This window comes from Paraprevotella sp. (assembly GCF_986071375.1).
In genome coordinates, this window is sequence record NZ_CFQRNQ010000006.1 from 57,672 (window position 1) to 155,857 (window position 98,186).

The 98,186-nt window shown below is 51.0% G+C and carries 79 protein-coding genes, 5 tRNA genes, 1 pseudogene and 1 riboswitch (1 of these 86 only partly in view); of the genes and pseudogenes, 34 read left to right on the top strand and 51 right to left on the bottom strand.

Annotated features, from left to right (window positions below; translation table 11 throughout):
* The 4 genes from AC5RDV_RS04770 to AC5RDV_RS04785 form a co-directional block, all read right to left on the bottom strand.
* Positions 1–4,185: the 5' portion of a leucine-rich repeat domain-containing protein gene (locus AC5RDV_RS04770; protein ID WP_282747182.1), read on the bottom strand. 2,049 nt of this gene lie to the left of the window's left edge; only the first 4,185 of its 6,234 coding nucleotides appear in the window; it begins with the start codon at positions 4,183–4,185; its stop codon lies off the left edge, out of view.
* Positions 4,186–4,791: 606 nt separating this feature from the next.
* Positions 4,792–5,997 (bottom strand): nicotinate phosphoribosyltransferase, encoded by a 1,206-nt coding sequence (gene pncB / locus AC5RDV_RS04775; RefSeq protein ID WP_008627364.1) that lies wholly within the window; start codon positions 5,995–5,997, stop codon positions 4,792–4,794.
* A 21-nt stretch (positions 5,998–6,018) separates the two neighbouring features.
* Positions 6,019–6,387 (bottom strand): hypothetical protein, encoded by a 369-nt coding sequence (locus tag AC5RDV_RS04780; protein WP_008627362.1) that lies wholly within the window; start codon positions 6,385–6,387, stop codon positions 6,019–6,021.
* A gap of 83 nt (positions 6,388–6,470) precedes the next feature.
* Positions 6,471–7,424: a LysR family transcriptional regulator gene (locus AC5RDV_RS04785; protein ID WP_008627360.1), complete on the bottom strand. Its 954-nt coding sequence runs from the start codon at positions 7,422–7,424 to the stop codon at positions 6,471–6,473.
* A 288-nt stretch (positions 7,425–7,712) separates the two neighbouring features.
* Here AC5RDV_RS04785 and atpD point away from each other — a divergent pair, with 288 nt between their 5' ends.
* From atpD to AC5RDV_RS04825, 8 genes are all read left to right on the top strand, one after another.
* On the top strand, positions 7,713–9,236 hold the full coding sequence (atpD, locus tag AC5RDV_RS04790) for a F0F1 ATP synthase subunit beta (RefSeq protein WP_282747180.1): 1,524 nt from the start codon (positions 7,713–7,715) through the stop codon (positions 9,234–9,236).
* A 5-nt stretch (positions 9,237–9,241) separates the two neighbouring features.
* The gene (atpC, locus tag AC5RDV_RS04795; RefSeq protein ID WP_008627358.1) at positions 9,242–9,502 is read left to right on the top strand and encodes an ATP synthase F1 subunit epsilon; all 261 of its coding nucleotides are present in this window, start codon (positions 9,242–9,244) and stop codon (positions 9,500–9,502) included.
* A gap of 86 nt (positions 9,503–9,588) precedes the next feature.
* The gene (gene atpB / locus AC5RDV_RS04800; protein ID WP_428387770.1) at positions 9,589–10,596 is read left to right on the top strand and encodes a F0F1 ATP synthase subunit A; all 1,008 of its coding nucleotides are present in this window, start codon (positions 9,589–9,591) and stop codon (positions 10,594–10,596) included.
* A 47-nt stretch (positions 10,597–10,643) separates the two neighbouring features.
* On the top strand, positions 10,644–10,898 hold the full coding sequence (gene atpE / locus AC5RDV_RS04805; protein ID WP_008622212.1) for an ATP synthase F0 subunit C: 255 nt from the start codon (positions 10,644–10,646) through the stop codon (positions 10,896–10,898).
* Between the two features lie 13 nt (positions 10,899–10,911).
* Positions 10,912–11,418 carry a F0F1 ATP synthase subunit B gene (gene atpF / locus AC5RDV_RS04810; protein WP_008627356.1) on the top strand — a complete coding sequence of 169 codons (507 nt, stop codon included), beginning with the start codon at positions 10,912–10,914 and terminating at the stop codon, positions 11,416–11,418.
* Entirely contained in the window at positions 11,418–11,978 is a 561-nt protein-coding gene (locus tag AC5RDV_RS04815) for a F0F1 ATP synthase subunit delta (protein ID WP_008627355.1), read from the top strand. The genes atpF and AC5RDV_RS04815 overlap by 1 nt, the downstream gene beginning before the upstream one ends.
* An 18-nt stretch (positions 11,979–11,996) precedes the next feature.
* Positions 11,997–13,583: a F0F1 ATP synthase subunit alpha gene (atpA, locus tag AC5RDV_RS04820; protein WP_282747174.1), complete on the top strand. Its 1,587-nt coding sequence runs from the start codon at positions 11,997–11,999 to the stop codon at positions 13,581–13,583.
* A gap of 7 nt (positions 13,584–13,590) precedes the next feature.
* Positions 13,591–14,460 (top strand): F0F1 ATP synthase subunit gamma, encoded by an 870-nt coding sequence (locus AC5RDV_RS04825; protein WP_282747173.1) that lies wholly within the window; start codon positions 13,591–13,593, stop codon positions 14,458–14,460.
* Between the two features lie 287 nt (positions 14,461–14,747).
* On the opposite strand, the gene AC5RDV_RS04830 is transcribed toward AC5RDV_RS04825, so the two are convergent.
* The 4 genes from AC5RDV_RS04830 to AC5RDV_RS04845 all read right to left on the bottom strand — a co-directional run bounded on the left by AC5RDV_RS04830 (position 14,748) and on the right by AC5RDV_RS04845 (position 19,116).
* Positions 14,748–15,188 (bottom strand): hypothetical protein, encoded by a 441-nt coding sequence (locus tag AC5RDV_RS04830; protein WP_282747171.1) that lies wholly within the window; start codon positions 15,186–15,188, stop codon positions 14,748–14,750.
* A gap of 207 nt (positions 15,189–15,395) precedes the next feature.
* Entirely contained in the window at positions 15,396–16,907 is a 1,512-nt protein-coding gene (locus AC5RDV_RS04835; RefSeq protein ID WP_282747170.1) for a glycoside hydrolase family 30 protein, read from the bottom strand.
* A gap of 128 nt (positions 16,908–17,035) precedes the next feature.
* Positions 17,036–18,328, bottom strand: coding sequence for an L-cysteine desulfidase family protein (locus tag AC5RDV_RS04840; protein ID WP_008627347.1), 1,293 nt, complete (start codon positions 18,326–18,328; stop codon positions 17,036–17,038).
* A gap of 26 nt (positions 18,329–18,354) precedes the next feature.
* The gene (locus AC5RDV_RS04845) at positions 18,355–19,116 is read right to left on the bottom strand and encodes a hypothetical protein (protein WP_008627345.1); all 762 of its coding nucleotides are present in this window, start codon (positions 19,114–19,116) and stop codon (positions 18,355–18,357) included.
* A 140-nt stretch (positions 19,117–19,256) separates the two neighbouring features.
* Here AC5RDV_RS04845 and AC5RDV_RS04850 point away from each other — a divergent pair, with 140 nt between their 5' ends.
* A complete protein-coding gene (locus AC5RDV_RS04850) occupies positions 19,257–22,697 on the top strand; it encodes a C10 family peptidase (RefSeq protein ID WP_282747167.1) in 3,441 nt (1,146 codons plus the stop codon).
* 78 nt (positions 22,698–22,775) lie between these two features.
* Here AC5RDV_RS04850 and AC5RDV_RS04855 read toward each other — a convergent pair whose 3' ends face one another.
* Both AC5RDV_RS04855 and AC5RDV_RS04860 read right to left on the bottom strand, forming a co-directional pair.
* Entirely contained in the window at positions 22,776–23,819 is a 1,044-nt protein-coding gene (locus tag AC5RDV_RS04855) for an alcohol dehydrogenase (protein ID WP_040603165.1), read from the bottom strand.
* 356 nt (positions 23,820–24,175) lie between these two features.
* The gene (locus AC5RDV_RS04860) at positions 24,176–24,727 is read right to left on the bottom strand and encodes a hypothetical protein (RefSeq protein ID WP_008629455.1); all 552 of its coding nucleotides are present in this window, start codon (positions 24,725–24,727) and stop codon (positions 24,176–24,178) included.
* Between the two features lie 179 nt (positions 24,728–24,906).
* Between AC5RDV_RS04860 and AC5RDV_RS04865 the strand changes: the two genes are divergently transcribed.
* Positions 24,907–25,860, top strand: a complete 954-nt coding sequence (locus tag AC5RDV_RS04865; protein ID WP_282747166.1) for a transporter — start codon at positions 24,907–24,909, stop codon at positions 25,858–25,860.
* 50 nt (positions 25,861–25,910) lie between these two features.
* Here the strand turns inward: AC5RDV_RS04865 and AC5RDV_RS04870 are convergent.
* From AC5RDV_RS04870 to AC5RDV_RS04900, 7 genes are all read right to left on the bottom strand, one after another.
* Positions 25,911–25,983, bottom strand: a tRNA-Gly gene (locus AC5RDV_RS04870).
* Between the two features lie 23 nt (positions 25,984–26,006).
* Positions 26,007–26,090, bottom strand: a tRNA-Leu gene (locus AC5RDV_RS04875).
* 24 nt (positions 26,091–26,114) lie between these two features.
* Positions 26,115–26,195: transfer RNA gene (locus AC5RDV_RS04880), tRNA-Leu, on the bottom strand.
* Positions 26,196–26,217: 22 nt separating this feature from the next.
* Positions 26,218–26,290: transfer RNA gene (locus AC5RDV_RS04885), tRNA-Gly, on the bottom strand.
* 132 nt (positions 26,291–26,422) lie between these two features.
* A complete protein-coding gene (gene nspC, locus AC5RDV_RS04890) occupies positions 26,423–27,613 on the bottom strand; it encodes a carboxynorspermidine decarboxylase (protein WP_130893024.1) in 1,191 nt (396 codons plus the stop codon).
* Positions 27,614–27,631: 18 nt separating this feature from the next.
* Complete coding sequence (locus tag AC5RDV_RS04895; RefSeq protein WP_040603157.1) at positions 27,632–28,588, bottom strand: PCMD domain-containing protein; 957 nt, start codon at positions 28,586–28,588, stop codon at positions 27,632–27,634.
* A 26-nt stretch (positions 28,589–28,614) separates the two neighbouring features.
* Entirely contained in the window at positions 28,615–29,820 is a 1,206-nt protein-coding gene (locus tag AC5RDV_RS04900) for a BamA/TamA family outer membrane protein (RefSeq protein WP_278767332.1), read from the bottom strand.
* A gap of 205 nt (positions 29,821–30,025) precedes the next feature.
* On the opposite strand from AC5RDV_RS04900, the gene AC5RDV_RS04905 reads away from it, so the two are divergent.
* Positions 30,026–32,032 carry a fructose-1,6-bisphosphatase gene (locus AC5RDV_RS04905; RefSeq protein ID WP_276786200.1) on the top strand — a complete coding sequence of 669 codons (2,007 nt, stop codon included), beginning with the start codon at positions 30,026–30,028 and terminating at the stop codon, positions 32,030–32,032.
* 225 nt (positions 32,033–32,257) lie between these two features.
* On the opposite strand, the gene AC5RDV_RS04910 is transcribed toward AC5RDV_RS04905, so the two are convergent.
* Positions 32,258–33,967, bottom strand: a complete 1,710-nt coding sequence (locus AC5RDV_RS04910; RefSeq protein ID WP_282747156.1) for a bifunctional metallophosphatase/5'-nucleotidase — start codon at positions 33,965–33,967, stop codon at positions 32,258–32,260.
* A 111-nt stretch (positions 33,968–34,078) separates the two neighbouring features.
* Here AC5RDV_RS04910 and AC5RDV_RS04915 point away from each other — a divergent pair, with 111 nt between their 5' ends.
* Both AC5RDV_RS04915 and AC5RDV_RS04920 read left to right on the top strand, forming a co-directional pair.
* Positions 34,079–34,768: a DnaJ domain-containing protein gene (locus AC5RDV_RS04915; protein ID WP_008629468.1), complete on the top strand. Its 690-nt coding sequence runs from the start codon at positions 34,079–34,081 to the stop codon at positions 34,766–34,768.
* A gap of 77 nt (positions 34,769–34,845) precedes the next feature.
* Complete coding sequence (locus AC5RDV_RS04920; protein WP_282747154.1) at positions 34,846–36,015, top strand: FprA family A-type flavoprotein; 1,170 nt, start codon at positions 34,846–34,848, stop codon at positions 36,013–36,015.
* A 73-nt stretch (positions 36,016–36,088) separates the two neighbouring features.
* Here the strand turns inward: AC5RDV_RS04920 and nudC are convergent, their stop codons facing one another.
* From nudC to AC5RDV_RS04950, 6 genes are all read right to left on the bottom strand, one after another.
* Positions 36,089–36,913, bottom strand: a complete 825-nt coding sequence (gene nudC / locus AC5RDV_RS04925) for an NAD(+) diphosphatase (RefSeq protein WP_008629470.1) — start codon at positions 36,911–36,913, stop codon at positions 36,089–36,091.
* 64 nt (positions 36,914–36,977) lie between these two features.
* A complete protein-coding gene (locus tag AC5RDV_RS04930) occupies positions 36,978–38,735 on the bottom strand; it encodes a phospho-sugar mutase (protein WP_282747151.1) in 1,758 nt (585 codons plus the stop codon).
* A gap of 116 nt (positions 38,736–38,851) precedes the next feature.
* Entirely contained in the window at positions 38,852–40,558 is a 1,707-nt protein-coding gene (locus AC5RDV_RS04935; protein ID WP_418810322.1) for a C69 family dipeptidase, read from the bottom strand.
* Positions 40,524–42,209, bottom strand: coding sequence for a M23 family metallopeptidase (locus AC5RDV_RS04940; protein WP_282747150.1), 1,686 nt, complete (start codon positions 42,207–42,209; stop codon positions 40,524–40,526). The genes AC5RDV_RS04935 and AC5RDV_RS04940 overlap by 35 nt, the downstream gene beginning before the upstream one ends.
* Before the next feature lie 115 nt (positions 42,210–42,324).
* Positions 42,325–43,173 (bottom strand): carboxylating nicotinate-nucleotide diphosphorylase, encoded by an 849-nt coding sequence (gene nadC, locus AC5RDV_RS04945; protein ID WP_040603168.1) that lies wholly within the window; start codon positions 43,171–43,173, stop codon positions 42,325–42,327.
* Between the two features lie 336 nt (positions 43,174–43,509).
* Positions 43,510–43,650: a hypothetical protein gene (locus tag AC5RDV_RS04950; protein ID WP_172604653.1), complete on the bottom strand. Its 141-nt coding sequence runs from the start codon at positions 43,648–43,650 to the stop codon at positions 43,510–43,512.
* Positions 43,651–43,819: 169 nt separating this feature from the next.
* Here AC5RDV_RS04950 and AC5RDV_RS04955 point away from each other — a divergent pair, with 169 nt between their 5' ends.
* The 3 genes from AC5RDV_RS04955 to rlmH all read left to right on the top strand — a co-directional run bounded on the left by AC5RDV_RS04955 (position 43,820) and on the right by rlmH (position 45,531).
* Positions 43,820–44,764, top strand: coding sequence for an NAD(P)H-dependent flavin oxidoreductase (locus tag AC5RDV_RS04955; RefSeq protein ID WP_282747149.1), 945 nt, complete (start codon positions 43,820–43,822; stop codon positions 44,762–44,764).
* Positions 44,765–44,889: 125 nt separating this feature from the next.
* Entirely contained in the window at positions 44,890–45,042 is a 153-nt protein-coding gene (locus tag AC5RDV_RS04960) for a YqaE/Pmp3 family membrane protein (RefSeq protein ID WP_008622165.1), read from the top strand.
* Between the two features lie 15 nt (positions 45,043–45,057).
* The gene (rlmH, locus tag AC5RDV_RS04965; protein WP_282747146.1) at positions 45,058–45,531 is read left to right on the top strand and encodes a 23S rRNA (pseudouridine(1915)-N(3))-methyltransferase RlmH; all 474 of its coding nucleotides are present in this window, start codon (positions 45,058–45,060) and stop codon (positions 45,529–45,531) included.
* Between the two features lie 17 nt (positions 45,532–45,548).
* Here rlmH and AC5RDV_RS04970 read toward each other — a convergent pair whose 3' ends face one another.
* From AC5RDV_RS04970 to AC5RDV_RS04980, 3 genes are read right to left on the bottom strand one after another with little or no spacing between them, the layout of a single operon-like run.
* Positions 45,549–46,559, bottom strand: a complete 1,011-nt coding sequence (locus AC5RDV_RS04970; protein WP_282747144.1) for an endonuclease/exonuclease/phosphatase family protein — start codon at positions 46,557–46,559, stop codon at positions 45,549–45,551.
* Positions 46,556–48,034 carry a hypothetical protein gene (locus AC5RDV_RS04975; RefSeq protein WP_337409604.1) on the bottom strand — a complete coding sequence of 493 codons (1,479 nt, stop codon included), beginning with the start codon at positions 48,032–48,034 and terminating at the stop codon, positions 46,556–46,558. Before AC5RDV_RS04975 ends, AC5RDV_RS04970 begins: the two co-directional genes overlap by 4 nt.
* Before the next feature lie 54 nt (positions 48,035–48,088).
* Positions 48,089–49,546, bottom strand: coding sequence for an aminoacyl-histidine dipeptidase (locus AC5RDV_RS04980; RefSeq protein ID WP_282747242.1), 1,458 nt, complete (start codon positions 49,544–49,546; stop codon positions 48,089–48,091).
* 105 nt (positions 49,547–49,651) lie between these two features.
* On the opposite strand from AC5RDV_RS04980, the gene AC5RDV_RS04985 reads away from it, so the two are divergent.
* Positions 49,652–49,873: a hypothetical protein gene (locus tag AC5RDV_RS04985; RefSeq protein WP_282747142.1), complete on the top strand. Its 222-nt coding sequence runs from the start codon at positions 49,652–49,654 to the stop codon at positions 49,871–49,873.
* A gap of 14 nt (positions 49,874–49,887) precedes the next feature.
* Positions 49,888–50,517, top strand: a complete 630-nt coding sequence (locus tag AC5RDV_RS04990) for an OmpH/Skp family outer membrane protein (RefSeq protein ID WP_008629492.1) — start codon at positions 49,888–49,890, stop codon at positions 50,515–50,517.
* A gap of 68 nt (positions 50,518–50,585) precedes the next feature.
* Here AC5RDV_RS04990 and AC5RDV_RS04995 read toward each other — a convergent pair whose 3' ends face one another.
* The 9 genes from AC5RDV_RS04995 to AC5RDV_RS05035 all read right to left on the bottom strand — a co-directional run bounded on the left by AC5RDV_RS04995 (position 50,586) and on the right by AC5RDV_RS05035 (position 64,125).
* The gene (locus tag AC5RDV_RS04995; protein ID WP_276786231.1) at positions 50,586–51,701 is read right to left on the bottom strand and encodes a sulfotransferase family protein; all 1,116 of its coding nucleotides are present in this window, start codon (positions 51,699–51,701) and stop codon (positions 50,586–50,588) included.
* Positions 51,702–51,724: 23 nt separating this feature from the next.
* Complete coding sequence (gene cysN, locus AC5RDV_RS05000; protein ID WP_008629496.1) at positions 51,725–53,152, bottom strand: sulfate adenylyltransferase subunit CysN; 1,428 nt, start codon at positions 53,150–53,152, stop codon at positions 51,725–51,727.
* A 16-nt stretch (positions 53,153–53,168) separates the two neighbouring features.
* On the bottom strand, positions 53,169–54,080 hold the full coding sequence (gene cysD / locus AC5RDV_RS05005) for a sulfate adenylyltransferase subunit CysD (protein ID WP_276786397.1): 912 nt from the start codon (positions 54,078–54,080) through the stop codon (positions 53,169–53,171).
* 8 nt (positions 54,081–54,088) lie between these two features.
* A complete protein-coding gene (cysC, locus tag AC5RDV_RS05010) occupies positions 54,089–54,685 on the bottom strand; it encodes an adenylyl-sulfate kinase (protein WP_008629499.1) in 597 nt (198 codons plus the stop codon).
* An 18-nt stretch (positions 54,686–54,703) separates the two neighbouring features.
* The gene (locus AC5RDV_RS05015; RefSeq protein WP_008629503.1) at positions 54,704–56,251 is read right to left on the bottom strand and encodes an SLC13 family permease; all 1,548 of its coding nucleotides are present in this window, start codon (positions 56,249–56,251) and stop codon (positions 54,704–54,706) included.
* A 23-nt stretch (positions 56,252–56,274) separates the two neighbouring features.
* Positions 56,275–59,499, bottom strand: coding sequence for a carbamoyl-phosphate synthase (glutamine-hydrolyzing) large subunit (gene carB, locus AC5RDV_RS05020; protein WP_282747140.1), 3,225 nt, complete (start codon positions 59,497–59,499; stop codon positions 56,275–56,277).
* A 14-nt stretch (positions 59,500–59,513) separates the two neighbouring features.
* Entirely contained in the window at positions 59,514–60,596 is a 1,083-nt protein-coding gene (gene carA / locus AC5RDV_RS05025; RefSeq protein WP_282747139.1) for a glutamine-hydrolyzing carbamoyl-phosphate synthase small subunit, read from the bottom strand.
* 24 nt (positions 60,597–60,620) lie between these two features.
* Complete coding sequence (locus tag AC5RDV_RS05030) at positions 60,621–62,510, bottom strand: amidophosphoribosyltransferase (RefSeq protein ID WP_282747240.1); 1,890 nt, start codon at positions 62,508–62,510, stop codon at positions 60,621–60,623.
* Positions 62,511–62,664: 154 nt separating this feature from the next.
* Positions 62,665–64,125, bottom strand: a complete 1,461-nt coding sequence (locus AC5RDV_RS05035) for a glycosyl hydrolase family 28 protein (protein ID WP_282747137.1) — start codon at positions 64,123–64,125, stop codon at positions 62,665–62,667.
* A gap of 752 nt (positions 64,126–64,877) precedes the next feature.
* Positions 64,878–65,084: riboswitch (cobalamin riboswitch) on the top strand.
* Positions 65,085–65,129: 45 nt separating this feature from the next.
* Between AC5RDV_RS05035 and accC the strand changes: the two genes are divergently transcribed.
* Genes accC through AC5RDV_RS05050 form a run of 3 tightly spaced genes read left to right on the top strand, consistent with a single transcriptional unit; the run spans position 65,130 to position 68,704 of the window.
* Entirely contained in the window at positions 65,130–66,641 is a 1,512-nt protein-coding gene (accC, locus tag AC5RDV_RS05040; protein WP_008629527.1) for an acetyl-CoA carboxylase biotin carboxylase subunit, read from the top strand.
* Positions 66,642–66,659: 18 nt separating this feature from the next.
* Positions 66,660–67,175: an acyl-CoA carboxylase biotin carboxyl carrier protein subunit gene (locus AC5RDV_RS05045; protein WP_008629529.1), complete on the top strand. Its 516-nt coding sequence runs from the start codon at positions 66,660–66,662 to the stop codon at positions 67,173–67,175.
* Positions 67,172–68,704 (top strand): acyl-CoA carboxylase subunit beta, encoded by a 1,533-nt coding sequence (locus AC5RDV_RS05050; protein ID WP_282747136.1) that lies wholly within the window; start codon positions 67,172–67,174, stop codon positions 68,702–68,704. The genes AC5RDV_RS05045 and AC5RDV_RS05050 overlap by 4 nt, the downstream gene beginning before the upstream one ends.
* Before the next feature lie 40 nt (positions 68,705–68,744).
* Here AC5RDV_RS05050 and AC5RDV_RS05055 read toward each other — a convergent pair whose 3' ends face one another.
* Positions 68,745–69,665 carry a helix-turn-helix domain-containing protein gene (locus tag AC5RDV_RS05055; protein WP_282747134.1) on the bottom strand — a complete coding sequence of 307 codons (921 nt, stop codon included), beginning with the start codon at positions 69,663–69,665 and terminating at the stop codon, positions 68,745–68,747.
* Positions 69,666–69,719: 54 nt separating this feature from the next.
* The gene (locus AC5RDV_RS05060) at positions 69,720–70,625 is read right to left on the bottom strand and encodes a helix-turn-helix domain-containing protein (protein WP_130893043.1); all 906 of its coding nucleotides are present in this window, start codon (positions 70,623–70,625) and stop codon (positions 69,720–69,722) included.
* A gap of 191 nt (positions 70,626–70,816) precedes the next feature.
* Here AC5RDV_RS05060 and AC5RDV_RS05065 point away from each other — a divergent pair, with 191 nt between their 5' ends.
* The 5 genes from AC5RDV_RS05065 to AC5RDV_RS05085 all read left to right on the top strand — a co-directional run bounded on the left by AC5RDV_RS05065 (position 70,817) and on the right by AC5RDV_RS05085 (position 75,454).
* The gene (locus AC5RDV_RS05065; protein ID WP_282747133.1) at positions 70,817–71,380 is read left to right on the top strand and encodes an acyltransferase; all 564 of its coding nucleotides are present in this window, start codon (positions 70,817–70,819) and stop codon (positions 71,378–71,380) included.
* 6 nt (positions 71,381–71,386) lie between these two features.
* On the top strand, positions 71,387–72,808 hold the full coding sequence (locus AC5RDV_RS05070) for an MATE family efflux transporter (RefSeq protein WP_282747131.1): 1,422 nt from the start codon (positions 71,387–71,389) through the stop codon (positions 72,806–72,808).
* Between the two features lie 180 nt (positions 72,809–72,988).
* Positions 72,989–73,861, top strand: a complete 873-nt coding sequence (locus tag AC5RDV_RS05075) for a DUF3737 family protein (RefSeq protein ID WP_130893045.1) — start codon at positions 72,989–72,991, stop codon at positions 73,859–73,861.
* Positions 73,858–75,024: a MalY/PatB family protein gene (locus AC5RDV_RS05080; RefSeq protein ID WP_282747130.1), complete on the top strand. Its 1,167-nt coding sequence runs from the start codon at positions 73,858–73,860 to the stop codon at positions 75,022–75,024. Before AC5RDV_RS05075 ends, AC5RDV_RS05080 begins: the two co-directional genes overlap by 4 nt.
* A 121-nt stretch (positions 75,025–75,145) precedes the next feature.
* On the top strand, positions 75,146–75,454 hold the full coding sequence (locus tag AC5RDV_RS05085; protein WP_282747128.1) for a hypothetical protein: 309 nt from the start codon (positions 75,146–75,148) through the stop codon (positions 75,452–75,454).
* 368 nt (positions 75,455–75,822) lie between these two features.
* Here the strand turns inward: AC5RDV_RS05085 and AC5RDV_RS05090 are convergent, their stop codons facing one another.
* From AC5RDV_RS05090 to AC5RDV_RS05100, 3 genes are read right to left on the bottom strand one after another with little or no spacing between them, the layout of a single operon-like run.
* Complete coding sequence (locus tag AC5RDV_RS05090; protein ID WP_282747127.1) at positions 75,823–77,157, bottom strand: rhamnogalacturonan acetylesterase; 1,335 nt, start codon at positions 77,155–77,157, stop codon at positions 75,823–75,825.
* Positions 77,154–80,099, bottom strand: coding sequence for a DUF8487 domain-containing protein (locus tag AC5RDV_RS05095; RefSeq protein ID WP_428387699.1), 2,946 nt, complete (start codon positions 80,097–80,099; stop codon positions 77,154–77,156). The genes AC5RDV_RS05090 and AC5RDV_RS05095 overlap by 4 nt, the downstream gene beginning before the upstream one ends.
* A gap of 27 nt (positions 80,100–80,126) precedes the next feature.
* A complete protein-coding gene (locus tag AC5RDV_RS05100; RefSeq protein WP_282747126.1) occupies positions 80,127–81,290 on the bottom strand; it encodes a glycoside hydrolase family 88/105 protein in 1,164 nt (387 codons plus the stop codon).
* A gap of 115 nt (positions 81,291–81,405) precedes the next feature.
* Here AC5RDV_RS05100 and AC5RDV_RS05105 point away from each other — a divergent pair.
* A tRNA-Thr gene (locus tag AC5RDV_RS05105) sits at positions 81,406–81,478 on the top strand.
* 173 nt (positions 81,479–81,651) lie between these two features.
* Here AC5RDV_RS05105 and AC5RDV_RS05110 read toward each other — a convergent pair.
* The 7 genes from AC5RDV_RS05110 to AC5RDV_RS05140 all read right to left on the bottom strand — a co-directional run bounded on the left by AC5RDV_RS05110 (position 81,652) and on the right by AC5RDV_RS05140 (position 90,101).
* On the bottom strand, positions 81,652–82,068 hold the full coding sequence (locus AC5RDV_RS05110) for an ACT domain-containing protein (RefSeq protein WP_008629551.1): 417 nt from the start codon (positions 82,066–82,068) through the stop codon (positions 81,652–81,654).
* Positions 82,069–82,085: 17 nt separating this feature from the next.
* Entirely contained in the window at positions 82,086–83,387 is a 1,302-nt protein-coding gene (locus tag AC5RDV_RS05115; RefSeq protein ID WP_276786400.1) for a phenylacetate--CoA ligase family protein, read from the bottom strand.
* A 14-nt stretch (positions 83,388–83,401) separates the two neighbouring features.
* Positions 83,402–84,721: a pyridoxal phosphate-dependent aminotransferase gene (locus AC5RDV_RS05120; RefSeq protein WP_282747125.1), complete on the bottom strand. Its 1,320-nt coding sequence runs from the start codon at positions 84,719–84,721 to the stop codon at positions 83,402–83,404.
* 6 nt (positions 84,722–84,727) lie between these two features.
* Positions 84,728–85,309 carry an indolepyruvate oxidoreductase subunit beta gene (locus AC5RDV_RS05125; protein ID WP_008629557.1) on the bottom strand — a complete coding sequence of 194 codons (582 nt, stop codon included), beginning with the start codon at positions 85,307–85,309 and terminating at the stop codon, positions 84,728–84,730.
* Positions 85,306–86,919 carry a thiamine pyrophosphate-dependent enzyme gene (locus tag AC5RDV_RS05130; RefSeq protein WP_282747123.1) on the bottom strand — a complete coding sequence of 538 codons (1,614 nt, stop codon included), beginning with the start codon at positions 86,917–86,919 and terminating at the stop codon, positions 85,306–85,308. Before AC5RDV_RS05130 ends, AC5RDV_RS05125 begins: the two co-directional genes overlap by 4 nt.
* 19 nt (positions 86,920–86,938) lie before the next feature.
* Positions 86,939–87,703, bottom strand: coding sequence for an amidohydrolase (locus AC5RDV_RS05135; protein ID WP_008629562.1), 765 nt, complete (start codon positions 87,701–87,703; stop codon positions 86,939–86,941).
* 157 nt (positions 87,704–87,860) lie between these two features.
* Positions 87,861–90,101 (bottom strand): glycoside hydrolase family 95 protein, encoded by a 2,241-nt coding sequence (locus AC5RDV_RS05140; protein WP_282747121.1) that lies wholly within the window; start codon positions 90,099–90,101, stop codon positions 87,861–87,863.
* Between the two features lie 349 nt (positions 90,102–90,450).
* Here AC5RDV_RS05140 and AC5RDV_RS05145 point away from each other — a divergent pair, with 349 nt between their 5' ends.
* The 5 genes from AC5RDV_RS05145 to AC5RDV_RS05165 all read left to right on the top strand — a co-directional run bounded on the left by AC5RDV_RS05145 (position 90,451) and on the right by AC5RDV_RS05165 (position 93,355).
* The gene (locus AC5RDV_RS05145) at positions 90,451–90,969 is read left to right on the top strand and encodes an O-acetyl-ADP-ribose deacetylase (RefSeq protein ID WP_008629570.1); all 519 of its coding nucleotides are present in this window, start codon (positions 90,451–90,453) and stop codon (positions 90,967–90,969) included.
* On the top strand, positions 90,966–91,529 hold the full coding sequence (locus tag AC5RDV_RS05150; protein WP_008629572.1) for a flavin reductase family protein: 564 nt from the start codon (positions 90,966–90,968) through the stop codon (positions 91,527–91,529). The genes AC5RDV_RS05145 and AC5RDV_RS05150 overlap by 4 nt, the downstream gene beginning before the upstream one ends.
* 898 nt (positions 91,530–92,427) lie before the next feature.
* Positions 92,428–92,652 (top strand): DUF3791 domain-containing protein, encoded by a 225-nt coding sequence (locus AC5RDV_RS05155; RefSeq protein ID WP_008629580.1) that lies wholly within the window; start codon positions 92,428–92,430, stop codon positions 92,650–92,652.
* Complete coding sequence (locus AC5RDV_RS05160) at positions 92,649–93,137, top strand: DUF3990 domain-containing protein (RefSeq protein WP_282747119.1); 489 nt, start codon at positions 92,649–92,651, stop codon at positions 93,135–93,137. The genes AC5RDV_RS05155 and AC5RDV_RS05160 overlap by 4 nt, the downstream gene beginning before the upstream one ends.
* Complete coding sequence (locus tag AC5RDV_RS05165) at positions 93,134–93,355, top strand: hypothetical protein (protein WP_008629583.1); 222 nt, start codon at positions 93,134–93,136, stop codon at positions 93,353–93,355. The genes AC5RDV_RS05160 and AC5RDV_RS05165 overlap by 4 nt, the downstream gene beginning before the upstream one ends.
* 30 nt (positions 93,356–93,385) lie before the next feature.
* Here AC5RDV_RS05165 and AC5RDV_RS05170 read toward each other — a convergent pair whose 3' ends face one another.
* Together AC5RDV_RS05170 and AC5RDV_RS05175 are read right to left on the bottom strand one after the other, a co-directional pair.
* Complete coding sequence (locus AC5RDV_RS05170; RefSeq protein ID WP_040603163.1) at positions 93,386–93,901, bottom strand: very short patch repair endonuclease; 516 nt, start codon at positions 93,899–93,901, stop codon at positions 93,386–93,388.
* An 82-nt stretch (positions 93,902–93,983) separates the two neighbouring features.
* The gene (locus AC5RDV_RS05175; RefSeq protein WP_172604758.1) at positions 93,984–95,525 is read right to left on the bottom strand and encodes an alpha-N-arabinofuranosidase; all 1,542 of its coding nucleotides are present in this window, start codon (positions 95,523–95,525) and stop codon (positions 93,984–93,986) included.
* A gap of 121 nt (positions 95,526–95,646) precedes the next feature.
* Between AC5RDV_RS05175 and mltG the strand changes: the two genes are divergently transcribed.
* A complete protein-coding gene (gene mltG / locus AC5RDV_RS05180) occupies positions 95,647–96,672 on the top strand; it encodes an endolytic transglycosylase MltG (protein ID WP_282747117.1) in 1,026 nt (341 codons plus the stop codon).
* Between the two features lie 107 nt (positions 96,673–96,779).
* Here mltG and AC5RDV_RS05185 read toward each other — a convergent pair whose 3' ends face one another.
* Positions 96,780–97,286, bottom strand: a complete 507-nt coding sequence (locus AC5RDV_RS05185; protein WP_232038343.1) for a sigma-70 family RNA polymerase sigma factor — start codon at positions 97,284–97,286, stop codon at positions 96,780–96,782.
* A gap of 242 nt (positions 97,287–97,528) precedes the next feature.
* On the opposite strand from AC5RDV_RS05185, the pseudogene AC5RDV_RS05190 reads away from it, so the two are divergent.
* Positions 97,529–98,186 (top strand): annotated as a pseudogene (locus tag AC5RDV_RS05190) (hybrid sensor histidine kinase/response regulator); the annotation flags it as partial.

The following is a 98,186-nucleotide window of genomic DNA, read 5'->3' on the forward strand; positions in this document are numbered from 1 at the left end:
GACCGCCGTCTTGTCGTTTCCGCCGTTCAGCGGCGAGATGATATAGGCCCCCTCGCCTTCTGCCCCTTTCTTCTTTACGCTCACATTATAGCGCATCTGCATGGCCGGGGTCTCCTTGTCGTAGGCGTCATCCCATTCCAATAGTATGCCGAGGCCTTCCTGAGTAGCCCGCACATGGGCAGGAGCTTCGGGGGCGGTGTTCGGGATGCCGGTGCGGAGCAGTTGGCATTCATCGTAATTATAAAAATCCGGTTTACCGTCGTTGTCTATATCTGCCATAGTTATCGGGTAACCCAAATCCATATTATGCAAAACCTCGACCTGCCCAGAACGGTCGCGCTCCATGTAAAGCACGGCATATTCATCCTTTGACACCCCAGACAAGTTGAAGTCATATTGCACTAAAATATCCATACATCCGTTATTGTCGAAGTCAGACACGCGCAGCACGTTCAGGGCATACTTGGTACTTCGGGCATTGGGGAACTTGAACTTGACAGGAGTTTCAAACGTGTAGTCCTTTCGGCCAAAGCAAATGCCAACCACATCCTTTTCCACACCATTATCACCATACTGCATTACCTTGTCCGGCACTCCGTCTCCATCCACGTCCTCATAAGCCGCCAACGTTCCGGTCTCCTCCGGCAAGGCACGGTAAACAAAATTCATACCGCCTTGGTTGATAGCCACAGCCTCACACCGTTCCCAAGCGTTGCCGAAGACCCGGCGTGCGCTCGTAGTATAAAAATCAGGATAACCGTCACGGTTAATATCATAAACCTGATTGGCTTCGTAATCAAAACGGAAATTATACTCATCCCCGGTATTAGGGAATTGGAACTGTTCAAACCGTACGTTATCACCCATATTTACGTAGATGCCCTTTTGGTCATATTCATTCGCGTTGTAATATATTTCATTGAAGCCGTCGTTGTCCAAGTCCGGCAAGACATCGCTTTGCCCGTTTGGACCATCGCAAAGCAAGGAGTTGCTTTCTTGTGCCTCGAACGACTTGTTCCCGTTGTTGAGTATCAGGTTTCCTTTATTGCTCTTTATCACGATGTCGGCATCCCCGTCCATGTCGAAGTCAACGAAAGGAGACAATCCGTCTGCACGGTACGGGATTTCCAAATTGGAGTTGAATATCGTGCCCAATTTCTCATAATGCCCCATGCCGTCATGTACATAAAAGCCGTTTTTGTCTATCAAATCCAACACACCGTCACCATCCATGTCCCAAAAATGGTGGGCTTGGGTATATCCGAAAGCCGCAGCATCGCTATACTGGAAAGTGGCACGCTGCACCGTCACGACCTTTTCCCGCACATCCTCCGTGCCATCCGCCGGATTCGTCACCGTCAGGCGGAGATGCTTCTCGCCGGGCACGTCGAACGTCAGCCATACCTGTGCGCTGTCAGCCGAAGCCTTTATGGCTTTGCCTCCGTCGAAATCCCAAGCGTAATCCAACCCGGCGGCGCGGGAAGCTGCCGTCAGTACCAAAGTGTCTGCCGCTGCCGGTTCATCATCCGACACCGTGAACGCCGCCTGCACGAGGTCGTGCTCGTACGCCACCTCGTCCGACCACACCGAGCCTTTGCCCATCGGGTCCACCGTCTGTATGGCTATATAATACGTGCCGTGCTTCCAACGGCTCACGTCCAATGTGGCATCTAAGTTCGCCCCCATGTTGCCGGGACGGAAATCGCGTCGGCTGCCGTCGGCATTCGCTCCCGAGAAATAAATGTCGTCCATGCCGGGCGCACTGCCGATACGGAGGGCATAGGTCAAATCCACGGTAGAAGTCTCCTTGTCCTTGCCCGGCTTCCAGGCAACCTTCAGTTTGCCGCTCTTGCGGTCGAGGTTTACCGACGGGGCGGACATGCGTTGCGGGGCTTCGTTGGCCGGGATGCCCTGCAAGAGGGGCAAGTCTTTGGTGGCCCAATAACCGCCAGCCGTCTTCGTCGTATCGGCCAGGAGCTCCAAACGCCCGTCATTATCTATATCCGCCACGGTGATGTTCTCGTCCAAACGGCTCACAACCGCTTCTTGCCAATCGGTACCAGGACCGTTGTCCCGTTCATAAAAGAAAGTCGCGTCCACTTGCATCGCAGATGGTTCTTCCACTTTCTTCATGTCGTCCAACCGGAACAAATACAACCCGTGCACGGAAGAACATCTATATTCTAACCGACCTTCATCCTGCACGCCCGCCAAGAGTTCCATGCAACCGTCGTTGTCGAAATCCAGACACTGTCCGAACGCCCACTTCGTCTTAAAGGAATGCTCGTGAATCGTGAACTTCCCCTTGCCGGTGTTTTCGGCAAAAACCAGGAATGAAAAAGTGGAGGACGAAAGGTAATCGAACGTCAGCAGGATGTCCACGTCGCCGTCCTTGTCGAAGTCATAACAATAAATGTTCGTCACGTCCAAGTCCTTCATCAACGTTTGTTCCTCGAAACGGTCGCCACCCAAGTACGTGCGGGTATACACGCGCTTTCCTTCCGTATCATTATAGATGTAATCGGGGATACCATCACCGTTCAAGTCCTTCACCGTCAGCTCGCCCGGCTGCGGGGAAGCCACGAAACGGTTGTCGCCCACGTTATAAAAAATCGTGCGAGGTCCCACCAAATCCATGTAACCGTCACGGTTCACGTCGATGGCCTGCGTGAATTTGTAACTTTCATCTACCGTAGGGCTTCCGCCAATGAACATCCCGTCGCTCAACGACGGCAAGTCGCTGATGTCGAATTTCCCGTTAGCTTCCTCTGCCTTTTGAGCCACCAACGAATCGGCCTGCACGCGCGAAATGGTGTCGATGCGCGTGGCGGTAAACGTCCCGTCAGGATTTTGGTAAAAGATGCTCCAGTCCGTGTTGTTGAACGCGAACAAGTCCGGCAACCCGTCATGGTTCACGTCCAACGGATAAGCGGAGTTGCATCCGTCCATCAGGGTATAAGTACCGTCTGCCTCACCCAGAGCTATCTCAATCTTGCGGAAATCCGCGAAAGCACGATTGGCAAAATCTGGTATGCCGTCGTTGTTCAGATGCGTCATCATACGGTCTTCATCCAAATAGGTAAAAGGCAAATCCAACAGGAAATCTCGCGCATACCGGCCGGGAGCGTGCCAATGGTAACGAGCCTTGAACTTTCCGTCCTTGTCTATCCTATAATATTCCTTCTTCCCGTCGCCGTCAGCATCATACAACCAAGCCGTACTGATATTACCGAACTTGCCAAGCAAAACGGGTAAGTCTTCTGCATTGCATTTCAAACAACACTCGATTTCGCTACCCGATCCGGAAACAACTCCAGTCTTGTACTTGTATTTGGCCAAGGTTTGATCGAAAACGATACGGTTGCCGTAGCGATATGCGCCAACCCAATCATACGACCGCTCCGCATCAAACCCCGAAAGCGTGGACAAATCGAACCAACCATCCACCACGGGTGACGCACCGACGGCCATTTGACCGCTGCTATTGAAAGTCTCCAACTGCGCTTTCTCGTTCAAATCTAAGGTTGTCAAGGAGTTTCCCGAGCAGTCCAATACCTTTAATTCCGGACAATGCCTCAAATCCAAGGTTGTCAAGGAGTTTCCCGAACAGTCCAACACCTTTAATTTTGGACAATGTCTCAAGTCTAACGCAGTCAAACCGCATTTCGGGCACTCCAAATGCTTCAATCCCGGAGATGCGGACAAATCCAATGTGCCTAAAGAAAGGGAAGGAAGTATCAAGGTCTCCAACTTCGGACAGTCCAAAGATAGAGACGACAAGGAAGGACCGTTATTCAATTGGAAATACTCCAATTTTTTGTTTTGACGCAAATCAAGTTTCTCCAAGGTAAAAAGTCCTCCAATCTTCAAACGTACAAGATCCGCATTGGCACTTACATCCATTTCGTCCACATCGACCATCTTCAACTCCAAGTCCTGCAAATAAATGAAATGTTCCACGCCTTTCAACGAAGTAATGGTGGATCTATATTCCGACAAATCAATCCGTGTCACAGCCCGCACCTCTTCATCGTCCAAAAGTTTGTCCCCATTGGTGTCGAAATTAAGCCTGACATAATTCCGTAAACCAGAATTCGGAAAATGGGCTTCATCTATCGGCACCTGCGCCGAAGACAGGAGGAACGAAGCCGTCCCCATGGTCACCAATAATAGTCGTTTCATCATAAAGTCTCTTTAAAACAACAAACTGCCAACCGACCTCCCTCCGTTGACTTTAAATGATACTCATGATAAAGAATACTACAACAAAAAAAGCGTGGAGATCTGTACCCGTCACCCGTCCCACGCTTCGAGGCTCTCGCATTGCCCATTGTAGTAGAACGAGCAACGCAGAACCCACGCCGATGAGTTTATATAATCCCCCTTTAGGATTTGCCTCCTTCCTTTTGCCCATAGGGGCAAAAGGACAAAACAATCCCTTAGGGATATTTATAAAAACATCCCATGGGCATCTACCGTTGCATAGTTCATAACTACAATTTTGAATTTGCGAGATTCGAAGCGTCAAGAACCAGCGCATGATAAACGCCTTCTTATATATAGCGGTTCCCCTTTCCCTACCCGTCCACTCCCATTCCCACCTGCCGCAAAGGACAGATGTTCCTGTTCGTATCGGCGCAGGTCGCCTTGCTTGGATCGGCCTACCGGTCGCTACCGGACATCACGGCACAGCAAGAATCACCGGGAACCCAATGCAAAGTTAATCTTTTCTAAGAACCAATCCCATAAAGAACGGACAAAATTTTGAAGTTTTTATCGTCCGGACTCCCTTCATCCTTTCATATTCAACGCTTCCATGAAACGGCGAATCACTTCGGGCTTGCCTGTATGCTTGCCGTCGTCTTCGCTCAACTTACAAGTATCGTTGTAGAAAGTCCATGACTCCGTGATTTTCACGGCCACCAGTTTGATAACGATGTTCATGGGCTTCACGCCCTCGAAGTCGTTTGTGAAGTGCGTGCCAATCCCGAAAGAAGGTTGGCAATACTCCCGGGCGTAACGTTGTATCTCTATCGCACGGTCCGTGTCGAGCGCATTACTGAATATGACCTGCTTCGTACGGGGGTCGATGCCCAACGAACGGTATTTCTCCACAATCCTTTGCAGTTCCGCACGGTTGTCGCCGCTGTCCACGCGAAGACCTTTGAACAAGTTGGCAAAGTCCTCCGAAAAATTCAGGCTGAAGATGTCCCAACCGAAACTGTCGTAGAGGTACGTGCCCAAAGCTCCACGGAACGTGTTGCGCCAAGAGTTCATGGCAATATGGTTGGCCATCTGGGGGCCGTACATTCCTCCTATGGCACAGACAAACTCGTGTGCCATCGTGCCGACAGGAACCAGGTCATACTTCATCGCCAGGTAGATATTGCTGGTCCCGACAAACTTCCCGCTCCATTCCCGGCTTTGGTAACAGTCTCTCATCGCCCGAACCACCGTCTCTTCCGCCTCGAACGAGACGCGGCGGCGCGTCCCGAAGTCGCTGAACACGCAACCGGCTTCCAACAGGCGGACGGCTTTCCGGTACGTCTTCCGGTAATAATCCTCATAATCGAAACGGCTGTCTTCGCCCGTCATCCTGTAATAAAGCTCGGAAATGATGGCCAGCACTTTCACTTCCAACAGGATGGTATCGGCCCAACTCCCTTCGAACTCCACGTACAGATGCCCCTCGGCATCCTGCCGGACTTTCACCCATTCGCGACAGAAACGGTAGCCTTTCAAATAGGTGTAGAACCAACCGGGAATGTAGCTGCACCGCCGTTTCATGAACGCAATTTCCTCGTCCGTGATGACCACGTCCTCCAACAGGATGATTTGTTCCTGCAATTTGTCGGCAAAGCCCGGCGGATAGACGGTATGGTCCCGGTCGGTAAACCGGTACTTCACCTGAGCACGGGGAAAATTGTCGATGACCGCACAGCACATGGTGAACTTATACAGGTCATCATCTGTAAAATGATTGATAATTCGTTCCATACAAAGTCTGTTTGTTTGATTTCACTTTCCGCGAAGTTCCCACCGGTTTCCTGTCCGATACAACTTGCAGGTCTTGCCCTGCCAAACGCCCCCCTTACGGTCGAGTATCTCGTTCCGAAACGGAGACGGACGGAAAACCTCCACCCGGCTGCTGTCTGCCGCAAACACGGCGTACGACGCTAAAGAGGGTTGCAAAGACGGGTCGTCCACACGCACTCCGTCCTCAAAGATGCGGATACAGTCCCGGCGAAGTTCACTCCACGTATAACCGGCCGCCGTAAGACAACCATGTTCATCCTTATTTCCCCCGATAAGTTGGGGAGCTTGCACAGACCTGCAAGCTGAAAAACAGGCCCATGCGCCCACGATAATCCAAATGTTTTTTCTCATATCCTATTTTATCCATTACAAAGTCCAAACTAAAATCCAACCACTTCCGCTATTTCGCCCATACCTTATATATATACGGTGCATCATGCTTCTTCTTCGGCAGATTTCCCTTCAAACAAATCCGAGTCTTTTCCTCCGGCAATTCTACGCTCTTGTATTTTTTGCGTCTCCATCCGCAACACTTCCAGAAATTTCTCCGTCAACAAAGAATGCCTTTTACCTTTAAGGGAAAGAAGGCTGATGTGCATCATCTCTGTCTTCTCCTTAATCGGCACGGCTTTCAAGTCCGGGCTGCTTACCGTCATGTCCTGAGGCAAAATGGAAATCCAATGCCCCGTGCGCAGCATTTCAAGCAATAGCGGCGTGCTGTTGACTTCTATCTGAGGTTTTACCTTCACCCTGTACTGGGCCAGCATGCGGTCTATGACCTTCCGGGTGTACAGCTCTTTGTCCAAGAAGATAACGGGGAACTCGTTCAAGTCCGACAAGGAAAAATGTTTCCGGATGGCCACCGGATGGCTTTCATGGACAATGACACACAAAGGCATGCAGGCGTATTCCTTGGATTCCGTAAGCGCAGACACATCCTGCGGGTTGTAACTCAACGCGAAATCAAGTTTGTTGGAATTGATCAGCTCCACCAGTTCCAACACCGAATGGGAATAGACAATAGAAAGCTCGGCTTTTGGAAAAGCCTTCGTAAACTTCAACACGCAAATATTCAGCAAAGGGAAAAGGCTGTATATTACGCCAATCTTTATCTTTCCCGTATAGACATGCTGCATTTCCTTCAAATGCTGTATGCCATACGCCACCTCCTCTATCGCCTTACGGGAACAGTCCAAAAAATCCCGTCCGGCATCCGTCAGATAGATTTTCTTCCCGATGCGGTCGAACAGTGTCACGCCGAGTTCCTCTTCCAGTTGCTTGATGCTTAGCGACAAGGTGCTCTGCGTGATAAAAAGCTCTTTGGAGGCTTCTGTGAATGAAAGCACGTCTGCCAATTTGACGAAATATTTCAGCGGAGTCAGTTCCATAAGAAAAATCAATAGAAATCATGAATATTATTAATTCTACAAATTTACGAAAAAGAGAAATTACCCTTAACTTTGAAACAAGAAAAATGGAAATGTCTCCGGGTTAAACTATTATAAACGAAGCGAAAGAAAGACACGGTTGACATTAAATAATGTATAAGAATGTTGAGAAACCCAAGCGGTTCGACACGTTCCACGAAAGCAAACGACAAAACAATCGGTTCGACAGGTAAAAAGAACACGAAACAAATAAAACGATTATATATAATTAAGGTATAAACATCATTTATGGCAGAGGTATTAGGACACATATCGCAAATTATCGGCCCGGTGGTGGACGTTCATTTCGAACACAGCGAAAAAGAACAGAACGCCAACCTTCCGAGCATACACGACGCCCTGAAAATCCAACGTCCGGGCGGCAAGACATTGATTGTCGAGGTACAGCAACACATCGGAGAAGACACGGTGCGTACCATCGCCATGGACAGCACGGACGGACTGCAACGTGGCATGAAAGTGGTCTCCACAGGAAAACCCATCACCATGCCGGTGGGCGCACAGATTCGCGGAAGGGTCATGAACGTCGTAGGCGACGCCATCGACGGCATGCCGGCCTTGGACGAGAGCGGTGCGTCCCCCATCCACCGGGACCCTCCCAAGTTTGAAGACCTTTCCACCACTCAGGAAGTGCTTTTCACGGGCATCAAAGTGATAGACCTGTTGGAACCCTATCTGAAAGGAGGGAAAATCGGACTGTTCGGCGGGGCGGGCGTAGGAAAAACGGTATTAATCAAGGAACTCATCAACAACATCGCCAAAAAGCACAACGGATTTTCCGTGTTCGCCGGTGTGGGAGAACGTACGCGTGAAGGTAACGACCTGCTGCGCGAAATGATTGAGTCCGGTGTCATCAAGTACGGCGACGAATTCCTGAAAAGCATGGATGCCGGACACTGGGACCTCTCGAAAGTGGACATGAACGAAGTGGAAAAATCACAAGTGGCCATGGTGTTCGGACAAATGAACGAACCGCCGGGCGCACGTTCTTCCGTAGCACTTTCCGGTCTGACCTTGGCTGAGTCTTTCCGTGACAACAATAAGGGAGACGGACCGCGGGACATCCTGTTCTTCATCGACAATATCTTCCGTTTCACCCAGGCCGGTTCCGAAGTGTCCGCCCTGTTGGGGCGCATGCCCTCGGCCGTGGGCTATCAGCCGACACTGGCTTCCGAAATGGGACAGATGCAAGAACGAATCACGTCCACGAAGAATGGCTCCATCACTTCTGTACAAGCTGTGTACGTGCCTGCCGACGACTTGACCGACCCAGCCCCGGCCACGACATTCACGCATCTGGATGCCACCACCGTACTGAGCCGTAAAATCACGGAGTTGGGCATTTATCCTGCGGTGGATCCCTTGGAATCCACATCCCGTATCCTTGACCCGCTCATCGTGGGACAGGAACACTACGAAACGGCACAGCGCGTCAAGCAAATCCTGCAACGGAACAAGGAGCTGCAAGACATCATTTCCATCCTCGGCATGGACGAGCTTTCGGATGAAGACCGCCTGACGGTGAACCGTGCTCGACGGGTACAACGTTTCCTGTCGCAACCCTTTGCCGTGGCCGAACAGTTTACGGGCGTGCCGGGCGTCATGGTATCCATCGAGGACACCATCAAAGGATTCAAGATGATATTGGACGGAGAGGTGGACGACCTTCCCGAACAGGCATTCCTCAACGTGGGTACCATTGAAGACGCCATTGCCAAAGGAAAAGAATTGTTGAGCGCAGCCCAAAATTAAATCGTATGGAAGAGGATAAAATTCATTTGCTCATCGTGTCTCCGGAAAAGACTTTGTTCGAAGGTCTGGTGAAGTACGTAAGACTTCCCGGCAGTGCCGGACAGTTCGCCGTTTTCTACAACCACGCTCCCCTGATTTCGTCCCTCGACGCAGGAGAAGTCGTTTACCGAAGCGGAAAAGACAAAAACCGCGTGAACATTTCAGGTGGTTTTGTAGAAGTGAATGACAACACAGTCTCCGTCTGCGTAACGGAAGCGACGGCCTGACCGCTCCCTTATCCGGACACATAAAAAGAGAAGTCTAAGGAATGAAGCTACTAAAATATTTATGCTGTATAGGCCTATGCCTGTTGATGTTCATGCCCCGGCAAGCGCAAGCTGAGGAAAACGAGGAAATAGATGTGTACGAAATCGTATTCGGCCATATCGAAGACGCATACGAATGGCATATCACGGACATCGGAGACGCCTCCATACGCATCCCCCTGCCCGTGATTGTGAAAAGCTCTTCCGGTTGGCATGTGTTTTCATCCGCCCGTCTGAGAAACCAGGCCCGATACGAAGGATTATACATCGCACCGGACGGTGAATACAAAAACAAAATCGTGGAAAAGAATGCCACGGGAGAAGAAATCCGCCCGTTCGACATCTCCATCACCAAGAATGTGTTGGCACTGTTCATCAACAGCATCATATTGGTGGCCATCATGTTGGGATGTGCGCGTTGGTATAAACGTCACGAAGTGAGCGAAGGGGCACCTAAAGGAGGTGTGGGCATGATAGAGGCTCTGGTGGTCATGATAAACGACGAAGTCATCAAAGGATGTATCGGGGAAGACTACCGGAGATACGCTCCCTATTTGCTGACCGCATTCTTTTTCGTTCTGGTTAACAACCTGATGGGTATTCTTCCAATCTTTCCGGGAGGAGCTAACGTCACGGGAAACATTGCCATTACATTGGTATTGGCATTGTGCACCTTTCTCTTCACCAACATCTACGGAACAAAAGCCTATTGGAAGGATATTTTTTGGCCGAAAGTCCCCTTATGGTTGAAAGTTCCCGTGCCTCTCATGCCGATGATCGAGCTATTCGGAATTTTCACCAAACCATTTGCATTGATGATCCGTCTGTTTGCCAACATCATGGCCGGGCACGCAGCCATCCTAAGTTTGGTAGCCATCATCTTCATCACGGTGAAGGCCGGTCCGGTCATCAACGGTTCCATGACAGTCATATCCGTATTGTTCGGCATCTTCATGGACCTGTTGGAACTTCTCGTAGCCTTCATCCAGGCGTATGTATTCACCATGTTGTCGGCTGTGTTCATCGGCCTGTCACGTATTAAAGAAGAGAATTAAAAAGAACTATTAGAAAATCAAGTATAACCCTTAAAAACAGAAACATTATGTTATTATCCATTTTATTACAAGCTATCGGAGGTATAGGTCTTACCAAGTTGGGTGCAGCGATTGGCGCTGGTATTGCCGTTTTGGGCGCAGGCATAGGTATCGGACGCATCGGCGGGTCGGCCATGGACGCCATCGCACGACAGCCGTCGGAATCCAACAACGTGCGTATGAACATGATCATCGCGGCAGCTTTGATAGAAGGTGTAGCCCTCATCGCCATTGTCGTTTGTCTTTTGACATTGTTCCTCTAAACCGTTGTTGCTTATGGGACTGCTAACCCCGGATCCGGGTACATTGTTCTGGATGGTGATTATATTCGGAATCGTATTCTTCATCTTGGCTAAATACGCATTTCCTGTCATCACCGGAATGGTGGACAAACGGAAACAATACATAGACAGTTCGTTGGAGGCTGCCCGCCAGGCCAACGAGCAGTTGCAGCAGGTGAAAGCCGAAAGCGAAGCACTGCTAGCACGGGCGCACGAAGAGCAGACCGCCATACTGAAAGAAGCTTCCGCCACGCGCGACCGCATCATCGCAGAAGCGCGCGAACGGGCACGCACCGAAGCTCGGAAAGCCCTGGACGAGACCCGCCACCAGATTGCTGCGGAAAAAGAAAGCGCCATCAACGACATACGTCGGCAAGTGGCAATACTGTCCGTAGATGTAGCTGAAAAGGTGTTGCGTAAAAAACTGTCTGATGATAAGGAACAGCTTGAATTAGTGAACAGACTGTTGGACGAAGTTAAATCAAACAACGACATTGAATAATGGATATAGGAATTATTGCAAGACGTTATGCCCGCGCATTGCTGCTCTTCGCGTGTGAGAACGGACACGAGACCTTGGTGTACGAACAGGCTCAACAGCTCCTGTTCCAATACAACGAGCTTCCGGAGTTCCGCCACACGATAGAGAATCCGATGGTGAGCCGCACAGAGAAAATAAAGCTCCTGCACAATGCTACCGCCGGAGCTGACACATGCGAAGAGCTGACCAAATTTTTCTATCTGCTACTTGAAAAAAGGCGCGAAAAGCTGTTGGCTTTCATCCTGCATTCTTTCTTATTCTTATATCGGAAAAAGAAAAAAATACGTCAGGGAAAACTTGTCACGGCTATGCCGCTACCGGAGGAAACCCTCAACGAACTGAAAACGCTCATCCTGAAACGCTATCGGGGACGCACGGTGGAATTCAAAACCAAAGTAGACCCCGGTATCATCGGCGGTGGCATTCTGGAAATCGGCTATTGGCGAATCGATGCCAGCATAGCCGGACAGTTGAAACGCGTGAAGAAACAGTTCATCGAGAAAAACAGAAGAATAGTATAATGAAAAGGAAACAAGAATATGCCAGATAAGATAAGACCCAGCGAGGTTTCGGAGGTATTGCTCCAACAGCTCAAAGGAATCAACACGTCTATCCAGTTCGACGAAGTGGGTGCCGTGTTGCAGGTCAGCGACGGCGTGGCACGTATTTATGGGTTGCTCCATGCCGAGGCCAATGAATTATTGGAATTTGAAAACGGAGTGATGGGCGTAGTGATGAACCTGGAAGAGGACAACGTGGGTGCCGTCCTCTTAGGAGCCACAGACCTCATCAAAGAGGGCATGATCGTGAAACGTACGGGACGAATTGCGTCCATACGGGTCAGCGAGAACATGTTGGGACGTGTCATCGACCCGTTGGGCGTTCCTTTGGACGGAAGAGGTACCGTAGGAGGAGAACTTTTCGAAATGCCGTTGGAACGCAAAGCTCCCGGGGTCATTTACCGCCAACCGGTATCGGAACCCTTGCAGACAGGCATCAAGGCCATCGATGCCATGATTCCTATCGGACGGGGACAACGTGAATTGATTATCGGCGACCGCCAAACGGGAAAGACCGCGATAGCCATCGACACCATCATCAACCAACGCTCCGCCTACGAGGCGGGCAAACCGGTGTACTGCATCTATGTGGCCATCGGGCAGAAAGGCTCCACCGTGGCCAACATCGTCAACACGCTGCGTGAAAAAGGTGCCATGGACTACACGGTGGTCGTTGCCGCCACGGCTGCCGACCCGGCCGCATTGCAATACTTCGCACCGTTTGCCGGGGCAGCCATCGGGGAATATTTCCGCGACACCGGCCGCCATGCCTTAGTCGTATTCGACGACCTTTCCAAACAGGCCGTAGCCTACCGCGAAGTTTCGCTCATCCTGCGCCGCCCGTCGGGCCGCGAAGCTTACCCCGGCGACATCTTCTACCTGCACTCCCGCCTGTTGGAACGTGCAGCCAAAATCATCAACCAACAGGAAGTGGCCGAGCAGATGAACGACCTGCCGGAAAGCCTGAAAGGAAAAGTGAAATGCGGAGGTTCGCTCACGGCACTCCCCATCATCGAGACACAGGCAGGCGACGTATCCGCCTACATCCCTACGAATGTGATTTCCATCACCGACGGACAGATATTCCTCGAAACGGACTTGTTCAACCAAGGCTTCCGTCCGGCCATCAATGTAGGTATCTCCGTATCCCGTGTGGGCGGCAGCGCGCAAATCAAGAGCATGAAGAAAGTGGCCGGTACACTGAAAATCGACCAGGCGCAATACCGTGAACTGGAAGCTTTCTCCAAGTTCAGCAACGACATGGATTCCGTGACCGTCATGACCATCGACCGCGGACGAAAGAACAACCAACTGTTGATACAACCCCAGTACTCCCCAATGCCGGTAGGCGAACAAGTCGCTATCCTCTATTGCGGTACGCACGGATTGATGCGCGACATACGTATCGACCAAGTCATTGCCTTCCAACACGAATTTTTGGAAAGCTTGCGTGCGTCGCACCGTCAGGATGTGCTAGAGGTCTTAGAAGCAGGGACCATCAACGAACAAGTGACCAAAGTCATCGAGGAAGTGGCCCAATCCACCCTTCTGTTATTTAAAAACTGATTAGACCATGGCATCATTAAAAGAAGTAAAGGGCAGAATACTCTCGGCCAATAATACGCTGAAGATTACGTCGGCCATGAAAATGGTGGCTTCCGCCAAGCTGCACAAGGCACAAGAAGTCATCGAAGGCATGTTGCCCTACGAACGGCAGATGTCGGCCATCATGACCCACTTCTTGCAAACCGGCGGTAAGGCAGAATCGCCCTTTGCCACTCAACGGGAGGCAAAGCGCATCGCACTGGTCATATTCTCGTCCAACAGCAGTTTATGCGGCGGATTCAACTCCAACGTCATACGCGCTTACCATCAGTGGTTGGACGGACACGCGCAAATGGCAAAGGAAAACCTCGTCATCTATCCCATAGGGAGAAAGATTGCGGACGCAGTGAAAAAATCGGGCTTTACCCCGGCCGGAGATTACACGCACATGGCCGACAAGCCTAATTATACGGAATGTGAGAAACTGGCTGCGGAACTATGCGAACGTTTTTTGTCGGGCGACATAGACCGGGTTGAGCTTATTTACCATCACTTTAAATCTGCCGGTTCGCAGGAACTCGTCAACACGGTATATTTACCGATAGATTTGTCTGCCATGACCGAGGCTCCGGACGGCAACCGGCAGCCGGACTACCTGATAGAACCTTCGGAAGAGGTTTTATTGGCCAAACTGATTCCGGAGGTGTTGAAACTGAAAGTCTATACCACGCTTTTAGACTCCAACGCATCCGAACATGCCACACGAAGCATGGCCATGCAGATAGCCACGGACAATGCCAACAACTTGATACAGGACCTAACCGTCGTGTACAACAAAGGACGCCAACAAGCCATCACCAACGAATTGTTGGACATCATGGGCGGCACCATGGCATGACACACCACGCTCCGCAACTTCTGAAAAAAGACCGGGCATACCAAGAAATTCTCCTCTGTATGCCCGGTCATTTTTTCCTGACTCCTCTATCGCCCTCACCTGTGTTTCCTACTCTTATGTTCCAGACCTAAAAAATACATTCGGAAGGCAATTTGCAACAACCTGATAATTAACGTCATAAAAATCTGCGCCAAACGATTTTTCATTCTCAGCCGAATGATTTTTCAATCTCCTGAGATTGATTTTCCGTTCTGCGACAAACGGTTTTACAGCCTCCTGCCTGCTTTTCAGCGACGCGGCGCAGGATGCTGTCTTTGTCCCTGAAAACGCGGACGACTTCCCATGTCCGGACGTTCATAAAGCTGTTGCACCTGTCTCATCGTCAACACTTTCTTAAACTTGTCATAGTAGCTTTTCTGCACGTCCAACCGTCTCTCCTGAGCCGAAAAACGAGCCTTTATGTTCTCATCTATATCTTTATCCGATTGTGCCGCCTGACTTCCCATTTTCTTTCCGGGTATGCGGCATTCCGCCAACTTTTGCATGTATTCCTCGTAAAGGGGAATGAATTTTGCCGATGTTTCGTCGTCCAACATCAGTTTCCCGGCCATCCTTTTGGCCATCTGTCCGGGATCCGTCCGCATATGCGGCGCGTTTCCGCCCTCTTGGGCTGACAATGTGCTTCCGGCCAACAAAGCAAAACATGCGGCCACCATCCATTTTCTCATAGTTGTTTCCTTTTTAATTAAACCATTCTTTTTTGTTTCACAGAAGTATGACCCGTTTCCGGGCTTAAGGTTTACTCCTGAAAACTTTTCCCCTACTGGATATAACAAGTTTTAACAAGCCCTACACTGTACGGCATACGCAAAGGGCCGGTTCCGTCCCCTTGCGAAACCGGCCCTTTTTACGGGGAAACCCTTATGCAAACCGTATCATTTCATCACAAATGTATTATAAGAATGCGCCGCCAATTCAGCAGACAAGCTCTTCTCTCCTATCTTGACGACCAAAGGAGAAGCCTCGTCCTTGAAATTTCCGGCAACGACCACATACTTACCCTCCGGTGTCTGGCATACCAATACCGGCATCCTGTCTTCACCCTGTGCCTTGTAAGCCACCACACGTGTGCCTTTCGAGATAAAATTACTGTAATGCTTCACGGCAAAATACTCCGGTGTATAAGTAAACTTACGGGTTTTGGAATCCACGCGAATGAGCGCGTTCTGCTTCCATCCCCACGGGCTCTCGCCATTGTCGGCCAAGATGAAATTCCAGAAAGTGTATTCGTTGCACCCGTTGCCTAAGTAATGGTTCATCAGTTCAAAGGTATGTTCGCCTGCCCCCCAGTCGAAGCTGCCCCATCCGCATTCGCTTTCCGAACATATATAGTTCCACCCAGGATGTTCCTTGCGTAGCACGGGGAGCGACTCGCGGCCTTCCCATTGGAATGCCATGCCGCTAACGTATTCCTGCAACTTCGTGTCGGAAGCAATCTTCTGCACATAGTCCACACGGTTAGTGTTGAACGTCCCGAGATAAAGCTTCACCTCCGGATGTTTTTGTCTGAGCGTGGGACCCAGATAGTCACGATTGAACCGCACCGTTCCCTCGGCCGTCCATGCACAACCAGGGTAAGGCGTGTAGCTGTATGCCTCGTTCTGATATATCACCATGTCGATATTCACCCCCTGTTCCTTGTAAGCGTCGATAAACTTACAGAAATAATTGGCGTACGCCTGCAAGTAACGCGGATCTTGTATAAAGTAGTCCGTGGTGGCCAACTGGCGTGGGAACTTATCCCCTCTCTTGCCGACCAGTTTCATTTCGTCGGGATCCACCTTATCGTTCACATTACCGTAAAGGATGTAGTTCATCTTTTCGGGCATGTTATTGAACTTGCTGCCCAGCACAGGATAATCACCATTGATTTTCATCCAACTGGGAGGGCACCATGGAGATATCCAGAACGTCAAATCAGGGTTATACTTCTGTGCCGCACGTATGAAGGGAATTATTGTCTGCTTGTCTCGGTCGATGTTGAAATAACGCAGTTCTAAATCCCCTTCCACCTCGTCGCAGCTATACCAGGACCGGGCATAGTCGTTGGCGTTCATGGAAATGCGGCCACGGGAAAAACGCAAATCGCCATCCGGTGAAAATACCTTCTTCAAGATTTCATCCTGCTCATCACGGGTCAATATCCCCAATGCGTCCCAGTCCAATTCGTTAAACGTGGCAGCCCATGCCTTGAACTCCACGATGGGCTTCTCATCTTCGTCCACCGTCACCAAGGGATTCCCAGCCTTCTTGGCCATCTTCACGACAGAGGTTTGCCACATGTTGTCTTCCGTGCTCGAGTACCACGTAAACGACTGTGCCAATGTTCCGGCAGACCACGCCGCCAGACAACCGCATGCAAAAAGCATTTTGATTTTTTGTTTCATAATAGTTAAAAATTGGGTTAATGAATAACGGTTACAAATCTAAAACTTCTGTCGGAATAAACATCTGATATAAATCAGAAAAAACGGGCTTTCGCCCGTTTTCTTCTTAAAAAGACTTAAATCCAAATTCAGTTCTTATGTGTCATAATCTCCAAAACCTTACGGTCGGTTTCGTTCATGGCTTCAGCCCCGATACTGGTCAAGTTGTGTATGCTCTTATCCACATCATCGTCGATAATGCCTTCCACACTGCTCACACACTTCTGTTGCATGGCCAACATGGCTGACAATACAGCCGTAGAAACCCCGCTCGTCAATTTCAATGCGCAACTCGGTTTGGCTCCATCGCAAATCATCCCGGTAAGGTTCGCTATCATATTCTTTACGGCGTATGAGACTTGCTCGTACTTTCCTCCCATCAGATAGGTGATGCCACAGCTCGATCCCGTGGAAGCCACCACGCATCCGCACAATGCCGACAGGACCCCCAGACTTTGCTTGATATAAATGGCTGTCAGATGGCTCAGCATAAGCGCGCGGATAAGTTCTTCGTCCGTATTGTGGTTCTCTTCGGCAAAAACCACGACCGGCATCGTAGCGCAAATCCCCTGGTTGCCGCTTCCAGAATTGCTCATCACCGGAATCATAGCCCCAGCCATGCGGGCATCGCACGCACATGAGGTGCTCGACAGGATATGAGAGAATATCGTATCCCCCATAATACCACGCCCCAAAGGACGGCTCAGCGTCTTGCCCAACTCATGTCCGTAGCACCCTTTCAAGGCCTGTTGGGAGGCAGATTCGTTCAAGCGGCGTGCTTCCCGGATAAATTCGATTTCTTCCAACGGTGCCTCTACGGAAAAATCGTACACTTTACGCAAGTTGAGTTCGCATTCGTCTTCTCCGGATTCCTCTCCTTGAGGCATACGGTTGTCCAACAGCACTTGCCCGTCTTTCTCCACATAAACGAAATGCGTGTGCTGACCGGCGATGACAGCCGTAACCCTATGGCCGGACTCACCATCCACTATGGCTTCGACATAAAGCTTTTCCGAAATGCCTTCTTTCAATGATATTTTGACACGCCGCTCCGCGATATATTGTTTTCCTTGTTCTACGTCGGCCGGCGTTACGTCTTTCAGCACCTCAAGTCCGTATGCAGACTTACCTGCCACTACGCCTAAAGCTATGGCTATGGGAAGTCCCACCATACCCGTACCGGGAATTCCCACCCCCATGGCATTTTTCAGTATATTCGCGCTGAGAAAGACGCCGGCAGCGACCGGCCTTTCTCCAAGCACCTCTGCCGCGCGGGCCACACAAAGAGATACGCATATAGGTTCTGTGCATCCCATTGCCGGCACCACCTGTTGCTTCACCAACCGGATGATGCGTTCCCGCTCCGTTTTTTCAATTTTCATATTTTATTCTTTTTCCGGCCCAAAGGTCATTCGTCTGCCAGTTCTTCATCTACATCCTTGATGTCCGCCTCAGGGGTATAGCTTCCGTAAAAAGTGTCATCTCCTGCCGTATCGCCCTCTTCTTCCGACTCCGAATCAGTTTCTGTGTCTTCGTCCACAATACGGCGGTTGCCGTCTTCGTCATATTCCGGTTCGGGCACAAAACGCAACTTCTCTACCGGTTCGCGCTTTTTGGCAAAAATAGCCTCTACCCACGTCCCTTTCGCAATCTCCAGTACTTCATACCCATCAGCAACCTTACGTTCCAACGTACCGCCCGCTGCATGAATGCGTGAAGCAGGCAAGGTTGTCGTACTAATGTCGAAAGCCGACTCTATAATGTCTTTTATCGTCAAAGATATGGAATCCCAACCACCACCGAAATTACCTTCTATCAACTTCAGCAGGTCGGATGCCGTAATATGTTTAATGTTCTCATACGAGAGATCCGTAATCCGGCGGATCTCTTTCTTACGTATGGCCACGGCTCCTTTGCGTTTGTCCACACTGGGCAGAATGACATAATCTCCATTATTATACCTCATGACATCCCGGTCATCTTTCGGGTCGAAATGATACACGTCAAAAGCCAACCGGATGACGTTCAGCACTTTTTCCTCAGATGAAGAAAAACCTTCTTCCTTAATATCCTTTTGCCACAATTCCAAAAGCTCTTGGGCTTCCGTTCCCCATACATTACTGGCGTTCAAATCGAGAACCGACTCCAAATAGTAATTCTTCTTCTGCATATCCTTTCCTCTTTAATTTTTTGGCAAAAGTAATAAAATAAATACGTTCTACCACAAGTATTTTAAGAAAACGACGGGAATGTCCATAAAAAAAGTTACCTTTGGTCGTATTAATCTAATATCAATAAAAATAGAAACCTATGATGAAACCCTTATTGACAGTTTTGACGCTTCTCACGTCATCCACATGTATATGGGCCGACCCCATCGACCCGGAAAAAGCCAGGGAAATAGCCCAGGCATACATGTGTGGCAACCAGATTCCCGAAACCGTGGAAACCCTCGTGAACAAACGCAACAGTACCGACGGGTACGCGCCCCTCTATATTTTCAACAGGGGAAACCACCAAGGCTTTGTCATCATATCCGGAGACGACTGTATGCCTTACGTCTTAGGATACACCGAACAAGGAGATTTCGACCCGCAAACTCTCCCGCCCGCCATGCTCGACTGGTTGGAAGGATACAGCCAGATGATAGAAGCGGCACAAGCCCAAGGTTTAGGTCCGAGAGCGCAAGCACGGGCCAATGACAAAGAGAACATCGCTCCATTAGTCAGTGCACACTGGTCGCAAGGGGCACCTTACAACAACTTGTGCCCATTCCGTAAAGACGGAGGAGGCCGCGCGCTGACCGGATGTGTGGCCACGGCTGCCGCGCAAGTGGCATATTACTGGAGAAAAGAGCTGCCCGACCGTTCGCAGTATGACACACCGACTTACGGTTACGGCGATGCCCCCGTCACCGAATCGTTCCCGAAAGGGACTCCCTTGCAATGGGAACTGATGCAGGACAACTACGGAGGAAACACGCCCGAGGACATGAACACGGCCGTGGCTACGCTGATGGCCATCACGGGAACCTCCACCTGGCTCACCTACGGTTCGTCCACATCGGGACAAATCCGTGATTTGGTCAATACCTTCTCCGGACAATTCCTCATGGACAGCCGATGTACATACAAATCCGGCATCAGCCAGTCGGAATGGGAAGATATGGTGTACGACGACCTGGCAAAAGGTTGGCCCATCGTGTACAGCGGAGTATCCCCGACATCAGGCGGACATGCCGTAGTGGTAGACGGATACCGCGCCTCGGACAACCTTTTCCATTTTAATTTCGGATGGGGAGGACAAGGAGACGGGTATTACACTGTGGACGACTTGACGGGTATGAACGGATTCAACGGGCAGCAAGGCATGACCCATGCCATACATCCGCGTGCCTATTCTCTGGAAGGAGAAATCCGGACAAGCAAAATGTACACCCGCATGAAAAACGCCATCGAGGTGGAAATCACCAACCATGGCACCACGGACTACAAGGGGATATACCTTGCCATTGAGCGGAAAGAAGAGGAACCGGCAGACGTAAGCGATGCCAACCTGAGAGACGTGAACACGGTCGTCCCGAGCGGGGAAACGGTGACCGTGGAACTGACTTACCGGCCCAGCATCGCCGGGCCGTATTACATGTACCTCATGGACAGCAATGCGCGTATCCTGGCACGTCTGGCGACCGAAGCTTCCGCACAGGAACCCGCCTTGTCGCTGAACAGCCTCCGGCTCGATGCCGCTCCGGAAAGCGAGGAAACATCCGTCGTTGTCGGCGGGCAGGAAAACACCATATTATATAATAAGGTGTACAGCGACGCAGCCTGCGTACGGGCTTCCTTAACGAACGCCCAAGAAGCTACCGCCACCACGCCGACCTTGCAATGCGACCTGTACCAATACGATGCCGGACAATCGGCCTTTGTCAAACGTGGGGATTTGTCGGACAGGGAGACCGTATTTGCAGAAGGCTCGACACAAGAAGTGACGTTCAACTTCGACGACATGGAAAAAGACGTGTTATATGCCGCCGCACTGCACCGCGACTACAAGGCCGGAGGAGAAGAGCAGACGATAGAGGCTGCACCGGAAGACACCATCGTCTATTTCAAGGTAGCCGGTTGCGACCTCACCATGGCCGAAACGGACAACTGGGGAGCCGTCTTCTCCGGGCACTGGAACAAGGACAAGTTTTTGGAACTGGCATCTACCGTGCCGTCCACGCATTTCGACCTGACCCGCGTGACGGGCATAGACAGCGTGCCACAGCTCGCCAATCCGAACATCTTGTTTTATCTCGATGCCGCCTCGGAAGCCAAAGGAAAAAACATCATCAAGGACGGGATATGCGAGGAACTCAGCCTGACCATGGGTCACGACTACTACGCGAAGGAACCTTTCACCGCCCGACGTGCCGTCTTCAACCCGCAATCCTCGTCGACGAAATGGCAATACATCGCCCTGCCTTTCGACTGCGAAGTGCCCGAAGGCAGCCGCGCACGCAGAATCAAGAAACTGAGCAACATCCTTATCTCGGAATCGGACGAAGTGAACACCACGTTAAAGGCTTGCACGCCTTACCTTTACCGGACTACCCGGCCGGGCGAAGAACGGATTACGGCCACCGACGTGAACGTCGATGACGGGCATGGAACAGCCACGTCCGACACCCTGTCCTACAGTTTCAGCAATGGAGTGGCCCGGAAAGGACTCCGCATGCTGAACAAGGCCGACATACAGACCTTCGTAGAGGACGAGGGGGCCACCATCCCGGCTTTCAGCGGCTACCTTACATACGACAAGGACGTAAGCACCAACATCTACGCATACGAGAAGAAAGACAAGGAAAGCGAGGCGCTCGGCGAACTGCTGAACCAAGCCTACCTTTTGGCTGAAAATGCCAAAGGGCAGTTGTCGCCGGAAGACCTCAACACGTTCCTTGACCAAATCCACACTGCAGCCGCATGCTATACCCGCCATCCGGAGGCAGAGGAGATAGCCGAAGCCGCCGCCCTTTTGGAAGAGGGCATCAAAGCCTGCCGCCGGAACCTCATCCCCACAGATGCGCCCATCGACCTCACGGACGTGTACCTGACCAACGCTTCGTTTGAAAGCCGTCGCACCACGGGTTGGGACATCACACGCGAGACAGGGCAGAGTTCAAAGGTGACGGACGTTTCGTCCTTGGACAATTACATGGTGGACGCAGACGGCAGTTACGTATTCCACTCCTATTCCAGTTCCGGAAAAGGCAGCGTCACGCTGAGCCAGAAAGCCACGGGCCTGAAAAACGGATTCTACCGCGTAAAAGCATGGATAGCCACCGACGAAGGACAAAGCGTGACACTCTTTGCCAATACATCCACAGCCACGATGACCGACGACGGCTTCGGCAAACGTTACCTGAGGGAGACCTTCATAGACAGCATCCACGTGACGGACGGCATGCTCACCCTTGGCATCAAAGGCAACGACGGATGGTATAAGGCCGACAACTTCAGGTTGTATTACCTGGGCGACGGCACCACCTCCGTCACTCCCGTACACAAGGGCACAGCCACCGTCAAGGCATACGGCGGAGAAGGTTACATCAGCTTGCAAGGCCCGGAAGGACAAGTGCTGACCGTTTCCATATACGGAACGGACGGACGCATCGTGCGGCAAGTGACCGTAGACGGATACGAACAAGTGCGCGGCCTCTCCAAAGGGCTATATATCGTAGACCGGCAAAAAGTCATCGTCCGGTAACGCGTCGGTAAACATTCACTTATACAAGCCCCGATTTCCTGCCTCAAACAAGCATCGGAAACCGGGGTTCGTTTTTCCCTATCGCCCCCGTCCGGTGACGGCCACCTTGATGACACCATCCAACCTGTTCTCAAAAATCCGGTAGGCTTCTTCAATACGTTCCAACGGGAAACGGTGGGTGATAAGCGGTGTGGTGTCAATCCGGCCCGCCTCTATCAGGGAAAGGATTTCGGCACAATCGCAACCGTCCACCCCTCCAGTCTTGAACGTCAGGTTCTTCCCGTACATGTCCGGCAACGGCAACAACTGGGGCTTGTCATAAAGTGCCACAACCGTCACGACGGCATTAGGACGGGCACATTCCCAGGCCAACCGGAAACTGTCCTGGCCACCGGCCACTTCCAACACCACGTCCGCCCCTCCATGGGCACTATGGCACAGCACAAAGTCTTTACAGCCTTCGGGAGTCGTCACCTCTACCCCGGGATAGTGTTCGCGCACGAAACGCAACCTCTCCTCCGACCGTTCGCAAACGATGACGCGATGCGGATTTTTCAGCATGACACACTGCAAAGTGCATATCCCCGTAGGGCCTGCGCCGATAATCAACACCGTGTCCTCCTCCTTGATTTCCGAGATACGCGCTGCCCAAAAGCCTGTGGCCAAGATGTCGCCCACGAACAAAGCTTGCTCGTCGGTCACCGATGGGGGAATCACATTCAAGCCCTGGTCTGCATACGGAACCCTGACAAATTCGGCTTGTCCACCGTCGATACGACAACCCAAAGCCCAACCGCCATGAGGGTCGGTGCAGTTGTTCACGTACCCGTGCCGACAAAAGAAGCATTCCCCGCAAAATGTCTCCACGTTCACGGTCACCCTGTCGCCCGGCTTGACCGAAGTGACCTCACGGCCTACTTCTTCCACCACCCCGACCATTTCATGCCCCACCGTGATTCCCGGTACGGCACGCGGCACACTCCCGTGTTTGATGTGTAAATCACTGGTACAGATGCTCCCCAACGTCACCCGTACGATGGCATCCCGCCCGTCCTGCAACTCCGGACGCGGCTTTTCCCTTAATTCGAATCTCCCTTGTTCTACGAACGTGTATGCAAGCATAATCGTCTCCTTTCTTTTGAACGGTCCTTTTCCGCACGCAAAGATAGCGAAAGGCAAGTGCAGTTCCAAGCCAAAAGCTTGCTTTTGAGCAAGGAAAGTGCTCGCAAGTACAAACATTGTCCCGGGCAAAAGGCACGAGAATCCATTATTGTCACACGAATCCGCAACCACTCCCGAAAAAAACAAACCAAAACTCATTATAACTGACAATTTGGCAGGCTCAAAATGAAGTTCAATAAAAAACAAATCATAAAAAAGGGATACCGTAACCGGTATCCCTTTATCTTTAAAATAAAATCCCCTACATAAGGAAAACGTTCCGATACAAACGACCGGACTCATTCCCCTTACGGGTTTTACGCTTCTTCCAACGTCATGCCCAAATAAGAACAAGAGAAATTCTTTCCTTTTACGGAAGGAAACTGGCTACGCGCATCCACATCTTGCCGCGAACGCAAATGCTCCACTATACGGTTGTAACACTCCTGCGTGTTACGAGCCTTGCAACGAGCCTTGAACCGCGTATCCTTATACTGGAACTTAGTGGTGCCAGGAATGGGAACCACACGTTTGAAAAGGATTTCCCCCTCATACCATCCCGGACGGTCGTTAATGGAAAAACGGGCCGGTGCTTCCTTCTCCGAACTTTCGGCTAAAGACTGCGTCCTGCCTCCGTTCACTTTAAATTCGGCCAAAGTCGTAGCCGTTGTCTTAATCACAATAAAATACACACGGGGACGTACCTTATAACGCTTGGGATATGGCATCGGGCTATCCATGTATTGGCGCAAGTCTTTCACGAAAGCCTCATCCAACGTAATACCCGGCAGGGAAGACAGGAAATCAAAAGCCTCTTCCGCCGAACTCACCACGCACTCCTCGTCAAAATAGCGAATGTATAAATTCATCAATTCATTATATAAATAAAACCATAAAATCCGAACAATTATACCCCTCGGGCATAATTAGTCGGAGACCGATGCAAAATTATATAAAATCTCCCGTCCGGACAAATTTTGTCCGGTGTAATCCACCTCCGCGATGACAAAATAAGTAACTTTGCACAACCATTCATGATAATTTGAATATGTCTATCATCAGATTCATCAAAAACTGGACGCTCCCCATCGCCATGCTCATGGGGGCATTGTCTTACTTCATTTACACAGGCATTCCTGTCCTGGAGCCTACGAAACCTTACGTAGCCCGGTTCGTCGGCATCCTGCAACCGGTATTGATTTTTGCCATGCTTTTTATAACGTTCTGCAAAGTAAATCCCAAAGAACTCCGTCCTTGCCGTTGGCATGGATGGCTGCTCTTAATCCAAGCTAGCTGTTTTGCCCTCCTGGCCGGGCTTTTGAAATGTTTTCCCAATCTGCCGGGCCAAGTTTTGGCAGAAGCAGCCATGCTGTGCATGATTTGCCCGACAGCTACGGCAGCCGCTGTAGTCACCGGGAAATTAGGAGGCAATGCGGCCAACCTTACGACCTATACCATTTTAATCAATCTGGCCACGGCACTGATTGTCCCCATATTCGTCCCCTTGGTCCACCCCCACCCTGACCTGACATTTGGTGTCTCCTTTTCTTTGATATTAAGCAAAGTCTTTCCTTTATTGTTCTGCCCGTTCCTGGCCTCCTTGTTCGTCCGCTACTGCCTTCCTGGCATACACAAGCTAGTTCTCCGCTGCAAGGACCTGGCATTCTATTTGTGGGCCGTGGCACTGGCCATTGCCATCGGGGTTACCGTGAAGAGTATCGTCCACAGCGAAGTATCGGCGCTTTACCAATTTGGCATAGCCGGCATATCGCTTGTTTGCTGCGTCGTACAATTCTGGGCGGGGAAACACATCGGAACCCGTTACAACGATCCCATTAGTGCCGGTCAAGCCTTGGGACAAAAGAACACGGTATTTGCCATTTGGATGGGGTATACATTCATGACTCCGGTTACATCGGTAGCCGGAGGCTTCTACAGCATTTGGCACAATATTTACAACTCTTACCAACTCTACCGCAAACGAAACGAAGAAAACAAATGAAACAGAAGTGTAAATACAAATAAAGCCACCCTCACGGGCAGCTTTATCTGAGCGGAAAACGAGACTCGAACTCGCGACCCCGACCTTGGCAAGGTCGTGCTCTACCAACTGAGCTATTTCCGCAATTATATTGCTTATGAAAAGTGTGAAGAGAAGGAGACTCGAACTCCCACGACACAATTGTCACTACCCCCTCAAAGTAGCGCGTCTACCAATTCCGCCATCTCTCCGAATGATACAGAAAACATTCTATGTGCCCAGAACAGGACTCGAACCTGCACGTCTCTCAACACTCGCACCTGAAACGAGCGCGTCTACCATTCCGCCACCTGGGCAAAAATGTTTCTGAATATCTTGAGCGGAAAACGAGACTCGAACTCGCGACCCCGACCTTGGCAAGGTCGTGCTCTACCAACTGAGCTATTTCCGCAAAAGATGCTTGTTCCATTAAGTTCATTAACTTTTGCACTCCCCTGAATGCGGTTGCAAAGGTACAACTATTTTTTAAAAGCGCAAGCATCTGCTTGAAAAAAATCATTCGTTATTTCTTTTTTTTCTATTTTCAACACATCCTGTCACGATAATCCTCATAACTGAAACGACGGTAATATTCCAAAGTTCCGTCGCTATGCAGCATCGCGATGTCCGGATGGCGGATGCCATTGAACATATTGGTTTTAACCGTAGTATAATGTATCATGTCTTCAAAAATAATCCGGTCGCCCGGCGCGAGAGGATGGCCAAAGCGCCATGCTCCCATGTAGTCGCCACTCAAACAACTATTCCCGCCCAAGCGATAGACATTTTCTTCCGGAGCCGCACGTCTCACCGCATCGGGTTCCATCGTCTCGGCATTACGTACCACCGGTTGATACGGCATTTCCAAACAATCCGGCATGTGGCAAGTGAAGCTCACGTCGAGAATGGCCGTGCGTATCCCTTTATTTTCCACCACATCGACTACCGAAGCAACCAACGGACCGGTTTGCCAGGCAAAAGCCGAGCCCGGCTCCAAAATGACCGTAAGGTTGGGATAGCGTTCCTTCAAGCCTTTCAGGATGGCCACCAAACGCTCCACATCATAATCCTTCCGCGTCATCAAATGGCCGCCTCCCAGATTGAGCCATTTCAATCGGGACAGCCATCCCCCAAACTTCTCCTCTATATGCAGCAAAGTGTGTTCGAGTGCTTCGGAAGAGCTCTCACAGTGACAATGACAATGGAATCCTTCAATCCCGGCAGGCAGGCTGTCCGGAAGTTGCGAGGCCATCATACCGAAACGAGAACCGGGCGCACAAGGATTGTACAAGTCCACTTCTATCTCCGAATACTCCGGATTGATGCGCAGCCCGCAAGAAACACGCTCCTCCGGATGCAGACGGCTGTATTCCTCCACGCTCGGATAGAAACGGGCATACTGGCTCATGGAATTGAACGTGACATGGCTGCTATACGAAAGTATCCGGTCGAAATCACGTTCCGTATAGGCCGGCGAATAAGTATGTGCCTTGCTGCCGAACTCTTCTGCCGCCAAACGAGCCTCATAGAGGGAACTAGCCGTAGTATGGCTGATGTATTCCCTGAAAACAGGGAACGACTTCCATAAAGCGAAAGCCTTGAAGGCTAAAATGATTTCTACTCCTGCCCTCCGGGACACATCCCGAATCTGCTCCAAGTTCCGCCGCAACAAATCTTCCTCTATGATATAGCACGGCGTCGGCACACCTTCGTATGTAAAATGGTCCGTCTTCATATTGTCCACTTACCTATTTTAATATATGACATGCACATTGTCCAACCACAATGTGGTTCCTACAGAACCCACGTACGCGCCTCCGTAACTGGAATCGAACTGTAGCACGATATGCGTGGGAGTTTCACCGGCATCGGCCCAACCCACTTCCTTGATAGGCACCATCTTCCCCTTGCTGTTACGGGTGTATTGTGTCCTGTCTCCGGATATCAGCCCCATATAACTCTGGAACCCGGGCTGCTTGGTAATATCACCATATTTAATAGGAAATTTTGCAGCGTTTACCCAATCCGTATTGTGGTTGAAACGATGAATCATCGTCCCTATACGTTGTGCGTACACATTCCCTTTTTTGTCTTCCCAACGTTTCTGGAGCAAACATACCACATCGGGCATATCTTTCCCCTGGACTTTGGTCACACGGCTAAACCCTGTCTGACGGATACGGTCCGGTTCGTCGGAAAGCTTCACCTTATAGTCGAAACTGATAGCCTGCGGACGTTTGGTAAAAGGTATGCCCACAGCCAATTTGCTCATCGGATTGGACGTATTGGTAATCGGTTCGGGCACACTGCCCAAAAAAACAGAACCGGCTGCCAACACCTCTATATTTACGATGCCCATCACCTTCACCTTTTCCACATGGGTTTCCAGACGGGCACAATAGCCGTCTCCTCGCTTCTCCCGGTAAACCGAAGTATTCGTCTTTGTGATTCCGCAAACTTTGGCCATCACATTCGATGTAGCCCACGGCGAACCTCCCTGGTTCGTGTAAGCCTTGTTCTCGTTCCAGACCGCATCCGGACCGATTTCGTACAACTGTTTGGTATCTCCACCGATAATGCCGCTCTCCTTGATGTTGCGGACAATCCATGAATCAAAATCACCAAACTTAATCAGTTCCGATTGGGCCATGCCCTGCATCACGGGCCATACAGCTAACAGCCCTGAGACATACACACTCTTAAATTTCATTTTATATCTCTGTTTTTTAGTTCTTTTCAAAAGGCCTCATTGATATTAAAGGTGAAATTCGGGCTGTCTTTGGTAAAGCCCAAATCAAAACGTATGTTCACCCTTTTTTTGAACTCCCAACGGTAGCCGATACCATAGTTGGGAAGTATCTCATCATAATATATATGACCGAAATCGGGAAACACGTTGGCCAAACCCACCCATACGGCTATCCCGTTACGCCCTTTAACATGTTGGCGCAGCTCCAACTGCCCTTCCATGATATTACGGTCGCGATATCGCCCTTCATAATACCCACGCATGCGCCCCAACACCCCGACCTGGGCCATCATGGTCCAAGGCACATCTCCATAATTGAACAAGGTATGCAATTCCATGGCCAACACGCCGCCTTTCCATACCTGATGGTAGGTACTATAAGTCAAGTCGGTATAACTGAAAGCGTAGTCGTTTCCGAAACCGGACGGGTAGAACATCTGTTCCCAACGAAAGAAATTGCCGCGGTAGGCATTCAGTACAAAATCTCGCGTATCGTACGTGAAATTAAATCCCGCTCCATAATTCGCCACCGATTTGTCTTGTCCCTCCAACAACGTCTCGTTCTCAAAACCGAAACTGTTCACCCATTCTATGTCCACGACCGGCCCCAAAAAGACCGATTCGTTCAGGCGAAACAAGAAACTGGGCTTGAATTGGAGTTTCACACGCTCATAGTCGCTCTTATTCGCATCACTGGCACCGCTTTCATAACCTATCCCCCAAAATTTTCCCGGGAAAGTATAAAACGACAACTGATAATCGAAACGATATTTCTGATGAGGCAGAAAATTATTTCCCCGCAACCCGACAGCCAACATTCCCGACAGGGACGCATTGGCGTATACCGAAACATTGGACTTGGGCAACAAAGGATCGGAACGATCCCATGAATACAGACCGGAGGCCGTAGCTCCCAATCCGGCGGAAGTGGCAGCCGAATAACTCGGCCCTATCAGCATGCTGAAATCGAAGGGACGGTCTTCGTGTTTATTGGTGTTACTCAGGTAACGCCCTATCCACTTAAGCGGATTACGCGTCTTGCGAACCGGCTCCACAACTGAAGATACAGAATCCGCGTCAGGTTTTATACTGTCTTTCACCTCAGCGAAGGCATGCCCGCCTTCTCCGGCAGCCCGAACAAACATGCAAGACAGCCCGTACAAAAGCACAGTACAAAAGAATCTATTCCGCATTTCTTATTCTATGAAGTTGCAAAATTACGTTTTTTTTGCCATTAAGAGGTACTGTTTTCAGTATATTGATGCTTTCTTAAAAGAATTAACACTATGATTCCTGCATCCTATCAGCCTGTTTGTCACGAAAAAGCGCCAACAAACATTGTAGGGAACAAAAGATTTGCGTAATTTTGTCATAACGAACAAACGAAATACAAATACTATGACCCAGATATACTCCTACGAAAAGATTCGGAACGACATGAGACTATTGGAACTGCTCTCCCAAAGCGTTCCCGACATCGGTGCCGCGTGCACGGAAATCATCAACTTGGAGGCCATCCTGAACCTGCCCAAAGGCACTGAACATTTCCTGGCCGACATACACGGGGAATACGAGGCTTTCCAACATATCTTGAAAAACGCGTCGGGCAACATCAAGCGCAAGGTGAACGAAATATTCGGAACCACGATGCGGGAATCGGAAATCCGGCAACTCTGCTCCCTGATTTATTACCCCGAGCAAAAGCTGCAATACATCAAGAACTCCGAAACGAACCTGAACGATTTCTACAATATCACACTTCACCAACTGGTAAGCGTATGCCAGTCGGTCTCTTCCAAATACACGCGTTCCAAGGTGCGCAAGGCGCTCCCTAAGGAATTCGCCTATATCATAGAGGAGTTATTGCACGAGTCCCCTCAGGACTACAACAAACAAGCCTACTTCAACCGCATCATCGAGACCATCGTGTCCACCGGACGAGCTGATGAATTCATCTGCGCCATCTGCAACCTGATACAACGCCTGAGCATCGACCAACTGCACATCCTCGGCGACATCTTCGACCGCGGCCCCGGAGCGCACATCATCATGGACACACTGTGCAATTACCACAACTTCGACATACAGTGGGGCAACCACGACGCGCTTTGGATGGGGGCGGCAGCCGGCAACGACTGTTGCATTGCCAACGTGCTGCGCCTGACGCTCCGTTACGGCAACCTCGCCACACTGGAAGACGGTTACGGCATCAATCTGGTGCCGCTTGCCACGTTCGCCATGGAAACATACGCCGACGACCCCTGCCATTATTTCGGGCCGCAACTGGACAAAGACGACACGAGGCATAACCAGAAAGCCCGGCGCCTCATCGCACAGATGCACAAGGCCATCAGCATTATCCAGTTCAAGCTCGAAGCTGCCATGATAGACAGCCGCCCCGAATGGCACATGCAAGAAAGGAAACAACTGGAGCACATTGATTTTGAAAGAAAAGTTTTCGTGCGCGACGGAAAGGAATATGCCATGCGCGACTGTTATTTCCCCACCATCGACCCTAAATCCCCCTACCGGCTTACAGCCGAAGAACAAGAACTGGTCAACAAACTGCACCATTCTTTCAGCGTGAGCGACAAGCTGAACAAACACATACAATGCCTGTTCTCCCACGGATGCATGTACGGGATATTCAACTCCAATTTGCTGTTCCACGCTTCCGTACCGCTCAATGCCGACGGAAGCTTGAAGGAAGTGGACATCAACGGAGAAAAAGTCAAAGGACGGGCTTTGCTAGACAAGATAGGTCTGGTCTTGCGTTCCGCTTTCAACAGCGACACCGAGCCCAAAGAAAGGAAGTTTGCCGTCGACTATTTTTGGTATCTGTGGTGCGGCGTGGACTCCCCCCTGTTCGACAAATCCAAAATGACTACTTTCGAACGCTATTTCCTGGAGGACAAAACCACCCATACCGAAGAGAAAGGGTACTACTACAGATTGAGGGACGACGAGAAAGTCTGCGACATGATTCTCGATTCGTTCGGTGTCACGGGGCAGCACCGCCACATCATCAACGGCCACGTCCCGGTACGCGTGGGACGCGGAGAGACACCCATCAAAGCCAATGGCAAACTGATGGTCATCGACGGCGGCTTCGCCAAGGCATATCATAATACGACCGGAATAGCGGGCTACACCTTGGTGTTCCACAGCCGGGGATTCCAATTGGTACAGCACGAACCGTTCACATCGGCCGAAGAAGCTATCAAGAACGGAACGGACATTGTGAGCACCACGCAAATCGTGGAAATGAGCACCCAACGTATGATGGTAAGGGACACCGACAAGGGTGCCGAACTGGAAAGCCAGATAGAAGAGCTGAAAGAATTGCTTTATGCCTACCGCCACGGTTTCATCAAGGAAAGTACCAAAAACAAGTTCCGCTATTGACGCGCAGCGCACGCGTTCCCTTCGCCTGCCCCACAAAGCATCGTCGGTCGGACGCGCCAGGCATCCGGTCTTCCGTACATATTATTTACCAGAACAACATCATTGATTTACAACCGGTTACAGTTGTAAAAAAGTTCTGCGCCAAACGGAAAATCGTTCTCAGCAGATTGATAAATCATTCTCAGCAGAACAAAATTCCGTTTGGCGCAGAACGTTTTTTGTATATCATTCTTCCTTTTCACGCTTCCCGAACAGCAGCTGACGGTCGCGCTCGCAAGCCGGAACGGCCCATGCTTCCGGCACCAAACGCCATTGGTACAAAGGACGGGCATCAATCTCGCCCTTGCCCTTGATATACTCTATGATACATGCACGCAAGTCCTTATCCGTACTGGACAGCAAGCGTTCGTTCAACTTCTCGTTAGGAATGCCGGCACCTTTAGTAAACAGTTCCCCTCCTCCGTTTCCGCGATAGGAATTGACAACCACCGTGTACCACGTTTCAAGTCCGAACGCACTTCCGTCCGCCATCCCCGTCACGCGGATTTTCTCGCCGTAAGGCTTCGTCACGTCCACCGTATAACAAATACCGGCAGCCGAATCGAAGTTGTAAGCCAAATGCTTGAACCCCAAACGCCTGCCTTCGTCCAACACATAGTCCAAAAGCATCACGTGGTCGTCCGGCGTTTTCATCTGCGCCGTCCAAAGTCCGTAACTCATCTCCAACACATCCTTGATTTCCTGTCCAGTAAGCCGCATGGTGTACAGCACGTCATCGTAACGGTAAAGATTGAACACGTCGCGCACGCACACGTCCCCCTCCTTGATGCTAGCCGCAAAAGAAACCGGAGCTGCAAACGACAGCTGGGCACCCGTGGCCTCCAACTGCGCCCGGTGGACAATGTCTACAAAAGCCGACGGGCCGAAATAAGCATCCTGGCTTTCAATCGTACGCACGAACCGGCCGATTTTCTGCCCCACATAATACTCCGTATTCCGGATATAACGGCTGAAATAACGCTGCATGTATTTGGATTCTTCACCTTTATAGTACGACAAATCCGTTACTTTCCCCCTCACGGACACCACACGGTTGCCCTCCCGTCCCGTCTCTACGTCTATATCGACCTCGCCCACCGTTACAGCCATGCTCGACGGAGCCAGGCAAAGTACCTCTTTGCCACCGGGCCCCATCACCGTTTCACAGTTCTTCATGTGGTCATGCCCATAGCACACGACATCAAATCCCGCCACCTCACGGGCCACGTCCAAAGCCGCATTCTCCGAATAGTCCGGCGTAACGATGCCGCCTTCCTTTCCGGAATGGAACAGTCCGACGAGCACGTCCGGCTGCTCTTTCTCCCGAATCAGGGGCACCCACCGACTTGCACAAGACACCATGTCCTCAAACTCCAAGCCGTCCCACAAAGCCGGCGGAAGCCAATTCGGCAAAGCCGGGGTCGTCATCCCCATTACGGCCACTTTCACACCGTAACGCTCCAATATGCAATAGGGAGGCAAGTAGCATCCGCCCCTCGCCCGGTCTATCACATTGGCCCCCAACACCGGGAAACGGCAGGCGGCCGTCCAACGGTCGTACACCGCATGCCCCGTCTCGATGTCATGATTCCCTATCGTACCTACATCGTATGCCATATAGTTCATGATTTCCGCCGCCAGATTCTTTCCGGAAGAAGCTACGAAATTATTGTAATACACCACAGGACTCCCCTGCAATATGTCACCGCCGTCCATCAGCAACAACCTGTCCCCATAAACCTTCCGCAACGACTGCACGTAAGCGTACACCCGCGAAAGGCTTCCTTTTACGGCATGATTGTTCACATAATCTCGCATGAAAAAACTGCCATGCACGTCACTCGTATGTACAATCTTTAAACTCACGACTTGTTTGCCTGCCGTACTTTTTATCATAATCAGCCCTCCGAAATTGAATCTTCCATGCAAAAATAACAATAATGCCGTCTTCTACAAACAGATTGGCATCTTATTTGTTGCAAATTAGGCAGAAAGGAGATTTTAACCATGGCATTTATAGATTATTATAAAATAATGGGTATCAGCAAAGATACTCCACAAAAGGACATCAAGGCCGCTTACAAGAAAAGGGCCAAGCAGTTCCACCCTGACCTGCATCCCGACGATCCTAAAGCCAAAGCCAAATTCCAGGCTCTGAATGAAGCGTATGACGTATTGAACGACCCGGAAAAACGGGCCAAATACGACCAATACGGCGAACACTGGAAAATGGCAGGCATGAGCGGCGGTGCCACAGGCAGTGCAGACGCAGGCGGCTTTGAAGGATTTGACTTCAGTCAGTTTACAGGAGGAGGCTTCTCGGACTTCTTCACGCAAATGTTCGGCGGAGGCGGCGGACACGCACGCAGCTACCGCAGCGGCTTCAAACGGGGATTCGACCCTTTCGGAAACGAAAGCGGGACTGTAAGCTACGCCGACCGTGAGTGCACGGTAAACATCGACATGTACACGGCATTGTTGGGCGGTTCCATTATCGTACAGACTCCGGAAGGCGACAAATTGAAACTGAAAATCAAACCGGGTACACAGCCGGGCACCAAAGTCCGCCTGAAAGGAAAAGGTAACATGCAAGCGGACGGTACGCGCGGCAACTTGATTCTGAACTATAATGTGCAACTCCCTGCCAACCTGAGCGAAAGGCAAAAGGAGCTGTTACAACAAATGAGAATGGGATGAAGATAAGGAAAAATGTTGTGAAATCCGGAGAAAAGTGCGATATTTGCACCGGATTTTAAACTTCAACATCAAACAATATGAACGACAATATCACACCTTACGTCAGATACATAGGTACCGACGACAAGGATTTGGACCTGTTTGAAAGCCAATACATCGTACCACAAGGCATTTCGTACAACTCATACGTTATCACGGACGAAAAGATAGCCGTGATGGACACGATAGACCAACGTAAAACGGACGAATGGACAGCTCGTCTGGAAGAAGCCTTGGAGGGAAGGACGCCTGATTATCTCATCGTGCAGCATATGGAACCTGACCATGCGGCCAACATCGGATGGTTTGCCGAAAAATATCCCGAGGCCACAATCGTAGCCAGTGCCAAGGCCGTCCAAATGATGCCTCAGTTTTTTGAAGAAGTCAACTTCGCAGGACGTACGCAAACCGTCAAGGAGGGCGACACGCTCTGTCTGGGACAACATACCCTGAAATTTATCATGGCGCCGATGGTACACTGGCCGGAAGTGATGCTGACGTATGAAGAAAGCGAGAAAATCCTGTTCTCTGCCGATGCTTTCGGCAAGTTCGGTGCACTCTGCCGTGAGGGGGAATGGACAAACGAAGCCCGCCGTTACTACTTCAACATCGTCGGAAAATACGGGGCGCAAGTACAGGCTTTGCTGAAGAAAGCCGCCGGTCTGGACATCGCCATGATTTGTCCGCTCCACGGACCTGTCTTGAAAGAAAACTTAGGGTATTACATCGGGCTTTACGACACTTGGAGCAAATACGAACCGGAGACGGAAGGGGTTGTAGTGGCTTATGCCTCCATACATGGAAATACGGCCGCAGCAGCACGCCGGATGGCTGAAATCCTAAACGAAAAAGGAGTTGCAGAAGTGATGCTTATCGACCTATGCCGTGACGATATGGCCCTGGCCGTGGAAAGTGCGTTCCGTTACAGCAAAATGATTGTGGCCGCATCCTCATACGACGCGGGGGTATTCCCCCCAATGTTCGATTTCCTGCATCACCTGCAAATCAAGAATTTCCAGAAACGCCGGGTGGGCATCATCGAAAACGGCTCCTGGGCACCTACTGCCGGACGCGTGATGTCGTGCATGCTCTCTGAAATGAAAAGCATGGAAATCATGGAACATACGGTCACGATTAAAAGCAGCATGAAGAAAGCCGATCTCTTGCAAATGGAGGAACTGGCCGAAGAGCTCCTTGCCACAGAATAAAGGCAAGGCGGCACTTGCCAAAGAAACAAGAAAAGCGGGAATGCAATGAAAAGCACTTCCCGCTTTTTGTTTGTCACCCGCCACATCCTTCCGCAAGCCTCCCTTCCAACCACGCGTCAATCAACATGCGTGCCATGGAGACCTTTCCGGGTATGTCCGGCAATTTGTCACGACTGAACCAACCACCGTATGCGATTTCACTCCGTTGCAAATGCAAGTCCCCCTCCACATAGTCGGCATAAAAACCAATCATCAATCCGCAAGGATAAGGCCAAGGCTGACTTCCGAAGTACCGGATATTCTTCACGGTGACACCGGTCTCTTCCATCAACTCGCGGCGCACACATTCTTCGAGCGTCTCTCCGGTCTCCACAAAACCGGCCACTAACCCGTAATACTTTCCACGAAGGTTATGGGCATGCACCAATAAAATGCTATCTCCCCGGCGTACCAATACGATGATGGCCGTAGCCAGTTGGGGCCAGACTTCTTTCCCGCAATTCGTGCAACGTTTGCTGATGTCCGTATGCAACTTCATCGGTGCCCCACATACTCCGCAAAACTTCGTATTCTTATCCCAATAAAGAATCTCGGCTCCCTTTCCGGCCTTCAAATAAAGCCCACGAGGCAAAATGTCATACGATGCCCGAAGTCCGGTCATGACATAGCGTTCGTCTCCAACCACCGGCATGTCGATACTTACCGTCCGGCAGTCCCGCCCTTCCAATGGGGTCAGCCGATGCACGGTATTCCATTCTGCCAACTTCACCGGAGGTTCCGCCCCGTAAGGTACTGTACAACGGCCTTCCGTCTCTCGCTGCAACAACAATTCGTCCTTACAAAAAACAAACCAATACACCGGCTTGTCATATACCACCTGTACCATAAGTCTTATCATACAAAACGGAAGCCTCAACCTTAAAGGCGAGGCTTCCCGAACAGTTATTTCATCAGACGTCCTATTACAATCCCAAAGAAACCTTCACGGCTTCGACGGTTTGCATAGCCTTCTTTTCTGCTTCTGCGTAGCATTTCGGACATTTCATCTCACCCGTCACTTCAATGTAGAACTTGATTTTAGGCTCTGTTCCGGATGGACGGACACTCACCTTTGTTCCATCTGCGGTATACCATTGCAGTACATTGGAGGTAGCAGGTTGCGCAATGTCCGTCACGTTACCCTTATTATCCGTAGCCTTCAAACTCTGATAGTCTTTCGTCAGTACGACTTCCGAACCGGCCAGTTCCTTCGGCGGATTCGTACGGAAGTTCACCATCATTTGTTTGATTTCGTCAGCTCCCGTCTTGCCAGGCTTCACTACATTAACCGTATGGTTGAGAGAGAAACCATACTCCACGTAAATATCCATCAAGACATCGAACAGCGTCTTCCCCTGGTCCTTGGCCCAAGCACATATTTCAGCCAAAAGCGAACAAGCGGACACAGCATCCTTGTCGCGCACGAAGTCCTCGGCCAAGAATCCGTATGACTCCTCTCCTCCGCCGATATACTGCTTCTTGCCTTCGTTTTCGCGAATCACGCTTGCAATCCACTTGAAACCGGTATAACAATCGTACATCTCTACGTTGTTCTTGTCTGCAATCGCCTTAATCAATTCCGTGGTCACGATGGTCTTTACTACGAACTCGTTCCCCTTCATCTTACCCATTGCAATACGGTTCTTGATGATGTAATAGAGGAAAATCATGCAAGTCTGGTTACCATTCACCAACACCCATTCCCCGTTGCTGTCCTTGCAGGCCATACCGACACGGTCGGCATCCGGGTCGGAAGCCATCACGATGTCCGCGTCTATCTTCTTGGCCAAAGCGATGGCCATGGAAAGTGCTTCGGCATTCTCGGGATTCGGTGACACTACCGTGGGGAAGTTGCCGTCTTTCACCATTTGTTCGGGTACGGTATTGACGTTCTCAAATCCCCACAACTGCAACGACCGGGGAATCAACATCATGCCTGTACCGTGGATGGGAGTATAGACAATCTTCATGTCTTTCTGACGTTGAATCACGTCCGGGTCGATGGAAATAGTTTTTATCTTATCCAAATAAAGTTTGTCTATCTCTTCACCGATAATCTCAATCAAAGGATTGGCCGTGTCCAATACCGTATGCAAACCTTTGATATCCTCGGCACTGACTTTGTTCACCTCATCGATGATACCCTTGTCGTGGGGAGCCAATACCTGGGCACCGTCATCCCAGTAAGCCTTGTAACCGTTATATTCTTTCGGATTGTGGGAAGCCGTAAGGATGATTCCACTTTGGCAACCCAACTGGCGAATAGCAAACGACATTTCCGGAGTAGGACGCATGTCGTCGAACAAATATACCTTTATGCCATTTGCGGCAAAAATATTGGCCGAAACCTCGGCAAACAAGCGGCTGTTGTTACGACAGTCATGGCCTACCACCACAGCAATTTCTTTCAGATCCTTGAAATTCTTGTTCAGATAATTGGACAAGCCTTGCGTAGCTGCCCCCACCGTGTAAATGTTCATACGGTTCGTGCCTACTCCCATGATGCCGCGCAAACCGCCCGTTCCGAATTCCAGATTCTGATAGAAAGACTCCACCAACTCCGTCTTGTCGGCATTGTCGAGCATCTTGCGTACTTCCGCCTGCGTAGCCGCATCATATACTGAAGAAGAAAGCCAGGCTTCAGCTTTGGCCTCACACGATTTAATCAGTTCATTATCCATTTTGTATCTTTTTATTATGAGTTATTTTTTATCCTTTGTTCCAAATTACGGGCAAATATACTCAATTCACAGCATATCGCCTACGATGAAATCTGAAAATACCCTAATTGCACGATTTATTTCACCTCAAAGCGATTTCCCGTAGCCTTCACGATTTCACGCCGGTAACGTTCCGGATATCCCGGACGTTCTACCGGAACGCCCAACCCTCCGGGCGTACGCACATACAGCCCGTCTCTTTCAGGACGTACAGTCCCGTCAATATATTTCACCATCAGACGCTTGCCCAGCTCCATCCATTCATAGAGCATTCCGGCAGCCATCCGGTTCGTATAAGCCGTCAGGTATTTACGGACGGCCGACATCCCTTCGCCCTCCGTCCCGGCCAATGCCATGGCTTCTTTTTCCGTTTTCTCCTGTAACGTATTGTAATCGGTTTCCAACCGGTCGCGCACCGTTTTGAGTTCACCGAACAACTGGCTGTAACGGGGATACACGATACTGCTTACCCAATTACATACCCAGAAAGCACTTTTAAAAGAAAAGTGCAAATCGTCCGCCACCTTGTCGCTATAACACTCCGGCACCAAGTCCGTACAGCAATACACCGGCGTGAAAGCCATCATGTTCGCATCGTCGCAGCCGAACCACAGTACACCTCCCACATAATCGGGCAACTGGCTACGCATCTGTGCCACCATGACAAATGCCGACTGTTGGGTAGAAATAGGACGTTCGTTGAAATACGTCTTTCCATCCACCTTCCAAGTCAACGGTGTAGGACGGTAAGGAGCTTCGAAAGGCCCCATACCGGGATCGTTGTCTAAAGCCAACGGAGTGCCTTCATAATGGTCGCGCATCATATCCTTCACGTCTTGCACGGAAAGCCGACGATCCGGCTTGACAAACAGCGGCATCGGTTCGGCCTGCGGGTTTTCTCCCGAAGCGTATGGCAAATATTTCTCCATTCCGTCCACGTAGCGGTTAAAGAAGCTCCACACCCGTGCCTCGCAAAAACGCAAAGCACTGAAATCAGCGGGAGCATAAGCATCGGCAAATGAAAAATCGCTGTCTTTCTTTCCCTTGAAATATCCCTTCTCGCGGGCAAAGCTGATCACGTCTTTGGAATAAAGGCAGTTCTCCTTGTCGCGTAACGGGAAACGGCGGATGCGGCTCTGGTTGGCATGGGCACAGATACAATCGTCCGGCACACGCACGGCCACCCACACCGCACCTTTGCGTCCCGTCCCTTTTCCAATCAGATCCATGACCCACGCCTCGTTCTTATCTGCTATCGTAAAGCTTTCGCCTTCACTGTTATACCCGTATTGATTAATCAAATCCGTCATCACTTTGATAGCTTCCTTCGCTGTCTTGGCACGTTGCAAAGTGATGTATATCAAACTACCGTAATCCAACAATCCGGTTGAATCAACCAGTTCGGCACGACCACCGAAAGTCGTTTCCGTAATCGTCAACTGATATTCGTTCATATTCCCTATCACGTTGTACGTTTCGGGAGCTTCTTCTATCTCTCCCGCATAATTGTTGTTTTCCCAATTATACACCGGACGCATTGTGCCCTTCGCATGCTTTCCGGCGGCCCAATGGCGCAAATAACCGAAACTGCCGAAATCGTCTGCGCTATAAGATACGATGACCGACCCGTCAGCCGACGCTTTCTTTCCCACTATCAGGTTCGTGCAAGCCTGCCCGTAACCCGTACACACAGCCAACACAACCGTCATTACCCATTTGAATTTCATCTTTCTATCAATAAATCTATCATTAATAAATAAACTCTTTTTCATCCACTGTTTCATTTCCGCAACGATCCGTCACCTTCACGGTCAACCGGCGGCGTTTGCCTTCCGGACGCAACGGCGTTTCTTTCAACCGGCAAGTCCAAACTCCGCGATAAGAAGTAAAGAGCACAAACCGGCCATCCACGTATGCTTTGAAAGACTTCACCCCCGAACCGCTGTCTGTCGGAACGCAACGCAACACGCTAACTTTCTTGCCATTGAAAGCCGTCTTCCAACGAACCACAGGCACCACGGTGTCCACGGCCAACGCGTACGACTCCCCCAAATCCCGAATCCGGACAGAAAACCAACCGTCTGCATACTCTCCCCCTACATATCCACGGGAAGATTCTATATAACATTTCTCCGGACGGGATACAGGCATACGGGGGGACAGCATCAACGTGGCCCGTTTCACCAACGGCACAAACTCATCGTGGAGCACATAAAGGTTGGAAATCCCGTCTTCTTTGGCTTCAACCCGAAGACGAAGCACTTCATCTTTTGTCAATGCTCCTGCCGGAATGCGCAACTCCATCCCCGGACGCTGCACCACTTGCGGACGGTCGTACTCCAACCATGCGCCCGAAGCCCTCCGAAGCTGCTCACGCTCTTCCGCTTCGGCCAAACGCGCATCGTCACGTTCGCCCCGCACCGTAAAACGGCACACCCGGACGTTTCCTTTCAAATCTTCCAAGGCATATTCAAAGAGGTAGTCGCGCTCCTCGTCCACGTCCACCCACCCCCGGTTCTCGTCAGCCGACAGGAAACACAATGTATTACCCGGCTCTACAAAAGACTTCAAATACCAATGTTTCGTTTTCCGGTAGTGGGGATAGTCTCCCCACGAATTCACCAACGGGTTTTCGTCCGGCATGAATTCGTCCATCAGGCTTTGGAAAACCTGCCTGCCGTCCACTTTCAGCGTGATGCGACGGATGCCGAACTTATTCTGCGTGTTGTTCATCAGGTCGTCCGCCCAAACGGCAGCACCCACACGCCCCCAAGCCCGCACCACACGGGCAGAAGCATCGGCCGTGACCGTGAATGTCTTGGACGACCTTCCGGTGTCTATCCAACCCTGCCCCGGACAAGCATACAGCTTCACCCCGTGTACGACCGGCGACATGTCGTCCGTCAGCAAATGCCGGAAATAAGGCAACGGGTCCACCAACGCACCGTCCGACGCCCTGTGTAATTCCAAATGAAGATGAGGGGCAAGAGAAGCCCCCGTATTACCGCTGTATGCCACCAGTTGCCCGGCCTTCACCGGAAACTCGCCGGGCTGAAGCACCACGTCCACCCGTTCCGTTTCCATCTCATATTGGCGGCTACGGACGATTTCCTGCAACGCCGGCACAAACTCGTCCAAATGGCAATAAACGGATACCAGTCCGTTGGGGTGCGTCACATAAAGGGCATTGCCGAAACCATCGTAACCCACCGTAAGCCGCGACACGTAGCCGTCGCATACGGACAATACCCGTTTTCCCACCACACCTTGCGTCTTCACGTCGATGCCGCAATGGAAATGGTTCGGACGCGGTTCGCCGAAACTGCCCGACATCAGGAACGGAATGTCCACCGGAGAATGGAAACGCTCGTCCTGTGCCGCTGCCTGCAAAGGGAGCCACAAAGCCACACTCATCCACCAAAAGTGTTTCTTCATATCTTATATACCTTAATTATATATGCAAAAAACGATTACCAAGGCTGTCTCCCTTCCGTTTTCACGACGCGACAGTCCCGGCAACCGTTTGTCCATCCGACAGACCCATGGCCTGTCAACAAGCCTTAAAACTCATATCCAACCCTTTGACGGAATGGGTCAGTGCCCCGACGGAAATGAAGTCTACCCCACACTCGGCATAATCGCGCAAAGTGTCGAAAGTGATACCGCCGCTCGATTCTGTTTCAAAACGGCCGCCTATCATCTTCACGGCCTTACGCGTATCCTCCACGGAGAAGTTGTCGAACATGATACGGTCTACGCCACCCATGTCCAATACCTGTTGCAATTCGTCGAAATTACGCACTTCGATTTCTATCTTCAGGTCCTTTCCTTTTTCCTTGAGATACTCATGGCAACGGTTGATGGCGTTGGCAATGCCTCCGGCGAAGTCCACGTGGTTATCTTTCAAGAGAATCATGTCGAACAACCCGATACGGTGGTTCACGCCGCCTCCGATTTTCACAGCCGCCTTTTCCAACATACGCATGCCCGGGGTCGTCTTACGCGTGTCCAACACACGGGTATGCGTTCCCTTCAGCCGCTCCACGTACTTATCCGTCATGGTGGCAATGCCGCTCATGCGTTGCATGATGTTCAACATCAGGCGCTCCGTTTGCAGCAGGCTCCTCACCCGTCCCGTGACAACCATGGCCACGTCGCCCGGCTTCACGTGCGCCCCGTCCTCGATGAACACCTCCACTTTCATGTCCGGATCGAAGCGACGGAACACTTCCTTGGCGATTTCTATTCCGGCCAACACGCCTTCTTCCTTGATGAGCAACTTGGATTTTCCCATGGCATCCGCCGGAATACAGCAGAGCGTAGTGTGGTCTCCATCGCCTATGTCCTCGGCAAAAGCCAAATCAATCAAACGGTCATTCAATTCTTCTACTGACAACATATTTCCTATTCCTTTAATGTATTCGCAATGATTTCCCGGCAAAGATACAACATAAAAACGAAAGGAGGTGCTTTTTTCAATACCTTTCGGAAGATAAAGAACGACGGACGGCATTTTCCGACTTTTGAATAACAAAAATCAATCGGCTGAGAACGTGAAATCAATCTGCGCCAAACGATTTTTCATTCTCAGCCGATTGATTTTTCGTTTGGCGCAGATTGATTTCACGAAAGCACTATACTGATATTCAATACATTACAATATTCAAAAACCACAACAAAAAGAAAAAAGACAAACACCTTGAACCTGCCTTTACAAACGCCCGGAGCGAATCTGTCATTTGATTTTCCACACGATGAGGAGCGGATTGCCGTCGGGGTTGAACTTCCGTTCCACCTCTTGCAGCGCAGGGGGCAACGTGCCATCTTTTTCCCGATATTGTTTCAACGTTTCCGCAATGGTATCAGCTTTACTCATTATGCCCTTACCCACCGTCATGGCATGAACTTGAGGAATTTCCCTTCGCGGTCGAACATCATCAGTATACGATCATCCTATAAAGAATGCTAATTCCGTAGGGCCGAAGCCGCGACCAGCCGTCTTTTTGCTTAACTTTGGGATACAACAACCCTAAAAGCAAACCGACATGAATAGAATATGCGAACTTTTCGGCATCCGTTACCCCATCATACAAGGCGGCATGGTGTGGTGCAGCGGATGGAGACTGGCATCTGCCGTCAGCCAGGCCGGCGGATTGGGACTGCTCGGAGCAGGTTCGATGCATCCGGAAACTCTCGTGGAACACATCCGTAAGATGAAGGCAGCTACAGATCGGCCGTGGGGCGTGAACGTCCCACTGATGTATCCGGAAATAGACCGGCTGATGGACATCCTCATACGGGAAGAAGTGAAAATAGTGTTCACCTCGGCCGGAAGCCCCAAGAAATTCACCCCGATGCTTCACGAGGCGGGCGTGACGGTAGCCCATGTGGTGTCGAGCAGCAAATTCGCACGGAAATGCGAGGAGGCCGGAGTAGACGCCATCGTAGCCGAAGGATTCGAAGCCGGAGGACATAACGGACGGGAAGAAACGACGACCCTCACCCTGATACCGCAAGTGCGCCGCGCCACCGACCTTCCGGTCGTGGCAGCCGGAGGAATCGGCAGCGGAGAAGCGATGTTGGCAGCCATGGCATTAGGAGCCGAAGGGGTACAAATCGGTACCCTTTTTGCCCTGTCGGCAGAAAGTTCGGCTTCGGAAGCCTTCAAACAGCATTGCCTCGCTTTGAACGAAGGCGGCACGATGCTCTGCCTTAAAAAGCTGTCGCCCACACGTCTGGTGCGGAATGGGCTGTTCGACAAAGTGGCCGAAGCGGAGGCCCGTGGGGCCCATGCGGAAGAACTGCGCGACATTTTAGGCAAAGCGGCCTCTAAGCGCGGCATTTTCGAGGGGGACACTGAACAAGGCGAACTCGAAATCGGACAAATCGCATCGTCCGTAGATGCCATACGTCCCGCCGGAGACATCGTGGGGCAACTCGTGGAAGACTTCCGGAAAGCACAGAAGGACGTGGCCGCCATCGGCTTTTGAAGAAAGCCGGAATGCGCCCTAGCCTACCGTAGTCACAAAACCGCACAGAAACGGAGGGTTTCCGTGCCGGTTCTTGAAACTTTTTCCTAACTTTGACCCGTCAATCAAGCACATAGAAAAATAAAATGTCATTATTCAGAGTTCTCCTTTCCATCATTTTTCCGCCTTTGGCCGTACTGGACCAAGGTTGCGGATCGGTAGTCATCGTGTTCATCCTCACCCTGGCCGGTTGGATTCCGGGAGTCATTGCGGCTTTGGTCATCCTAAACAAAAAATAATAATCCGTCGCGGCCATGAAGATTACCCTACTCGTCGTCGGCAAGACGAACGACCCGCATTTCATTGCAGGCATAGAAGAATATGCCAAACGTATCCGGCACTACCTGCCTTTCGGCATCGAAGTCATACCGGAATTGCGGAACACCAAAAGCCTTTCGGAAGAACAACAAAAGGAGAAAGAAGCGGATTTGCTGTTGAAAGCGTTCCAACCGGGCGACCATATCGTCTTGTTGGACGAACACGGACGGGAACATCGTTCGGTGGAGTTCGCCGCATGGATGGAAAAGCGGATGGCGGCCGGCCTGAAGCGGATGGTGTTCGTCGTGGGCGGCCCCTACGGTTTCTCACCACGCATCTATGCAAAAGCAAACGAAAAGGTATCGCTTTCGCGCATGACTTTCTCGCATCAAATGATCCGTCTGATTTTCACCGAACAAATCTATCGGGCCATGACCATCATCAACGGTGAACCTTATCATCATGAATAACCCTTCCGGGCAGACATTCATTCGGGAAACCGCCACTCGAAATCCAATGTCACCGGAAAATGGTCGCTGTATCCTCCTTTATACAACGGGCCTTGGTAGGTGCGGAACGGACGAACGCCGCCATACGTCTTTTCCCGTTCGCACATAAAAGGAAAGGCCACTATGGCACGACATCCGTCGGAGGTATGAAACGGACGGCTATTGTCCATCAACGCCGGACTGACCAAGATATGGTCTATCGTTTCCCATATTCCACGGTAACGGTAGGAACCTTTCACTCCGTCTGCGCAGAAGGGGGAAAGCCCCGGCTCACGGAAATACGGGAAAACCACCTCGCGGAACACTCTATCCTCCACATCGGCATTGAAATCGCCCATCCACAAGATACGGGCATCGGACGTAGCCGTACGCACCGAATCGGCTACAGCCCTCACCGTCCGTGCGGCCAGCATCCGATGGCGGCGCGAAACACGGGTCGCTCCCAAACGACTGGGCAGATGGCATACGAGCACGTGCAACGTATCTCCCGAGAGTACTTCTCCTTTTACGTACAAGACATTGCGCGTGGGCCGGAATCCGGCTTCTGCGGAAAGGACAGGAATTTCATGGGACTCCAATAAACGGAAACTACCCGACTGGTAGAGCAGGGCCACGTCGATGCCTCGCACATCGGGAGAGTGGGTCGCCACGTAACGGTAACCGAGCGCACGCAGGGACGAACGCCGGGTCAAATCGAAAAGCACACTGTCATTTTCCACCTCACACAACCCGACCAAATCCGGCAAACGTTCTTCTCCTACAGCCGCAACGACCTTGGACAAGGCATCCAACTTGCGCCAGTAACGGGCCGGTGTCCATTTCTTCTCCCCACCGGGTAAAAACTCACGGTCTTCCTTCAGGCTGTCATGACGGCAGTCGAACAAGTTCTCCACATTGTAGAACATGACCCGGAAAGGTTGCTGCCCCTTGACCGGAAGCCACGCGCTCCATCCACAAAGCAACGCCGAAAGCCAAACAAGCGGTTTCATTCTTCGGGCACGAATTCATAGCACCCGGCATCCGGTACCGGTTCCGTCAAACGGTCTGTCCCGTAACGGTCCGTCGGATAACGGGCGGCCCACTCCGTCGAGCCTTTGCCACGTGCAATGGAATTGTCTTTCAAACGGAAATCGTACAGATAGTTATCCGTATCGAACAACCGGAACTGTTCTTGGCCGGAACCCTCCTCGTCTTTCTTTTCATACACCACGCCGACGAAACGCGAGGCATCGTCTTCCGCCTCGACCGTACGAAGCACGCAATTCCCGAAATAGTAATCCACATCCTTGTTCTCGTCTTCCAGATTTCCCGTCACCACATCGTCGGCATATCCCGTCACCAGACAGTTCAGGAAATGGGCATGCTGGAGAGGATAATCCAAAGCTAACCATTTGTTGGCCAAATACAAGGCATCGCCCCGCTCAGCATCCCAAGGATAGAATTGCGCCAACGTGCAATGCACGAACTCGGCCCAACCCCCTACCACGGCCACACAATGCCCTAACGTGTTGCTGATTTGGGTGTTGCCTACCGACGCACGGCAATGGTACAGCCCCAATCCTTCGCCTCCTACGTTATGAATCACGCTGTTCTCCAACGTCAGTTTCATCGCGTCCGTGGAAGAGCTGTCGCACGCAATGCCGTAGGAAGCACTATGGATGTCCACATGGTTCAGCCGGTTGTCCGTACTCGTGGCCTTCAGCCGTATGCCCCCCCAACGGGAAGGCGTATTGTCGTATGGCAGGTAGTCGAACATCCGGTCTGTACGGTCGCCACGGAACACCACCGGACGATCGACCGTCCCTTCGGCCACGATACGACCGTGCACCCAAAGGTTAGCCCCGTCGTGGAAATACAACTGTACACCTGCGGCCATGGACAATGTCACTCCCTCTTTTACGGAAAGGCTGTCGTACACCACAATCGGACGTCCGGCCTCCAACAAAGTATCGGCTTCTATCACCCTGCCACGCCACATATAGGCATCCTGCCCCACTGCTGTAAGAATGACATGCTGCTCCGCCCCGCTCTCCAAGGCAAAAATCAGGGTGTCGTTCAAGGCTACGGGGGCATCCTGCCCGTTTTCCGGCATCGTCACCTCTGCAAAGACACGGATACTGTCTCCTGTACGCACCTCGAAATCGTATGCCCGTGCCCCGCTTTCAGGCTCCAGATAGGAACCGTCCACATTCACCCGAAAGGGAGTGGCATACGCTTGTTTCAGACGTACGGACGCAATACGCAGGCCATCTGCGTTACGGTTGTAAACCATCAGTTGGCGTGTGCTCGACCCTACGGTTGAAATCACGGTGTCGAACCGCACCGTATCGGCAGAAAAGGATAACAGCGCACTGCGGTCGGTCGTGAACGACATGGAGTCGTCACAAGACGTAAAACCGGATACGGCCACGACGCCCCACACAAGGACTGAGCCACAAAGGACGGATATTTTTCGCATATTCATAAATTCAAAAAAGGCATATCTGCCTTGTCATAACGCAGATATGCCCCGCTTATTTTAGGCTTTCACCGGAATATTCTTCAAAATGGCTTTGATATGATCCCAAACCATGGCAACCGTCGGTATCAGCAACCGTTCGTCAGGCGAATGTACTCCACGCAACGTCGGGCCGAACGACACCATGTCCAGACCGGGATACTTCTCGCTGAACAACCCACATTCCAATCCGGCGTGTATCCCCAACACTTTCGGTTCTTTGCCAAACAAGGCTTTGTAAGTTTCCACCGCTATTTTCAAAATCTCTGATTCCGGATTCATCTTCCAACCCGGATAGCCTTCGCCCACTTCCACACGGGCACCAGCCAACTCGAAAGCGGCTTTCACCATATTGCTCATGTGGTGGCGTGCACTCAGTATGCTGCTGCGCTGACTGGTTTTCACCAGAATCTTATTGCCGTCCGTCAGACGGATACTGGCCAAATTGGAACTGGTCTCCACCAAATCTATATCCTGCGACATGGAAAGAGTACCGTTGTGCACGGCCTGTAAAGCCCAAATGAGCTTGCGGGCGACTTCGCGCTCCACGGCTTCCGGCCTCGCGCTTTCGCTCTGCAACTCGAAAACCATGGTCTTTTCGGTCACGCTGTATTCTTCTTCCACATCGGCACTGAACAGATTCCAATCCACACGGATGCTCTCCTTGTCCTTCATCGGGATGGCACAAACCGCCATCGCTTCACGGGGTATGGCGTTGTGCAGACCTCCGGCCTGGATGTCGCATAAATATAAATCGTATTTTGCCCAAGCATTATACAGAAAACGCGCCAGTATCTTGTTGGCATTCGCCCGCTTCTTATTGATGTCGTCACCCGAATGTCCGCCCGTCAATCCTTTCACCTTCACTTCGAAGAAAAAATAATCCTGCGGAACATCCACCGGCGTAAAGTCGAATTCAGCCGTAGTTGCCGCTCCCCCGGCACAACTTACGAACAACTGCCCTTCGTCTTCCGAGTCCAAGTTCAACAAAATATCACCGGACATGAAACCAGGCTTCATGCCGAACGCACCGCTCAAGCCCGTCTCCTCGTCACGGGTAAACACACATTCTATCGGGCCGTGGGCAATATCCGAAGCATCCAACAAGGCCAACTCCATCGCCACGCCTATCCCGTCGTCGGCCCCCAACGTTGTCCCGTCCGCACGCAACCAATCGCCATCAACCCACGTACGAATCGCGTCTTTTTCAAAATCGAACTCCACCTCACGGTTCTTCTCGCAAACCATATCCATGTGGCTCTGTAAAATCACCGTCTTACGGTTTTCCATCCCCGGAGCCGCCCCCTTACGAATCAATACGTTTCCCGTCTCGTCCACTTTGCATTCCAAACCTCTTTCACGGGCAAACTGTTCCAAATAAGCTATCATCCGCTCTTCTTTCTTGGAAGGACGGGGTATCCGGTTGATTTCTGCAAAAAACTTAAAAACCTCGGTTGGTTTCAATGAGTTCATTTCCATATCCATAATTTTATATATTCATTCTACTAAATTTGGTTAAAAGCGAAGATACGACACAAATCCACGCTTTTAAAGTTTATCTTTGCAGCACAAATATACGCAAAAATGTTGAAGACACTATTGTTTACCCTGATAATTGTGGCCATAAGTATGGCATTCTTTGCCATAAAAATCCTTTTCAAGAAAAACGGCCGCTTCCCGAACACCCACGTAGGCCATAGTGCGGCTATGCGCAAACGGGGCATCACGTGCGTACAAACCATGGATGCCCTGGAACGCGTGGAAAACCCACATAAAATCAATGAACGCAGTACAAGAAAATCATAAATAAAGAAAAAATAATGAAGAAAAACAGTATCATTGGCGCAGGACTTATCACCTTGGCAGCCACATTCGCCCTGACGGGATGTAACAAGTCGGCACCGGAAGAAAAAACAAACACTCAAGCTACGGAAATCCCTGCAGGCGGATTGAAAATCGCATACGTGGAAATCGACACTCTGATGTCGCAATACAATTTCTGTAAAGACTACACGCTCCTGATGAACAAAAAGGGAGAAAATATCCGGGCTACATTGGCCGGAAAAGAACGCGCCCTCCAGGCTAAAGCCGCAGAACTGCAAAAGAAATATGAAACCAACCAGTTCACCACCAAAGAACAAGTGGAACAGGCTCAAATGACATTGGCCAAACAACAACAGGACTTGCAAGCATTAAACGACCGGTTGATGAATGATTTCGCCGCAGAACAAGCAAAATACAACACCGAAATGCGCGATTCCATCCAAGCATTCCTGAAAGAATACAATAAATCAAAGAAATTCGATTATATCATCAGCAAGGCGGGAGACAATATCTTGGTAGCCAACGCTAAGTACGACATTACTAAAGACGTGGTAAACGGCCTGAACAAGCGGTACAAACAGAAACCGGAAATGGCCGAAAAAATCAGCGGAAAAATCAAAGAATAAAAATAAGGCATCCTCTCACCCGAAAATGAGAGGATGCCTCGTTTTAAAGGAAAATACGGAATCCCATCTTATGGATGTATCTCATAATCCCAATCCTTAAGGGCATATCCCCAATTTTCATTCACCAACTGAATGGTACGGGGCTTATACTCATATTTGTTCTTTTTGTAGCCTTTCTTCCGGTCTGTATATCGGCGTATGGCAGCCTCGGCACAATGAAACTCGCGAATACCTAATTTTTCATACGCGAGCTTCGTAGTCCCGAATGCATCAGCCTCAAAATCCTCGAATTTCACTTCGAAAAGATTTCCTTCCGGCACATATTTTTTCTGTTCCTCGTAGGCGCGGTAAAGCTTTGTATAGGTAAGAAGAATATTCTTCTCCATCTCCTCGTCGCTGATATGCTGTAATTCCAACGGCTTGATGGTGTTGGTGAAGAAGCTACGTGTGCTCTCGAACACCGTATAGGGGTTACGCATCAGATAAATGAACTTGGCATTGGGAAACATTTCGACCAAGGCTTTTACACGTCCCGTATGAGGCGGGTTCTTGGATAAATACACATCACCTCCCGTCGTACAGTACCTGGAAATCTTCATCAACTTCACAAATGTTTCCTTGAATACCTGAAGTTCCTCTTTCGTAATGTTCTCGAACGTCAGATACTTGTCGCAATATTCCTGCCATTTCTGAGGAAAGAACCAAAAGTCATAGAAGGAATAAGGCATCATGTTCGACAAAGCGAATTCTTCCTCCTGCGGCAGGTCGGGAGCCAACTCCATATTATCCGTCGGACGCTTGTCCGGCATAAGCCACCCCATCGTCTTCTTGAAGAACGGTTGCCCGAACATCATCAGATGGGGAAATACAGTCTGGTACGTTGTCGTATAGCAAAAATTATCGTCCTGAGCAAAGATGTTGTGCACAAAAGTCGTACCGCTTCTCCAATGCCCGAGGATGAAAACAGGATCGTGGTCGAATTCGTACGCCCCCAACTTCTCCTCAAACCTGTGGTCTTGGATAGGTGCCAACAAACTCAACAGCCTGCATACGCTTTTCGTCAGATAATACTTGGTACGCTTGTCCGGAGCTATTTCCTGACCACGCGTCATTTCTTTAAACGTTTTCCAATCGGCACCTACTAACGTATTGACCGGAAGTTTGCTGAACTCTAATAATCCCATGAAACTTTGATTTTTAATTAAGGTTATTCTTTAATGATTTCTATCGCGAGACCTTGCCGTCCCAAATCTTTGACCGCTTTCTCTATGGCTTCGTAATGCTCTTTACCAATACCTAATTTAGGCAAGTCCAACTCCGGAAGACGCTCAACGTCATTCTCCTTGGCTTCCACCGGACCGATAATCATGCCCACAGCACTGGTGTTGTTCGTAATCGGATCTATCAATATGAAGGAACCGGTTGCACGGTTCTTCTGATAAGCATCAAAAAATATGGGTTTTGCCGTCGTGATATGCACTTTCCCGATTTCATTCAAATGAAAACAGTCTGCCGGACGCTGCTCCATCGTATTCACATCTACCTGATAACAAATCTCACCTACCGTGGCACGAGTCGTATTCGTATTATGCTTCAGATAAAAATGCTTGTTACGGTCCATCGGTTCTTCGTCCATCCATACGAGCATCGTCTCGAAATAGCGCCCTACTTCCGGCACGTTGTCTGGATGTACTAACATCTCACCACGTGAAATGTCTATCTCATCCTCCAACGTCAACGTCACGCATTGCGGACAAAAAGCCTCTTTCAAATCTCCGTCGTACGTCACAATACGTTTCACATGAGACTTCTTACGCGACGGAAGAGCCATGATTTCATCTCCTTCCCGTACCACACCGGAAGCTATCTTTCCGCAGAACCCACGGAAATCGAGGTTAGGGCGCAACACGTACTGCACAGGATAACGGAAATCCGTCATGTTGCGGTCGGTATGAATGGGCACGGTCTCCAAAAAGTCCAACAGGCTAGTGCCTTCATACCAAGGCGTACGCTCGGACTTTTCTACCACATTGTCACCATCCAAAGCGGAAAGGGGAAAACAAGTCACATCTTCTATACCTAATTTATCCGTCAAAGCCTTATATTCCGCTACGATGGCGTCGAACACGTTTTCGTCGAAATCCACCAAATCCATCTTGTTCACGGCCAACGCAATATGTTTGATTCCCAACAAGGAAACAAGAAAGGTATGACGACGGGTCTGCGTGATGACTCCCGTACGGGCATCCACCAATATGACGGCCAAATTAGCTGTGGAACCGCCGGTAATCATGTTGCGGGTGTATTGTTCGTGTCCCGGAGTATCGGCAATTATAAATTTGCGTTGGTTCGTCGAGAAATAACGATAGGCCACGTCTATGGTGATACCTTCTTCGCGCTCCGCCTTCAAACCGTCGAGCAACAAAGCATAATCTATATGGTCGCCGGCATTTCCCACACGTTTGCTGTCACGCTCCAAAGCCTGCAACTGATCCTCATACAGTTTCTTGCTGTCGAACAAAAGCCGGCCTATCAATGTGGATTTTCCGTCATCCACCGAACCGGCCGTCAACAGGCGCAACAAATCTTTTTTCTCGTCTTGGTCTAAAAACTCCTTTATATTTAATGTAGCCATATAATACCCTCCTGAATTAAAAATACCCTTCACGCTTTTTCTGTTCCATGGACGCCTCCTGGTCGAAGTCTATCACACGGGTCGTACGCTCACTCTTGGTGGTAGTCATCATTTCCTCCACAATCTTCTCTATCGTGTCGGCTTCACTTTCGATGGCACCGGTCAGCGGCCAACAGCCCAACGTACGGAAACGAATCTTCTTCATCTCAATCTTGTCGCGGTATTTTTCCGGCAAACGGTCGTCGTCCGGCATAATCAGTTGTCCGTCGATGTTCACTACCGGACGTTCCTTGGCATAATACAGCGGGACGATAGGAATGTTTTCCAAACGGATGTACTGCCAAATGTCCAATTCTGTCCAATTACTCAACGGGAACACCCGAATACTCTCTCCTTTGTGGATACGGGCGTTATAGATGTCCCATAACTCCGGACGTTGGTTCTTAGGATCCCACTGTTGGAACTGGTCACGGAATGAAAAGATACGTTCCTTTGCACGGCTTTTCTCTTCGTCGCGACGCGCCCCACCAAAAGCCGCGTCAAACTTATACTTGGACAAAGCATCCAACAAAGCCTTGGTCTTCATCAAATCCGTATGCACCTTACTGCCGTGCGTAAAGGGGCCTACCCCTGCCCGGAACGCTTCCATATTGGATTCCACAATCAGGTTCCAACCGTATTTTTTGGCATAGTCATCGCGAAATTGTATCATCTCCTTAAACTTCCACTTGGAGTCGATGTGCATCAAAGGGAAAGGAACCTTGCCCGGGGCAAAAGCCTTTTCAGCCAAACGAACCATCACGGAAGAATCCTTTCCTATGGAGTAAAGCATTACAGGATTCTCAAACTCAGCCGCCACCTCACGGATAATGTGAATGGACTCAGCCTCCAACTCCTGCAAATGACTCAATTTATATTCAGACATAATATTGTGATTTATTTATTGTTCAATATAAGTTCCAACACTTTATTAACCGATTCTTCCAACGTCAGAACGGAAGTATCCAACGTCAGAGCCGGATGTTCCGGCACCTCGAAGGGGGCACTGACTCCGGTAAAATCCTTGATTTCTCCCCGACGTGCACGGGCATACAAACCCTTTACGTCGCGTTGTTCGCAAACTTCCAACGGTGTGGACACATAGACTTCCCTAAAATCGTCTGCCCCGATAATCTCAGAAGCCATGTGACGGGATTCGTTCGTAGGACTGATAAAGGCTGAAAGCGTCACCACCCCCGTATCTACGAATAATTTTCCGATTTCAGCAATACGACGGATATTCTCTTTCCGGTCATCAGCCGAGAATCCCAAATTCTTATTGATACCGCTACGAATATTATCACCGTCCAAAATGCGGCACAAGATGCCACGCTTATGCAACTCCCGTTCTACACCGAGTGCCACCGTACTTTTCCCGGAACCGGACAAGCCAGTGAACCAGACCATCACCCCACGTTGTCCAAGAAGTTGTTCCTTGTCCGAACGGGTCATCATTTTTTCGTATATCGGATAGATATTTGTCGCCTCTCCCATAAACTGCTTACTTCTCTTTTAAAAATTCCAGAACAAAGGTATTAAAAATACAGATAACACAAACACAATTATGTTCAAAGGCAAGCCTATTTTAACGAAATCGGTAAATTTATAGCCTCCGATACCTTGTACAATCAAATTGGTCTGGTAACCGATAGGTGTAGAGAACGAGGCTGACGCAGCCATACAAATCACTACAAAGAACGGAGTCGGACTCACTCCCAAATGATTGGCCACCTCCAAAGCGATAGGAAAAGACAGGGCGGCGGCGGCGTTATTCGTTATCAACTCCGTAAACAGGTTCGTGATAACAAAAATCACAGCCAACAAAGCATACGGTCCGAGAGCATCGGTCATACCTATTATATATTCGGCAATGAAAGCCGCAAACCCGGAATTACTCATAGCCTTACTGATGGCAAAAGCACAGGCGATGGTAATCAACACGTCCCATGAAATGAACTTCGTATATTTCTTGGGATTGAACATTCCCGTCCAAGCCATAATCACCGTTGTGACGCAAACAAAGAAAAACATATCCAACTTCAGTCCGGGAAGAGCCCGCTCCACGACCGGAAGCTCGCCTACCGTTGCCCCGATAATCATCACCAACAACAGAATCATGGCCAGATATTTCTTTTTCTTTCCCATTTCGGGTTCCGCATCCAACACCGACAACATCAAAAACACGCGGCTGTCTCCCCACGTCGGAATAAAGGTGCCGTCTGCATCCAGAATCAACGTGTCATTTTCTGACAGGCGTACATTCATCCAATCCCCTTGGAGACGTTCACCATTACGATGCAGACTTTTTACCGTGGCTCCATAATGACGGTGAAAATCAAATTCGCGCAACGTTTTTCCGTTTCCGGGGAAACGTGCCCCCAACACAGCCTCCACGCGTACAATGTCACCCGAGTCGCTACTTTCTTCAATATCGTCATCTTTCAGGGTTCGGTCTGGCAATAAACGCTTGGCAAAACAAACCAGATAAATAATGCCCACAATGGCTATAATCACCCCGACTTGCCCCAATTCGAAGATGGAAAATCCCTTAAGACCCGCGTCTTGTATCATTCCGTCCACCACCAAATTCGTGGAAGTTCCTATCAACGTACAAATACCGCCAAGTATAGTGGCATACGAAAGAGGTATCAGAAATTTTGCAGGCGGCAGTTTCATCCGTCTTGCCCAGTTCTTGATGATAGGCGCAAAGATGACAACCACCGGCGTGTTGTTCAGAAAAGCCGAAATGAAAGCAATGACCGGCAATACACGCAGATTCGTATTGGCTACTGTAGACTTCTTTTGCGGTAACATGGCAAAAATCAAACGTTCCAACACCCCACTCTTACGTATTCCTTCACTGACCAGAAACAAAAGAGCCACCGTAATCATGCCTTTGTTCGAGAAACCCTCCAACACTTCCTTAGGGGTAAGTATTCCCGCACAGAAAAACAAGATGACGACAGAAAAAAGTATCATGCCCGGACGCATACGGTCGTAGATCAGTGCTACGACCATAGCGGCCAGACAGATTAAGACATAAACAATTTCAAAATTCATGGTATGGCATGATTGTGTAGTGTTTACTTATATTCAGACCAACTCTTTATGGACAGATCATCCATATCAATATGGCAGAAAGCCTGGATAAAGGCACTCGCCAAACGGGAGTTCGTAATCAAAGGAATATTCAAATCCACCGCAGCACGGCGAATCTTGTAACCGTTGCTCAATTCGCTTACCGTCAAATCCTTCGGGATATTGACCACCATATCTATCTCCCGGTTATGCAGCATGGCAAGTGCTTGAGGTGTTCCCTCCTCACTCGGCCAATACACCAAATGGTTCGCCACACCGTTCTCCGTCAGATAACGGCTAGTTCCTCCTGTAGCATAAAGTTCATAACCATGCTCTTTTAAAGTACGGGCTGCTTCTAGCATGTCGGCTTTCTGTTTGGCGCCACCGGTAGACAAAAGAATGTTCTTCTTCGGAATACGATGCCCTACCGAAAGCATGGCCGTAAGCAAAGCGGTTCCCGAGTCGTCACCCAAACAACCGACTTCTCCGGTCGATGCCATATCGACTCCAAGTACGGGGTCGGCCTTCTGCAAACGGTTGAACGAGAACTGGCTAGCCTTGATGCCCACATAATCGAAATCGAAAAGGCTCTTGTTCGGCTTCTCCACCGGCAATCCCAACATGACTTTCGTGGCCAGTTCTATCATATTTATCTTAAGCACCTTGCTCACGAACGGAAAACTCCGTGAAGCACGCAGGTTGCATTCAATCACCTTGATGTCGTTGTCCTTGGCCAAGAACTGGATATTGAACGGGCCGCTGATTTTCAGCTCGCGGGCTATTTGCCCGGAAATCTTCTTGATGCGACGCACCGTCTCCACATACAATTTCTGTGCAGGGAACTGGATGGTAGCATCTCCCGAATGCACGCCGGCAAACTCAATGTGCTCGCTGATGGCGTATGCCACGATTTCTCCCTCGCGTGCCACGGCATCCATCTCCACTTCCTTGGCATGCTGCAAGAACTTACTGATGACAACTGGATGTTTATGAGATACATTGGCAGCTAACTTCAAGAATCGCTCTAACTCATCCTGATTGGAACATACGTTCATCGCCGCACCGGAAAGCACATACGAAGGACGTACCAGGACCGGAAAGCCTACCTTACTTATAAATGCGTTTACATCGTCCATACTGGTCAGCGCACTCCATTCCGGTTGGTCCACACCGATACGGTTCAACATGGCCGAAAACTTCTCACGGTCTTCCGCATTGTCAATGCTCTTGGCCGTCGTGCCGAGAATAGGAATACGCTGTTGGTCCAAACGGATGGCCAGGTTGTTCGGGATTTGTCCGCCCGTAGAAACGATAACCCCTTTCGGACATTCCAAATCCAGAATATCCAACACGCGCTCGAAAGTAAGTTCGTCGAAATAAAGGCGGTCGCACATGTCGTAGTCGGTAGATACCGTTTCGGGATTGTAGTTAATCATCACCGAACGGAAACCCTCTTTACGGATGGTGTTCAACGCCTGCACACCGCACCAATCGAACTCGACGGACGACCCGATACGATAGGCACCCGAACCCAAAACCACAATACTGCGCTTGTCGTGTTCGTAATGAATGTCATGGGCTATGCCGCTATAAGTCATGTACAAATAGTTCGTCTGCGCCGGATACTCGGCAGCCAACGTGTCTATTTGTTTCACAACCGGTACGATACCTGCGGACAAGCGACGACGGCGCACTATCAGCGAAGCCTCTTCGATGTCCATTTCCTCTTCCATACCCAAGGCACGGGCTATCTGGAAATCCGTAAAGCCTTGCACCTTCGCCCGGCGCAACAAGTCATTGTCTAGCACATTGATGCTTTTGCAGGCATGCAAAGCCTTGGACGTATCCTTGATGTTCTGTAGTTTTTGCAGGAACCACTTGTCTATCTTCGTCAGTTCATGAATCCGGTCTATCGTATAACCTTTCTGCATGGCCTTGGAGATGATAAAGATACGCTTGTCGGTCGGTTCGTGCAGGGCGGCATCGATGTCGTCGATTTGCAGTTCCTTGTTCTCCACAAAACCATGCATCCCCTGGCCTATCATGCGCAAGCCTTTCTGGATAGCTTCCTCGAAAGTACGGCCTATGGCCATCACCTCGCCTACAGACTTCATGGAGGAACCCAACTCGCGGTCCACACCTCGGAACTTGCCCAAGTCCCAGCGCGGTATCTTGCACACCACATAATCCAACGCCGGCTCGAAGAAGGCCGATGTCGTTTTCGTCACGGAGTTTTTCAGTTCAAAAAGCCCGTAGCCCAACCCCAATTTGGCAGCCACGAAAGCCAACGGATAACCCGTGGCCTTGGAAGCCAAAGCGGAAGAACGGCTCAGACGTGCATTCACCTCGATGACACGGTAATCCTCCGATTCAGGGTCGAAAGCATATTGCACATTACATTCTCCCACGATTCCGATGTGACGGATGATGCGGATGCTTAACGCCCGCAATTTGTGGTATTCCGAATTGGTCAACGTCTGCGAGGGGGCTATCACGATACTTTCGCCGGTATGGATGCCGAGCGGGTCAAAATTTTCCATATTGCACACCGTGATACAGTTGTCATACCGGTCGCGAACCACTTCGTATTCAATCTCTTTCCATCCTTTCAGGCTCTTCTCCACCAACACTTGAGGTGAAAACGAGAATGCCTTCTCTGCCAACTTGTTAAGTTCTTCTTCGTTGTCGCAGAATCCTGAACCCAGGCCACCCAACGCATAGGCCGCACGGATAATCACGGGATAGCCCAGATGGGCAGCCGCCTTGCGGGCTTCTTCGATATTCCCGCAAGCATGGCTCTTGATGGTCTTCACGTCGATTTCATCGAGCTTCTTCACGAACAATTCACGGTCTTCCGTGTCGATGATAGCCTGTACCGGAGTTCCGAGCACCTGCACGCCGTATTTCTCCAAGATTCCTTCCTTATATAAGGCCACACCGCAATTCAAAGCCGTCTGTCCTCCAAACGCCAACAAGATACCTTGCGGCCGTTCCTTCCGGATGACTTTCTCCACAAAAAACGGAGTCACCGGCAAAAAATAAATCTGGTCGGCCACCCCTTCGCTCGTCTGCACCGTGGCGATGTTCGGATTGATGAGTACCGTCTCTATCCCTTCCTCTTTCAACGCCTTCAACGCCTGCGAACCGGAGTAATCAAACTCACCGGCCTCGCCGATTTTCAGCGCACCGGAACCTAACAACAATACTTTCTTTATTCCTTTATCTTCCATAGACCACCTGTTTCTTATTTGAGCAAATTTACAAAATCATCGAACATGAACTCCGTATCCACCGGACCGCTGCAAGCTTCCGGATGGAACTGCGCACTGAACCAAGGATTTACTTTATGGCGTATGCCTTCATTGGAACCGTCGTTCATGTTGACGAACAAGGGTTCCCAGTCTGCCCCGAGCGTTTCCGCATCCACAGCATAACCGTGGTTCTGGCTCGTGATGAAACAACGGGTCGTGCCCACCATCCTCACCGGCTGATTGTGGCTGCGGTGCCCGTACTTCAATTTATAAATCCGGGCACCGGCCGCTTTGCTCAAAAGCTGGTTGCCCATACAGATGCCCATGCAGGGGCGCACCGAAGGAGAAGCAAGGAACTTGCGGATGTTCGCTACCGCAGCCTCGCACGTGTCCGGGTCGCCGGGACCGTTGGCCAAGAAGAGGCCGTCAAACTCCAACGTATTGAAATCATAGTTCCAAGGCACGCGTATCACTTCCACGCTGCGACGAAGCAGGCAACGTATAATATTGTGTTTCACACCACAATCCACCAACACGACTTTCTTCCGTCCGCCTCCTTCATTGTAACGGATGACATCCTTACACGACACTTTATCCACGAAGTTCACACCGTTATAATCGGCCTCGGGTATGTTATCCGGTTCGTCGTCAAACACAATCTTGCCCATCATCACCCCGTGTTCGCGCAACACCTTCGTCAACTCGCGCGTATCCACTCCCGTGATGCCCGGCACCTGTTCCCGTTTCAGCCAGTCTGCCAGACTTTCTTTTGCATTCCAATGGTTGTAGGCCAGACTATAATCGCTTACGATAATGGCCGAGGCATAAATCCGGTCGCTCTCCATGAAAGTGGCCAGGCCATTCTCTTCCATAGTAAAAGCCGGCACGCCGTAGTTCCCGACCAAAGGATAGGTCAGCGTCATCAACTGCCCGGCATAAGACGGGTCGGTCAAACTCTCCGGATACCCCATCATGGCCGTATTGAAAACCACTTCGCCGGCCACCGGTTTTTCATAACCGAACGACTTACCGTGAAAACAGCTCCCGTCGTCGAGGATAAGTGTCACGTTTCTCATTGCAGAAATACAATCTTTATTATCTTATTTATTTGCCTTAAACACATTCTCATAATAACTGATGAACGCCCGGTTCACCAACTTCACGCCACCCGGTGTCGGATAGTCGCCGCTGAAATACCAGTCGCCCGAATGCCCCGGACAGGCCTCGTGAAGGCCCTCCAGCGTCTGGTATACGATTTCAATGGGCGTGGTGACTCCTGCCGGGCGCAACATCTCCACCATCTTGCATGAAATGTCCTCGTCCGCAAAAGGAGCGTAGATGGCTTTCACGCTGTTCACCATTTCTTCTTTAGGCAACCCCATCTGCATTTTACATTGTTCATAAACCTCACCCACCACGTGCGCCATGCCCCGTTCTTTCAACAGCTCCACGGCTGCGCGGAAAGCGATGAACTCATCCATATTGGACATGTCGATACCGTAATAATCGGGATAGCGCACCTGCGGCGAAGAAGACACCAACACGATTTTCTTCGGGTGCAGGCGGTCAAGGATGCGGATGATGCTCTCTTTCAGCGTAGTCCCGCGCACGATACTGTCGTCGATGACCACCAGATTGTCCTCGTAGGCATTCACGCTCCCGTAAGTGATGTCATACACATGCGCTGCCAAATCGTTCCGGCTGTTGCCTTCCGTAATGAACGTACGCAGTTTAATGTCCTTGATAGCCACTTTCTCGCTACGGATATACTGGCTCAGGATGCGTTCGAGCTCCTCATGCGTGGGCTTATGTCCCAACGCTTCTATCTGGGCAATCTTGGTTTGGTTCAGATACGCCTTGAAAGCGTCCAACATGCCATAAAAGGCGACTTCCGCCGTGTTCGGAATAAAAGAGAACACCGTATGTTCCAAATCCCCGCCAATGGCTTTCAGGATGGCATCGCGCAACTGCATGCCCAAAGCCTTACGCTCCAGGTAAATATCGCGGTCGCTTCCACGACTGAAATAGATTCGTTCGAACGAGCAGGCTTTCACCTCCTTGGGTTGCAAGATTTGTTCCAAACGCATCTCCCCGTCCTTATGCACGCTGACCGCCTGCCCCGGCATGAGTTCGTGTATCTGCTCCGTCTCCAACGCGAAAACCGTCTGGATGACAGGACGCTCGGAAGCCACGACCAAAACCTCATCGTCTTTATACCAAAAGGCCGGCCGGATACCCCACGGGTCACGCAGGACAAACATCTCGCCGCTGCCCGTCGCCCCGCACACCACATAACCGCCATCCCACAAGGGAGCTGCCGTGCGCAACACGTTGTTCACGTCGATGCGTTCCTCGATATAATGCGTGATATCCATGCCGGACAATCCATGCCCTATGGCTTCGGCATAAAGGCGTTCGCTTTCGCGGTCGAGCCTGTGCCCCACTTGCTCCAACATGATATAAGTGTCGGAATAAATCCGGGGATGCTGTCCTTTGGCCGTAATGTCGGCAAATACCTCATCCACATTCGTCAGGTTGAAATTACCACACAGCGCAAGGTTTTTCGCCCGCCAGTTGTTGCGCCTCAGAAACGGGTGGACAAAAGAAAGGCCACTCTTTCCGGTCGTTGAATACCGAAGGTGGCCCATATAAATTTCACCGGCAAAGGGAAGCTGCCGTTTGGCATACGTGGCGTCTGCAAGCTGTTCCGCGCCCAAGTCCCTGAACCGGGACTGCACGGAGGAAAAAATCTCGGTAATGGCACCCGTACCCAGCGCCCGTTCACGGAACATATACTCTTCTCCGGGATTCGCCTCCATCTTCACGCAAGCCAACCCGGCTCCTTCTTGTCCGCGGTTATGCTGTTTCTCCATTAAAAGGTAAAGCTTGTTCAAGCCATACATCCAAGTACCATACTTTTCCTGGTAATACTCCAAGGGCTTCAGCAAGCGTATCATAGCGATCCCGCATTCGTGTTTCAACTGCTCCATGACAATCGTTTTCTTCAAACCTTATTAGTGGGCAAAGGTACAAATAAATGCGAATACTTGCAATTTATTTCGCTATTTACGTAGAAAAAGACACTTCTTGTGACAAAAAAGAAACCTATCCACGCTTTCATGAACAAAACGAAAGACAAGCTCCCTACCTTACTTCCACATCGGAAACAAACCCGTTCATCTCTATCCCTTCCGTGCCCGTCAATTTCTTTCCGTCTACCGTGACATTCTCCAACAGCACGCCGCACACGTCGTTGCCTGCGTCATATCCTTTTATCCGCATAGGATACATTTTTCCCCTTTCGCCTTGGTAGCGGATATTACGAAAGACAAGGTTGCGAATCGGACCGCCAGGCTCACGGTTATATTTCTCATTGAAAAGAACCCGGATATCTATCAGCCGCGCCTCTTCGCAGTCTTCCACCCGGATGTCCTCGAACGACACGCCCTCCACCCGGTTCTTGTCGCCCACGCACACAGACATCACTCCACGATAGTTGTCGTCATCCTCGTCCACGTTCAGCACGTCTATGTTGCGGAACCTTACGCTGCGAAGCGTCTCCCCTTTCGGGGAACGGTCGTCACCATGGCCTCCCACGTTAATGGCATGCGCCACATCGGCCCACAAAATGGAATTCTGCACCGTCAGGTTGCTTGTCCCTCCCCAAAACCACCACCGGTGATTATAAAATGCCAGGCAGTCGTCGCTCGTACGAAGAAACACATCGTCCACCAACCAGTCATGGCAACACATCAAGTCAATCCCGTCGCTCCACCCCCGGGATGAAAAGCTCTTCACATTCCTGACCGTCACCTTCCGGCTTTCTCCGCCCATTATGGTGTAATGCTGGGGGTTGACCACCGTAATGCCTTCTACGTGCACGTTGCGCGAACGGGTGATTTCCACGCCGCGCAAAGGCCGGAACAGCATCCCTCGTCCCACAATCCGCACATTCTTTGCCCTGTCCACCCTGAGCTTGGCTTTCACCAAGGCCCCCGGCGCCAGGTAAACCGTGCAGTTGCTCGGTACGTCTATCTCATCGTTGGGCAGGTCCTTGGGCTTATGCACGCCGGGACCGAAATAAATCAGACGGCAATCTTTCCGGAAAATGTCTTTCGAACCTCCATCCCAGACCACGACGCCTTCGCCCCCTGTTCCGTCATACGTCTCCGTCTCCACAGCATTGGCAAACAAATGGAGATTACCCATACGATCGCCCCCGAACTCCACACTCAACTTGGCCGGACGCTCCAGGCGGAACGTCAAGGCGTGCCCGTCCACCTTATTATATGATATACCTCGCGAAAGAGGACGTATCTTCACGTCATCCACCGGTAAACCATGCGCCACGACCTTCACCTCCACCGGCTCGTCTGCGTCGAACTGCGCCATGGCAGCCCGGCTCTGCGTGTCCATGTCCACCTCCACTGAAAAAACCTGTAACTCCCGCCAGGCATTTTCCGTCCCGGCCTCCCTGACGTACACCTTGTAACGGTTGTCGTCCACAATGGCCTGGTCTTCTATCTTCGGATACACGAGTATTTTCGCTTGCATGGGAAAAGAAACGAAGAAGGCTCCCAGCGCGCCACATAATATCTTATTCATACTACCAACTTTACGTGAATATAATTTATATACGAACGAACATCATAAAATACCAATCGGAATACATTATATTATACTTAAAAAATATTAAATCCAAAACCCGGCATGCCATTGACATTCTGACACCATGTCATTTCCACACCCCCAAGAATTGCGTATTCGCACACAGGCAAAGGCTGCGACAAGAATAACGCAACCATACAGCCCTTCAGGAATAACAAAATGACAACCCTTACGCAAGAATATTTATCCTCTGTCACCCGTCCATGCCTTTCCTTCCGCATGAAGCGGCTCGGTGCGTAAGCCTAAAGACACATCCGGCTTGCATGATGCCACCGGATTTTGGAACGGAAAAAGTAACCCAATAAAGCCGGCACACGGTTTGCAAGCCGGAAATTTGCCGGAAAAAAGACATTTTTACGGCGTTTGAAAGAGAAACACGAGCCGACATGCGGAGAATGATTTTCCGCTTTCAGCCGAATGGTTTTCCATTCTCTTGGGATTGAATTGCATATATGCGGGAGATATGCAAAACAACAACGCATATACCGTATAAATATGCAAGAAGAGGCTCTATATGCTACGGTTCAGCCGTTTTTGGCCTGTCAGATAAAACGAAAACGCTGTCTTTTGGGACTGAAATCCTCCCATACAGTAACAAAAAGACATTCCCTACAAGCCCACCCGACATCTTCCGCCCTACGGAAAATTAATTTCTTTTGAAACCATTAGGCTGTAACGGAAAAAAGACGTACCTTTGCACAAGAATCGGTTCTGTGTGCAAGTCCTTGCGCACGGATTAAAAGGGAATCGGGTGCAAATCCCGGACAGTCCCGCTGCTGTGATGCTCCGTGAACTTTCTGAAAAAGCACCATCACCACTGGCCGTTTGTTTCTCAAGGCCGGGAAGGTTTCAGGAAGGGGGCGAGTCAGAAGACCTGCCGTTCGTTAAAAAACTGTTCTTGCTCGTGGGTTAGGAGAACATGTAGGATAAATGAAACAAAGATGATTAAAAAAGTTTTGATCGCCAATCGTGGCGAAATCGCTGTGCGGGTCATGCGCTCGTGCCGCGAAATGGGTCTGCGTACCGTGGCCGTATTTTCTGAGGCCGACCGTACGTCAAGGCACGTGATGTATGCCGACGAAGCTTACTGCATCGGCGCGGCCGAGTCGCACGAAAGTTACCTGAACATCGACCGTATCATCGAAGTGGCCGCAAAATGCAAAGCCGACGCCGTCCATCCCGGTTACGGCTTTCTGTCCGAAAATGCGGAATTTGTACGCCGTTGCGAGGCCGCAGGCATCATCTTCATCGGCCCGACAGCCGACACGATGGAAGCCATGGGAGACAAGATTGCAGCCCGCCAACGCATGATGGCGGCAGGGGTACCGGTGGTGCCAGGCACTGCCGAACCGCTGAAAGACGCCGATGAAGCCGTACGCATCTGCAAGGAAATCGGTTTTCCCGTCATGCTGAAAGCCTCCATGGGTGGCGGCGGAAAAGGCATGCGCCTCATCCATAGCGAAGACGAAGTGAAAGAGGCTTACGACTCGGCCCGTTCGGAATCCATGTCTTCCTTCGGGGATGACACGGTATATCTGGAGAAATTCGTGGAAGAGCCGCACCATATCGAGTTCCAAATACTTGGGGATGCCCATGGCAACGTGGTGCATCTCTTCGACCGGGAGTGCTCCGTGCAACGCCGCAACCAGAAAATCGTGGAAGAAAGCCCTTCGCCTTTCCTCACGCCGGAACTCCGCCGGGAGATGGGCGAGAAAGCCGTTGCCGCCGCCCGGGCGGTGAACTACCGTGGTGCCGGTACCATAGAATTTCTGGTGGACAAATACCGCCACTTCTATTTCTTGGAAATGAACACCCGCCTGCAAGTGGAACACCCCATCACGGAAGAAGTGGTGGGCGTAGACCTTGTCAAAGAACAGCTCCGCGTGGCCGACGGTGAGCCTCTGCGCTTCAAACAAGAGGACCTCTCCCAACGCGGACACGCCATCGAGTGCCGCATCTGTGCCGAAGACACGGAAAACGGGTTTATCCCCTGCCCCGGCATCATCCGCCAACTCACGGAGCCGAACGGCATCGGCGTGCGTATCGACAGCTACGTGTACGAAGGTTACGAAATCCCCCTCTACTACGACCCGATGATCGGCAAGCTCATCGTATGGGCCACGAGCCGCCAGTTTGCCATCGAACGTATGCGGCGTGTGTTGTATGAATTCAAAATCACGGGACTGAAAACCAACATCAGTTACCTGCGCCGCATCATGTACGCCCCGGCTTTTGTGAAAGGCGAATACGACACTTCATTCCTGTCAAAATATTCCCGTTCGCTGCAACGCAGCAACGGAGAGAACGAAGAGATAGAAAACATGGCCATGATAGCCGCCTACGTGGACTACCTGTTCAATCTGGAAGAGAACAGCCCCGTGCGCACGACAGACTCCCGCCCCATCAGCCGTTGGCGCGAGTTCGGCCTGCAAAAGGGAGTATTACGTATATAATAAGGAAAGGGATATTTTATGGAAATGCACATAGGAGACCGTGTCGCGGACGTGACATTGGTAAACAAAGAGGGAAACCGCGTGGAACTCACCATCGACGGCAAACCGTGTGTAGTGGACATCGTCATGGCCGAGAACGGTAGTTGCTCCATCCTGCACGACGGCAATTCCTACAATGCGGAACTTATTCGCGGAGAAGGCGGAAAGAGCTACGACGTGAACATGTTCTACCGCTCCTACCACGTGGACGTGGTGGACACGCAGGCCAAGTACCTCCGCATGAAAAAGCATGCGGACGAACGCCAACCGGATAAAATCGTGGCACCCATGCCGGGCAAGGTGGTCAGCATCCCCGTACAGCCGGGAGACGAGTTGAAGGCAGGTGACATCGCCATCGTACTCGAAGCCATGAAGATGCAAAGCAATTATAAGGTCAGTTCGGACTGCAGGGTGAAAAACATTCTCGTGACAGAGGGAGAGGCCGTACAAGACAATCAAACGTTGATAGAATTAGAACTCATACAAGAAGCATGAAAAGAGAAGAACTATATGCCCGGTTTGAGGAATTGGACAAACGGGCTTCGCAGGGTGGCGGACCGGACAAGATAGAAAAGCAACACGCCTCGGGCCGCATGACGGCACGCGAACGCATCGGCATGTTGCTCGACAAGGATACGTTCTGCGAAATAGACAAATTCGTGAACCACCGTTGCACCCGCTTCGGAATGGAGAAGAAACAGATTCCGGGAGACGGCGTGGTGTGCGGTCACGGCAAGATAGACGGACGGCAAGTGTTCGTCTATGCTTACGACTTCACCGTACACGGCGGTTCGTTGAGCGAGACCAACGCGGCCAAAATCGTAAAAGTACAGACTTTGGCCTTGAAGAGCGGCGCACCCATCATCGGACTGAACGATTCGGGAGGCGCCCGCATACAGGAAGGCATCACCAGCCTGGCGGGATACGCTTCCATATTCTACCAGAATACAATGGCCTCCGGCGTGATTCCCCAACTCACGGCCATCCTCGGCCCGTGTGCCGGAGGTGCCTGCTACTCTCCCGCCCTCACCGACTTTATTTTCATGGTCAACGAAAACAGCCACATGTTCATCACCGGACCGGATGTGGTGAAGGCCGTGACCAATGAAGTGGTGGACAAGGAAGAGTTGGGAGGAGCTTACACGCACAGCAGCAAGAGCGGTGTGGCCCACTTTGTCTACCCGACGGAAGAAGAAACACTGATGCAACTCCGCGAACTGCTCAGCTTCCTGCCGTCCAACAACATGGAGGACGCGCCGATCGTGCCTTGCAGCGACGACGCGAACCGCCGTGTGGAAAGTTTGCAGACGGTGATTCCGGAAGATCCTAACCAACCATACGACATCAAAGACGTTATCGAACCCGTCGTGGACAACCAATATTTCTTTGAAGTGATGCCGCATTTTGCCAAGAACATCGTCATCGGTTTCGCCCGCCTCGGAGGACAAACCGTCGGCATCATCGCCAACCAACCGGCATTCCTGGCCGGCGTGCTCGACATCGACGCTTCGGACAAAGCCGCCCGCTTCATCCGTTTCTGCGACTGCTTCAACATCCCCTTGGTGACGTTCGAAGACGTGCCGGGCTTCTTGCCTGGCACGGCACAAGAACATGACGGCATCATCCGCCACGGAGCCAAAATCGTGTATGCCTACGCCGAGGCCACCGTTCCCAAAATCACGCTGATTACGCGTAAAGCCTACGGCGGAGCCTATATCGTCATGGCCAGCAAGATGATCGGTGCCGATGTGAACTTTGCCTGGCCGCAAGCCGAAATTGCAGTAATGGGGGCATCCGGTGCCATCAACATCCTCTACCGTAAAGCATCGGAGGAGGAGAAAAAGACGGCTGTGGAAGCATACGAAGAAGAGTTCTCCAATCCTTACCGCGCAGCCGAGCGCGGACTGGTGGACGAAATCATCATGCCGCGCGACACGCGCCGGAAACTCATCCGCGCCTTGGAGATGACCCGGAACAAGAACCAAAGCAATCCGCCCAAGAAGCACGGCAACATGCCGTTATAACCTCAAACCCTCTGCATCCACTCCACGGGTGCAGAGGGTTTTAATTCCGTGAATAACGGAACTCACCCGGCGGCACCCCTACCACCTTTTTAAATATCAGGCTGAAGCATTGTACGTTCGGATACCCCAACAAACGAGCCACTTCGGCCGGTGTGTGCATGCCTTCCGACAACAAACGCCGGGCCGTATCCAGTCTCCTGAACTCAAAATATTCCTCCAAACCCTTACCGGTCTCGAACTTCAACAAGTCGGAAAAATAAGCCGCAGACAGATTCAGCACAGCGGCACACTGCGCCAAGACGGGCAAACCTCCTGCCGACAACCGTCCGGAATCAAGATATTCATCGAACATGCGGTCCAGACGGGCTAGCAATAGCTTGTTTTTATTTTCACGGGTAATGAATTGACGTTCGTAGAACCGCGTACAATAATCCAACAAAAGTTCGATGTGGCGCGAAAGGATGGTACCGGTATGCACATCTATCGGATGGTGCAGTTCTTCTTCTATGTGCTCCAACAGGCAAACCACCGTGGAAGTCTCCCGCCGGGAGAGGTGCAACGCCTCTTCCTTGCGATAAGAAAAGAAAGTATAATTCTTGATGTGGCTCTTGAGCGAAGTGCGGAACAGCAAGTCGGGATGGAATGCCAAAAGCCAACCCTTGGGAGGCAACGTGTCCTCCTTGCCCATACGGAAGATTTCGCCCGGCGTAAGGAATACCATCGTGGCCACGGAATAATCATAATACTTCCGGCCGCAACAGCAATAACCGTCCGGACAATCCTCTATCAACAAGATGGCATAGAATTCAAACTTCACGGCATCCTCTTCCAATTCCGGCTTTTCCAGATTGATAAGGCTCACCTGCGGATGTAACGTCTTACTGCCCAAACAATGACAACATTCGCACACGGTCTTTATGTTCAATGTCTTATTATCCCTCTTCACTCCTGTCTTTGCCATTACCCGATACATACGAAATCTTCGGCCTCGCCCGACTTGCCAGTCCCCCTACTCTTATAAAACCGGCAAATCCCTGTATCCGGTCGGCGTACATCCGACACTCTTCTTGAAAATCCGGGTGAAATGCTGCGGATATTGGAAGCCGAGACGGTAGGCAATCTCGCTCACGCTGCGGTCTGAACCGAGAATCTCCTGTTTGGCCACCTCGATGAGCTTGCCTTGGATATACTCCTGCGCCGTACGCCCTGTCTCCTTTTTGACCAAATCGCCAAAGTAATTGGGCGACAAGTTTACACGGTCGGCAAAATACTTCACCGTGGGCAGTCCCTTTGTCTGTGGAAGGTTGCTTTGGAAATAATCATCCAACAAATCCTCGAACCTGGACAGAATCCCCTTGTTCACCTTGCTCCGCGTGATAAACTGCCGTTCATAAAAACGCAGGCAATAATCCAAAAGCAACTCTATGTTACGGACTATCAGCCGACGGCTGTGCTTGTCCACCGGACGCGAAATCTCCCTCTTGATTTTCGACAGGCAATCCCGGTAAATGCCTTTTTCGTCCTCGGAAAGATGGAGGGCTTCATTCGAAGCATACGAAAAGAAGGAATACTGTTTGATGTCCTGTCCCAACGAAGTGCCACGTATCAAATCTGGATGGAACACCAAGCCCTGCCATTGAGGGCGGACACTCGTATCCCTCCGGACTTCCACCACCTGCCCCGGAGCAAAACTCGTCACCGTCCCTTCTTGGTAATCATACGTCTGCTTGCCGTAACGCAGGTCGCCACACTTTGTCTGTTTCAAAAAAAGCGCATAAAGCCCATAGTTGAACGTGACATTGTCCGGAAGGTCACGTTGGACTTCTGAAGCGTCGACCACCGAAACCAACGGGTGCAGGGTCTCTACCCCATAAAGTTTATTGTAGCAGTCCACGGTGTCAAGTTTGATAAATTCTTCCATATCGGGTTCTGTTGTTTATAAAAAGGTTCAGGCAAATATAGCGATTCCGTACCAATTCCATGCAAAGTGCCGCATTTTTCCAATAAAAATCCGTAATAAGGGGCGTAACAACCGTAATTTGTCTATCTCACAAGCCTGAAATTCTCCCGAACTTTGCCACATCAAAAAAGGAAGTAACAAAACACAACAGCATGACATTGGATGAATTTTTAAAGCATGCGGATGCACGCCTTCCCCTCGACACGCCCGACATCTACCGTTTCATGGACGAGATGAGCGACGAGGCCCGGCACATCACTTGCGAAATCAACAACGCTTACCATAGCCAAGCGGAATTGCGTGAACTGTTTTCGCGCCTGACCGGCCGCCCCGTGGACGAAACATTCAAGGCGTTCCCGCCATTCTATACGGATTTCGGGAAAAACATCACCATTGGCAAACACGTGTTCATCAACGCCTGTTGCCATTTCCAAGACCACGGAGGTGTCACGTTGGGCGACGGTTGCCTGATCGGGCACGACGTGGTGTTTGCCACGCTCAACCATGACTTCAATCCCGGAAACCGCGCTGTCATGCACCCCGCCCCCATCGTGTTGGGACGAAACGTATGGGTAGGTTCCCACTCCACCATCCTTCAAGGCGTGACCGTGGGAGAAGGAGCCATCATTGCTGCCGGTTCGGTCGTGACCAAGGACGTGCCTCACCGGACTATCGTGGGCGGGGTACCGGCAAAGCCCATCCGGAAAATCCAATGACCACACATGGAAAACAAGGCAAAGGATACAGACGGCTTGCTCGCCCTCATCCGCGAAGGCCGCCCCATGACCTTGGGTGAGCAGTTGCGCCTGACAGCAGCCTTGAGCGTGCCTGCCATCGTGACCCAACTCTCGGCCATAATCATGCAATATATTGACGCCGCAATGGTGGGCAGCCTCGGTGCGGACGCATCGGCCTCCATCGGATTGGTATCCACCACCACGTGGCTTTTCTGGGGATTGTGCGCCTCTGTTTCCACGGGATTTTCCGTGCAAGTGGCCCACCGCATCGGAGCGGGAGACTGGGGAAATGCCCGTTCCGTGCTGCGCCATTCCGTAACGGCGGTACTCACATTCAGTGTGGCATTGGCAGCCATCGGCGTTTCCATCAGCGAAAACTTGCCCCGGTGGTTAGGCGGTGATGCTGCCATCCACGCCGGCTCTTCGCTTTATTTCCTGATATTCTCGCTTTTCCTGCCCGTCCTCCAACTGAATTTTCTGGCCGGGGGCATGCTGCGCTGCAGCGGCAACATGCGCGTCCCTAGCACGGCAGGCGTGCTGATGTGCGCGCTTGATGTGGTATTCAATTTCTTTCTCATCTTTCCGGAACGGGAACTTTCCCTCGGAACACTGTCCCTCCAACTGCCCGGTGCGGGATTGGGCGTGGAAGGTGCCGCCCTGGGTACGGGATTGGCAGAATGCGTGGCGGCATGCCTCACGTCATGGCACCTCTTCACCCGGTCATCCGGACTGAAAATCCAGGAATGGCACGGGACGCACCATTTTCCCATGCGGACCACACTGAAGAATGCCGTCCGCATCAGCCTGCCGATGGGTTTGGAGCATGCCGTCATCTGCGGGGCGCAAATCATGACCACGGTCATCGTGGCCCCGTTGGGCATCACGGCCATAGCGGCCAATTCTTTCGCCATCACGGCCGAAAGCCTCTGCTACATGCCGGGATACGGGATAGCGGATGCCGCCACCACCTTGGTAGGCCAAAGCCTCGGAGCTGGCAGGCGAAAGCTCACACGCCGTTTTGCCTACATCACCGTCTTCGCGGGCATGGCCATAATGGGACTCATGGGCATCGTGATGTACGCCTTCGCCCCACAAATCATCGGCACCATGACCCCTGTGGACGAAATACGGGAACTGGGCGTGGCGGTACTCCGCATCGAAGCCTTCGCCGAACCCATGTTCGCCGCAGCCATCATAGCCTACGGCGTGTTCGTCGGCGCAGCCAACACCCTCGTTCCCTCGCTGATGAACTTCTTCAGCATCTGGGCCGTACGCATCACACTGGCTGCCGCACTCGCCCCCTCCATGGGACTGAAAGGCGTGTGGATAGCCATGTGCATAGAATTATGCTTCAGAGGCATGATATTCTTAGTCCGGCTGAGAGGAAAACGGTGGATGAAAGTCTGAAAAAAACAAGCTTGTGAAGTGCCGCCATGCGGATTTCCGGAATTCGGGTCATAACATCCGTAATCCGTCTACCCTGAAACTTCAGGCATATCCGTAACTTTGCCTGTACAAGAAAACCGTATGCCGGAAAAATGCTTTTCCGAAAGACAAAAAGACAAACCCTTAAACCCATATTACAATATGCAACTGATAAAAGACATGGAATTTGGAGGCGAACGCCCTTTGTTCGCCTCACACGACCTGCATCTGGACCACGTGGTCGTACGTGCCGGGGAGTCGGCCATCAAGGAATGTAGCAACATCCTCGCCACTAACTGCCGCTTCGAAGGCAACTATCCGTTTTGGCACGTACATGGTTTCGTCATCGACCACTGTTTCTTCGACGTGGGAGGACGCTCCGCCCTGTGGTATTCCGACCATTTGAAGATGACCGACACACGCATCGACGCTCCCAAAATGTTCCGCGAAATGACGGACATAGAAATCGAGAATGTGGAAATCAACGATGCCGACGAAGTTTTCTGGAGATGCAACCGGTTGGACATAAAGAACCTGAAGCTGCACGACGGGCGATACCCGTTCATGTTCAGCCGCAACATCCGCATAGACGGGTTGGAAAGTGATAGCAAATACGTCTTCCAGTACGTGAAAGACGTTGAAATCCACCATGCCAGGATTACCACAAAGGATGCGTTCTGGGAAGTGGAAAACGTCACCGTGTACGACTCTGAACTGAACGGCGAATACTTGGGATGGCACTCGCGCAACCTGCGTCTGGTGAACTGCCACATCACGGGAGAACAACCGCTCTGCTATGCTCGCGATTTGGTGCTTGAGAATTGTACTTTCGGCCCGGAATGCGACCGCGCTTTCGAGTACAGCAGCGTACGGGCCACCATCAACGGACCGATAAGCGGCGTGAAAAATCCCTCTTCCGGATGTATCATCGCCGAAAGCTACGGCGACATCATCCTCGACGAAAACATCAAGGCACCTGCCAACTGTGAACTTAAACTTTGGGACGAACAAACTTGTTTCAGCGACTGCGTATGAAATACGATTTTGACGAGATAATTCCCCGCCGCCATACGAATTCCTACAAATGGGACAGCGCGACGGACAGCGACGTACTTCCTTTATGGGTGGCGGACATGGACTTCCGCACGGCTCCCGCCATCACGGAAGCCTTGGCCGACCGCGTGGGACACGGCATCTTCGGTTACACGCGGGTACCCGACGAGTATTATGAAGCCGTCTGCGCGTGGTTCAAACGCAGGCACGGATGGGCCATTGAAAAGGAGTGGATGATTTATACCTCCGGCGTAGTGCCTGCCGTGTCCGCCATCATCAAGGCCCTGACCGTGCCGGGCGACAAAGTACTGGTGCAGACGCCCGTCTACAACTGCTTCTTCTCCTCCATCCGCAACAACGGTTGCGAAGTGACAAGCAACCCGCTCGTTTACGAAAACCATACCTACCGCATCGATTTCGAAGACTTGGAACGGAAAGCCTCCGACGAACGGGTAAAAGTGATGCTGCTCTGCAATCCCCATAACCCTGCCGGACGGGTGTGGACAAGGGAGGAACTGATGCAAATCGGCGAAATATGCCTCCGCCACAACGTGACGGTGGTGTCCGACGAAATACATTGCGAACTGACCTACCCGGGACATGCCTACATTCCTTTTGCCTCCTTGCCGGAAACATTCACGGGACATGCCGTCACCTGCATATCCCCCAGCAAAGCATTCAACATCGCAGGACTGCAAATCGCCAACATCGTGGCTCCGGACGAAGAAATACGCCACCGAATCGACAAAGCCATCAACATCAACGAGGTGTGCGACGTCAATCCTTTCGGAGTAATCGCCACCATAGCCGCATACCGCAAGGGGGAGGACTGGCTAGACCAACTGTTGGCATACCTGCAAGGGAATTACAGGTATATGGAAGAGTTCTGCACGGAACACCTTCCGGACTTTCCGATTTGCAAACTGGAGGGTACTTATTTGGTATGGATGGACTGCCGCACACTGGCCACGCCTTCTGCCGAACTGGAACACCGCCTGACCCGGGAAGCCCGGCTTTGGCTTAATGCCGGAGCCATGTACGGCAAGGAAGGCGAAGGCTTCATGCGTTGGAACATCGCCTGCCCTCGTGCCATACTGGCAGAAGGCTTGGAACGTTTCAAAGATTTTATCGTCCATAAAACATAATAACTTCTAAAAAGCTATAGCCCTTTCGTTTTATTCCCTATCTTTGCTGTACGAAGGCAAGGCTCTGACTTAGGACTGAAAAGCCAAATTAGATAAGGTGTTTAACGAAAAAAGAAAACGGATGAAAAAGTTCTTATTGAGTTGCGCGGTGCTTCTAAGCGCAGTGTCCTTTACCGTTTATGCCGCACAGGAAAACAACAAGGACAAAAAAGACAAAAGGGATAAAATAGAATGCTGTTGCAAAGACTGCACCTGCAAGGATTGTACGTGCAAGACGGATTGTTCGGAATGTGCCGGATGCCGTAAAAACGAAGAATGCAGCGAGTGCAGGGATTGCAGGCACGAAGGACATTGCTGTGACTACGGCCATCACCGCAAGGACAGAAGGCATCACCACCGCAGAGGAGGCTGTTGCGGCGGTGGGTGCTAATCCCCTTCCAGCATGATTGCCCATCGCAGAAAATCCGTTTGCATGTTGAAGATGATAAGACATAAGAACAAAAGGACATATCTTTCTCGTGGAAGTTATCTTGCTTTTTTGTTCGTGTGTTCTTCTGTCTTATAGGTTCCAAGATGTTTGAAAGCAGGAAATAGGCTGTTTTCAGGTGTTTCTGCGAGAAAAGCATATACAAAAACGAATCTGCGCCAAACGTTTTTTCAATCGAATGAGATTGATTTTTCGTTTGGCGCAGATTCGTTTTTCATTCTCCTGTCATCAAATCCAAGAGCTTAACTCTCTGAAAACCAAATATAGGCAAAAGATAAAAGAAATCAACAATCACGTATCCAAAGGACAGGTCAGTTGCCATCGGGTTCCTGCATCTCCACAAAGAGGCTTTCGTCCCAGTGGAACGCATCCGGACTATCCGGCACGGAAGGCCGGAAAGGCTGCACGTCTTCGCGAAGGTGGTCTACAAAAGGCAGACAGGCTTGTTTCATTCCTTCGACAACACACCGCGCTATCTGGTATGCCCCGTAAGGATTGAAATGGGTGTTGTCGGCCAAAGCTTTGGCCTGCCCCGGATAAGTACCGGCCGGATAATGCACGAAAGCCCTTTTGCTTCCTTCCTCGCCCAAAGCCTCAAACAGGACGCGCGTCATTTCCTGCAAATCTATCAAAGGCACCTGCTCCCGTTCGGCCACCCAATGCACGGCATCGGGATAGTCGGCGTGTGTGGACCGTATCTTCCCGTCCTTGAAAGCCCGACGGCAGGTCGGGGTCACCAACACAGGATGTCCGCCACGCTGCCGGACTTCGTCAATGAACGTTTTCAGGCTTGTGGCGAAGGAATAATAAGCTCCCCTTCCCGGCCCATTTTGTTTCTGGTCGTTGTGCCCGAACTCCATGAACATGTAGTCGCCCGGTTTCATTTGCGACAAGGCTTTCTTCAATCGTCCGGCACGGATGAAAGTGTCGGCACATTCGCCGCTCTCCGCATAATTGGCAAAGCATACTTCCGCATCAAAGAAACGGGGAATCATCTGTCCCCAACTGGCCCACGGCTCTTCGTCCTGGTCCACCACGGTAGAGTTTCCAGTCAGGAACAGGGTCGGGACACAGTGGTCCGGTTCAATCCGGATGGCCGCACACTGCGGACGGTCACCGTTGACTTCAATCGTAAGCTTGTCATCCCAGTTCAGCTTGGATCGTTCACGCGGTTTGATACGCACCGCCTCGGTATCGGAGATTTTCGGTGTACGTTTGTTGACTGTGAAAGTAAACGTGCGGAACTCCCCTTTCTTCGTCGGCACGCTTTCCAAAAACAAGCGGCGCGACTCCGCCCGTACCGTGGTAACGCCCGCCTCCTTGCGGTTGCCCAAAAGCACCGTGACGCGATAGTTCCCGTCGGGTACCTGTACGGAGACATAATAAGGCCGGTCTCCGCTTTCGTCCGGCGAGGCGAGCAGGTCATAGCCGTACCCTTTCTCCGGCGTATAACGGTCTTCGGGAGACAGCCGGTGTTCGGTCAACGGTGCGGCAGACGACGTATCGCCCTCCCCCAACAGACGTTGCACCGGTACACGCTTGTCCGAAGTCAGTTGCAACAGGTAACCACCATCGGCAGCATGCAACACGGAAAATCCCGTGCCGCATGCCCATAGGCCTAATATAATAAAGTGATGTCGCATCATTTCTTGGCATTAAGTTTCGGTTTCAACTCATCGGGCGAATCGTTGGTGTACATGTTCACCTTGGGAGCTTCTTTGGTGAAAAGGTCTTTGACGTGCTGCAAATCCACCGTGTATTGCGGGCGGAAATCGTCCGACTGCATGTAAGCGATGACGGCTTTGCGCATCTGGGCGATAACGGGTACCCCGCTGTCCGCATCCAACGGCATGGTAGTCATCATCAGCCGTCCGCCCGCCACGTTGGCTTCAAACAGCATACCGATCTTGCGGCTCAGGAACCACGTGTCGATGCTCTGTACGATCGGTTGGAAATCAGCCGGAAATTCCGTAAACTGCATGACCTGTTTGCGGTTCACCAAGTCCCACCACTGCATGTCGCTGTAGTAATCCGTGGGGAAGTTCCGGAAGAGCGGATGGTTGCTTTCGATGTAAAGCCCGGTGGTGTGGGGCGGACGCATCTTGAACCAACTCGTGTTCCAGAACACGGGCGTGAACTGTTGCACGATGTCCTTTCCATAAGTAATCTTTCCGGCTGCCGCCACCAACACCTTGCCTCCTGCCTTCAACACTTCTTCGGCCTGTTTGTCCAACGTGTCCGTGATGTACACGTCGCCGGTGTCCATGCAGGCCAAATCATCCAACGTCGTCTGAGGATACACCCAAAAGTCCCAATGGTTCCTGCTGCGCACTTCTTCCTTGCGGCCATCGAGGTCATACGTCCCCTTCAGCATCACCTCGAACACCATTTGCCGAGGCACATCTATCTTATCCAAAGAAACCATCACGCTGCCCAAACCGATGTTGTTGCCCAAAGCCACATCACCGTTGTACAAAGTCCCTTCCGTATACGTTTTCCCGTACTTGTCGCAGATGCGGTAAGACACTTCTGCGTCACGAATCGCCGCTTTGCCATAATGGGCCACCTCGACCGCCGCCGTAAAAGCGTCCCGGTTCCAATAGGTGAACTTGGGAATGCGCGCCAACAGCACCGTCGGCGAACAGAATTCACGGAAGTCTTCCGGTGAACAGTATTCCTTTTCGTCAAAAAAGACATCCGTCAATCCCACCAAGGCCGTACCCTGCCCGGAGTAGTCGTTCAGGGCCAACAATTGGAATCCCGCATAATCCGGTGTACGCAAGGTCCGTTCAATCTCATGTTTGTAGCATAGGGTTTGCAGCTTACCGGAAGCCATCATGAACTTGTGCGCCATCCCGCCCATGTGATTGTCGTTCAGTATGTCGCGGAATATCTCGAAGTTTTTGGCTTTGTTCACCCCCGTGTACTTACTGATTTCATCGAAATTAGGGAATACGCACCATTGTCCGGTCTCGTGGGAGACAAAAGGCACACTCACCGTGTCGATTTTCGCACGGAAGTCGGACATGCTCTCCGGTGCACGGCGGCGCCATTCGTCCAACCCGCGCACACCGGCTTTCACATGGTACATGCTCTTAGGCTGCCAAGCCCAACCGCCTCCGACCGACGCGCCGGTGTATACATGACGGCTGTCCGTCTTCTTCCAATAGTCCACGAAATCGCTCACCCAAGCCACCCAGTTGCCCGCCGGTTCGTTGCCGCAGGCCATCATGCAAAACGAAGCATAATTGCCATACGCCTTGTTCATGCGCTGTGTTTCTTCCATCAAATAACGGTCGATGTACATTCCGTTCCCCAGCTTCACCCCGTGGTTCGGCCAGCTCGGTCCTTCGGGCTGCAAATAGAATCCCATACGGTCGGCCGCCGCAAAGGCGGCTTCGGGCGGACAGAAAGAATGGAAACGCATGTGGTTCAGCCCATAGCTCCGGCAAATGCGGAACACCCGTTCCCACGACTCCTCGTCCATTGGGGCGTATCCTGTCAATGGGAAATCGCAGTTCTCCACCGTGCCGCGCAACTGGATGAGCCGACCGTTCACATAAAACATCTTCCCGTCTATCTTGAACTCACGCATCCCGAAAGCACGGGTCTGTTTGTCCGTCCCGTACTCAGAGGAGACTTCTGCCGTCAATTCATACAATGCCGGATTGAATTCATCCCACAACTGCATTTTCTCGCCCATGTCCAACACGACCTCTACTTCCGCCTGTCCTTTTTTCAGCTTCACCCGGCGGGACACAACCGGTATCTCGTGCACCACATCGGTATTGAAACTCTTGGCCGACAACTTGACCTCGGCATCAGGACGTCCTTTGCCGCGATGTAGCTTCAAACGTATCCGCACGGTGGCCGTACGGTCATGTATGTTCGGATAAACCTGTATGTCTTCGGCATACAGAAGAGGCGTGCTCCGCATTTCCATACGTCCCACCACACCGTTCCAGTTTCCCTGTGTCTGGTCGGTCACGCTATGCGAGTCCGCTCCTACACAAACGCCGTCGATACGGTTGCTGACGCGCAACGCCAAGGCGTTTTCCCCGCTTTTGACAAAATCAGTCACGTCATAACAATGAGGCACGCACAAGCTGTTGTCGCCCCCGACTTTCTTTCCGTTGACCCACAATTCCGTCTCGATATGCGGACGCTCAAGATACAATACGACACGACGGTTCTTCCAATCAGCCGGTACTTCCACCATCCTTCGGTACCAGGCCGTCCCCACATAGTGGCGGTTGGGCGTCAGGAAAAACGGCAACTTGAAGTTCTCTTCCCGACGGTATTTCTCCATGTAAGGGTTATAAAAATAGGAACTGTCGTAGAGTGACCCTGTCCACTGCGTTTCCACCGACGGCCTGTCGCCCTTCAAACGTTGCGGCATACTGCCGGGTAACAAGATACGGTCTTCCAAAGGTCGGTCGTACCACTTATCAGCTGTTCCCTTATCAGCCCTGTCGATTTGAAACTCCCACTGTCCCGCCAAGTCCAAACGACCCTGTGCGGACAGCTTCCCACCGTAAGTCAAAGCGAGCATGGCAAAAGCCGATGCCCAAATGTGATGTTTGTTCATGAAAATTAGGTTAATAAAACGATTATATTATTGAGTTAAAAACTTTATCATCTCGGCACCGGCCAACAAATAACAACCGATGGCAAAATCCTCGAAATCCGGCTTGCTGTCATATCCTACCGGCTGACCGTCTTTCGGTTCCTTACCGGTCCCTTGCACGTATCCCAGAAATCCGTCCGGATGCACCGCGTCGTGCATCAACGCATTCCATGCCTTTAATGCAGGCTCTCCAAAAACTTCGTCCGACAAGACCCCGTTGCGCATTCCCCATGCCATACCATACAGGAACAGCGCAGTACCGGTTGTTTCCGGACCTCCGTAATGAAATTCATCGGTCAGGCTGCAATTCCAGAAACCATCGCCCCGCTGGCATTTCTTCACTGAGAAAGCCATGGCAAGGAAATCATCCGTCAGCAATTTCTTGATGTCCGCAATCTCCAGCTTCTCGCCTCCGACAAACAAATCCTCCGCCCGTTCCATCTCGTCTATCGTACGTGCCAACGCTGCCATGACCCAACCATTCCCACGGCTCCAGTAGCAACTCTTCCCGTTCGGCTCCTTATAAGGCGGAATAAAATCGGCGTCACGCCACCACAAACCGTCTATCGTATTAAACAGTCCGACCTGTCCGGCACAGTCGCGCGTATAGCCATACAGTTCTCTCATCGTACGGAAATAACGGATATCCTGCTTGACTACGCCCATTTTGGCATAGACGGGCATGGCCATTTGCAAGGCGTCTATCCACGACCAATCCCCTCGTTCCGTACTGTTCACCACGTTATTGAGCATACGTTCCGTATTCCCCAAAACCTGGGCATCTTCATGCAGGCGATACAAATCAATATAAACCTGCGCGCAACATTGGTTGTCGGCATTACGTGTATGCGAACCTCCACGGAATCCCCACAAATTCGCCACAGCCCAATCCATGGCATATTCCACATAGCGAGGCTGTGGAGCAACTTCGTTCAAAGCCAACAGTCCCTCCATATACACACTGCGCGTCCAAATATTAGAGGGACGAACACCGTTTATCCGTATGGAATCCCCCGCCACAGGGTGCTGAGCCATAAAACGTTCGTTCACCAAAACCATCTGCTCTATCATAAGCTTCCTATCCGGTCGCCGACCGGCCATAAGCCCAGTGACACAAGATATAAAAAGGATTAACCACAGCGTTTTCTTCATTTAATATAGGTATTAATAAGAGCAAAGATAGTTTTTTTTCATCTTACCCTGAAAAAAATCCGGTTTTATTTTTGTATTTAAAAAATATATCCTACCTTTGCACGCGAAATCAAAAGCCGACATGGCTCAGTTGGTAGAGCATTTCATTCGTAATGAAAGGGTCCGGGGTTCGAGTCCCCGTGTCGGCTCAAAGGAAAAAGGAAGAAAATAATTTATATTTTCTTCCTTTTTTATTATCAAATTCCAGAATTGCTACTATAAGACAAAAGCAACCATCGTCTCAATTACATGAAAGATGGTTGCCTTTCCACGCGACAATCCTACTTGGGTTTCTTTAATCTTTCTATTCCTTAGCTTACCTCTAAAGCTGTTGGCCGCCTAAAATATGGCAGTCTTCCTCAGAGAGCTGTTTCAGGCACTCGGACAGATTGCTCGGCCGGATAACGATATTCGCCCGGTCTCCCTGGGCAAAGGCATACATATACTCGATAAAAATCTGATGCTCGGCCAACTTCTCCAAAATCTTAGACAGCGCACCGGCCACGTTCGGACAACTGATGCAAACCACATCGGTCAGAATCACTGCGAAATCTTTCGCACGCAATACTTCTACCGCCTTGTCTACGTCGGACACAATCAAACGAAGGATACCGAAATCCGTAGTCTCCGCCATACTGAAAGCGTGCATGTTGATACCTTGTTCGCCCAAAGCTTTGGTCACTTCGTTGATTCTCCCGCTTTTGTTTTCCAAGAAAACGGATAATTGTTTGATAGTCATACTCTTTCGTTTTTGAATTAAGCCAACACACGTTTATCTATCACTCGCGTACTTTTCCCTTCGCTCCTCGGCAGGCTGTTGGGTTCCACCAATTTCACTTCCGCACTGATGGAAAGCACGCTTTTCAGACGTTCGGCCAAACGTTTCTTCAAAGCCAACATACCGCCCAAATCGTCTGAGAAATTGTCCGGACGCAACTCCACCTGCACCTCCAACATATCCATGTTGTTTTTGCGGTCTACCACCAACATGTAACGGGGCGCAAATTCCGGCATCTCCAGAATCACGTTTTCCACCTGCGAGGGGAACACGTTAATGCCGCGTATGATCAGCATATCGTCGCTCCGTCCGAGGATACGCGTAAAGCGTACACTGGTACGTCCGCATTCGCACGTGCCGGGCATCAATGTCGTCAGGTCTTTCGTACGGTAGCGCAACAGCGGCATTCCGGTCTTCGTCAGCGTAGTCAGCACCAACTCCCCTTCTTGCCCGAGCGGCAGTACCTCGCCGGTTTCCGGATGGATGATTTCCGGATAGAAATGGTCTTCCGCGATATGCGAACCGTTCTTGCAGCCGCACTCGTAAGCTACGCCCGGCCCCATGATTTCACTCAATCCGTAAATGTTGTAGGCCTGAACGCCCAAACGTTCTTCTATCTCGCGGCGCATGTTCTCCGTCCACGGCTCCGCCCCGAACGCGCCGATGCGCAACTTTAAATCGTCGGCCGAAAGCCCTTGCTTATGCAACGCCTCAGCCAGATACAGGGCATAGGAAGGCGTACAGGCAATACCCGTCACTCCAAGGTCTCTCAACAGACGGATATGTTTCTCCGTATTCCCGGTAGAAGTAGGCAATACGGTAGCCCCCAGATGCTCCACGCCATAATGGGCACCCAGTCCGCCCGTAAACAACCCGTAGCCATATCCCACGGAAACGATGTCTCCACGCGTCACGCCATAGGCCGTCAACGCACGTGCTATCACTTCTTTCCAAATCTCCAGATCACGATAAGTATAACCTACGATGGTGGGATTACCCGTCGTACCGGAGGAGGCATGGATACGGACTATCTCGGACATGGGCGTAGCCAACAGGCCCACCGGATAATTATCACGCAAATCCGCCTTGGTCGTAAAAGGCAACTTCACAATATCGTCTATCGTACGGATATCATCCGGAAGCAAATCCATTTCCTGCATCTTAGCCCGGTAGAAAGGCGTGTTATGATATACCAAATCCACCAACTTGTGCAGCCGTTTCCCCTGCAAGTCACGCAATTCCTCACGACTCATGCACTCTTTATTCTTGTTCCAAATCATGTTTTCCATTTCGTCTAATTTAAAGGATGATCCAAACGGAAAGCCTTCATCCGCTCCTCCATGACCGAATAAAGTTCCTCACGCATACGAGACGTACACGCCCGCACGCCGGGCTGACCGCTACCAGTTGTCTCCAACGAGATACTGCTCACTCCATAATATAACAGCTCGCGCAACAATTCGCCACCACTCATCCGGCCATAACCCACGGTAAAGAAAAAACCGTCACCCACCGGCCGCGTCACATCGTAGTCATACACGATGTGGAACCCGTTGTCGGTGAATATCTTCTTCATCCGTTCGGCCCGCCGGGCATATTCACGCACGTCGGCTGCAAAATCCAATTCGCCGTCCGTGGCCGCACGCAGCATTTCGGCATAGCCATACTGCGTGGATGCCGTACAGCCGGAAGTTATCATATACAGCACCGAAGCCACGAAAGTCTGCCCGAACACGCCGGAGTCGCCGTAACGCTCGGCCAACGCCGGATAATGCGTGTCGAACAATTTGTCGGACACACAAGCCACGGCCATCCGCTGACCGGCATAGCTGAAGATTTTGGAGGAAGACAGCATAAGGATGTAATTGTCCGTATAGCGGGCCACCGTAGGCGGATAAGGTGCCTTCCAAGGTTGGCCCAAGTCCTGACGGAAGTCCATACAGAAATAAGCCATGTCTTCCAATACGATAACCCCGTAACGGGTGGACAACTCACCGATAATCGCCAGTTCGCTGTCCTCCAAGCAAATCCATGCCGGATTGTTCGGATTGGAGTAAACGATAGCCGCGATGTCGCCCTGTTTCAGATAACTCTCCAGCTTCTCCCTCAACGCCTCTCCCCGGTAATGGTAGATGTCGAACTGTTCCCACTTCGCCCCGATGATGCGCAACTGGGATTTCTGGATGGGGAATCCCGGGTCGATGAACAGCACCTTGTCTTTTCCCGGCACGCACTGTGTGGTAATGACGAATGCCCCGAACGAGGCAGCCACCGAACCAGTCGTCGGAATGCAAGCCCGTGGCGAGATGTCTATATCGACAAAAGCCTTCACGAAGCGCGAAGCTTCGCGCTTCAGTTCTGGAATCCCGTCGGCTGCAGGATACTGCGCCCCCACTCCACGGTCCAAAGCGGCCTTCTCCGCTTCCACGCCGACACGATTGGCAGGCAGGCCCGGCGAACCTTGATCCATTCGGATGAATGGAATCCCCGTCTGTTGTTCCAACCGGGAAGCCACCAACAGCACCTCGCCGATGGTGGCATGGGCGAGGTCGGCAATCTGCAACTCCTTTACTACAGATGCCACCAACTCTTCACTAAAAACCTGATGTCCCATATCCGCTTACTTTAAGTCCGAAGCCGCATGCCCCAAATCGAAAGCCCGGCGGTTCATTTCCACTACAGCCTCCCCTTTTGTCCCGAACACACGGGCGATACTTTCACGCAACTCCTCCACAGACAGGATGTTCAGGTAACGGGCCGCAGCCCCCAACAGCATCACATTGGCGCACTTCGGCATGGAATGTTCCTTGGCCAATGCGTCCACATCCACCATGACGACATGGGGCAATGCCCTCAATTCGGCCATCAAAGCCTCGTCTTCGGGATAATTGGGAATGTTTTTGAACGGGGAAGAAGAGGTAATCACCCAACCCTCCTTATTTAAATAAGGTATATACCGCAAAGCCTCCATCGGCTCCAACGAGAGAATCATGTCGGCAGTTCCTACCGCAATCAAATCGGAAGCAATCTCCCCGTCGGACAAACGCAAGTTGGACTGCACGTCGCCTCCGCGCTGGCTCATGCCGTGCACCTCAGCCTGTTTCAAGGTCAACCCTGCCTGCGTGGCAGCCTCACCGATGATGGTGGCAATGGAAAGGATGCCTTGTCCTCCCACGCCCGAAAGAATTATATCTTGTTTCATGCTTTCTTTTCTGCTCTTTTCTGTTTCAACTTTCTGTTCAAGGTCTGTATGCACTCCCGGCGCGGGATGATGACCGACACCCCTTTGTACTCTATCTCTTCACGAAGAATACGCGTAATCTCGTCCATGTTCTTAGGCAACGGCACCACTACACGCACATGTTCCGGCTCCACCCCAAGCCCCAGGCAAATCGCCTCGAACTTGTTCGTACCGGCAGAGTCTTGCCCGCCGGTCATCGCCGTAGTCAGGTTGTCCGATATGATGACGGTAATCTGCGCCTTGTCGTTCACGGCATCCAACAATCCCGTCATCCCCGAATGGGTAAACGTGGAATCGCCGATGACTGCGATGGCCGGAAACACACCGGCATCGGCCGCCCCTTTAGCCATCGTAATGGAAGCCCCCATGTCGAGGCAAGTGTCTATGGCACGGAAAGGCGGCAAAGCACCTAATGTATAACAACCGATGTCGGCAAACACGCGTGCATCGGGATATTCCTTTACCACTTCGTTCAAAGCCGTGTACACATCGCGGTGGCCGCATCCCTGACATAAGGCAGGCGGGCGTCCCACCACATTCTTCGGGGCATCGAAGTAACGCTCCGGCCGGTGTCCCATAGCCGCTGCCACGCTGTCCGGCGTCAGTTCCCCCGTACGCGGCAAGTCGCCCGTCAGACGACCTCGTACGGGATAGTCTGCGGACAGCATCCCCCTCACGAGTTCTTCGGCAAAAGGATGGCCGTCTTCCACCACCAGAATCTCACGACTGTCGGCAGCCAAGCGCCGCACCAAGTCAGCGGGCAAAGGATATTGGGTGATTTTAAGAATGTTGAACTTCTCCGCCGCCTCGCGTACCTCCGTCACATAGTTATATCCTATACCGCAGGCCAATATGCCCACCGGTTTCTCTCCCGAAGCCTGTTCGTAACGCGTGTAAGGAGCTTCGGCCGCAGCCTGTTCCAGACACGGTTGCTGTTCCACCAATGCGGCATATTTCCGGCGCGAATTGGCAGGAAGGAGCACCCAACTGGCCGGATCCTTCGCACAGGGCAACGCCCTCACCTCTTCGGCTTCTTCCTTCACCGTCACAGCGGCACGGGAGTGCGCCAAACGCATCACGATACGCATCAGCACCGGCAACTTCTCCCGTTCGGAAAGTTCGAAGCCGTATTGCATCATGTCGTACGCCTCTTGTTGAGTAGACGGTTCCAAGGTCGTTATCATGGAAAACTTACCGTAGAAACGGGAGTCCTGTTCATTCTGTGAAGAGTGCATGGAAGGGTCGTCCGCCACAACCACGATCATGCCGCCGTTCACGCCCGTAATGGCAGCGTTGACAAAAGCATCGGCCGCCACGTTCAGCCCCACGTGCTTCATGCAGGCTATCACACGCGCACCGGCGTAGGATGCCCCCAAAGCCGCTTCTACAGCTGTCTTCTCATTCGTACACCACGTGCTGTGCAAGCCTCGCGCACGCGCCAACGGGTGCCGTTGGATATATTCGGTGATTTCCGTGCTCGGTGTCCCCGGATAAGCGTATACTCCGCGAATGCCCGCATGGATAGCCCCGAGAGCTATGGCCTCATCACCTAACAAAAGTTTCTTTTCCATATCTTTATATCTACTGAGTTTAAATATTCAATGTAAAATCATCGGCATCATCCAATACCGGAAATTTGCGGCGAAATTCGGCCAGGCTGTCCATATCCACCTCCACCGTCACGGCATCTACCCGGCCCTGCTCACAGGCCGCTACCGTACGTCCGTAAGGGTCTATCACCAACGTGCCTCCGCAATACTCGCAAGACGGATCCGTCCCCACACGGTTCACCCCCGCCACATAGCACTGGTTTTCGATGGCCCTTGCCCGTAGCAAGGCCAACCAGGCTTCCACACGCGGCGTAGGCCAACTGGCCACATAGAGCGCCACGTCGTAGTCCTTCCGGTTGCGCGCCCATACGGGAAAACGTAAATCGTAGCAAATCTGGAGCAGGATTCGTACACCCCGGAACTCCACGACCACACGTTCCCGCCCGGCTGTAAAACGATAGTGCTCTCCACCGTACGTGAACAAATGCTTTTTGTCATACGAACGGACCGCCCCGTCCGGACTTACGAAATAGAAACGATTATAATACTTTCCGCCTTCCTGTACGGCCACGCTACCGGCCACGGCACAATCGTGCCCTGCGGCATAGCGGCGCATCCAGCGCAGCGTATCACTGTCCGCCGGTTCGGCCAGTCCTTCGGGTTGCGTACAGAACCCGGTGGAGAACATTTCGGGTAACACATATACATCCGACCCGGGACAAGCCTCCATCGCCTGCTCGGCATTCCTCACATTAGTTTCCGGATTCCCCCATGAAATATCTTGTTGCAAAAGTGTTATTTTCATACAATTTTGATATTAGATAGGCACAAAGGTAACGAAAATAAAAGAAAGAAGCATCTTTTTCCGATAAAGTATTCAAAAAAAGTAATGAACAAACGCAGCTCCGCCGCCTTTTTCCATGAAAAGGCGGCGGAGTAGCACGTTTTTTAGGGCTATATCTTTATTCAAAACGAAGACGGTAACTCTTCCCGGCCGATGTAGGAAATACCACTGCGCCATCGGCCTCCTGCGTAAAAGCCACCTTGCCGCCTTTCGACTTCTTCACCTCGACAAGTTTGGCATCCGGCAGGTACATCCGGCATTCCTGTCCGGCAGCTGAATACACCCGGCCTTCCACCATCTTCCCGTCTTTCCACGCCACGTCGAAAACAAAACCTCCTTTTGCCTTCAGACCTTTGAAATGCCCGTCATCCCACGCCGAAGGCAAAGCAGGCAACAGATGCACGCCCTTCACGGTGTTCTGCAACATCATCTCGGCGATACCGGCCGTGGCTCCGAAATTTCCGTCTATCTGGAACGAAGGATGGGCACAGAACAGGTTCTCATACACACCTCCTGCATTGTCGTCCATGCTCACCACCGTCACGTCCGTAATATTTTGCGCCTGTTTCAACAAACGGTAAGCCCGTTCGCCATCCCACAAGCGTGCCCAACAAGCCACTTTCCAAGCCCGGCTCCATCCCGTGGCACCGTCGCCCCGTGAATCCAAAGCCACTTTGGCCGCCTCGGCATAACGTTTGTCCTTCAGGTAAGAAATCTGGTCGCAGGGGTACAAGGCCATCAAATGGGACAAGTGTCGCTGATGGTCTCCTTGTTTATCCTCCTGTATGGTCCATTCCTTGATTTGCCCCCACGAACCGATATGCAGGCCGTTGTCCAGACGGGAGAATTTCTCTTTCAGTTCCGATACGAAAGCATCATCGACAGCCAACACACCGGCTGCAGCCAATGTTTCCTCGAACAAGGCGTACACCAACTGTTGGGCGTAGGCCACGCCGTCTTCCCAAGGCCCGTGTTCGGGCGACCATTCGTTGGGAGCCACCAACCGTCCTTCTGTATTTTCCTTCAAGCGGTCGAACCAATACTGGCAAGTCACCTTCATGACGGGCCAGGCCGTGTCGCGCAAATATTCCTTATCTAAAGTATAAGCATAATGTTGCCACAGGTGAGTGCAATACCAGGCATTGGCCGGACGGTTAATCAACCAGTCCGTATAACCGAAGATATTGTTCTGCGTGTGTACGGCCCATCCGCGACAATTCTCTTTCCGTGCCACTTGTTGCCACGAGCCTCCGTCCTTCAAAGCCTCGGTAGACACGTAGGTGATGAACGGGGCATAGCATTCCGAAAGGTTGGCCACTTCGGCAGGCCAATAATTCATCTGCACGTTGATATTGCTATGGTAGTCGCACTCCCATGCAGGATTGTTCACGTTGTTCCACAACCCCTGCAGGTTACTGGGCAACTGGCCTCCGCGCGAAGAGCCGAGCATGAGGTAACGCCCATACTGGAAATAAAGCATGTCGAGGTAAGCATTGTCTTTATGCTCACGCACGAGCACGTCCGTCGTATAATCCGGCTGCTCCGCATCCAAATCCAACTCCACACGGGCAAAGAGAGGCTGGTAGTCCGCCAAATGCGCCGCTTTCAACTTCTTGTAAGACTTCCGCGCAGCCTTGTCCATCCGGGCCGATACCCGTCGGTGTATCTCGTCCGCATCTCCGTGCGTGTACGTCGGCGAAGCGAGGTCGAAATTGGTCGCACCGGTCAGCACGACCGTCACCGCATCCGCCCCTTTCACCTCCAACCGGTCGGATTTCGTCTCCACCATGCCGCCGTCGGCCTGCAAGCGAGCCTGTGCCTCGTAGGACAACAAATCCAACGTGCCTTTGATGGTCATCGTATGGCCGTCCACCCGGGTCGTCCCCTGCCGTCCGTCCTGCATCCGCAGGGAGAAGTTCAGTTTGCCTTTATGTCCGGGCGTCGTCAGCCGCACCACAATCACGCTGTCCGGATTACTGGCAAAATATTCGCGCAGGTAGTCCACTCCGTCAATCGTATAAGACACACGTCCTATGGCATCGTCCAAGGAAAGTTCCCGACGGTAATTGGTGCAAGTTTCCGGCGTATCGAACTCGAAAAACAAGTCGCCCATGTTCTGGTATGCCCCACGCCGGGTCGTACTGCCGGCCCACAACGTCTTGTCGTTGAACTGCAACCGTTCCTTGGCCACACCCCCGAAGAACATAGCCCCGATTCCCCCGTTACCGACCGGCAAGGCCGATGTCATCCACACTTTAGCCGGCTCGTCATACCACAGTTTCATCGGTACGCGTTCCGCATCTGCCGCCGCTGCATACAAACAAGCGGCCAGACCTAAAAAGTATTTTCCCACTCTCATTTTCGTGTTTCTTTTCTTTTGTTCTTATATTTAACGTAATGAAGTGCAAAATTAACGATTCCACGCTTCAAACAGTAGAACAAACCCGTCAAAAAATAGGAGAATATCGATAAAACGGCCTCCACTACCGCCTAAACCATGCTTCATGCAAAAAAATATCCCATCGCAAATATTTTGCAATCTTTCCCAAAAACATACTTCCTTTCCCGGATATTTTGACTATTTTTGTTTTCACGAAAATAGGATGCGGCACGGCATAGCCCAACCAGGGAAACTTTGTTTCCCGTTTGCCTCTGCGCCTGCCTTTCACTATTTTTGGAGCATTGCAACAAACCATACGTAACGAAACATGAAAGACCGGATAAAAATAATCGTGGGCGACATCACACAACTGCAAGTGGATGCCATAGTAAACGCCGCGAACTGTTCCCTGTTGGGAGGCGGGGGCGTGGACGGGGCCATACACCGCGCTGCGGGCAAAGAATTGTTGGAAGAATGCCGCACGTTGGGCGGCTGCCGGACCGGTGAGAGCAAGATGACCGGGGCGTACAGGCTGCCCTGCAAGAAAATCATCCATACCGTCGGACCCGTATGGCACGGCGGAGGGCACCACGAGGCCGAGTTGCTGGCATCCTGCTACGCCACCGCCTTGCAAATGGCCGAGGCCCACCACCTGAAAAGCATCGCCTTTCCTTGCATCAGCACCGGTGTGTACGGTTATCCGCACGCGGCTGCCGCAAAAATAGCTTGGGATACTATCAAGAAGCACATCCAGAATGGGGCATACAAAGGCGAAGTCGTGCTATGCTGTTTCCGCGAAGAAGATGCAGAAATATACAACAAACTCATGCAAGAAGACGAAATATGAAAAGTTTTAAACCTCAACCGTGGCTGTTGCCACAACCCGTGCTGATTATCGGCACTTACGACGAACAAGGACGGCCCAACGCCATGAACGCGGCCTGGGGCGGACAATGGGACATGAAAGAAATCATGATTTCAATGGGCAAGCATGCCACCACCGAAAACCTGAACCGCCAAGGGGACTTCACAGTGGCCTTTGCCACCCAAGCCACCATGACAGCGGCCGACTACGTGGGCATCGTCAGCGCAAAGAACAACCCGCAAAAGATGGAAAAAACGGGATGGACGGCCGTACGGTCGGAAAACGTCGACGCCCCGGTCTTCACCGACTTCCCGATGACATTCGAGTGCCGGATTAAAGAAAAAATACATGAATCGGACACCGGATATTACATCGTCGCGGAGGTCGTGAACATCCTTGCTGATGAAAAATACCTCGCCAATGATGGCAAACCGGACATGGAGAAGATGGGGCTGATTGTCTTCGACCCCGTCCACCACAACTACGCCGGTCTCGGCCAGACCGTTGGAAAAGCCTTCTCCGACGGCAAGAAACTGAAATAGGGCAAGTTGTCAAATCGACAGCCCCACCCTTCCGAGAATGCTTTATTCGGACACGGAACGGGGCTTCGACGAAAACAAACGATTCTCGCCTGCCGGTGTTTTAGCATAATGACAGCCCGGCAGGCTTCTTCCATTTCACAATGTCACACGGGAGACCACAATACAAGGTTATTTCTTTCCTTCCTGTCAACAAAAACAAGCATCAGGTTTCTTTCTGCATGAAAATTTCGTAGACCAAAAACCACCAAACAGACGAAAAAAGGATACTTAAAGCACGTTCCGTCTTCGCCCGGCTCCGTAAAATCCGGCCACATGAGGAGAACCCAGGATTTTCATGCGGAAGAAAATTTTGCATACTGCTCCAAACGAAAAATTGCTTGGCTGAAAGCGATTCCGGTTTATACGGTTTTTATGCATCAGAAATGCCAAAAGCCGTATAAATATACATCGTTTTGTATATCCGCACGTCCAAATCGCTGCTTTTCACAGCCGCCATCCGCTTCGTTTTTTGACGTTTTGTTATCCAAAAAGTCCCTCATGACGTACAGGACGTCACAAGGGACTTTCCTTTCGTCAACTTCCACAAAGGGTAGGAAACCTTATTTCACGACTGTCTTGTAAGAGCCGTTGCCGACCTTGACGATATAAAAACCTCATTCGAGCGTAATCTCTTCCGTCTGGTTGTTTGCTTTCTGCTGAACGGCCACTTTACCGGAAAGCGTAAATACCATGTATAATACGTTTAAAGTAAAACATCCAGAAGGGGTATTGCAAAGTACTATATGAAAAGTGAACAAATCGTTCATCCTTTTGTAAAAAAATAGAGTCAAGTAATTTAATAAAAAGGATGTGTTTTCGAGTTTTATTCGTAACTTTGTACCAGACATCAAAGCATTCTATGGACAAGAAAGAAACATTTGATAGAATTGAGTTTGTGGTGGCATGTGTCGGGGCATTTGCCCAACGATTTAAGCTCTCCAACCCACAAGCCTACGCTTATTTGCGCCGTTTTACCGGCATAGATTTTCTTCTTGATTGCTATGCCGCCGAACACACCCTATCCATTGACGATGCGGTCTCTGACCTCCAAGTACTCTGTAGCCGGAAAGGGGGACGGATATGATTAGACTCTATCATGGCTCAAACATGGCCATTGAACAAATTGACCTCTCCCGAAGTAAACGAGGCAAGGATTTCGGGCAAGGCTTCTATCTCAACGCCAATCCCGACCAAGCTATGGAAATGGCTATACGCACCGCACGCTTTATGAATGAAGGACAGCCCCCATTGTCGTGTTTTGATTTTGATGAGACTAAGGCTGACAAAGCGGGGCTTCACATCAAAGTGTTTACAGACTATTCAGAAGAATGGGCTGAATTTGTGGTGATGAACCGCAAGAATGCCTCAGATATACCAGCACATTCATACGACATTGTAATCGGCCCGATTGCTGACGATACAGTTGGCGTTCAGATACGACGTTACATGATGGGCTATCTTTCAGCAGCCGCACTTGTTGAGGAACTGAAATTTAAGGGAAATCATGCTGTTCAATACTTTTTTGGCACTCACCGCGCCATAGAAATTCTAAAACACATCGAGCTATGACACAAGATATACAGTTTCAGATAGAATGCCTTGCCGCAGAACTGACCGAAATGCTTATGTCTGAATATGGTTGGGACATTCGTCGCGCCCTTGACGAATTGTATTCCTCTACCACATTTGCCAAACTCAACGAGCCAGAGTACGGCTTATATTATCAAGGTGCCGTCTATATATTCCAATTCCTCAAATCAGAAATTGAAACCGGCAAAATCGCATGAATTTATTAATATTTTCAAAGTCGTCAAAAATCACTTCTTCCCATATTCCACATCACCTTCGGCTACCATGCCAGAGGCTTCTTCATGCCCGCCCATATCATAAAGCCTTGGCGTTTTCAGTTCGAACCGCTCCAAGAATGTGTGGTTGATATGGTACTCTATTTCCAACAACGTCTGCTTCCTCACTGCCGGTTTCAACTGGCACTCCCAAACCGTCATTACCCGCCAGCCCATCTGTTTCAACGCTTCCTTGTCACGAGCGTCACGCTGCTTGTTGCGCTCTATCTTCTTCCTCCAAAAGTCGATATTGGAATGCGGCAGATGCCCGTCCACCTCGTGCCCGTGCCAAAAGCACCCGTGTATGAAAATCACAATGCCATACTTGCGCAGCACGATATCCGGCGTGCCGGGCAAGCCCTTCACGTTCTTACGGTAACGGTAACCGCGCGAGAAGAGGTAACGGCGGACAATCCACTCGGGTTTCGTATCCCGGCTCCGTATCCTCGCCATGACGGCAGAACGCTTTTTCTTGCTCCAAATATCCATGCTGTTTGACTTTATCACAAAACCTCCCCGCATCCACCATGACAGATGAATACGAGGAGAATAGAAATAAATCCAAAATAAATTACCACAACTCCAACGCCACAATACTCATCGGTGGCATCTTCACAGTCAACTTTCCGTTTTTCAGTTTCGCCCCCTTGAAGTCCGCAGGCTTCACCACGTCGGGCTGCTCAAAGGTGTTCTTGTCCGTGATGGCCTTACAGGTCAATATGCGTCCTGCAACGGATTTCATGCCTAAGTCGGACAAATCGACAGTGACTTCGTTGGAGTTCTCCAAATCCACGTTGGACAGCGAAATATGCACCGCACCGTCCTGCGCCTTGGAAGCCGTGGCACCAAGCATCGGCAGCGTGCGCTGCTCGCCGTCCTGCCCCATGCGTGCACGCACTTGCTTGTTCTCGCACTGCACCTCTACCGGCAAGTAAGTAGCGTCCTGATGCACGTTGTACATCTGGAATACATAATAGGAAGGCGTCAGCACCATCTTGTCGTCCTTTGTCAGAATCATGCTTTGCAACACATTGGCTATCTGCGCGATATTGGCCATCTTGATACGGTCGGTGTACTTGTGAAACACGTTCAGCGAAAGGGCAGCCACGAAAGCATCACGCATCGTATTCTGTTGGTACAAATGCCCACGGACGGTTCCGGGTTCTTCATCCCACCATGTCCCCCACTCGTCCACCATCAGAGCCACGCGCTTTTTAGGGTCATACTTGTCCATGACGGCCGAATGTTCCTTGATGCAGTTCTCAATGTCAAGGCACTTGCCCATCGTCCAATAATAATCTTCCGGAGTGAAGTCCGTAGCCGAACCTTTACTACCCGACCATCCGGCCACGGTATAATAATGGAGCGAAAGGCCGTCCATCTGGTTACGCGCCTGCTTCATCATCGTTTCCGTCCAATGCAAATCATATTCCCCCGACCCGCTAGCTATCTTGAACAAACGGTTTCCGTTATAGTTACGACAATAAGTCTGGTAGCGGCGATACAGGTCGGCATAATATTCCGGACGCATGTTACCGCCGCATCCCCAACTTTCATTGCCCACACCGATGTATTTCACACGCCACGGCTTCTCGCGACCGTTCTGCTTGCGCAACTTGGCCATCGGGCCGTCCTCGGCCGTCATGTATTCCACCCACTGCGCCGTCTCCTGCACCGTGCCGCTCCCCACATTCATGGACACATACGGCTCGCACTCCAACAGCTCGCACAAGTTCAGGAATTCATGTGTACCGAAACTGTTGTCCTCCACGGTGCCACCCCAGTTGTTGTTCACCATACGCGGACGATTCTCTTTGGGGCCGATACCGTCCATCCAATGATATTCATCGGCAAAACAACCTCCCGGCCAACGCAACACGGGTATCTTCAGGTCCTTCAAGGCCTGAAGCACATCGTTCCGGTAACCGCCCGTATTGGGAATAGTTGAATTCTCGCCCACCCATAATCCACCGTAAATACACGTTCCGAGGTGTTCGGCAAACTGACCGTAGATTTCTTTGGGAATGGATTGTTTGGCCTGATCGGGAAACAATCGGACTTGTGAATCTTTCTGCGCCGCAAGCGGCAAAACGGCCATCAGGGCCGCACTCATCATTAGCTTTCTTACCTTCATGATATTAAAATGAGATTAAATCGTTGCAAATATACATATCTTTTTTGAAAACCCTTCCTTTTTTGGTTAACTTTGCACGATTAAGAAACAGAATTTCATCATGGAAAAGAAAGAAGCATTCAAAAAATGGGGAATTCCAGCTGCCGGCATCATCGTGGTCTTGTTGGGACTATGGACTTACCTGACATTCTTCCATGCCACATTCGGCATCGAAAATACTGTATACCTTTATATAGATACAGACGATACACCGGATTCCGTACGGGTCAAAATCAAAAACACAGCCCGTCCGGGCATCTCTTCCGGTTTCCCCGTGCTATCCGCACTAAGCGGCTACACCGTGAAAAGCGGATGCTACGCCGTGGAACCGGAAGATAACATGTTCAGCGTATTCCGCCGACTGAAGCAGGGACGCCAGACACCCGTCCGGTTGACTATTCCCAACGTACGGACGATGGAGCGTCTGGCCGGCGCATTAGGAAAAAAACTCATGATGGACTCTGCCGTCGTGGCGCAACACTTTGCAGACTCCACCTTTTGCCGCCAGTACGGCTATGACACCGCGACGATTGCTTGTCTGTTCATCCCCAACACGTATGAAGTATATTGGAATACAAGTCTGGAGGATTTCATGAAACGCATGCAGAAAGAAAACACCACATTCTGGAACGAAGAAAGGCTTCGCCGGGCGGAAGCAGCCGGATTGACACCGAACGAGGTCGTCACCTTGGCCTCCATTGTGGACGAAGAAACGGCCAACAATGCCGAAAAACCCATGGTAGCCGGCATGTATATCAACCGTCTGCGTACCGGCATGCCCCTGCAAGCCGACCCGACGGTCAAGTTTGCCCTGCGCGATTTCTCCCTCCGAAGAATTTACCATAACCACCTGAACGTAGAAAGCCCCTACAACACTTACCGGAACATCGGCTTGCCTCCCGGCCCCATCCGTATCCCTTCCATCGTCGGTATCGATGCCGTATTGAACCATGTCAAGCACGACTACCTGTATATGTGCGCCAAAGAGGACTTTTCCGGTACACACAACTTTGCACGCACCTACCGCGAACATCTGGCTAACGCTGCCAAATACTCGAAAGCCCTCAACCAAAGAGGTATCAAATAACAAAACAAAATCCGAAACATAAACAAAGGGAACCGGGCATCACTGCCCAGTTCCCTTTAATTATTAACTTAAATAATATATGAAAAAACCTATTAAAAGAATCCATTCTAACCGTACATCCGCTGTAAACTGCAACCGACAGCCCTTTCGGCCTTACGCAACTGATATTCCACCACGCGTTTAGTGATATTCCTGGCCTCTGCCACTTCGAGGTAAGTCTGCCCTTCCATGTGGACATCCAGAAACACCTCCTGCTGCAAAGCCGGCATGTTGGATAATGTCTCACCGATGATACGAAATAGTTCCTTATGGCACAACGCCTCGAACTCACTATCCGAAAAACGGTCTGCCGTCTGCTTCAACTTGTTTTCTATTTGTTTGAAGCGCGACCTGCGGCGAAGATAATCCATACACTTGTTATGAATCATAGAGAAAAACAGACCGACTATATTCCTTTCGCGGTTCAGCTTTCCCTTTTGTTCCAAGAAACGCAGCAAAACGTCGCTTACGATGTCACGTGCGTCTTCATTATTAAAGACATACATCGAAGCATATCGCAGAGCCTGCCGATAGTGGCACTCATAAAAATCTGCAAAGTCAAATCTTTCTTCCATGTTCTCACGGTTTTTCATTAGGACTTCGCAAATGTAACGGGTGTGTGCAAAACACTACTGCATAAAGCGTCGCAAAACACTGTGCCAAGCGTTGCAAAACACCAGTTACAACATATCATGCATATAAAAACAACATTTTATACATAAACCCGATATTCCCGAAACACAAATCTGGCCAAAACCGTTTTTCTTTTCTTCCATTTTATTATCTTTGCTTCCTGTTTCCAACCTAATGTCAAAAGATGAAAAACTTCTGGTTCCTTATCATAACCACCTCTCTGCTGTCCCTGCCATACCGGTCATCTTCCTCAACGGAAAGATTCAGGCTGTTGGATACCGGAAACGGACTTTTCAATAATCAGGTACGCTTCCTTACACAAATGGAAGACGGCAAGATATTGGTCTGCACCGAGGGCATGTTCAATGTGTACAACGGCAACAGTTTCGAGCCGCTCGTCTGCGACTTGACCTACACTGTCCCCTTGGGAATGCACAATATATGCACAAGCTATGACGGTGGCAACGGGCTGCTGTGGGCCAAAGACTTTTACCGTCTCTATCTCATCAATACCCGTACCGGACGTTTCTGCCACGATATCAAAGAACGCTTCGAGGCAGCCCGTCTGACCGAAGTTTTCAATGACTTCATTCTTGACCACGACCGGAACGCTTGGATAATCACCGAAAGCGGAAAACTCTATCGGTATGACTGGAAAAACCCGGCCGAACAGGTCTACGAACCACGAGCCGAAGAAAAATCCCGAGGCATTCGTGTCAAAGAAGTCATGCAGGCAGGCCCCTTTCACCTGATATTCCTGAACACCGGCAGGATGCTAGTTTGGGAAGAGAAAAGCAGACGCATCGTGGGCGAAGATTCAACCGTGGCCACTCCCTCTCCCT

Excerpts from the sequence above, each read along its gene's own strand:
- AC5RDV_RS05015 (WP_008629503.1), bottom strand. The coding sequence starts at position 56,251 with ATGAATTTTGAAATTGTTTATGTCTTAATCTGTCTGGCCGCTATGGTC.
- AC5RDV_RS05175 (WP_172604758.1), bottom strand. The coding sequence starts at position 95,525 with ATGAGTGCGGCCCTGATGGCCGTTTTGCCGCTTGCGGCGCAGAAAGAT.
- AC5RDV_RS05130 (WP_282747123.1), bottom strand. The coding sequence starts at position 86,919 with ATGGAAAAGAAACTTTTGTTAGGTGATGAGGCCATAGCTCTCGGGGCT.
- AC5RDV_RS04935 (WP_418810322.1), bottom strand. The coding sequence starts at position 40,558 with ATGAAACAGTGGATGAAAAAGAGTTTATTTATTAATGATAGATTTATT.
- AC5RDV_RS04895 (WP_040603157.1), bottom strand. The coding sequence starts at position 28,588 with ATGAAATTTAAGAGTGTGTATGTCTCAGGGCTGTTAGCTGTATGGCCC.
- AC5RDV_RS04985 (WP_282747142.1), top strand. The coding sequence starts at position 49,652 with ATGTTGAAGACACTATTGTTTACCCTGATAATTGTGGCCATAAGTATG.
- AC5RDV_RS04970 (WP_282747144.1), bottom strand. The coding sequence starts at position 46,559 with ATGAAACCGCTTGTTTGGCTTTCGGCGTTGCTTTGTGGATGGAGCGCG.
- atpF (WP_008627356.1), top strand. The coding sequence starts at position 10,912 with ATGGGACTGCTAACCCCGGATCCGGGTACATTGTTCTGGATGGTGATT.
- AC5RDV_RS05150 (WP_008629572.1), top strand. The coding sequence starts at position 90,966 with ATGAAAAGTTTTAAACCTCAACCGTGGCTGTTGCCACAACCCGTGCTG.
- rlmH (WP_282747146.1), top strand. The coding sequence starts at position 45,058 with ATGAAGATTACCCTACTCGTCGTCGGCAAGACGAACGACCCGCATTTC.
- AC5RDV_RS05160 (WP_282747119.1), top strand. The coding sequence starts at position 92,649 with ATGATTAGACTCTATCATGGCTCAAACATGGCCATTGAACAAATTGAC.
- nadC (WP_040603168.1), bottom strand. The coding sequence starts at position 43,173 with ATGTTGTCAGTAGAAGAATTGAATGACCGTTTGATTGATTTGGCTTTT.
- AC5RDV_RS05035 (WP_282747137.1), bottom strand. The coding sequence starts at position 64,125 with ATGAATAAGATATTATGTGGCGCGCTGGGAGCCTTCTTCGTTTCTTTT.
- AC5RDV_RS04835 (WP_282747170.1), bottom strand. The coding sequence starts at position 16,907 with ATGAAACAAAAAATCAAAATGCTTTTTGCATGCGGTTGTCTGGCGGCG.
- AC5RDV_RS04860 (WP_008629455.1), bottom strand. The coding sequence starts at position 24,727 with ATGAATTTATACATTCGCTATTTTGACGAGGAGTGCGTGGTGAGTTCG.
- cysC (WP_008629499.1), bottom strand. The coding sequence starts at position 54,685 with ATGGGAGAGGCGACAAATATCTATCCGATATACGAAAAAATGATGACC.
- AC5RDV_RS04845 (WP_008627345.1), bottom strand. The coding sequence starts at position 19,116 with ATGCAGAAGAAGAATTACTATTTGGAGTCGGTTCTCGATTTGAACGCC.
- nudC (WP_008629470.1), bottom strand. The coding sequence starts at position 36,913 with ATGATAAGACTTATGGTACAGGTGGTATATGACAAGCCGGTGTATTGG.
- atpA (WP_282747174.1), top strand. The coding sequence starts at position 11,997 with ATGCCAGATAAGATAAGACCCAGCGAGGTTTCGGAGGTATTGCTCCAA.
- AC5RDV_RS05165 (WP_008629583.1), top strand. The coding sequence starts at position 93,134 with ATGACACAAGATATACAGTTTCAGATAGAATGCCTTGCCGCAGAACTG.
- atpC (WP_008627358.1), top strand. The coding sequence starts at position 9,242 with ATGGAAGAGGATAAAATTCATTTGCTCATCGTGTCTCCGGAAAAGACT.
- AC5RDV_RS04975 (WP_337409604.1), bottom strand. The coding sequence starts at position 48,034 with ATGAATATGCGAAAAATATCCGTCCTTTGTGGCTCAGTCCTTGTGTGG.
- AC5RDV_RS05100 (WP_282747126.1), bottom strand. The coding sequence starts at position 81,290 with ATGAAGAAAACGCTGTGGTTAATCCTTTTTATATCTTGTGTCACTGGG.
- AC5RDV_RS04940 (WP_282747150.1), bottom strand. The coding sequence starts at position 42,209 with ATGAAGAAACACTTTTGGTGGATGAGTGTGGCTTTGTGGCTCCCTTTG.
- AC5RDV_RS04915 (WP_008629468.1), top strand. The coding sequence starts at position 34,079 with ATGGCATTTATAGATTATTATAAAATAATGGGTATCAGCAAAGATACT.
- AC5RDV_RS04950 (WP_172604653.1), bottom strand. The coding sequence starts at position 43,650 with ATGAGTAAAGCTGATACCATTGCGGAAACGTTGAAACAATATCGGGAA.
- AC5RDV_RS05135 (WP_008629562.1), bottom strand. The coding sequence starts at position 87,703 with ATGAAAATAACACTTTTGCAACAAGATATTTCATGGGGGAATCCGGAA.
- AC5RDV_RS04920 (WP_282747154.1), top strand. The coding sequence starts at position 34,846 with ATGAACGACAATATCACACCTTACGTCAGATACATAGGTACCGACGAC.
- AC5RDV_RS05045 (WP_008629529.1), top strand. The coding sequence starts at position 66,660 with ATGGAAATGCACATAGGAGACCGTGTCGCGGACGTGACATTGGTAAAC.
- AC5RDV_RS04825 (WP_282747173.1), top strand. The coding sequence starts at position 13,591 with ATGGCATCATTAAAAGAAGTAAAGGGCAGAATACTCTCGGCCAATAAT.
- mltG (WP_282747117.1), top strand. The coding sequence starts at position 95,647 with ATGGAAAAGAAAGAAGCATTCAAAAAATGGGGAATTCCAGCTGCCGGC.
- AC5RDV_RS04990 (WP_008629492.1), top strand. The coding sequence starts at position 49,888 with ATGAAGAAAAACAGTATCATTGGCGCAGGACTTATCACCTTGGCAGCC.
- AC5RDV_RS05115 (WP_276786400.1), bottom strand. The coding sequence starts at position 83,387 with ATGATTTGGAACAAGAATAAAGAGTGCATGAGTCGTGAGGAATTGCGT.
- AC5RDV_RS04955 (WP_282747149.1), top strand. The coding sequence starts at position 43,820 with ATGAATAGAATATGCGAACTTTTCGGCATCCGTTACCCCATCATACAA.
- AC5RDV_RS05120 (WP_282747125.1), bottom strand. The coding sequence starts at position 84,721 with ATGGGACATCAGGTTTTTAGTGAAGAGTTGGTGGCATCTGTAGTAAAG.
- AC5RDV_RS05125 (WP_008629557.1), bottom strand. The coding sequence starts at position 85,309 with ATGAAACAAGATATAATTCTTTCGGGCGTGGGAGGACAAGGCATCCTT.
- AC5RDV_RS04830 (WP_282747171.1), bottom strand. The coding sequence starts at position 15,188 with ATGAGAAAATGGATGGTGGCCGCATGTTTTGCTTTGTTGGCCGGAAGC.
- atpD (WP_282747180.1), top strand. The coding sequence starts at position 7,713 with ATGGCAGAGGTATTAGGACACATATCGCAAATTATCGGCCCGGTGGTG.
- AC5RDV_RS04850 (WP_282747167.1), top strand. The coding sequence starts at position 19,257 with ATGATGAAACCCTTATTGACAGTTTTGACGCTTCTCACGTCATCCACA.
- AC5RDV_RS04855 (WP_040603165.1), bottom strand. The coding sequence starts at position 23,819 with ATGCTTGCATACACGTTCGTAGAACAAGGGAGATTCGAATTAAGGGAA.
- AC5RDV_RS04905 (WP_276786200.1), top strand. The coding sequence starts at position 30,026 with ATGACCCAGATATACTCCTACGAAAAGATTCGGAACGACATGAGACTA.
- atpB (WP_428387770.1), top strand. The coding sequence starts at position 9,589 with ATGTTCATGCCCCGGCAAGCGCAAGCTGAGGAAAACGAGGAAATAGAT.
- AC5RDV_RS04995 (WP_276786231.1), bottom strand. The coding sequence starts at position 51,701 with ATGGGATTATTAGAGTTCAGCAAACTTCCGGTCAATACGTTAGTAGGT.
- AC5RDV_RS04840 (WP_008627347.1), bottom strand. The coding sequence starts at position 18,328 with ATGAAAATTGAAAAAACGGAGCGGGAACGCATCATCCGGTTGGTGAAG.
- AC5RDV_RS04980 (WP_282747242.1), bottom strand. The coding sequence starts at position 49,546 with ATGGAAATGAACTCATTGAAACCAACCGAGGTTTTTAAGTTTTTTGCA.
- AC5RDV_RS04815 (WP_008627355.1), top strand. The coding sequence starts at position 11,418 with ATGGATATAGGAATTATTGCAAGACGTTATGCCCGCGCATTGCTGCTC.
- AC5RDV_RS05030 (WP_282747240.1), bottom strand. The coding sequence starts at position 62,510 with ATGGAGCAGTTGAAACACGAATGCGGGATCGCTATGATACGCTTGCTG.
- AC5RDV_RS04910 (WP_282747156.1), bottom strand. The coding sequence starts at position 33,967 with ATGATAAAAAGTACGGCAGGCAAACAAGTCGTGAGTTTAAAGATTGTA.
- AC5RDV_RS04930 (WP_282747151.1), bottom strand. The coding sequence starts at position 38,735 with ATGGATAATGAACTGATTAAATCGTGTGAGGCCAAAGCTGAAGCCTGG.
- AC5RDV_RS05065 (WP_282747133.1), top strand. The coding sequence starts at position 70,817 with ATGACATTGGATGAATTTTTAAAGCATGCGGATGCACGCCTTCCCCTC.
- carB (WP_282747140.1), bottom strand. The coding sequence starts at position 59,499 with ATGGAAGATAAAGGAATAAAGAAAGTATTGTTGTTAGGTTCCGGTGCG.
- carA (WP_282747139.1), bottom strand. The coding sequence starts at position 60,596 with ATGAGAAACGTGACACTTATCCTCGACGACGGGAGCTGTTTTCACGGT.
- AC5RDV_RS05095 (WP_428387699.1), bottom strand. The coding sequence starts at position 80,099 with ATGAACAAACATCACATTTGGGCATCGGCTTTTGCCATGCTCGCTTTG.
- pncB (WP_008627364.1), bottom strand. The coding sequence starts at position 5,997 with ATGGAACGAATTATCAATCATTTTACAGATGATGACCTGTATAAGTTC.
- cysN (WP_008629496.1), bottom strand. The coding sequence starts at position 53,152 with ATGGCTACATTAAATATAAAGGAGTTTTTAGACCAAGACGAGAAAAAA.
- AC5RDV_RS04900 (WP_278767332.1), bottom strand. The coding sequence starts at position 29,820 with ATGCGGAATAGATTCTTTTGTACTGTGCTTTTGTACGGGCTGTCTTGC.
- AC5RDV_RS05090 (WP_282747127.1), bottom strand. The coding sequence starts at position 77,157 with ATGATGCGACATCACTTTATTATATTAGGCCTATGGGCATGCGGCACG.
- AC5RDV_RS04780 (WP_008627362.1), bottom strand. The coding sequence starts at position 6,387 with ATGAGAAAAAACATTTGGATTATCGTGGGCGCATGGGCCTGTTTTTCA.
- AC5RDV_RS05110 (WP_008629551.1), bottom strand. The coding sequence starts at position 82,068 with ATGACTATCAAACAATTATCCGTTTTCTTGGAAAACAAAAGCGGGAGA.
- AC5RDV_RS05170 (WP_040603163.1), bottom strand. The coding sequence starts at position 93,901 with ATGGATATTTGGAGCAAGAAAAAGCGTTCTGCCGTCATGGCGAGGATA.
- AC5RDV_RS05145 (WP_008629570.1), top strand. The coding sequence starts at position 90,451 with ATGAAAGACCGGATAAAAATAATCGTGGGCGACATCACACAACTGCAA.
- AC5RDV_RS05140 (WP_282747121.1), bottom strand. The coding sequence starts at position 90,101 with ATGAGAGTGGGAAAATACTTTTTAGGTCTGGCCGCTTGTTTGTATGCA.
- AC5RDV_RS04865 (WP_282747166.1), top strand. The coding sequence starts at position 24,907 with ATGTCTATCATCAGATTCATCAAAAACTGGACGCTCCCCATCGCCATG.
- atpE (WP_008622212.1), top strand. The coding sequence starts at position 10,644 with ATGTTATTATCCATTTTATTACAAGCTATCGGAGGTATAGGTCTTACC.
- accC (WP_008629527.1), top strand. The coding sequence starts at position 65,130 with ATGATTAAAAAAGTTTTGATCGCCAATCGTGGCGAAATCGCTGTGCGG.
- AC5RDV_RS05070 (WP_282747131.1), top strand. The coding sequence starts at position 71,387 with ATGGAAAACAAGGCAAAGGATACAGACGGCTTGCTCGCCCTCATCCGC.
- AC5RDV_RS04785 (WP_008627360.1), bottom strand. The coding sequence starts at position 7,424 with ATGGAACTGACTCCGCTGAAATATTTCGTCAAATTGGCAGACGTGCTT.
- AC5RDV_RS05085 (WP_282747128.1), top strand. The coding sequence starts at position 75,146 with ATGAAAAAGTTCTTATTGAGTTGCGCGGTGCTTCTAAGCGCAGTGTCC.
- AC5RDV_RS04960 (WP_008622165.1), top strand. The coding sequence starts at position 44,890 with ATGTCATTATTCAGAGTTCTCCTTTCCATCATTTTTCCGCCTTTGGCC.
- nspC (WP_130893024.1), bottom strand. The coding sequence starts at position 27,613 with ATGAAGACGGACCATTTTACATACGAAGGTGTGCCGACGCCGTGCTAT.
- AC5RDV_RS05055 (WP_282747134.1), bottom strand. The coding sequence starts at position 69,665 with ATGGCAAAGACAGGAGTGAAGAGGGATAATAAGACATTGAACATAAAG.
- AC5RDV_RS05075 (WP_130893045.1), top strand. The coding sequence starts at position 72,989 with ATGCAACTGATAAAAGACATGGAATTTGGAGGCGAACGCCCTTTGTTC.
- AC5RDV_RS05155 (WP_008629580.1), top strand. The coding sequence starts at position 92,428 with ATGGACAAGAAAGAAACATTTGATAGAATTGAGTTTGTGGTGGCATGT.
- AC5RDV_RS05185 (WP_232038343.1), bottom strand. The coding sequence starts at position 97,286 with ATGGAAGAAAGATTTGACTTTGCAGATTTTTATGAGTGCCACTATCGG.
- AC5RDV_RS05050 (WP_282747136.1), top strand. The coding sequence starts at position 67,172 with ATGAAAAGAGAAGAACTATATGCCCGGTTTGAGGAATTGGACAAACGG.
- AC5RDV_RS05080 (WP_282747130.1), top strand. The coding sequence starts at position 73,858 with ATGAAATACGATTTTGACGAGATAATTCCCCGCCGCCATACGAATTCC.
- AC5RDV_RS05060 (WP_130893043.1), bottom strand. The coding sequence starts at position 70,625 with ATGGAAGAATTTATCAAACTTGACACCGTGGACTGCTACAATAAACTT.